This is a genomic window from Achromobacter marplatensis (genome assembly GCF_002209535.1).
GTDB lineage: Bacteria > Pseudomonadota > Gammaproteobacteria > Burkholderiales > Burkholderiaceae_B > Achromobacter > Achromobacter marplatensis.
In genome coordinates this window covers 1-81,718 of sequence record NZ_NJIG01000022.1, presented here as the reverse complement: position 1 = coordinate 81,718, position 81,718 = coordinate 1, and the positions used below count along the sequence as shown (strand labels likewise).

Below are 81,718 nucleotides of genomic sequence, written 5' to 3'. Positions count from 1 at the left end.
TTCCTTCAGCACAGAAACGATCTGGCTCTCGGTAAATCTGCTTTTCTTCAAGGGAATCTCCGACTCAGGGAGGCTCCGAAATTCTACCGGTTGGTGTCTACCTGAAGGGGGAGCTTACGTCCCGACAAAGTCGAAAAACTCGTGGTGGTGGACGCGCCCGTGCCCGGCATCGTGCCATGGAACGAGATCATTCTGTGGCCCGCGCTGTGGCGCTTCAACGCCGGAGCCCCGATTTTGAGAGGTTTGTCGCCGACAGGGAGCGCATTTATCTCGATCGCTTCTGGAATGAATTCGCGGGCACGCCTTCGAAGATCGATGAAGCGACACGGCGCCACTACACCAAGCTGTACTCCCAAGCCGGCGCCATGCGCGCCGCCTTCGCGCAGTTCAACACTATTGCAAGCGCGATTTCGCCGACAACATCGCGTTTTCCAAAACCAAGCTGGCCATGCCAGTCCTCGCCCTCGGCGGAGAGAAGTCCTTCGGCGACAACATGGCGGTCGTCACGCGCGACGCGGCGCCCAATGTGCGCGGAGAAGTCGTGCCACATGCGGGGCATTGGTTGATGGAAGAGAGCACCAGCGCTACGGTCGGGTTGATCGAAGGGTTTTTGGCTTCTTCGCAATAGCCTGTTCGGCGCGGCGCCGGCCGACGTGCATCATCGCCATGCCCAAGATCGCGAGAGCGGCGCCGATGAACAGGTTCGCGGGGGTGGCTTCGCCTAGCCAGAGGCTGGAGAACAGTACGCCGAAGACAGGCACGAGCGTGATATAGCCGGAGGCCGCGCCGGCGCCCAACGCCTTCACGCCTTCGAAATACCAGGCATACGCGATCGCGGTCGCGCCGAACGCCAAGGCCAGCAGGCTGCCCCAGGCGCTGGCCGGCGCCTGCCCCAGCTTCTGCCAGGCGGGAACGCCCTCCACGATCAAGCTGATCAGCAGCAGCATCAGCGCGCCGATCACGGTGGTGACGGTGGTGGTGGTCAGGGCGTCCACGCCCTTGAGCACCAGCCGGCCGATCAGGGTGTAGGCCACCCAACAGGCCACGCAGCCAAGCAACATCAATTCACCGATGCCCACGCCGGTTCCATCGCTGGCCTGCGAGCTACCGCCGCCGATCGCGATATACGCGCCGACGGCCGACAGGACCATGCCGGCCAGGATGGCGGGATTGAGGTGCTCGCGGAACAGAATCGCCGCCAGCAGCAGAGTCGCGCCGGGATTCAGCGTCACCACGATCGCGGCCTTCCCAGCCGGCACCAGTTGCAGGCTCAGCATGAAGAAGCTGGAGTAGCCGAAGACACCCGCCAGCGCAGCGGCGGCCAGGCCGAGCCATTGATTGCGCGACAGTGACTTCAGACTCCGCAGCGCCGAGGCGCGATTCATCCACAGCACCAGCATCACACTGGCAAACAGGAATCGCAGGCTGGCCGCGGCCAGCGGGGCCATCGACTGGGCGACGACCTTGCCCCACGACCACGATGCGCCCCAGAGCGCCGCCATGCCGACCAGACGCAGGTGAGTAGCCATCAACGCATTTTTCATGTGTGCTTCAAAGGTGAGCGCGGTGGCCGCACGAGGCGACGGTGCAAATACAACGCGTCGAGGTTGCCTAGTCGTGGAGGCAGTCAGCGCGAAGCGAGATTTTAGCTGGCAACGGCGGGCCCGCCGGGCGGCCAGGAGCGCCCTGCGACAGGTTCCGCAAGACTATGTCTGCGCCCTGAAGGCCGCGTGCCCGCATCGTGTCATGCAAGCGGCCCAGTCAATAGGCGCTCATACTGGCGAAGGTCCTCCAGTGAAAAACAGCAGAAGACCACCTCTTGAACAGACGAGTCGCACGACAGGCTTTCACGCGAGTTTTTGATCGCTATCTCCGCCGCCAATTCGATGGGATAGCCGTATATGCCAGTGCTGATGCTTGGGAACGCAATCGAAGCGATTGCTCATTCTTCCGCAAGCTCAATGCAGCGGCGATAGCAGCTGGACAGTAATTCCGGCTCCCCGCTTCCTCCGCCCTCTCCACACTGGTCCCACCGTATGAATGATTATTGAGCGGGGAGACGATAGCCTTTGATGACCTTCGCATTGCTCTTGCAACCGCCTGGCAGCCGGCATTCGTGCACAAGGTCCGGCCCTGCAGCGCGATGATGGCGCCATCGACGCCGCCCCCGCCAAGCAATGAGGTGTTTGCGGCGTTGACAATGGCATCCACCTGAAGCGTTGTGATATCTGAACGGATTGCGCGTAAGCTGGTGGGCATGCTTTCGCTCTCGGGAAGCGGATAGGCTCACTCTAGATTGTAGGCGCCGCCAGTTCGGTTTGATTTCCGTCGGGATCGAAGCAATCAAAAAAAGGTACAACGCCGACGCCACAACAGTAGCGATATAACCAACTTCGAAATTTAATTTGATAAATCAAATGCGGCACAGGCACTCTATTAGCCACACGACAAGGTCATCAAATTCGTCCAGGAAGCAAAGTCATGATCTCTGGAACGGTAACCTGTTTACTATCCTCAACCGATTCGAACAATATTAACTGCCTTCGCCCCCTTTCCACCTTCGTTCGCATCAACTTGAAAAGTTACTTTTGCCCCCTCATAAACTTGACTTTCATCAACTATGTCTTTATAAAAAAAGAACAGATCCTTGCCTTTATCCCTAGTTATAAATCCATACCCTTTCAGAGAGAAGAAACACTTTATCGTTCCCACCTCATTATCATTATATTTCGACTCAGTCATAACATGTCACTGGATTGAAGGGTGGGTTTACATAGTGAAAGCATGGACTGAATCCTACGCGCAAGCCCGCGATCCGTTCTCATAAGAATGTTCAACCTATGCTTCAAAATGTGATATTTCTTGTAGTAGGCAACCGATTTTCGGTTACTCAAGGTTGTCTTGGAAATATACTCAGCCTGCCTCAACAAATTCGTAGCCTGATTAACATCATATATAGGGAGAATTTTTCTCAACCTCTCACGATAAAGCTTTGAATTAGCATGCTCCAAATATGCTAATTTTGAAACCCTTCCGGAAACATGGGAATGAAAATCATGATACTTCTTCCGTTCCCTTCCCTCTTTCGCGAGAATTTCACATTGATAGACTTCGCTTCTAATCGCGTTTCTATCCGACCGATGGGCCCTCGGCCTACCCCTATTTAGCCACAGCCCAGTAACTTCCATTAAATCTACTGGATTTGCCTTGGATAGTATTCTCGTTTTTTTATTATTGAGCTTCAGCCTTGCTCCGGCCAGCACAGCCTTCGCCTTCGAAATAATGGCGTCAACGTCTTTCTGTTGGAATACTTCTTTTGACGAAACAGATATATCATCAAGCAATCTAGTGTAAGTCCAACCCTTATTTTTGCAATATTGCGCAAAATGGTACTCATTCTCTTGCAACGATAAATTAGCCAAATGTGAGCTTGTGCACGCCCCTTGTGGAACACGCTCATTAAGGCAGCATAACTTTCCCAAAAGTTCAGCAACATCCCTAGGGAATCGAAAAAAATACTGAAAGATATCTTTCACCGCATTGAGGCTAATAGATGGATAAAAATCCTTAACATCCAATGCGATCAGCGCCTTGCAACCCGCATGTTGAGCTGCATTTTTTACGTAATCTCTTTCCTTGATCCCACCAAACAAGTATTCCGGATAAACCACATTGCTAAAAATCCTACTGTTTATTTTTTTTTGAATAGATTTTAGATGCAACGTAGGAATATTAATGGTCCGGAAACCACCCTTCTTTTTAGGTATCTGGTGTGCGTGGTAATGTTGATCTATAGCATTTGCAGTGTTTATCAAAACACCCAAGTCGATCTCGAGGGCTCGAGATAAAACTTCCAGCGATCCGATAGGTTTTTTTGTATATTGAGCGCGCATATCTCATGCATATAGAAAAATAAATACCTACTTTATATCAGGGTGCACAAACAAGGCATTGCAACCATCCACAAAGATTTCAGTGCCAAAACTACCTTTAAGAAGATAGCCATGCCACCGAGCCAGCAGCCAGCGCCGCAAGATCCACGATTTTGCTCCCGCAATTTCGTTTCTGAACTCTTAGCCACACAAGTGCAGCACTGTTTCGTACGTTTTTTCGGCTTGTTAGCCATAAACTTCTCCTTTGAAAGTTTCCCCGCCAAGAAAACCTTGGCGAGGGCTCAACACTTTCTAGGAGACACAGGAAATAAAAACTTGCCGCTGGCTCAGGTATTTATTCTTTAGCTCAACAATCGACTCTTATGGGCAGTTGCGCTTCGGCGTCCATTTCGCGGGGCCCGCGAATGAGGCGCATTGGCGACCTGCCGGTCAGGTTCTGAATAAACAGAACGTTTTTCTAAGAAAGAAAAACCCAGGCTTTCCTATGCAACTAACGTACGACAGCTTCGAATTCAAGCGACCCAGATGATTTCATCTGGTTGTAATAAATATTACCAAAAGATTAAAAAATAAAAATAAGGGTTTTCCCTAGCATGAAAGATTATCCCTTCATGGCCGCAAGGTTTTCCCTGTTCTTGAACAAATTGAATTTATGGTGTCAGACTGCAATTTGGCGAACAGGCCGCCCCAGCGCTGCATAGCTGGACAAGTACAAGATGAAGCTTGAAGATGTTGCCGGATGCTCTTATTACCTTGGCGCGCCATGCAGTTTCAACAGCGTCGTGGAGGATGATGCCAGCGACATCTAAGCTGACTTGATTCAAGGTATGGTTTGCGGATTTTGGATCACGCATAGCACGATATCGCCAACCAGAATCACTATGTCGTTTCACTCTATAGCTCGAGGACCAGGAGTTCATTTGTCTACCACGCAATACGCACGCACCTTGTCCTTAGCTTTCGCCAGCAGTGCGTCGTCCCTTCTGATCGCAGCCACCGCGCTTGCCGGCATCTCGCTCCCACGGGAACCCACGCAACCGGCCGCAGACACCGTCGTGGCCGCGCCGCTGAACCTTGCTGACCTGCGCGCCAACTGCGGCTTTTCCTTCCGCACCCCGTTGGATGCTGCTGTTGCCGCCTGCATCAAGCTAAGAGAGGCTGCCGGGAATGACACGGCGCTTCGTGCCAGGGCAATTGCGCACGAAGGCCTTGCCTATGCCCGCATGGCAAGCGGGGGTAGCGCTGACGAGCAAGCAGTCTTGGCATCTCGCTCGGTAGAACGTTATCGGGAAGCTATAAGAACCGACCCGAAAGAGCCCACGGCGTACCGCTATCTGGGCGACCACTTCTACGATACAGATGCCAAACTGGCGATATCCAACTATCAACTTGCTGCCGCCCTGACGCAAGAGGATGACCTCGGCATGGATAACCTCCAGGTCGCGTGGCTCTACGATCGAGACAAAGACTATCGGAACGCCGCCAGCATCTATACCGCCCTGATCGACGAATAAAAGGGCGGCCCCGTGTATCACGGCGCTGCGCTATATGCCATGCGTGGGGCGAGCTATGAGAAATTGGGGGAACTGGATTTAGCTGTGGCGGATATCAATGAGGCCATTCGCCTTAAGCCCAACAACATCACCAACTATACGAACCGGGGCAACGTACTTAGAAAGCTCGGACAGCTCAAAAGCGCGTTGGCCGACTTCGACCATGTATTAGCCCAAGACCAAGACGCAAGAGCATTTCTGGGTCGCGGGTTGGTCAGACGGCAACTGGGAGACGCATCTGGAGCAGACGCCGACATCGCGCGCGCCGCAGCCCTGAAGCCGCGTCTGAGTGAGGCAGATCTTTAAGGCCTCGACAATAGATAACCTGCGGCAGCCGGCTACCGGGTGCGAGCGGCACTTCACAGAATATAGGTGCCAGACAGCAATTTTTCCTAAGCTTCCCATGCCAAACTGCAGCCTGACACTTTATTTGCCACCATGCCCTCTCGCCAGCACAAGGCCTCTCCAGAGCAAACGGCGCTTTTAACAGCGGCATTCCCCTCGCACCAGCGATCCGATGTCGCGCTGATCGCCGAACACATCTGCCCCAGCGTCATGAGCGGCCGCGGATTGTCCGTCGTTGTGCAGGAAGCATCATTGACGCTGCCCTATCGCGTTCAACATCGAAGCGACGATTCCCTGTTTTCCCAGTCGAACGAACCCCAGGCGCTGCTCTACGCATGCATACAGTCGCGCCATCACGATGGCCACGTGCGCCAACGCCAGATTGGGCGGCTGGCTGGAGCTTCGAAGCCTTGGGTTGCGCCTTTCCTGCTGCAGCTTTGCAGCGAATACGTCGTTGAAATCCTGCAGGAAATCGAGACCTGCTTGCCCTTGCTGGACAAGCACGTCTACGGTGCGGTGCTTAGAGACAATCCTGCGTTTCTGGCGTTGGCGCAGCAACGCATGACCAGCTATTGGGATTGCTACTACCGGCGTCGCCAACCCGAACGTGAAACTTGTGTTGGGTTTCGCCTATTTGAACAGTTCCGAAACTGGCAAGCGTCAGAGTAAGACCTCACAAGCGGGACAGGCGCGGCCTGGGTATCAATTGCTTCGGCGCAGTTGATCCGTCGACTGCTTGTTCAAGCGCTTCGCTTCCGCTTCGGCATAGTCTTCCTCGCCCTGCTCGTACTGGCCCTCATACATGCAGCTGCTGCGAACAAGTCCGCACTCGCCAATGACTGAAGAACACCCTGAACTCAGCGCAGCAAGAAACAGCACCACTCCGTAACGGCCCAACGTTTGCATCGACATATCGCTCCTTGATGATCGGATAGTGTACGGGTCGCGATCACCATGGCGGCTGGGTAAGTCGGTAAAAAATGGTGTCAGACTAGGGCTGCAGGTCAGCGGAACCCTGGCTCGGCCACATTGTTTCGGCATGGTGTAACCACAGGGTGGCATCATCATTACTTTGGACAGATCATTTTCATGCGTGAGTGTTTAAGCCTTCTCGACAGCATCGAAGCCATTGCAGCGTGTCACGACGATAGGGATGTGTGGGACCGCTATTGCTGGGTCTACGCGACAGATGGGGTTCCGCTGGTCGACGCCCAGATCTATTTGTCTTCCAGGGACGACGAAACGGAACTCGAGCTTGACGGAGATGGCGCGCAACCGCCCGCCTTCGCGGTTGCGCACGGGCTGGTGGCTTACCTAGAGGCCGCCACCTTCGCCGACGTGCTGAGTGTCCAGAAGCGCCAACAACCGCTTTCGCGGCTTGAAGACTATGCGGCTGCGCTTGAACACTATGCTGAGCAGGACGCGTTTCTTGATCGCGGGGAATTTTATGGCGGTGGCAGCGAGCCGCAGCCATCACCGGGAATATCCCGTGACCTATTCGCTGAATTCGATCTTGAACTGGTGTCGTGCCCAATGGACAACGTGCTTGCGGCGGCACGCGCGACGGCTGATCTGCTCCAGATCGGCGTAGCGGACGCCCTTAATCGTTGCAGGCGGCTTCCATTGGTCCTCGGAGAACGCATTGACGCACGGGAGCGCGAGCGTATCGAGGCGCGCTTTGCCAGTATTGGTTTGCCGTTGCAGCGAACGACGCAAGTATCGTTCGTTTGGCAAAAGGGTCGCTAGATCCGCGCTCTACCCAGCCCCGGCTGCCCGCTAAGTCACTGAAATAGCGCCACATTTGTTACTCCCGCCGCCCGCCTCCCGGTGCAACACTATCCCTCAGCATCATCCAACGACGGACCGCCGCGCGATCCCTCGATCCTCCCAGCAAGAGGTATCCACACTCGGAGGCATCAACGCCATGACCGCTCCCATCCAACCCACCGCCCCCATGCAAACGCCCCCCATCGTCACCCCCGACGAATGGGAAACCGCCCGCCAGCAACTGCTGCTGAAAGAAAAAGCCCAAACCCGCGCCCGCGACGCCTTGGCGGCCGAACGCCGCCGCATGCCCTGGACGCCCGTCGGCAAGGAATACGTCTTCGAAGGCCCGAATGGCAAGCTCACCCTGCCCGACCTGTTCGACAACCGCCGGCAGCTGATCGTCTACCGCGCCTTCTTCGAGCCTGGCGTCTATGGCTGGCCCGGGCACGCCTGCCGTGGCTGCTCGATGGTGGCCGATCAAGTCGCGCATCTGGCGCATTTGAACGCCCGTGATACGGCGCTGGTCTTCGTGTCACGCGCTCCGCAAGCCGACATCGCCCGCTTGAAGGCAAGCATGGGCTGGGACATGCCGTGGTTCACGCTGACCGACAGTTTCGACGCAGACTTTGGGGTAGACGAATGGCACGGGACGAACGTGTTCTTCCGCGATGGCAATCGTGTGTTCCGCACGTACTTTCTGAATAACCGGGGAGACGAGCAGATGGGTGGAACGTGGAACTATCTGGACATCACGCCGCTGGGCCGGCAAGAGGTCTGGGAGGACTCACCCGAGGGATATCCGCAGACGCAGAACTATAAATGGTGGAACTGGCACGACAGCTACGTCGCGGACGCCCCGCCGGATCAGAAGTGGGTAGAAATCTCAGATGCGGGCGAGAAGGCGTTCCGGAACCATTGCGACAACGCTAAGCCGTCGACGTAGCCCCCCCGCCCCTGTCGAACGCGCGACGCGCTGATTATTTGGCCGGCGCAAATATGATCTTGACCGGGTTATCAGCCTTGTATGAAGCGGAGGCCGGCCCGAACTTGGGATCAAAGCCGGGATGCCAGGCTCTAAGCTCCGCATCGGAAAGCCATTCCAACTGTAGTTGGTCGTCCGGCGAAGGAGATTTGAATTGCGCCAGCGCATTCACCGCGGACTGGCAATTCTCTGAGGTGCCGGACTTCAAGACCGATACCTGGGTTTGCTCGGTCCGAGTCATGGAGCCAGGTTGGGGGCATTTGCGGACCTCAACGTGGTACTGGCCCTGGGGCGAAGGCAGATCCACGATGATTTTGTTCGGGCCGCATCCGGCCAAGAGCGCGGTCGGTAGCGCCAGCAGTGCAATATGTTTTCTCATCGAGCTACCTTGTGACTACCGGGGCAGTTGGTCCGTGAACACGTCGATCGCCATAATACCCGGCGCTATGTTTTGAGGCGCGCCTGCCGTTCCTGTACGCCAGCAAGCACGACACTACCGCTATCCAAGGGGTTATCGCCCAGGCAGGAACGCTGCCTACCCCTGCTGACTCAACGCCCTGGCAATCTTGTTCCGCGACACCGTCGTCTTCGGCACCTTGAACGGGAACCACGTCCGCACGTCTTCTTCCAGACCGATGCCGTGCATGTAGTTATAAATCGCCTTCTTCAGCGCACGACCCAAGGCATCATGATCCACACCCGTCGGGTCATGAAACCCAATGTCGTTCTTGGCGAACGTCACATCGGGCAGAGGCTTGAGCGTCACCCCGTATTCTTCGGGATTCTTCCCCACCGGCGAGTGCACCGTACAGGCGAAGCGGTGGAAGAACCCGCTTTGAATGCAGCCGTTTTCAAATAATTGACGCACGTATTCCAACGCGTCCACGGTGTCTTGCACCGTTTGCGTGGGAAAGCCGTACATCAGGTAGGCGTGCACCAGGATGCCGGCGTCGGTGAAGGCGCGCGTGACGCGGGCCACTTGGTCCACCGACACGCCTTTCTTCATCAGGTTCAGCAGCCGGTCCGATGCGACTTCCAAGCCGCCGGACACGGCGATACAGCCGCTATCGGCCAGCAGTTCGCATAGCTCCGGGCTGAAGGTCTTTTCGAATCGGATGTTGCCCCACCAGGAAATCCCGGCGTTGCGGTCGATCAGTTCGGTGGCCAGGGCTTTCAGCGATTTGGGCGGTGCGGCTTCGTCGACGAAGTGGAAACCGGTCTGCCCGGTTTCGCGGACGATGGCTTCGATGCGGTCGGCCAGCACGGAGGCGGATGCGCCTTCGTAGCGGCCGATGTAGTCCAGGCTGACGTCGCAGAAGCTGCATTTCTTCCAATAACAGCCATGCGCCACGGTCAGCTTGTTCCAGCGCCCGTCGCTCCACAGGCGGTTCATGGGGTTCAGCATGTCCAGCAGCGACAGGTATCGGTCCAGCGGCAGGCCGTCCCAGGTGGGCGTGCCCACTTCGGCAAACGCCACGTCGGGTTCGACCAGGTTCACGTACTGGACGGCGCCCGAGTCTTTGTCGCGCAGGAAGGTGCGGACCAGGCGTTGGCGCGAGCGTTTGCCTTGCACGTGTTCCAGCAGGACCAGCAAAGGCCGTTCGCCGGCGTCCAGGCAGACGAAGTCAAAGTAGTCGAAGACGCGCGGGTCTTTCAGTTCGCGCAGTTCGGTGTTGACGAAGCCGCCGCCCAGCACGGTGATGATGTTGGGGTCTTGCGCCTTGATGGTTTGGGCGATGCGGAAGGCGGCGTAGACGGCGCCCGGGAACGGCACCGACAGCAGCACCATCGTGGGCGTGTGACGGGCCAGGGCTTCACGCGTCAGTGCTTGCAGCGTGTCGTCTACCAGTGTCGGCGGGGACGCCAGGGCGTCGGCCAAGGGGTCGAAGGTGGGCTGGCTGCCTGCCAGGGACTCGGCGTAGCGCACGAATTCGAAGCGCGGATCGATGGCGTCCCGCAGCACGTCGGCCAAGTCGTTCAGGTACAGGGTGGCCAGGTGCTTGGCGCGGTCGTGCAGGCCCAGCGCGCCGAAGGCCCAACCCAAGGGGTCGCCGCCCTCTTCGTCCAGGTAGACGTCCAGCGAGCTGAATCGCGGGCCTTCGGGCAGGAAATGTCGGCCGACGATACGGTGCGCGAGCGTGGAGTCACGGCCTTGCAAGAAGGCGATCGTGGGGCCGATCGTGGACAGGTACCGCGATTGCATGGCCACGAAGGCCTGGATGGGCGGCGTGTGCTTGGCGATCGGCATCGCCTCGATGCGCTCCGCGACGGCGCGCAGGCCATCGGTGGACAGCAGGCGCAGCACCAGCGCCAACGCCAGGTCTTCCTGGAAGGCGGTGACATCGCGCGAGCGCAGGAAGCCCGTCAGGTAGGCGGTGGACGGATATGGGGTGTTCAACTGCGTCATCGGCGGGATGACCGACAGCACGCGTACAGGCGAGGTGGACATGAGGCACGGCAGGGTTGCCGTCAAAAAGCGGGGATTGGGGGAATTATAGGCAGTGCGGCGGGCCAAGCCCCCGTTGCCTGCGCCGCGGGCCGCTAAACTGGCGGTTTCCTGGCGACGGGCGCGTCCGCTTTCCCGCCATCCGCCCCCTGCAAGCCCATCCGCGACACAGCCTAGATGACAACCCTGTTCTCCACGCCCGGCTATCAGGCCCTGATGGCGCTGCAGCGCCGAATTCATGCGTTCACGATTGACGCCGCAAACGAGTTGGACGCGGATATCGACCAGCCGGATTTGCCGCTGTGGACGAGCCTCTATCAGTATCTGACGATCGCGCCGTTGCATGGCGGCCTGCATGTGGAGTATTTCGGCGGTACCTGGGACGAGCCTTTCGAGTGGACGTTGGAATGCCTGGCCCGGCAAGAGGTGGCCGACACGCTGGTGTCCCTGGCGTTCACCGGCCCCGATGAAGGCGCGAACGGGACGCGCGAGTGGGAATTCACGCCGTTGCTGGACAGCGGGGTGCAATTCCCGCGATTGCGGTTTTTGTCGATCCGGCCGACCGCCCCCGAGGACCACAACACGACGATGATCGTGCGGGCCGGCAGCATCATGGAGGAAGGCGGCGAGATCGCGCGGTTTGCCGCCAAAGCACCTTACTTGAGCGATCTGGTGGTGCCGAACGCGCCGGACGCGACGTTCTTCCAGGTGCCCTTGCCCCAGCTGTCGATAATGCGGATCGGTGGAGGCTCGGATACGCAGGGTTTCATCGACAACCTGGCAGCCTCGGGCAATTTGCCCACGCTGGGGCTGTTGGATTTCACGGAGTCCAGCGAACTGCAGTTCACCTGGGCCCGGTCCCGCCCTGAAACCGCCGTAACGCCATTTGCCGCCTACGAAAGGCTGTTCGCCAGCGCCGCGTTGGATCCCGTGCATAGCCTGCGCCTGCGCAACACCTGCCTGAGCCTGGAACAGTTGCACGCGCTGCGAGCCATGCGCCCGTCGCTGCAATTCATGGTGATACAGGCGACCCAAGGCGGCTACGTCAGCCATTTTGACCAGAACGTCTTCCCCTGGAAGCACTTGGTTCAAGCCGACCCCGGCCTGGAGTAGGCCCAGATTCCTATGCGCAACGCACCCGATCCTTTCGCCCCGCCCAGAAAACAGCGCGCCGTTCGCCAGAACTCGCTGCTGTGGATCCTTGATCCCCTGGAGCAAGATGCCAACTATGTCCGCCGAAAGATGTTCGGCTGCGACGCCGCTTACCTGGACGACATGCTGTACCTGGTGGTGGCCGACCGGGACGAGCCTTGGAACGGCGTCATGGTGTGCACGTCGCATGAACGGCAGGCAGCACTGATGGCGGATATACCCAGCCTGAACCCGCATCCGGAACTCGGAAAGTGGCTGTATCTGCCCCAGACCGACGAGTCGTTCGAGACCATCGCGGCGCAGCTTGTCGAACTTGCGTTGGCGCGCGACCCGAGGTTGGGCGTGGTGCCTAAACCGAAGGCGCGACGCCGCAAGCCGTGGCGGACTGAAGCGTAAGGGGCAGGAAACCGCTACTGCCCTACCCTTACCACCAGTTTCCCGAAGTTCTTTCCTTCCAGCAGACCGATGAACGCCTGGGGCGCTTGCTCCAGGCCATCGACCACGTCTTCGCGCCAGCGCAGCTTACCTTCCTGGATCCACTGCCCCGCCTGGCGCAGGAAGTCGTCCTGCTGCGCATCTGCGAACTCGTACACGATGAAACCCCGCAGCGTGACGCTCTTGGCCAGGATCTCGCGCATCGTGCCGGGCAGGCGGTCCGGGCCGCTTAGCGTGGACGGGCCGTCGTTGTAATTGGCGATCAACCCGCACACCGGCACGCGGGCAAAATTGTTCAGCAGCGGCACCACCGCGTCCCATACATGGCCGCTGACGTTCTCGAAGTAGACGTCGATGCCGTCGGGGCAAGCTTTGGCCAATTGCTCTGCAAAATCAGGCGCTTGGTGGTCGACGACGGCGTCAAAGCCCAGTTCGTTTTTCACGAAGGCGCACTTCTCCGGGCCGCCGGCAATGCCGACGGCGCGCGCGCCCTGGATGCGGGCAATCTGGCCCACGACCGAGCCGACCGCCCCGCTGGCGGCGGCGACGACGACGGTTTCGCCGGGTTTGGCTTGGCCGATGTTGCGCAGGCCGACGTACGCCGTCAGGCCCGGCATGCCCAGCACGCCCAGCGCGGTGGATGGCGGCGCGATGGCGGGGTCCAGGCGACGCAGGCCCGTGCCGTCAGACAGCGCGTAATGTTGCCAGCCGGATTCCGCCAAGACGATATCGCCCTCACGCCAATCGGGATGGCGCGACGTTTTCACCCGCGCGACCGTGCCGCCCACGATCACGTCGCCAATCTCGATTGGCGGCGCGTAGGACTTGGCCGCGCTGATGCGCCAGCGCATGTAGGGATCCAGGGACAGATACTGGGTCTCCAGCAGGACTTGGCCGTCGCCGGGCTGGGGAATGGGCGCATGTTCAAAGCGGAAATCGCTGGGTTTGGGGCGGCCGACGGGGCGGGAAGCCAGGACGACGCGCAGGTTTTGGGGGGCAGACATGGGGGAAATCTCCGTGAATGGGGTCAGTCGGTTAGCGACAACTCGATCCTAGGCACCCGCAAGAGATAAAGGTAGACTGAACTCTCATAATTCAGACTTAACGGATTGATAATGTCAGGTGATTTCGACCCTGCCCTGCTGCGCACCTTTGTGGCCGTTTGCCGCTATGGCAGCCTGAGCCGCGCCGCCGATCACGCGGGGCGCGCGCAGTCGGCGCTAAGCACGCAGATCCGGCGGCTAGAAGAAATGGTGGGCAAGCGGTTGCTGCACCGTACAGGCCGCGGCATGTCGCCCACGACCGAAGGCGAACTGCTGCTGAGCTACGCCCACCGCATCCTGGCGCTGGGCGAGGCGGCGTCGGCTCGGCTGCGCGAGCGTGCCGTCGCCGGCAGCGTGCGCATCGGGCTATCGGAAGACGTTGCCGTAGCGGCCTTGCCGGCCGCCCTGGGCCGGTTGAAACGTTCGTGCCCGCAACTGCATCTGGAAGTGGTGGTCGACGACGGCGAACGGTTGGCTGCGCGCTGGCAGGAAGGCACGCTGGATGTGGCGTTGGGCGTCTGCGCCGCCTTTGTGGATGAACCCGTCGAGACCTGGTCGGTGGATCTGCACTGGGTGTGCGGCATCGACGACGTGCCGCGCCCCGACCAGCCGCTGGACGTGATCGTGTATGCCGAGCCCTGCTCGTGGCGCCGGCTGGTGTTCGATGAACTGACTGCGGCGGGACGCGACTTCCGGGTCTCGCTGACCAGTCACAACGTGGGCGCCACCATCGCGGCGGTGGAAAATGGGTTGGGCGTGGCGGTACTGACGACTGAGTGCATACGGCCGGACACGATGCGCGTCATCTCGATCGGGCCGGATGGCGCATCCAGCCTGAACGCGCAGTTCGGCATGTATGCGTCGACGCGGCTGAACGAAAGCGGCCGGGCCGCCGTGTCGCTGCTGCGCGAAAGCCTGCAGGGCTGGACGGCGTCCAGGCTGCCGCGCCACACGGAACTGCTCGCGACCTGACGCCGACGCCCCGCCACGCGGACAGGTCGTGCGAAAAGGCATATAGTTTTTCCCCTAGCCAAACCTTCCGCCGGGCACCGCCCGGCCTTGCCTTTTTTGCAGACCGGAAATGAAGACATCCCTGCTTGTCCTATGCCCCGTGGTGCCCGCCAACCTGGAAAGCCTGAAGCAGCGCTACGACGTCACCTATGCGCCCACGCCCGAAGAACGGCAAGCGGCCATCGCCGCGCACGCCTCGCGCTTTCAGGCGGTGCTGACCATCGGCACCATCGGGCTGACCGCCGCCGAAATCGCCGCGATGCCGGCGCTTGAACTGGTGTCATGCATGGGTGTCGGCCACGAGACCGTGGACGTGGATGCCGCCCGCGCACGCGGGATCGTCGTCACCAATGGCCGCGGCGCCAACGACGAATGCGTGGCCGACCACGCGATGGGCCTGGTGATTGCCTGCATGCGCAATTTCCGCAAGCTGGACCAGCTTTGCCGCGACGGGGTGTGGCGCACGGCGATCACGCCGCCTCCCAATGTCTCGGGCAAGCGGCTGGGCATCTTCGGCATGGGCGCCATCGGCGAAAAGCTGGCCACGCGCGCCAGCGCGTTCCGCATGCCGATCGGCTACCACAACCGCAACCCCAAGGCCGGGTCGCCCTACCAGTACTTCGACAGCCTGCTGGCGCTGGCCGAATGGAGCGATGTGCTGGTCTGCGCCGCGCCCGGCGGTGCATCCACCCACCATGCGATCAATGCAGCGGCATTGCAGGCGCTGGGCGCCGAGGGCTTTCTGGTCAACGTGGGCCGCGGCAGCATTGTGGACACGCCGGCGCTGGCATCGGCCTTGGCCACAGGAGTCATCGCGGGCGCAGGCATCGATGTCTACGAAAGCGAACCCAAGCCGCCCACCGAACTGATCGGCCTGGACAACCTGATCCTGACGCCGCACCTGGCGGGCTGGTCTCCCGAATCCATCGACGCGCAATTCACGATCTTCCTGGAGAACATCGAAGGCCACTTCTCTGGCCGCGGCGCCGTCACGCCCGTATAGATTCACTGCCCGATGTCGCGGCAAGCAAGCCGCCGCGCATGCCGCGGCGGCCGGCAACGCAACCGCTCAACGGAACCGCAAATGCCGCCGCTGAAGATCAGCGACGGTCCGGCACCCCATCAGCTTCATGGCGCGCTCGATTTCGATCCGCATCAAATCCAGCGCCCGCTCCACGCCGGGTTGGCCTGCGGCCCCCAACGGGAACAGGTAGTAGCGGCCCAACCCCACCGCCTTGGCGCCTAGCGCCAGCGCCTTGAGCACATGCGTGCCGCGCTGCACGCCGCCGTCCAGCATCACGTCGATCCGGTCGCCCACCGCGTCGACGATCTCCGCCAGTTGATCGAAAGCGCTGCGCGAGCCGTCCAGTTGGCGCCCGCCGTGATTCGACAGCACGATGCCGGTGCAGCCGATGTCGACGGCCCGCTTAGCGTCTTCCACCGACATGATGCCTTTGAGGCAAAACTGGCCGTCCCATTGCCGCACCATGTCGGCGACGTCGTCCCATGACATGGCCGGGTCCAGCATTTCGGTGAAATAGCGGCTGATCGACATGGCGCCGCCGCCCATGTCGACGTGGCCGTCCAGCTGCGGCAGCCGGAAGCGTTCGTGCGTGACATAGTTCAGCGCCCAGGCCGGCTTGGCGGCGAATTGGGCGATGCCCGCCAGATTTAGCCGGAAGGGAATGGCAAAGCCCGTGCGTTTGTCGCGTTCACGGTTACCGCCGGTGATGCTGTCCACGGTCAGCATCATGACCTGGACGCCGGCCTCTTTGGCGCGAACCATCATGTCGCGGTTCAGACCGCGGTCTTTGTGGAAGTAGAACTGGTAGACCTGGGGGCCGCCGCTGATCTGGCGGGCTTCCTCCAGGCTGACCGTGCCCAGCGACGACACGCCGAACATCGTGCCGAATTTGCCGGCCGCCGCCGCAACGGCCCGCTCGCCGTCGTGATGGAACAGGCGCTGCAGGGCTGTTGGCGAACAATAGACGGGCATCGCCAGCTTCTGGCCCATCACCGTCACGGACATGTCCACTTGGGCCACGCCACGCAGCACGTCTGGCACCAGGTCGCAGGCTTCGAACGCGTCGGTGTTGCGCCGATAGGTGGTTTCATCGTCGGCGGCGCCGTCGATGTAGTTGAAGATCGGGCCGGGCAACCGCTGGCGCGCCATGCGGCGAAAGTCGTGGAAGTTCTGGCACTGGTTCAGACGCATCGGGAGGCCCTTATCAACGCTGCACGGGTAGACAGGCTCGCGGACGACGACCGCGACGCCGTCGTCATCATATCGTCAAACGATCCATCCGCCCGGCCCGGCATCGCTATCGACAGATGCAATCAGGCCTTCTAGCCACGCCCGATGCGCAGCGAAGGTTCCCAGTTGGGCTTCAGCCGCATGCCGTTCGCGCAGGTACCGGTCCAGATACCGGAAACCGACCACCTGCGCGGCTTGCCGGAGTGTGTCGTCCGACAGGTCGCGTTCGTACAGGAAATCAAAGCGATGCAGCCAGAACCCTTGCTCGCTGCGGGCGATCACGTCGATATCGCGCGGGCGTTCGATGCTGTAGCGGTTGAACTCCAAACCGTCCTCGTCTTCCAGGACGGCGTAGACCATCGCGTCCTGGTCCCAAAGCGCGATCCAGACCGGGCCATCGGACGCGCCGGGCCGCGGGTAGGCACGCGTCGGTGGCCCGACGCAGATGCCGCGGAACGCCTCGTGCAGGCAAGTGCCGGATGACAATTGCACCAATGGCTCGGACACGCCAAGCCGCCGCAGCGCCGCGATCCGTTCTGCTTCGCTGCGGTCGGCCATCTCTGCCACCGTGCCGCCACAATGACGGCACACGCGGGCGTCCCGCAGGATGCGCTGGCCGCATCCCGGGCAATCGATGTGCGTCGCGACAACAGGCTGCCTGGCGCGCGGCGAGCGGTCGTCGATGGTCATCAGGAAAATGCCGGCCACGACCGGGCTGATCAGGCAGGCAAGAATCGTCCAACCGACAGCCTTGCGCCCCCGCCGGACCGCCAACAGGCCGACCCCCAGGGACAACGCAATCCAAAGGAGGATAAGGGAAATGAGCATGGCGCGATGTTAAACCGATGGCGCACGCGGTTTATTTGCGCGCGGCGATCGAAACCGCGTCCGAAGGCGTCGGGCGGGAGTAATCTTCACCCTAGCGTCAACCCTGACGCAACCCGGTCGCTTGCAACCAAAAGGAAGTCCACATGCTCAACTCTTTTTCGAAATTGCGTAAAACTGGCGTGGCCGCGTTGACGCTCGGGGTGGCCAGCGTGTTCCTGGCCGGTTGCACCATGAACGGCCCGCAGGCGACGCCCACCGCCGCCGAAAAGCGCCAGGAACTGAATGCCGCCACCTCCGCCACCTTGTCCAAGCTGTACGAGGCCGCGCCGCAGTCCAAGCAATTGGTCGCGCAAGCCCGTGGCGTGCTGGTGTTTCCGGCGGTGCTGAGCGCCAGCTTCATCGTCGGTGCACAGCATGGAACGGGCGTGTTGCGGGTGAACGGCCAGGACACCGGCTACTACAGCATCACGGGCGGCTCGATCGGTTTTCAGGCGGGCGCCCAGTCCAAAGCCATGGTGGTGCTCTTCATGACGGATGACGCCCTGGCCAAGTTCCGCGCCAGCAGCGGATGGACGATCGGGGCCGATGCGACGGTTGCCGTGGCGAACCTGGGCGCAAACGGCAATATCGATTCGAATACCGTCCAGCAACCCATCGTGGGGTTCGTCATGAACAACGGTGGCCTGATGGCCGGCGTGTCCGTAGACGGCAGCAAGATTTCCCCGCTGCTGCTGTAACGCCATCCGTAAAAGACTAGGGGCCCGCCGATTGGCGGGCCCCTAGTCTTTTACGAGTGCGGCTTCAAGCCAGCATCGGCGCCATGTCCGGGTCGCCCTGCTTCATGGCGCGACGGTACGCGTCGCGGGCGCCGATGCGCTGCAGATAGGCCAGGATATTCGGATACGGCGACAAGTCGAACGGATAGAACAGCCGCATCGTCGTCAAGGAGAACACCGCGACGATGTCCGCAGCGGTCAGCGCGTTGCCCGCCAGATAATCGTTCGCCCCCAAGCGGGTATCGATCAGGCTCAGCGCCTGCTTGCGCCGGGCATCGGCAAACTGCACAACCGGCTTGTCTGCCGGCACCTCGGCCCGGGCCAGGACCATGCACCGCATCAAGGCGGGCTGCAGCGAGCCGTTGGCGAAATGGAACCAATAAAGATAATCCGCGAAATTCGCATCGACCGGCGCCGCCGTCAGGCGGCCATTGCCGAACTTGGCCAGCAGGTACTCGACGATGGCGGTGGATTCGGCCAGCACGGTGTCGCCGTCGGTAATGATGGGCGCGGTGCCCAGCGGATGCAGCGCCTTGTACGCGGGCGGCGCCAGGCGGGTGACCGGGTCGCGGTCATAGACCTTCAATTCGTAGGGGATGGCGAGTTCTTCGCACAGCCACACGATGCGTTCGGATTGCGATTTTCCCAGATGATGGACGGTCAGCATGCAGATTCCCCGGTTCGGATACGCCAGCGCGTTAACCCCGCCACTCTACCCTGCTTGAGCAACCCCGCGATATCCTTGGGCCATCCCCGGCAGACGCCGCTTTCCAGAACAAGGAGACCCCCCGTGATCAACGAACAGGACAAGAAGCACCTTGCGCGGTGCGTGGCGCTGGCCAGGCAAGCCCTGGAGTCGGGCGACGAACCCTTCGGTTCCATCCTGGTGTCCGCCGACGGCAAGGTGCTGTTCGAAGACCACAACCACGTGGCAGGCGGCGACCACACGCAGCATCCGGAATTCGAGATTGCCCGCTGGGCCGCCAACCATGTGCCGGCATCCGAGCGGGCCAGCTGCGTCGTCTATACCTCGGGCGAACACTGCCCGATGTGTTCGGCCGCGCATGGCTGGGTGGGTCTGGGCCGCATCGTCTACGCCAGCTCGTCCGCACAGTATTCGGCGTGGATGCGCGAATGGGGCGTGCCGGCGTCGCGGGTGCGGCCGCTGGCCATTGGCGAGGTGGTGGACGGCATAGAAGTCGACGGGCCGGTCACGGAGTTTGCCGAGCAAGTCCGTCTGCTGCATCAGCAGAATGTGCAAAAGCGGACCGGGGCGTAAGGCACTCCGTCGGTTAACCGATAGATACATTCCGCCGAAAACCGGCAACGCTTTGACGCAATCTGCATGCTAATTTAGGCGCCCGTAACCGCCCTCGCCTGAGTGCGGCATTTTCCCCTCTATTCATGACCATGCACACCACGCCTGATCGCGATACGACTACCGCCCATAAGCCGAAGCGGATTTCCCGGATGATTCCCCTGGCGTTCGGCCTTGCGCTTGCCGTGGCTTCGCCCATTATTGCGGCGCAGAATGCGGGCGCGGTGCGGGCCCACGGCCCCGCCCAGCCAAATGGCGCCGCCACCCAGCAGAACGCCGCCCCCCTTCAGCAGAGCGGCGCCGCGCCCCAACAAAGCGTCGCGCCGGCCCAGCAGAATGGCGCCGCCCTTGCGCCGGTCACCAAGACCGAAATCAAGAACCAGGCCGCCTACGAACGCCTGCTGAACAACAGCGGCGTCAGCGTGCAATGGCTCTGGTCCGCCGATCGCGGCCACCTGACCGCAAAAGATGACAACGACGTCGTGCGCATCGATGGCACGCAAGCCAACTTTGAAGGCACCTTGAAAATCAAGGGTGAAATCGTCTCGATCGACAGCGACCGCTTTGTGTTCCGCGGCACCATCCTGATCCTGGACGCGCCGGATAAAGGCCGTCGCTGCGAACGCACCGGCGACTACGAGTTCCGCGCCACTGGCAAACGCAAATACTGGCGCTTGCAGCAGATGGAAAGCTGCGGCCGCCTGACCGACTACGTCGATATCTATTACTAAGCCGTCAGCGCCTCGCCCCGGAATCCACGATGCCCCCTACCGCGATCAAATGGCTGGCCAGCATTGCCTTTGGCCTGCTGGTCGGCAGAGCCGCCTACGGCATGGTCAATCCGCTCTTGATCCTCGCGTTCGGGCTGAACGGGCCGGCGGCGGCCGCCGACGTGGCTGCCGAAGCCGCCACCGTGGACAAGATGCAATTGGCCGGCGGCATCATTACGCTGCTGCTGACGATCGCGGTCGCGGCGGCGCTGGTCCGCGTTCCCAATATGCGCCGCCTGATCGGCTGGGGCTGCGCGCTGTTGGGGATCTCGTTGTTGCTCACGGTCCCCATGAGCCTGCTGACGATGGACTTCCCGGCGCATGATGCGGCAACCGTGGGCGCACGCGCCGCCAATGACGCAAACACGGCGCTCTTCTTCTGGGCGCTTATCTTTGGTTTGCCGTATGTCGGCGGCGGATTGGCGCTGACCATCGCCGGCGTCATCCTGATCCGTAAAAATCCGGGCCTGGCCGAGCCCAGCCCCGCGCGGCCCTAAGCCCCCTTACACCACGGGCAGCTTCAACACCTGTTCCGTCGTCAAGACATCCCCGAACGTGTCGTCAATGCTGGCCAAGGCGGCGCGGTGCAGGCTGTCGTGCCCGACGACGCTGCCGTCGGCGCGGTCCAGGTCGCGCGTGGCGCAGGCATCTTCGGCCACGATAACGCCGTAACCCAGCGGCACGGCGTCGCGCGCGGCGCCGGCCACGCAAGCGTGCGTCATCAGGCCCGTGATCACCAGCGTCTTCACGCCGGCCGCCTTCAACTGCTGGTCCAGGTCGGTCGTGGGAAACACGCTGACCGAGGACTTGCGCACGACGTGGTGCTTGGCGCCGGGCTGCAGCTCGGCATGGAACTCGCCGGTGGGGCTTTGGTCGGCAAAGACCGGGCTGCCTGCGGGCGTGACGTGCTGGACGTGATAGACGGGAATGCCCGCCTTGTCGGCGTGCGCGATCAGGCGTTGCGCATTGCCCAGGGCCGTCTTGCCCGCGGGAATGGGCAGCTTGCCGCTGAAATATTCGTTCTGGAAATCGATCACCAGCAAAGCGGTGCTGGACGCGTCGATCGAGGCCGGGGCGGCGGCGCCGGCCAGCGTGCGGATGGTGGGATGGTTCACGGCTTGCCTCTTGGAGTGAAGTGGAAGAAGCCCCAGTGTCCCGCTAACGCCAGGTTGGCGATAGTGGCCCGATGGACAACAATTGCTAGAATCGGGCCAAAGCCGTCCTGCCCCAGCACCAGCCCTGCGCCAGCCACCCCACGCCCGCCATGCATACCGTCGCCGTCATCGCCTTTGAAGGCATCAGCCCGTTCCATCTGTCCGTCCCCTGCATGGTGTTCGGCGACGACCTGGCCCGCTTGGGCGTGCCGCGGTATCAGCTGCTGATCTGCGGCGAACGAACCGGGCTGATCCCCACGATGTCCGGGTTCAACATCGAGGTCGAACACGACCTGTCGGCGCTGGCCCAGGCCGACACCATCATCATGCCCGCGTGGCGCGACCCCGAGGAATCCGCGCCCCCCGCGCTGCTGGACGCGTTGCGGGCCGGCCATGCCCGCGGCGCCCGCATCGCCGGGCTGTGCCTGGGCACCTTCGTGCTGGCCGAAGCGGGTTTGCTGGACGGGCGCACGGCGGCCACGCACTGGGTATGGGGCGACGATTTCGAGCGCCGGCATCCGAAAGTCCGCCTGGACCGGAAATCCCTGTACATCGATGACGGCGATATCCTGACGTCCGCGGGCACGGCCGCCGCCATCGATTGCTGCCTGCACTTGCTGCGCCGCGATCACGGCGCCGAGATCGCCAACCGCGTCGCCCGCCGCATGGTCGTCGCCCCCCATCGGCATGGCGGCCAGGCCCAATACATCGAGCAGCCGCTACCCGAACGCAAGGGCTCGGACATGCTCAGCGCCACGTTGGACTGGGCCATCGAAAACCTGCAGCAGCCCCTGACGCTGGACCTGCTGGCCGATAAAGCCGGCATGAGCCGCCGCAACTTCACGCGGCGATTCAAGGCGAAGACGGGCGCCACGGTGTCTGGCTGGGTATTGAACCACCGCTTGGCCGCCGCACAACGCCTGCTTGAGACCAGCGGCCAAGCGGTAGACCAGATCGCTGAAAACGTCGGTTTCGGGTCGTCGGTGTCGTTTCGGCAGCACTTCACGCACGCGTTCGCGATTTCGCCTTCCGCCTACCGCAAGCAGTTCCGGGCAAGCGTCGCGTAGGTACGCCACGCAGCGCGCGGCGTCTGGTCATGCCGCAGCCTAGCGGTTCGCCACCAGCCAGTCCCGCGGCGAGGCTCCCATCCGTTGCCGGAAGGCCTTGGACAAGGACGACGCGCTGGCAAAGCCCAACTCGTCCGCGATGAATTTCACGGGGCGGCCTGACCGCATCATCGACGCCGCCAGGCTCAAGCGCCAATCGGTCAGGTAGGCGGCCGGTGTCGTGCCCGTGGCGTCCTTGAAGGCGGCGGCAAAGGCGCTGCGCGACATGCCGGCGATGGCCGCCATCTTCTCCAGCGGCCAATCGTCGCGCGGCGCCTGGTGCAGAGCCACCAGCGCCCGGGCCAGCTTCGGGTCCGCCAGCCCCATCACCAGCCCATTGCTGACCCCGGCTTGCGCGGGGTGATCCAGTATCCACCGCAGCAATTGGATCAGCACCACTTCAAACAGCCGATCCGCCAAAAGGCGCGAACCGCAACGTACGTTGTCGGCCTCGGCAAACAGCAGATCCAAGGCGGGCCGCAGCCCTTCGACGGCGTTCAACGGCACCCTTAGCACCGGCGGCAAAGACTGCACAAGAGGATTGCGCTCGCCGCCATCGAAATCCAGCGCCGCGCAGGTGAAGTCCGACCCGGTGACGGGCGGATTGATGAACTCATGGTGCATGGCGCGGGGATAGAACAGCAGCGTCGGTTCGGTCAGCGTCATGCGCTGCGAGCCGGCCGTGCCAGGCAGGTGCCGGACTTCCATTTCGCCCTGGCGCAGCACATGTAGAAAGCCCCTGCCGGGCTGCGCATCAAAGGTCTGGATACCGCAAAGCGCGCCCGTGTGGAACAGGCTGGCGCGCACGCGGAAGCGGTCCAGCAGGGCCGACAGACGATCAACAGGGGGAAGCATCGGGGTATTCATGGATTGGACTATAGGACATGTTTTATGGACATAACAACCCCATACATCCAGGAATGGTACGTACGATTCCCTTCACCCGCCACTACCCGGCGGCGTCCCCTACCCAGACAGGAGTAATGACCATGACCCGCGTATCCCTCATCGATTCCAGCAACACCACCGCCGATCGCGCAGCCCTGCTGACCCAAATCCACGGCGCCTTTGGCGCAACGCCCAACATGTTCAAGGCCGTGGCCAATTCGCCCGCCGCGCTGCAAAGCATGTGGGGCGCGTTCGGCGCCTTGGGTGGCGGCGTTATCCCGGCCAAGCTGGGCGAACAGATTGCCGTGGCCGTGGCCGACCGCAATGCCTGCGAATATTGCCTGGCCGCCCACACGGCGCTGGGCCGCAAGGCCGGCGCCAGCGCAGAAGAGATGTCGGCGGCCCAGGCCGGCCAAGCGACCGACCCCAAGACGGCCGCCGCCTTGCGCTTTGCGTTGCAGCTGGTGGAGGCTCGTGGACAGGTCAGCCAGGCGGACGTGCAAGCCGTGCGCGCCGCGGGCTTCAACGACGAAGCCATCGTCGAAATCCTGGCGCATGTGGCGCTGAACCTGTTCACGAACTATGTGAACGTGGCGTTTGCGGTGCCCGTGGACTTTCCCGGTGTGAAGCTGCGCCGCGCGGCGTAAGCGCATGGCGGGACGCGGGCGTGGTCCGCCGGCTTGCCGTGCCAGGATCACGCGCCGCGCAGTTCCCGCACTCCGCGTCCCAAGCGGCGGCGCAGCAACGTGCGCAACGTTGCGCCGTCGCCGTAGCCGACTTCGGCCGCGATTGCCTCGATGTTCAGCTTGCTGGTGCGCAACAGGTGAACGGCGCGCTCCACGCGCAGGTCCTGGAAATACGACAAGGGCGATTTGCCCAGCACGGCTTCGATTCGGCGCTGCAGCGTGCGCGTGCTGGTCGCCAATGCCGCGGCGGCGGCATCCAGCGAAAAACCTTCGGCCAGGCGCCCTCTTGCCCAATGTTCAAAACGTTCGACCAACGGGTCCGCGCGTGCCAGATGGTCGGGAATCATGTACGGCGCTTGCGATGGCCGGGCGTCCACCAACAGATAGCGGACGACCACGGACGCCAGGGCCGGGCTGGCCTGGTTCAAGAGCCACAGCGCCAGGTCCAGGTGCCCCATGGCGGCGCCCGCCGTGGTGAATTCACCCGAGGGCACCATCATGCGCGTGCTGTCCAGCCGCACGTCGGGATAGCGCTGGCGAAACAGCGGCGCCAGCCACCAGGAGGTGGTGGCCTCGTGGCCATTCAATAACCCCGATTCCGCCAGCACGAACGTGCCGATGCATGCGGCCGCGATTTGCACGCCACGGGCGTGGCTATCGCGCAGCAACGCCATGGCATCCGCCACGTCGGGGCGGGCCAGCGCCGGCAGCAGCTGTTCCGGCATTTTGGTGGCAATGGCCGGCATGACCAGCCAGTCGGGCTTGCCCACGTCGGCAACAGCCTGCACGGGAACGCGCATGCCCAACCCCGTGCGCACATCGGGGCGTACGCCCACCACCTTGATGTCGAAAGGCTGCCCTTCGGCGGGCCGCTCCAACGCAGCCAGCTCGTTGGCGGTGGTGAATGCGTCAAGAATCGCCGACAGGCCGGTGTCGAAACAGCCCTCCAGGGCCAAAACGGAAATTTTCATGGCGGGAATGACTCTAAAAATGTCATTTACGACAATAGAGCCGATGTCGATTCCTGTCTACAGTAGGGCCCGTGACGCATCTGGCGCCAACTACCGGAATCCGCATGAATACCTCCCCCTCCCATCCGCTCGACAACCCCGTGTGGAACGCCTTGACCTTGGCGCACGCCCATCTGCGTCAAGGCGATGGCCTGGCCTGCCGCTACCTGTCCGACGTCGCACCGTTCGCAGCCCTGGCGTCTGACGCCGCGCCGGCCTGGGAGGCGCTGGCGCAGCTTTTGCCGGCCGGCGAACAGGTCGCCATCCTGGCCGCGGGGCCGATCACGCCAGAGGCCCGGTTTCGTACCCAGCCGATTGGCGTGCTGCACCAAATGACGGCGACGGCCGCTGCTTCCGCCGCCGATGATGCCCCGGACATCGCCCTCCTGGGCAGTGACGATGCGGCAGACATGCTGGAACTGACCCAAGCGACCAAACCCGGCCCGTTCTGCAAGCGCACCCACGAAATGGGGCGCTACATCGGCATTCGGAATCAAGGACGCCTGATCGCAATGGCGGGCGAACGGATGCGCCCGGAAGGACATGTCGAGATCAGCGCGGTCTGCGTGGATCCGGCCTGGCGCGGCAAGGGCATCGCCGCCCGGCTCATCAAACGGTTGCAGGCCAGCATCCAAGAGCGCGGCGACACGCCGTTCCTGCATGTGCTGGGCAGCAACCAGAATGCCATCGCGTTGTACGAACGCCTGGGATTCACCCTGCGGCGAACGTTCTTCCTGACGCTGATCGGACAGGCCGAGCGCAACGTCTAGCCGGCAACTGGCACCCCCAAGCCTGACTGCAGCCCCGCCAGCGCTTATGCCTGGCTGCGCGAGGCGTCCCAGATCGCCATCAGCTGCGTGATCGCGGCGTCGAAGGTGGGATAGCGGACACCATCGCGCGCCAGCGTGGACACTCCCACCAGGAACCCGTCAAACACGCACGCCAGGGACCGGGCGTCCGTCGTGGCGGACAACTCGCCACTGGCGATGCCGCGTTCCACGCAATGGACGAAGCCCGCGCGGGTGCGTTGGCGTGAGGCCGTCAGCGGTTTGGTCACGTCCGCGTGCTCGGGCGTCGGTGCGCTCATGACGGCCAGCGCCACCATGCAGCCCTTGGGATGCCCCCGCTCGCACTGCATCTTCGACGATTGGCGCAACGCCAGTTCGACCGCATCGCGGGCGGGCATGGCGTCGTCCCACAGGCATTCCGTGACCAGCGCATAGGTTTCCAGATAGCGCTGCACGGTCTCTTGAAACAAGGCCTCTTTCGATCCGAAGGCTGCATAGAAGCTTGGCGCGGAAATGCCGCCGCCAATGCCGGCTTTCAGTTGGCTCAACGACGTGGATTCGTAGCCCTGCTCCCAGAATAGATGCAACGCCTGGTCGATCGCCTGGTCACGATCAAACGCGCGCGGCCGGCCCATCTGCGCCATATCAGACTCCTTAGATCACGACATCCATACTACTCGATACAAAAGTCGTTGACAACGCGTTGGCTCGCACCCTACATTTGTACCGATCGATATATAAATGGTGAGGCATTGCCGACGGTCAGCCGTCCGCCCGTCTGCCCGATCGGTCCCGATTCATCTTCAAAAGGATTTTTGTGTGAGCCACTTTTCCGCTCAGGCCGGACAGCCCGCCTCCGACCGCCTGCCCGTCTCTGCCCTGCTGGCGCTGGCGATGACCGGCTTTATCTGTATCGTCACCGAGACCTTGCCCGCCGGACTGCTGCCGCAGATCAGCGACGGGCTGGATGTCAGCGCGTCGCTGGCCGGCCAGATGGTCACCGCCTATGCGCTTGGTTCGCTGCTGGCGGCCATTCCGCTGACGATCGCCACCCGCGGTTGGCGGCGCCGCAACGTCCTGCTGCTGACCATCGTCGGCTTCCTGGTCTTCAATTCGGCCACGGCCCTGTCATCCCATTACGGGGTGACCCTGGTGGCGCGATTCTTTGCGGGCGTGGCGGCGGGGCTGGCCTGGAGTCTGCTGGCCGGTTATGCGCGGCGCATGGTCGCCCCCTACCAGCAAGGCCAAGCGATGGCGCTTGCCATGGTGGGCACACCCATCGCCTTGTCCCTGGGCGTGCCGCTGGGCACCTTGCTGGGATCCGCGGTGGGCTGGCGCGCGGCGTTCTGGATCATGTCCGGATTGACGCTGGTGCTGATCGCGTGGGTGCTGGCCAAGGTGCCCGACTACCCCGGCCAGTCCGCCCATGAGCGAATGCCGCTGCGCCGCGTCTTCACGACGCCTGGCGTGCGGCGCGTGCTGGCCGTCGTCATCGCGTGGATGCTGGCCCACAACATCCTCTACACCTACATCGCGCCCTTTGTCGCGCCTGCCGGACTGGGCGCGCGGGTGGACCTGGTGCTGTTCATATTTGGGGCGTCCGCGCTTGTCGGCATCTGGATCACGGGCAAGCTGGTTGACCGCCACTTGCGTTCGACGGTGCTGGCCAGCCTGGCCGCGTTTGGCGCCACCGCGCTTGCGTTTGGCCTGGTGCCGGCAAACCCGACCGTGATCTACGTGGGAATCGCGGTGTGGGGAATCAGCTTTGGCGGCGCGGCCACGCTGCTGCAGACGGCGCTGGCCGACGCGGCCGGACGCGGCGCCGACGTGGCGCTGTCCATGAATGTCGTCGCCTGGAATGGGGCGATTGCCGGTGCGGGCGTGGTGGGCGGCATGTTGCTTGACGTGTGGGGCGCAGGCGCATTCCCGTGGGCCCTGGTAATCCTGGCGGGTGTTGCGATCATGATTGCGTCGTCGGGCCACGCTTACGCGTTCCGGCCCGGGCTGCGCAGTTCGGGTGCGGTCGTCGTCGGACATTGACCGAGGTCGGCCCGGGCAGGCATTAAATTGCAGATTGAAACGTTTTGTCGCCCGGGGGCCGGCCCCCGCCCGGGCGACGCCAGTACAATTCCCCGCGCTCCCCTCTCTTTTTTCACTCCGGCCGCCTTTCTCCCCATGTCCAACCTCATCGTCCACGGTGGCACGCCCCTGCGCGGCCGCGTCATTCCTTCAGCCAACAAAAACGCCGTGCTTCCCATTCTGTGCGCCACGCTGCTGACAGATCAGCCGTTGAAGCTGCATGGGGTCCCGGACATCACGGACGTGCGCAAGATCCTGGACATCTTCCGCACGCTGGGCAGCGAAGTCCGGCTGGATGAGACCACCCGCACGCTGGATCTGCACCACAAGCACACCCAGTTCGACGCCGCCGCCCACCGCCTGCCGGAAGAAATGCGGTCATCCATCATGCTGGTGCCGCCGCTCCTGGCCCGCTTTGGCGTGGCGCGGCTGGAAGACAACGTGAAGGGCTGCACGCTGGGGGTGCGCGAGATCGACCCGCACGTGGAGATCTTCCGTTCGTTTGGCGGCGAGGTCGAGCGCGCAAGCGGGTCCTTGCTGGTGCGCAGCAGCGGCGCGCTCAAGCCCACCCATCATTGGCTGGACTACGCGTCGGTCACCACGACCGAGAACTTCGTGCTGTGCGCGGCGGCCGCCGAAGGCGAATCGTCGCTGACCAACGCCGCTTCCGAGCCGCACGTGCAGGAATTCTGCCGTTTCATGACGATGATGGGCGCCGATATCGACGGTATCGGCACGTCCCGCCTGACAGTGCGCGGCGGCACGCGCCTGGGTGGCGGCGAGTTCACGTTTGAAGAAGACTTCCACGAAATCACCACGTTCCTGGCGCTGGGCGCAATCACGGGCGGCGACGTCGTGGTGCGCAACCGCACGCCGGGCAATTTCCCGCTGATCGACCGCACGTTCGCCAAGTTCGGCGTGCAGATCGAACACAAGGACGGCTGGTCGCGCGCACTGCGTTCGGGCCCGCTGAAGGTGCAAACGCCCTTCACCAGCAATGTGCTGACCAAGGTGGAAGCGGCGCCGTGGCCGTATTTCCCGGTGGACCTGCTGCCAATCTTCATCGCGCTGGGCGTGTGCGCCGAGGGCAACGCGATGTTCTGGAACAAGGTCTACGACGGCGCCCTGGGCTGGACAGGCGAATTGTCGAAGTTCGGCGCGCACGTGTTTTCGTCGGACCCGCACCGCGTCGTGACGTTCGGCGGCAATCCACTGACGCCGGCGGTGGTCGAAAGCCCCTACATCATCCGCGTGGCCATCGCCCTGTTCATGGTGGCCAGCAGCATCAAGGGCCGCTCCGAAATCCGCAACGCGACCCCGATCCGCCGGGCGCATCCGCAGTTCGTGGAAAATCTGCGCAGCCTGGGCGTGCAGGTGGAATGGACGAGCGAAGAATAAAAGCGGTGAGGGCTGCCCCCGTCAAGGCGCACATCGCAGCGGCAGATGTGATGGGTTGCGCGCGCTAAGCTCCTGCGTTCTTGCTGGAGACGGCACGCGCTCCACCCATCCTACGAAATGCCGGCGGCCCTGCCCAAGAATTCCAGCACCGCCATGTAAGAGCCCTCGTTGCCCGCCGCATTCGCGGCGGGCGTGCCCCCCGCGTCCAGCAGCAGTCCCGACATCGCATGCGGCTTGCTGATCAGTGTGGCCGGCAAGTAGGGATAGTGCACGTGGTGCCCCGCCCCCATGCACACATGATGGAAGGTGGGCAGGCCGTGCGACTGGCGCTGCCGCATCACGATTTCTGAATAAGCGGTGCTGGGCCAGAAGCCGTCGTCGGACGCGCTGACCAGCATGACCGGGCCGGGATAGTTTTCAACCGGGATGCGCGCGCGTTCGAATGCGGCGCTGTCACGGGTAGCGCTCAGGAATGCGTGGGTCTGCCGGTATGGCGGTTCCGACGCGTAGGCCGCTTCCCAATCCGCGATGGCGTTGTCTTGCCATAGATGCGGCAACGGTTCGCCGCCCTGCGTCCAGACCTGCGCATTGCGCCCCGTCCCGGGCGCGCCAGCGCTGACCACGCCATGCGTGACGGGCGACGGCACATAAGCCACGACCGCACTGACCAGTTCCGGATAGTGCGAGGCCACCAGCAGCGAGGTCTCGCCGCCCCGGCTGATGCCGGACAACGCGACAAAGCCGTCGCGCGGCGCCAGTTCGGCGCGTGCCCACTGCAGCACGTGCTGGAAATACTCCAGCGGCATGTCGTTCAGGTACTTGGGCCGGCCTTCGTAGTTGAAGATGGCCAGGGCCAGGCACTGGAATCCGCGGGCGGCGAAGAGCGCGGCGCGCGGCGCATTCACGCCGCCCGACGAACCGTTCATGTAGATCACCAGCGGATGCGGACCGGGGCCGGCCGGCGTATAGAGTTCGCCCGATACCGTCATGCCGCCGACCTGTTCGCGCACCGCGCGATGGGTCACGCCCTCTTCCAGGAATTCCTGCACCAGCCGCGCCGAGGCGACGTGGCTGCCGTCGGTCGCTTCGATCTGGATGACCAGGGGATCCGTGCGATCGGGTGGAAACACCACGCGGCTCATGTCTTCGCACACCATCGACCACACGATGCCCATCGCTGAGGGTTCGGCATAGCTGCCCGAGACGGGGCTGTCGCGCCCCAAGTCCAGGCTGCCGTCGTGGCCGGCCACGAAGACGGCTTGCGAGCGCCATGGGGCGCCACACATCTGCATGGTGGCGGTGACGGTGATGAAGGCGTAGGCCGGAAAGCCGTCGATGCGGATGTCGCGAGCGACGTCGATCAGCGCGAATTCGGGATTGACGGTGATGCGGGCTTGTTCAGTCACGGGGTGTCCTTACGCTTTCAGATCGGTCTTGGGTACGCCGTTGGCCTTGATGACCTGGGCCCACATGGCGGATTCGTCGGCAATCACCTTGTCCAGATCGGCGGACGACGTGAACTCCACCGCCACGCCCTGTTCGGCGAACTGCTGCACCAGGCTGGGGTCCCGCGTGCCTTCGCGCACCGCGTTCTCCAGCACTTTCACCACTTCCGCCGGCATGGCGGCGGGGCCCGAGATCATCATGCGGGTGTAGAGCTCGAAGTCGTCCACGCCGGCCTCTTTCATGGTGGGCACGTCAGGCAGGCTGGACAGCCGCTTGTCGGCGGTCACCGCCAACACCTGCAGCTTGCCCGACTTGATATTGGCCAGCGCGGAGGTGGGGAAGTCGAACGTGCTTTGCACCGTGCCGGCCATCAGGTCCAGCAGCGCGGGGCCGCTGCCCTTGTACGGCACGTCCTGAAACTGGGTGCCGGTCTTGGACTGGAAATGCAGCAGCGCCAGGTGGTTGATGACGCCACGCCCGGCATGGGCGCAGGTGATGTCGCCCGGCTTCTTCTTGGCCAGCGCGATGAATTCCTGCACGTTCTTCACGCCCAGCGCGGGGTGCACGATCAACAGCATGGGCGACTTGCCCATCGATCCCAGTTGCTTGAAGTCCGACTGCTGGTACGGCAGGTTGTTGTACAGCAAGGGGTTCAGGATCATGCCGTTGGTGCCGGCGAATCCCAGCGTATAGCCATCCGGCTCGGCGCGCGCCACGGCCACCGTCGCGATGATGGCCTGGCCCCCCGGGCGGTTTTCGACGACCACGGTCTGCTTCAGCGTCTTGCCCATGCGTTCGGCCAGCGCGCGGGCGGCGATGTCGGTCAGGCCGCCGGGCGCAAAGCCCACCAGCAGCCGCACGGAGCGCGTGGGGAAGGTGCTTTGGGCCCAGACGGGACGGGACATCAGGGGCAGCGCGGCAAGCGCGCCCAGGGCGTGGCGGCGATTCATTCGCATACGGGTCTCCAGCAAGGAAACGGTATGTTGTATGCAATCTGATTCGTCCGCCATTTAGGGATATCCCGTGAGGGCCTCCCCCCAACAGCGGTCAAGCCCCGCCGTCAGGCCTTGGTCATCAGCTTCTTCCAGCCTTCAAGGCCCAGCTTGTTCATCGTGTCGATGTTCTTTTCATAGATCTCGGCGGCGTCCGGGAAGGACTCCACGGCGCGGTCGATGCTGTCTTCGCGCAAGAGGTGCAGGATGGGGTACGGCGACCGGTTCGTGTAGTTCTCGATGTCGTCGGGCTGCGTATCGGCAAACTGGAACAGCGGGTGGAAGGTAGCCACCTGCAGCTCGCCCACCAGGCGCATGCGCTTGAGCAAGCGGTCGGACAGTTCTTCGAAATCGTTGAAATCCAGGAAGTCGTCCAGCGCGTCCGGGATGATCAGCAAGGTGGTGTCGATCTTTTCGGGGTCGGTTTCGGCCAGCAGCGCCAGTTCGTCCTGCAGGTCGGTCAGGACGCCCTCGGCGTCGGTGGCGTCGCTGACGGCAAAGCGGATCTGGTCCTTGACCTGGACCGCTTTGGCGAACGGACAGAGGTTCAGGCCGATCACGGCCTTGGTCAGCCAATCGCGGGTTTCGGCAACCACGTTGGCGTAGGCGTCGGAAGTGGAAATCATCGGGGTCAGTCCTGAAAAAAGAAAGAGCGCAAGGCCTGGCGGCCCGCGCTCTGTGGGGCGTGCGGGTGCGTCAGGCAGCCGGCATGGCCGCCATGGTTTGGGCGACGGCTGCGGTCAGCTTCTTGCCGTAGGGCACGTGCAGGAATTCATTGGGACCGTGGGCGTTGGACTTGGGGCCCAACACGCCGCAAACCATGAACTGGGCCTTGGGGAAGCCCTTTTGCAGGATGCTCATCAGCGGGATCGTGCCGCCCTGGCCGATGTAGCCGCAGGGTTGGCCGTAGTACTGCTGGGACGCGGCGTCCAGGGCCTGGGTCAGCCACGGCACGGACGCCGGGGCGTTCCAGCCGGTGGCGGCGCCCTCGTTGGCCTTGAAGATGACCTTGGCGTTGTAGGGCGCGTCGGCTTCCAGCAATTCCTTGATTTCCTGCGAGGCGGCCACGGCGTCCACCAGCGGCGGCAGGCGTAGCGACAGCTTGAACGCGGTGCGCGGGCGCAGCACGTTGCCGGCGCTGGACAGCGGCGGCAGGCCTTCGGCGCCGGTCACCGACAGGGTCGGACGCCAGGTGCGGTTCAGGAGCGCCTGTTCGGGTTCGGTCGTCATCGGCAGCACGAAGCCGCCTTCAGCGCCGCAGCTCCAGGGGAAACGGCGCCAAACTTCGTCACCCAGGATGCGCGCGGTGGCGGACACCTGTTCGATGCGTTCGGCGGGGATCTCGCAGTGCAGGCTTTGCGGCAGCAGGCGGCCGGTGCCGCTGTCTTCCAGGCGGTCCAGCAGATGGCGCAGGATGCGGAACGACGAGGGCACGACGCCGCTGGAGTCGCCCGAGTGCACGCCTTCGTCCAGCACCTGGACTTCCAGCGTGCCCGACACCATGCCGCGCAGCGACGTGGTCATCCACAGCTGGTCGTAGTTGCCGGCGCCCGAATCCAGGCACACCACCAGGGCCACGTTGCCCAGGCGGTCGCGCAGCGCGTCCACATAGGGCAGCAGGTCATAGCTGCCGGATTCTTCACAGGTCTCGACGATGCCCACGCAGCGCGGGCGCGGAATGCCCTGCTTGTCCAGCGCCATGATGGCGGTCAGCGAGGCGTACACGGCGTAGCCGTCATCCGCGCCGCCGCGGCCATACAGCTTGCCGTCTTCGTACTTGGGCGTCCACGGGCCCAGGCCCGCGCGCCATCCCGAGAATTCCGGCTGCTTGTCCAGGTGGCCGTACAGCAGCACGGTGTCGCCGTTGTCGCTGCGGGTGGCGGGCGCGTCGAAAAAGATGACGGGCGTGCGGCCCGGCAGGCGCACCACTTCCAGCTTCAGGCCAGACACTTTCTGCGCTTCGACCCATTGCGCCGCATCGCGCACCACGCGCTCGATGAACGCGTTCTTCTCCCAGTCGGCATCGAACGCCGGGCTCTTGGCGGGCACGGCGATGTAGTCGGTCAGCGCGGGGATGATCTCGTTATCCCATTTGTCGTCGACAAATTCCTGGAGGGCCTTCGGGTCCAAGGTGGGCGGCAGTGCGTCTTCGGGGATACGTGCGTTCATGGCGCGGGATCCTGTGTGTGCGGGAAAGGGTAATTTTCTATTTTATGCCTGAGCGCGCCCGGCGGCATCTTTTGCCCCCCTTTGATCGCCCAACGCGCCAAAACGGTGTCGTCATCTGGCCGCGTAGGCTTCGATTCGGCTCCATACCTGGCGGGCCAGCGGCTTGGCGTTGTCGACCGACTGGTACAGCCGGATCTCCATATGGATATCGTTGCGGGCGCTGTCGGCGCGCACCAGCGTGCCGGCCCGCAGGTCGGCTTCGATCAGCGTATGCGGCAACCAGGCCAGGCCAAAACCCTGGCGCGCCATCGCGTGCAAGGCATCGGCCAGATCGGATTCATACATGGTCTGCAGCAGCGGCACCACGCAAAGCCCGCGCAGGCGGTCATGCAGGATGCGGCCCAGCGACATGCTGTCTGCGTATGCCAGGAACGGCACGGCGGGGTCCGAGGCCAGCTTGGGCACGGCGTGGCGCGGGTGCCGCCCGCCCGGGCTGACGGGCGCGCTGACGGCCACCAGCTTGTCGGCGCCGACGCGCCGGCATCGGTAGCCGGGGTTGTCGATCTTGGCGTAGAGCGGCTCGTGCGCATGGCACAGCAGGAAATCCACCTCGCCGTCCGCCAGCATGTCCACCCCGTAGTTCAGCGTGGTGGTGATGACTTTCAGCTGGAACGCCGGCATGCCCTGCTGCACGCTGGCCATCACGCCCGGCAGCACGGAATGCGCCAGCGTCTTGCCTGAGGCGATGGTGATCTTGCGGTTGCGCTCCTGCTCGGGCTTTTGCAGCGCCTGGCGCGTGTCGCGCAGGATGTCCAGCACGTCGATGGCCGCAGCCAGCATGCTGCGCCCCGCCGGGTTGAGGGTGGTGGCCTGATGACCGCGCTCAACCAGCGGCACGCCCGCCCACTCCTCAAGCGCCTTGATGCGGCGCCCGAACGCCGGATGCGTCACGCTGCGCGCCTCGGCCGCCTGGAACATGTTGCGCGACTTCGATAAGGCGACGAAGTCTTCCAGCCATTTAGTGTCCATATGACTCTCCGTGCGGCGCTCGTGGGCCCTTTCCCCGCCGGGCCGCCCCAAGGGGAAAGCGCCCCCTCGGGGGGCAGCAAGCGCACGAAGTGCGCGCGGCGTGGGGGCAACATCTGTGCCGAATCGGCACAATGGATGCTCATTTTGCACAACCCAGATACATCTGGCAACTAACATCGCGGCGTCCATTCCTTGGAAACGCCGATGTCCGACTCCCCTGTCCTGCTCAAATCCATCCGCAGCCATTTTCTGGGCGGCGTCGAAGCCGTGGCCGGCGGCGTGCCGATGCTGCAGAAAAAGGTGGTGGACAACGCCTCGGCCCGCTTGATCGACATGAACGGCGGCTACAGCGTCGGCCAGCTTTACGTGCAGGAATACCGGCTGGCCAAGCCGCTGCATCCCTACCCCGTGTTGCTTTGGCACGGCGGCGGCATGACGGGCGCGCAATGGGAGAGCACGCCGGACGGCCGCGAAGGCTGGCTGTGGCGCCTGCTGCAGGCGGGCTACGACGTGTTCGTATCCGATGCGCCCGAACGCGGCCGCGCGTCCTGGGCGATGTATCCGCAGGTCTACGACAGTGCGCCGATCTTCCGGTCCAAGGAAGAAGCCTGGCGCCTGTTCCGCATCGGCCCGGCTTCGGGCTATGCGCCCGCCGGGCAACCGCGCCACGCCTATCCGGCGCAGCAGTTCCCCATCGACTCCTTCGACACTTTCGCCAAGCAGTTCGTGCCGCGTTGGCTGACGCATGGCGACATGGCGCTGGACGCGTACCGGCAATTGCTGGAACTGGCTGGCCCCTGCATCGTCTTCGGCCATAGCCAGGGCGGCGGCTTCGCCACGCTGCTGGCCCATGAATACGCCGCCACCATCCGCGCCGTCGTCGCGCTGGAACCCACCGGCACCCCGGCCGCCGTGCCCTGGCAGTTGCCCCCGCACTTGCTGGTGTGGGGCGATCACTTTCAGGCGGACGAGACCTGGTTGCGCTACCGCGCCCAGACGGACGCCTATTGGCGGGCCCTGCGTATTGCGGGCGTCCGCGCCGAAACGCTGGACCTGCCTTCCGCCGGCATCGCCGGCAATTCCCATTTCTGCATGCTGGACCGCAATAGCGACCAGATAGCCGGATTGATCGTCGATTGGCTCGACCGCAGCCTCGACTAACCTTCGCCTGGAGACACAGATGAACTTCAAGAAATCCACCATCGCCCTGGCGCTGCTGACCGGCGCCACGCTGGCCGCCGGCGCCGCTTCGGCGCAACAGGCCACCGACTACCCCTCCAAGCCCCTGCGCCTGATCGTGCCGTTCGCCCCCGGCGGCACCGCCGACATCATCGGCCGCGTTTTCGCCGCGCAACTGGGCACCGAACTGGGCGCCACCGTGGTCGTGGAAAACAAGGCGGGTGCCGGCGGCTCGATCGGCACGCGCTACGTCGCCGATGCCGCCCCCGACGGCTACATCTTGCTGCTGGCCTCATCCAGCACCCACGGCACCAACCCCGCCGTGTACAAGTCGCTGACCTATGACGCCGTGCAGGACTTCACCGCGATCACGCAACTGGTGACCGTGCCGGGCGTGCTGAGCGTGACGAAGGACTTCCCGGCGGCCGACTTGAACGCGCTGATCGCCACCTCCAAGGCGAATCCGGACCGCTACACCTACGCCTCGTCGGGCGCGGGCGGCCTGGGCAACCTCGCCATGGAGCTGATGAAGTCGATGACGGGCGCCAAGCTCATGCACATCGCCTACCGCGGCGCAGGCCCGGCGTTCACCGACGTGATCAGCGGCCAGGTCTCGATGATCTGGGAACCGGTGCCGGCATCGCTGCCCTACATCAAGGGCGGCCAGATCCGTCCGATCGCCATCGCCGCCGATACGCGTTCGCCGGAACTGCCTGACACGCCGACCTTCAAGGAAGCCGGTCTGCCGCGTTATGAAGCCAATGCCTGGAACGGCCTGCTGGCGCCCAAGGGCCTGCCGGAAGACGTGAAGAAGAAGCTGCACGACGCTTCGGTGAAGGCGCTGAACACGCCGGAAGTGAAGGCCAAGATGGCCAGCCTGGGCGGCACGGTCGTGGCCGGCACGTCGGATGAATTCCAACAGGTCATCGCCAGCGACGTGAAGAAGTGGAAGAACGTGGCGGCCGACGCCAAGATCCAGCTGGATCAATAATCGTCTCGGTACCGCGCTAATGAGAAATGCCCCGCAAGGGGCATTTCTCATTGCAGGGCTGGAGCCAGGGCGGCCGCCATCAACGCCATCGGCGCCATCAGCGGCATCGCCCATCCATCAGGCGCCCAGCAGCGCCGGCTCCGCCCCGCGGCCCAACGCGGGCGCTTCCTCGTCGATCACTCGGCCGCCGGCTTGCAGCTTGAACACTGCGACCGCTTCGCGCAGGCGTTGCGCCTGGGTTTCCAGTGACGCGGCGGACGCCGCCGCTTCTTCGACCAGCGCCGCGTTCTGCTGCGTCACGCTATCCATCTGCGACACCGCCTGGTTCACCTGCTGGATGCCTTGCGACTGCTCTTCGGACGCGCTGGAGATCTCGTTGATGATGTCCGTCACGCGGCGCACCGACACCACGATCTCTTGCATGGTGGCGCCGGCGGCTTCCACCTGGTCCGACCCGATCGACACCTTCTGTACCGACTCGTCGATCAAGCCCTTGATTTCCTTGGCCGCTTGGCCGCTGCGTTGCGCCAGCGCGCGCACTTCGCTGGCCACCACCGCAAAGCCCTTGCCCTGCTCGCCCGCACGCGCCGCTTCCACGGCCGCGTTCAGCGCCAGGATGTTGGTCTGGAAGGCGATGCCGTCGATCACGCCGACAATGTCGGCGATGCGCTTGGAGCTGTCGGCAATGCCGCGCATGGTGCCCACCACGTCGCCCACGGCCTTGCCGCCGCGCGTGGCCACTTCGGAGGCCGCCGTCGCCAACTGCGAGGCGCTGCGCGAACTGTCGGCATTGTTCTTCACGGTGGACGACAATTCGTCCATGCTGGCCGCGGTTTCCTCCAGAGAGGCCGCCTGCTGCTCGGTCCGGGAAGACAGGTCGATGTTGCCGGCCGCGATCTCGCGCGAACCGGTGTGGATCTCTTCCACGCCCAAGCGCACGGCGGACACGGTGCGGGCCAGGCTGTCCTGCATGTGCTTGACCGCGGCGTACAGCACGCCGATCTCGTTGTCGCCGCGCTGCTCGATGCGGTTACTGAGGTCGCCGCTGGCGATGCGGTCGAACAGGCGGCCGGCGTCGTGCAGCGGACGGAACACCGACCGCGCGAAGATCACGTACAGGCTCACCACCAGCACGGCCACCACGGCCAGCAGACAGACCAGCAGCACGATCGCGCCGTTGATGCGCGCAGACGTGTCGCGCGCCACGCGCTGGCCCACATCGTCCGCATAGTCCACGTACTTCTGGATAGCCTGCGTGAAGGCGATGCCCAGCGGGGTGACCTTTTCCAGGTTCAGCCGGCTGGCGTCCTGCGGTTTACCGGCGCGGATGGCGGCCACCATCGGCGCGATCGCGTCGCGCTGATAGACATCGTAGGCGGCCAGTGCCGCGTCGAACAAGGGCTTGCCCTCGGCGGACGTCTCAGGCTGCTTGCGGGCGCTGTCGATCAGGTCGGACGCCTTCTTGGTATAGCCGTCCAGCCGCTGCATGCTGGCCAGCGTGTCGATGCTTTTGCCTTCCAGCAGCGCGCTCTGCGCCGCCAACAGGACCAGGCGCGCACGCAGCAATTCAGCGCCTGCGCCGTCCACGGCGTTGGCACGGACCAGGTTGGTGTCCAGTAGCAATTCAATCGAAGTGCGGTTGGACGTCAATTGCTGGTACACGGCTGCGCCGGTTACCAGGAAAAGCGCAAAAAAGACGCCCAAGGCGGACGTCAGGATTGCGCGGATACTTAAATTCTTGAACATGAAAGGCCACTCCGGGTTGCGTAACGCTCATCCGGTTAACGGCCTAATGCAATGAAAAGTTAAATATCTCATTGGGTTACATGCAAAACACCGCTTCTGCGTCCTGCCCTGGACGAAAAAAAACGGGCCGCTGGGCCCGTTTTGTTCCTGTGCCCGAGGTGCGGGCCTGGCGTTGCTTGTCCGGCCTTACTTCAGCCAGACGCGCGCGTTGCGGAAGATGCGCATCCACGGGCTGTACGTGCCGCCCTGGTCCGCATTGCCCCACTTTTCCGGCGCCCACGACATCATGACGTTGCGCGTCACGCGTTCCGGGTGCGGCATCATGACCGTGAAGCGGCCATCGGCCGTGGTGACGGAAGTCAGGCCGCCCGGGCTGCCGTTCGGGTTGAACGGGTAGGCTTCGGTGGCTTGCCCACGGTTGTCGATGTAGCGTGCGGCGGTCAGCACACGGTTGGCGTCGCCCTGCTGCGAGAAGTCGGCAAAACCTTCGCCGTGCGCCACGGCGACCGGGATGCGGGCGCCTTCCATACCGTTGAAGAAGATGGACGGCGACTTGGCCAGTTCCACCATCGACAGGCGGGCTTCGTACTTTTCCGACTGGTTGCGCGTAAAGCGCGGCCAGTGCTCGGCGCCCGGGATCATCGGCGCCAACGCGGCCATCATCTGGCAGCCGTTGCACACACCCAGCGCGAAGGTGTCCGGACGCGCGAAATACGCGGCGAACTGGTCCGACAGCTTGCTGTTGAAGCGGATGGTGCGCGCCCAGCCTTCGCCAGCGCCCAGCACGTCGCCGTAGCTGAAACCGCCCACCGCCACCAGGCCCTGCATCTGCGCCAGGTCCACGCGGCCGGCCAGCAGGTCGGTCATGTGGACGTCGATGGCTTCGAAGCCCGAGGTGTCAAACGCCCAGGCCATTTCGACCTGGCTGTTGCAGCCCTGCTCGCGCAGGATGGCCACGCGCGGACGGCGGCCGGTGTTGATGAACGGCGCGGCGATGTTCTCTTGCGGGTCGAAGGACACATCCGGGCTCATGCCCGGGTCGGTCGTGTCGTTCCAGACGTCCAGTTCAGCCTGGGCGCACGCGGGGTTGTCGCGGCGCGCCATGATGCGATAGGACACTTCGCTCCAGGCGCGGCCCAGTTCGGCGCGCGGCTGGCCCCAGACCTTCTTGCCATCGCGGTAGAACTCCACTTCGTCGGCGCCGTTCAGGCCGCCGATGACGTGCGAGTGGGCCGACAGGCCCGCGCCGCGCAGCACTTGCATGACAGCGTCGCGCTGCGATGCCGGCACCTGAATCACGGCGCCCGCCTCTTCCGAGAACAGGGCGTTGAGCGTCAGTTCTTCGCGCTGCACCTTCACCTGATCCGGGCGGATCTTGTAGTCGCCCCAATCCGCCGATTGCGGATCGAAAGTCAGCATGTCCAGGTTCACCGAGATACCGGTGCGGCCGGCGAAGGCCATTTCGGTCAGGGTGGCGAACAGGCCGCCGTCGGAACGGTCGTGGTAAGCCAGGATGGTGCCGGCTTCGGCCAAGGTGCGGATGGTGATGAAGAAGGCGCGCAGGTCTTGCGGCGAATCGATGTCCGGCACGGTCTCGCCGACCTGGTTGTAGGTCTGCGCCAGGATCGAGCCGCCCATACGGTGACGGCCACGGCCCAGGTCGATCAGGATCAGCACGCTGTCGCCCGCGTCGGTGCGCAGCTGCGGGGTCAGGCTGGCGCGCACGTCGGCCACCGGCGCGAACGCCGTGACGACCAGCGACACCGGCGCCACGACCTGGCGCTGTTCGCCGTCCTGTTCCCAGGACGTCTTCATGGACAGGGAATCCTTGCCCACCGGAATGGACAGGCCGGTGGCCTGGCACAGTTCGCTGACGGCGGACACGGTGTCGTACAGCGCGGCGTCCTGGCCTTCGACGCCGCAAGCGGCCATCCAGTTGGCCGACAGCTTGATGTCTTCCAGGCGCGCCACGTCCGCGGCGGCCAGGTTGGTCAGGGCTTCGGCCACGGCCATGCGGCCGGAGGCCGGGGCGTCCAGCATGGCGATGGGGGTGCGTTCACCCATCGACATGGCTTCGCCGCGGAAGCCTTCGTAATCCGCAAGCGTCACGGCGCAATCCGCCACCGGCACCTGCCAGGGGCCGACCATCTGATCACGGCTGGACAGGCCGCCAACGGTGCGGTCGCCGATGGTGATCAGGAAGGACTTGTTGGCCACCGTGGGGTGGCGCAGCACGCGGTAGGCGGCTTCAGTCAGGTCGATGCCGGCCAGGTCCAGCGGCGCGGACACACCGGGCAGACGGCGCACGTCGCGCGTCATGCGCGGCGGCTTGCCCAGGATCACGTCGATCGGCACGTCCACGGGGCGCACTTCGGCATCGCCTTGCGGGCGAATAGTGTCCAGGCCCGGCAGGCCCTCGCCGTCCACCACGCGCAGTTGGCGCTCTTCGGTGGCCACGCCCACCACCGCGTACGGGCAGCGCTCGCGGCGCGCGATGGCGTCAAAGCGCTCCAGGTCCTTCGGCAGGATCGACAGGACATAACGTTCCTGCGATTCATTGCTCCAGATTTCGGCGGGCGACAGGCCCGACTCTTCCAGCGGCACGCGCTTCAGGTCGAAGATGGCGCCACGGCCGGCGTCGTTGACCAGTTCAGGGAAGGCGTTGGACAAACCGCCCGCGCCCACGTCGTGGATGGCGATGATGGGGTTGTTCTCGGCCTGCTGCCAGCAGCGGTCGATGACTTCCTGCGCACGGCGCTCGATTTCCGGGTTGCCGCGTTGGACGGAATCGAAGTCCAGCTCGGCCGAGTTGCTACCCATGCTGATGCTGGATGCGGCGCCGCCGCCCATGCCGATACGGAAGCCCGGGCCGCCCAGCTGGATCAGCAGCGCGCCGGGGGGAATCACGTCCTTGTGGGTCAGACCCGCGTCGATGCTGCCCAGTCCGCCCGCGATCATGATGGGCTTGTGATAGCCCCAGCGCGTGCCGCCAGCGGTCTGCTCGAACGAGCGGAAGTAGCCCAGCAGGTTGGGCCGACCGAATTCGTTGTTGAACGCCGCGCCGCCGATGGGGCCGTCGATCATGATGGACAGCGGCGAAGCGATGCGTTCGGGCAGGCCGTGGTGATCGGCTTCCCAGGGTTGCAGCGCGTCGTCGAAGCGCAGGTGCGACACGGTGAAACCAGTCAGGCCGGCCTTGGGCTTGGAGCCGCGGCCGGTGGCGCCTTCGTCGCGGATTTCGCCGCCCGCGCCCGTCGAGGCGCCGGGGAACGGCGCGATCGCGGTCGGGTGGTTGTGCGTCTCTACCTTCATCAAGGTATGCACGGTGGTGTCGCGGCGGATGTACTTGGCGCCGTCGGCACCCTCGCCGGTGACGCCGGGCACGCCGGCCTGGAAGCGCTGCGCGGGGCCGCCTTCCATGATGGCGGCGTTGTCCGAATAGGCGACGACCGTGCCTTCCGGCTGCGCCTTGTGCGTGGCGCGGATCATGCCGAACAGCGTGTTGGGCTGTTCCTGGCCATCAATCACCCATTCGGCGTTGAAGATCTTGTGGCGGCAGTGTTCGCTGTTGGCCTGCGCGAACATCATCAGTTCGACGTCGGTGGGGTCGCGCCCCAGGTCGGTGAACGACTTGGCCAGGTATTCGATTTCGTCTTCCGACAGGGCCAGGCCCAGCGAGACGTTCGCTTCGGCCAACGCCTGCACGCCGTTAGCCTGGACGCCCACGGTGCGCATCGGCTTGCCGGCCAGCGTCTGGAACAGCGCCTGGCCGTCGAAGTTGGCGTCGACCACGGTTTCGGTCATGCGGTCGTGCAGGCAGTCGGCCGCGCGGGCCAGCATGGCGTCGTCAAACGACTTGGTGCCCAGCAGGCCGCGTTCCGGAGTAATCACGTAGCGCACGCCGCGTTCGATGCGGTGCACCGACGCCAGGCCACAGTTGTGGGCGATGTCGGTGGCCTTGCTGGCCCACGGGGAAATGGTGCCCAGGCGCGGAATGACCAGCAGGGACAGGCTCTTGGCCGGCACGTCGGCCGTGCTGGGCGTGCCGTAATCCAGCAGTTGGGTCAGGTGTTGCTGCTGTTCGGCCGTCAGGGCGGCGTCGGTGCTGACGAAGTGCTCGTAACGGGCGGAGATGTCGGCCACCGGCAGGCCGGCTTCCTTCAGTTGCGCAAGAAGGCGATCACGACGAAAGGAGGACAGGACGGAGGAACCAGGCAGATGCTGAACTAGGGACACGATGCGGGCGCCGTATAAGGATGGGTGCAAAAAGTGATTTTACCTGTTTAGGGGGTTTTCCCGGAGCGCTTGTTCAAGAAGGGTCCGAAGCCGCGGTTTTGTCCCGTGTTACAAAAGAATTCTGGATGCCGCGCACTGGAATGGTGCAAAGCAATATTCCAGTAAAGCCCCGATGCGAACGTGGTTTATCCCTGCCCCGCCGCTTCCTGCACGGGCTGCTCTGGTGCAATGCAGCATGTTGTTGCCGCCCCGCACCACGGGAAAACACGAACTATCGCGTCTGCGGGGCAACGGTAGGATGCAGCGACTTATTCATAGAACGCGCGTCAAGCGCCGAAGCCGTCGCCTCACCCCATGTCCCGCCCCGAAGCCCCCGCCGAGCCTGTCGAACCGATCATCCCCGTTGAAGCAGATCCCGCCGTAAAGGTGCCGCTGGCCATCGAAGACTGGCTGGCCGTGATCTTGCTGGCCACGCTGGCGCTGATCACCTTCACGAACGTGCTGGTGCGCTATTTCACCGACCAGTCTTTCGCCTGGACGGAAGAGATCTCGGTGTTCCTGCTGATCGTGCTGACGATGGCGGGCGGCAGCGTGGCCTTCGTGCGCAACCACCATATCCGTATCGAGATCCTGGCGGACAACGGCTCGCCGCGCCGCCAGCGCATCATGGCGTTGATCGCCAACAGCTGCGTGCTGGCGTTCTTTGTGCTGCTGACCGTGCTGTCGGTGAAGCTCGTGTCGGACGAATTCATTTATGAAGAGACCTCCCCCGCGATCGGCGTGCCGACCTGGTGGTATTCCATCTGGCTGCCCGTGATGGCTGCGGCGATCTCGCTGCGCACCGTCGGCATCCTCCGCCGCATCGCGCGTGGCGCCGGAACCGACGCCAAATGATCGCCACCATCCTCTTTATCGTCTTCATCGTCCTGATGCTGATCGGCGTGCCGGTCGGCGTGGCGCTGGGCATCGGCGGCACCGTCGCCATCGTGCTGTCCAACCTGGACACGCCCTGGTATGGCCTGTTGACCGTGCCACAGAACTTCTACGCCGGTTTGGCCAAGTACCCACTGCTGGCCATCCCGATGTTCGTGCTGGTCGGCTCTATCTTCGACCGGTCGGGCGTGGCCAAGCGGCTGGTGGACTTTGCCATCGCCATCGTGGGCCGCGGCCCCGGGATGCTGCCGCTGGTGTCCATCGCGGTCGCCATGTTCCTGGGCGGCATATCCGGGTCCGGACCGGCGTGCGCGGCGGCCGTGGGCGCCGTGATGATCACCGCCATGTCGCGCGCGGGCTATCCGGGCTCGTTTTCGGCCTCGATCGTAGCGGCAGGCGCCGCCACCGACATCCTGATCCCGCCGTCGGTCGCCTTCATCATCTATTCGGTACTGGTGCCGGGCGCCTCGGTGCCCGCACTGTTCGCCGCCGGCATGATCCCGGGCATCCTGGCCGGCCTGGCCCTGATCGTTCCGGCCGTCTGGCTGTCGCGCAAGTACAAGATGGGCGCGCTGGAATCCCACCTGCCGCGCCCGCCCTTCTGGGCCAGCCTGCGCGAAGCGTCGTGGGGCTTGGCTGCTCCAGTGCTGATCCTGGGCGGCATGCGCATGGGCTGGTTCACGCCAACCGAAGCCGCGGTCGTCGCCGTGTTCTACGGCTTGTTCGTGGGCGGCTTCATCCATCGCACCATCAAGTTCCGCGATCTGTACACCATCCTGCGCGAAGCCGCCGAGCTGTCCGCCGTGATCATGCTGGTGGTGACGCTGGCGGGCATCTTCGCCTGGGCCCTGTCCACGCTGAGCGTGATCGACCCGATCACCCACGCCATCGTCAATTCCGGCCTGGGCGAATGGGGCGTGCTGTCGCTGTTGATCCTGCTGCTGATGACGGTGGGCATGTTCCTGGACGGAATCTCGATCTTCCTGATTTTCGTGCCGCTGCTGATGCCGATCGCCAATGCCTACGGCTGGGATCCGGTGTGGTTCGGCGTGATCCTGACGTTGAAGGTGGCGCTGGGCCAGTTCACCCCGCCGCTCGCCGTGAACCTGATGGTGTCGTGCCGCATCGCGCACGTGCCGATGGAATCCACGGTGCGCTGGGTGGTGTGGCTGCTGGGCGCCATGTTCCTGGTGCTGGTGGCGGTGCTGGTGTTCCCGCAACTGGCGCTGTGGCTGCCGCATAAGTTGGGCTATTGAAGCTGGGCTATTGAAGCTGGGTTATTGAAGTGCTGGATCTCAAGACAACAACAGACACACTCGCAGAGAGAGGAGACATCACATGAACTTCCGCAACCTGATCGGCGCCGCGCTGTGCGCCGCCGCCGTGGTGGGCACGGCGCCCGCCATCGCGCAAAACTACAAGCCCGAATACAAGCTGTCCATCGTCGTGGGCACCACCTTCCCGTGGGGCCAGGGCGCCGAAATCTGGTCCAACCTGGTGCGTGAACGCACCCAGGGCCGCATCAACATCAAGGTCTATCCCGGCACCTCGCTGGTCCAGGGCGACCAGACCCGCGAATTCACCGCGATCCGCCAGGGCGTGATCGACATGGCGGTGGGCTCCACGATCAACTGGTCGCCGCAGGTCAAGCAGCTGAACCTGTTCTCGCTGCCCTTCCTGATGCCTGACTACGCCGCCATCGACGCGCTGGTGCAAGGCGACGTGGGCAAGGAAATGTTCAAGCTGATCGAGAAAGCGGGCGTGGTGCCGCTGGCCTGGGGCGAAAACGGCTACCGCCAGCTCAGCAATTCCAAGCGCGACATCAAGAAGCCCGAAGACATGAAGGGCATGAAGCTGCGCGTGGTGGGTTCGCCGCTGTACATCGACACGTTCACGGCGCTGGGCGCCAACCCCACGCAGATGAGCTGGGCCGATGCGCAGCCCGCGCTGGCCAGCGGCGCGGTGGATGGCCAGGAAAACCCCCTTTCCATCTACACGGGTTCCAAGCTGTACACGGTGGGCCAAAAATACCTGACCCTGTGGAACTACGTGGCCGACCCGCTGATCTTCGTGGTCAACCGCGAGGTCTGGAATTCGTGGTCGGAAAAGGACCGCGACATCGTGCGCCAGGCCGCGCTTGACGCCGGCAAGCAGCAGATCGTGATCGCGCGCAAGGGCGTCACGCCCGAAGACCCGTCGCTGCTGAAAGAGATCGAAGGCCACGGCGTGACGGTGACGTCGCTGTCGCAAGCCGAGCACGACGCCTTCGCCAAGGTCACCCAGCCCGTCTACGACAAGTGGAAGAAGCAGATCGGCGAAGACCTGGTCAACATGGCCGAAAAGTCGATCGCGGCGCGCAAGAAGTAAGCGGCGCGAGTCAAACGAATTGAATTAGCAGCAAGCCCCAGGGGAACGACGGCGCAAGCCGCCACACCGAGGCAGGGACGTCAGATCCCTCCCAACCAAACAGGCGCCGGCCACAAGCTGGCGCCTGTTTCCTTTTTGGGGTGCTGGATTGGCGGAATGACGACCTAAGCGCCGTAGGATGGGTGGAGCGCGAGCATCTTGATGCAAGAACAAGATATCTAGCGCGCGAAACCCATCAAGCAACCGCTGCATAAAGGCGAAAGCTGGCTAGCAAGCAGCCCCCCGCGATGGGTTACGCGCGCTGAACGGTCTGCCTGATTTCCCCGCCTTCTCGCGCTCCACCCATCCTACGCATCGAGCACTGCACTCAAGAATTACGGGTAACTGACTTCCAGGATGTCCAGCTCTTCGATCCCGCCCGGCGTGCGCAGCACGACCGTATCGCCTTCGCGCGCCTTGATCAGCGCGCGCGCCACTGGCGAAATCCAGCTGATCTTGCCGGCCAGCGGCTCGGCTTCGTCCACGCCCACGATGGTGACCGTGTGTTCTTCGCCGGCCTTGTCCGAATACGACACCGTGGCGCCGAAGAACACCTGGTCGCGGTTGGGTTGCGCGGCGGGGTCCACCACTTCGGCGATGTCCAGCCGCTTGGTCAAAAAGCGCATGCGGCGGTCGATCTCGCGCAGGCGCTTCTTGCCGTACAAGTAATCGCCGTTCTCGGAACGGTCGCCGTTGGACGCCGCCCAGGACACCACTTGCACGACGGACGGACGCTCCACGTTCATCAGGTGCGTCAGTTCGGCGCGCAGGCGTTCATAACCCTCGGGGGTCATGTAGTTCTTGGTGCCTGCCGGCAACGCCTGGGCTTGCGGCAGATCGTCGTCGTCCTCGTTGTCGGACTCTTTAACAAAGGCTTTGTTCATGGCGCATGCGCCGCAAGGGCGCGCTCACAATCGATGGCTTGCAGGATGGGCGGCGATGACCGCCCGCGTCAGAACCAGTCGTGCCAGACCGGCTTCAAGTCGGACGGCAGCGCCGGCAAACGGCCCAGGTCCATCCGGCTTTCCTTGGGGCTATGGAAATCCGACCCGCGCGAGGCCAGGAACCCATAGCGGCGCGCGATCTCAGCGTATTGGCGGGCTTCTTCGGCGGTATGGCTGCCGGTGTTGACCTCGATGCCCAGCCCCCCCAGTTGCAGGAACTCGTCAAACAGCGCGGCGAATTGCAGCGGGGTGTACTTATAGCGGCCCGGATGCGCGATGACGGCGATGCCACCCGCGCCGCGGATCCAGCCCACGGCTTCGGCCAGGGTGGCCCACTGCATGGGCACGTGGCCGGGCCGGTCGTCGCCCAGGTGCTTGGTGAAAACGGTTTGCACGTCGGGGCAGTAGCCGGCTTCGACGAGATACCGCGCAAAGTGCGTGCGGCTGATCAGTTCGGGATTGCCGGCGAACGGCAGCGCGCCTTCGTAGGCGCCGGGCATGCCCATGTCCGCCAGGCGTTCGCCGATGCGCTTGGCGCGTTCGGCGCGGCCAGAACGGGTCTTGCGCAAGCCTTCGACCAAGGCGGTGTTTTCCGGGTCGAAGCGCAGGCCCACGATGTGCACCGTCAGGCCGGCCCACGTCACGGAAATCTCGACACCGGTGGCAAAGCGCATGCCCAGGTCCTTGGCCGCGCTGGCAGCTTCGGCCAGGCCACCCACTTCGTCATGATCGGTCAGTGCCCAGACGTCCACGCCGTTGGCGTGCGCGCGCTGCGCCACATCGCGGGGCGCAAGCGCGCCGTCCGAGACGGTGGAATGGCAATGCAGATCGATGTTCAGGGTGGGCGATGTCATAAGTCTATTGTAGAGAAGGCCCGGCACCCTGGATAGCGCCGGGCTGTCCCCATAATCGCAGAGCGGACGATCAGGCCAGGAGAAACGCCGCGACCGGGTCCACCTGGCTGTCGGCGATCAGCGTGGGCGCATGCCCCACCCCGGGCACTTCCAACGCCTGGGCGCGCGGGTTGCGCTTGAGCATTTCTTCGACGGTGGCGGGCGTCAGCAGGTCGGACAGCGCGCCGCGCACGATCAGCACCGGGCAGGACACCGCGTCATAAGACCGCCACAGGATCTGTTCACCGGCGGCCAGTTCTTCCGGAGTCTGGGCCGCCAGCGCCTGGGCCAGGGCCAGATCGTAGTGCTTGACCCATTTGCCGCCATATTCCGGGTACAGGTACTGGGCCAGGTCCGCCCATTGCGCGTCGGTATGCGGTCCGAAGGTCTGGGAATTGGCCCGCATGGTGGCTACGGCTTCCTCGAACGAAGCGAATTCACCCGGTTCGCCCACGTACTGGCCAATGCGCGACAAGGCGCCGGTTTCCAGTCGCGGCCCCACGTCGTTCAGCACCAGCTTGTCCAAGCGGATGCCTTGCCCGGGCGGCAGCATGCCCGCATGCGGACGCATGGCCTGCAAGGCGCCGGCGAACGCGGCGGCGCCCGACAGCGCCAGGCCGACCAGCCCGCCCATCGACGTACCCACCCAGGCCAGCCGGGCCGGACGCAGGCGGGCGATCAGCGTGACCATGTCGGACACGTACTGCGGCACCGTGTAGAAAGCGGGATTGGCCAGCCAGTCGGATCGGCCACGGCCCACCACGTCGGGGCAGACCACGCGGTAGCGCCCGGCCAGCCGGCGCGCCAGGGCGTCGAAATCGCGCCCGCTGCGGGTCAGACCGTGCACGCAGAGCAGCACCTGGTCGTTGGCGGGGTCGCCCCATTCCCAGTACGCCATCCGGTGCAAACCGGCCGGGCTGGCGCAGGTGACGAATTCCAAACGGGGTTGCAGGCTGGCGTCCACCATCAAAACACTCCACGGGTCGGCGCAAGCCTGAAACGGCGGCGCACTAAGGCGGACTAGTGTAATCGCGCCAGTCGAACAATCACATGAACGGCACGGGGATGTGGCCGCCGCGCCGCCCCTCGCTGCCCGTGCTGGACACCCGGCCCGCGCATCGCTACGATCAAGCCCATCCTCTTAGGCGCACCCGCAGCACGGTAGGAAATTGCCGTTTCCTATCGCGCCGATCCAATCATTAAATTGGAGTTGCCTGCCCGTTAGGGCGAGAGTAATGAGCTTCAGGCATTGCCAGATCAGTCATCCCAAAATTGATATGGAGTCCGTATGCAGCAAAGCAGTCCCGTCTCTCCGCTGACCACCGATCATTCCCCCCCTCCCGCGGTCAGCCCCCCTCCCCCCGAACCGCCCAAAGTGCTCCAGGACGTGTTGTCCCGGGCCGACGTCCTGATCAACGGCCCCCGCCCCTGGGACATCCAGGTGCATGACAAGCACATGTACGAGCGCGTCTTCGCCAGCTGGTCGCTGGGGCTGGGCGAGTCCTATATGGACGGCGAGTGGGATTGCGAGCAGTTGGACGAGCTCTTCACCCGCCTGCTGCGCGCGGACATGGGGTCGGCCGCGCTGGGCGTCGCCCGCATCAAGCTGATCGCCGAACACCTGCGGCACAAGCTGTTCAACCTGCAGTCCAAGAACCGCGCATTTGAAGTTGGCGAACAGCACTACGATGCCGGCAACGACGTGTTCGAGGCGATGCTGGACAGCCGCATGATCTATTCCTGCGCCTACTGGGAAAACGCCCAGACGCTGGAAGAGGCTCAACTGGCCAAGCTGGACATGATCTGCCGCAAGCTGCAGTTGAAGCCGGGCGAAACGCTGCTGGACATCGGTTGCGGATGGGGCGGGCTGGCCAAGTTCGCCGCCGAAAACTATGGCGTCACGGTCACGGGCGTGACGGTGTCGAAAGAGCAGCTGGCGCTGGCGCAGGAGCGCATTAAGGGCCTGCCCGTACAACTGCTGCTGCAAGACTACCGCGACCTGCAAGGCAGTTTCGACAAGGTGGTGTCGGTCGGCATGTTCGAGCATGTGGGGCCGAAGAACTACGACACCTACTTCAGCAACGTGCAGCGCCTGATGGCGCCCGACGGCATCTTTCTGCTGCACACCATCGGCATCGCTGCCACCAGCCAGAGCACCGACCCCTGGATCGACCGCTACGTGTTCCCCAACGGCAAGCTGCCGTCTGCGCGCGAGATCGCCAGCGCCGTCGAACACCGCTTCATCATCGAAGACTGGCACAACTTCGGCGCCGATTACGACCGCACGCTGATGGCGTGGTGGGACCGGTTCGAACGCGCGTGGCCCACGCTGCAGGAACGCTACGGCACGCGCTTCTACCGCATGTGGAAGTACTATCTGATGTGTTGCGCCGGCTTCTTCCGTTCGCGTGAAGGCCAGCTCTGGCAGGTGATGCTGACGCATCCGCAGCGGAAAGACACTTACCGTTCTTTGCGTTGAACGCCTGACCACACCAAGAAAAACGGGAACCTCGCGGTTCCCGTTCTTCTTGTGCCTTATTAAACCGTCCCCTCATCCCCTGCCCGCGTCTTCGCGGATCATGTCTGCCGCCCGCTCCGCGATCATGATGGTCGGCGAATTGGTGTTGCCCGACGTGATCAGCGGCATGACCGACGCGTCGGCGATGCGCAGGCCCTCCAGTCCGAAGACCCGCAGCCGCGCGTCGACCACCGCGCCGCTGTCGGCGTCCTTGCCCATTGCGCAGGTGCCTACCGGATGGAAGATGGTGGTGCCAATCTTGCCGGCCGCTTCGCGCAATTGCGCGTCTGTCTGGTAAGCCGGCCCGGGCAGCCATTCCTGCGGCTGATAGCGCTGCAAGGCCGGGGCCGCCGTAATGCGGCGCACCAGCCGGATCGAATCAGCCGCCACCCGGATATCCGCTTCCGTGCTGAGGTAGTTGGCGGCGATGACCGGCGTCGCTGCTTCCGGCGTACCGGCCGGCCCTTGCGCATGGACGCTGCCGCGCGACGTCGGCCGCAGATTGCATACGCTGGCCGTGAAAGCGTCGAAGTCGTGCAGCGGTTCACCGAAAGCACCCAACGACAGCGGCTGCACGTGGAATTCCACGTTGGCGCGCGACTGCCCGGGGTCGGACTTGGCGAACGCCCCGAGTTGGGACGGCGCCATGCTCATCGGCCCGCTGCGTTTCAGCAGATACTCCAGGCCGATGCCCGTCTTTCCCAGCCACGACGAGGCAATCCGGTTCAGCGTCTTGACGCCGTTTACCTTGATGATGACCCGCAGCTGCAGGTGGTCTTGCAGGTTCTCGCCCACGCCGGGCAAGGCATGGCGCAGCGCGATGCCGCTTTCACGCAGCCGGGCGGGTTCTCCGATGCCCGACAGCTCCAGCAGATGAGGCGTGTTCACCGCCCCCGCCGCCATCACCACTTCGCGCGTCGCGCGCACGGTCAGGCTTTGGCCGCCGCGCCGCAGTTGCACGCCGACGCAGCGCTTGCCCTCGAACACCAGTTGCTCGGCCTGGGCGCCCGTCATCACATGCAGGTTCGGGCGTTTGACCACCGGGCGCAGGAACGCTTTGGACGTGTTCCACCGCCAGCCGCGCCGCTGGTTCACTTCGAAGTAGCCGCTGCCGAAGTTGTCGCCCCGATTGAAGTCCTGCACGCGCGGAATGCCTTCTTGCTCCGCCGCGCTGGCAAAGGCTTCCAGGATGTCCCAGCGCAAGCGTTGGGACTCGACGCGCCACTCGCCCCCGGCGCCGTGGAATTCGTCGGCGCCGCGGTGATAGTCCTCGCTGCGCTTGAAGACTGGCAGCACCTGATCCCAGCCCCAGGCCGGGTCGCCCGATAGCGCGGCCCAGTCTTCGTAGTCTTCGCGCTGGCCGCGCATGTAGATCATGCCGTTAATGGACGAGCATCCACCCAGCACCCGGCCCCGAGGGTAGATCAGCGAACGGCCACCCAGCCCCGGTTCCTTGACCGTGCGGTACATCCAGTCCGTGCGCGGGTTGCCGATGCAATACAGGTATCCCACCGGGATGTGGATCCAGTGGTAGTTATCGCGCCCGCCGGCCTCCAGCAGCAGCACCCGGGTGCCCGGGTCCTGGCTCAGGCGGTTGGCCAGCACGCAGCCGGCCGACCCCGCGCCCACGATGATGATGTCGTATGTCTCCATAAGCTCTTCTTATCTGGGTAGCGGCGCTTTTGGGGCTGCCGCTACGGTGAGCCGACCCGGCTGCGGCGTATGGACGCGCGCCGGGCATCTGGCGTGACTCTGGCGCAGCGGCCCGGAACTGTCCAATGAAATGTTGAAAAACGCTTTATAAGCATCTTTAATAATGCACACCCCCTTTCCGGACACCGCCATGGACCTCAAGCACATCCGGACCTTTGCCGCCGTGGCGCGCGAGGGCAATCTGACGCGCGCGGCCGAGCACCTGCATCTGACCCAGCCCGCGCTCAGCCTGCAACTGAAGAACTTCCAGGAATCCCTGGACCTGACCCTGTTCTCGCGCACCGCGCAAGGTCTGGCGCCGAATGCGGACGGACGGGCGTTGCTGCCGTCGGCGCAACGCGTGCTGGATGCGCTGGACGACTTCCAGCGCGCCATCGGCGCCCTGCGCGATACCGTGCAAGGCGAATTGCGCATCGGCACCATCCTGGACCCGGAATTCCTGCGGCTGGGCGCCACCCTCCAATACCTGGTTGAGCATTACCCGAAAATCCGCCCCACCCTGCGCCACGGCATGTCGGGGTCGGTCGGCCGGCAAGTGCGCACCGGCGACCTGGACGTGGGCTTTTGCCTGGGTCCGCCGGCGCCTGCCGCCGGCCAGCCGGGCCTGCAAGCGCTGCCGCTGGCGTCGTTCGCCTATTACGTCGTGGCCCCAAAAGGCTGGGGCGCGCAGGTGACAGGGCGCGGCTGGGCCGAGATTGCGGCGCTGCCGTGGATCTGGACCCCGCCTGATTCCGTGCACCACCGCCTGCTGACGGACAAGTTCGATTCGCTGGGGCTCACGCCCAACGCAGTGGCCGAAGTGGACCAGGAAGCGTCCATGCTGGACCTGGTGCGGTCGGGGGTGGGCTTGTCGCTTGCGCGGGATTCCATCGCGTTGCGGGAGTCCCAGGCCAACGGGCTGCTGCTGGTGAAGGGGCTGGCCATCCAGGCAGAGCTGTCTTTCGTCACCCAGACCGCGCGTCGGGACGACCCGCTGGTGGCCGCCGCCTTCGACGCCGTGCAGGCGGCGTTCGCCTGACGGCGCTGCTGCGTCCATTCCCGTTTCAAATGTCACGATTTTGCGCACGACCCGGGCGCGGCGGAAGTTCAATAATGTCCCATTCTTGACGGACCCCCACCATATTCATCCCGCCAAGACGCTGCACATGGCACGTATCGCCCTGCACCTGGGCGAAGCCGACCGTGCGCGCGCCTTCGCACAGTCGGGCCTGGCACGGGCGCCGCAAGCGGCCAGGTCGCTGAAGGCCGAGTTGGAGCAAGTGCTTGCGGGCTGACGGCGGCAAGCCCAATGCGTGTCTGCCGAACGGACGGGCCAGCCAGCAGCAGTTCAACCTCAGGAGACACACGATGCTCAGTAAAAATACGATTTGCCTCTGGTACGACGGCGATGCGCTGGAGGCCGCGACGTTCTACGCCAAGACGTTTCCGGACAGCGCCGTCAACGCCGTCCACCGTGCCCCCGGCGACTATCCGGCGGGCAAGCAAGGCGACATCCTGACTGTCGAATTCACGGTCATGGGCATACCGTGCCTGGGCCTGAATGGCGGCCCCGGCGTCCAGCACAACCAGGCCTTTTCGTTCCAGGTCGCGACCGACGACCAGGAAGAGACCGACCGCCTGTGGACCGCGATCATCGAAAACGGCGGCAGTGCAAACGTCTGCGGCTGGTGCCAGGACAAGTGGGGACTGTCGTGGCAGATCACCCCCCGCATCCTATCCGCCGCCATCATCGACCCGGACCCCGCCGCCGCCAAGCGCGCGTTCGAAGCCATGATGACCATGGGCAAGATCGACATCAGCGCGATCGAGGCGGCGCTGCGCGGCTGACCCGTCACGCAAGTCAGCGCGGCAGGCATCGCGCCAAACCGGTGCGGCGTGCACCCCACCCTGCACCGGTTTGACGCATGACTGCGCGCCGGGCCGTCCTGCCGCTTGGTCGCATCACCGCCCTTTCCTGCCGCGTGCCCCTATGAAAACGCGGACAAAATCCGCCCACCCAGGCCTATTGCATTTCGCTGGCACGGACCTTGCTTAAGTGTCCATGCAGGCCGCAAGGCCCGCACCACAACTCGAGCAGTTCCGGCAAAGGCGCCCCGACCGCAAGGTCCTGGGCGCCTTTTGCCTTTTTGATTCACGTATCCAAGCCTGGGGAACTTCATGAAAGCAGCGGCCACTTCCGATTCCTTGCTGACCCTGGTCGTGATCGGCAACGGCATGGTGGGGCACCATTGCGTCGAGCAGCTGATCGCCCGCGGCGCGCTGGCACGCTATCGCATCCACGTCTACGGCGAAGAAACCCGCCGCGCCTACGACCGCGTGCATCTGTCCGAATACCTGAACGGGCGGGACGCCGAGTCGATGGCGATGAGCGGGGCCGAGTTCTATACACAGGAGGGGCTGACGCTGCACCTGGGCGAGCCGGTGCTGGAGATCGACCGCCAGGCCGGGGAAATCGTGACAGCGACGGGCCGCCTCGCCTATGACAAGCTGGTGCTGGCCACCGGCTCTTACCCCTTCGTTCCCCCGATCGCCGGCGCCGAGGGCGCTTCCCGGCTGGTGTACCGCACGATCGACGACCTGGACCTGATCCGCGCGGCGGCCAGCGGCGCGCGGCGCGGCGTGGTCGTGGGCGGCGGGCTGCTGGGGCTGGAGGCCGCCAATGCGCTGAAATCGCTGAACCTGGAAGCCCATGTGGTGGAATTCGCGCCGCGCCTCATGCCGGTGCAGCTGGACGACGACGGCGGCGCCGCGTTGCGCGCCCGGATCGAGGCGCTGGGCGTGGGCGTGCACTTGTCGCGCGCCACGCAGGACATCAAACCGGGCACGCGCTACCGCTACCGCATGCGCTTTGCCGAAGGCGAGCCGCTGGAAACCGATTTGATCGTGTTCTCGGCCGGCATTCGCCCGCAAGTGACGCTGGCGCGCCAGGCCGGGCTGGCGCTGGCCGAACGCGGCGGCGTGGCCATCGACGACCGCTGCCGCAGCAGCGACGACCGCATCTACGCCATCGGCGAATGCGCGGCCTGGAACGGCAGCGTGTTCGGGCTGGTGGCGCCGGGTTATCAGATGGCGCGCATCGTTGCGGCCGATCTCTGCGACGCGCCGGAACAAGCGTTCTCGGGCGCCGACATGTCGACCAAGCTTAAATTGCTGGGGGTGGACGTCGGGTCCATCGGCGACGCGCACGGCACGACGCCGGGTGCGCGCAGCTACCGCTACATCGACGAGGCCGGGTCCAGCTACCGCCGGCTGGTAGTGTCGGCCGACGGCAAGCGGGTCCTGGGCGCCGTGCTCGTTGGCGACAACCGCTATTACGACACCCTGCTGCAGTATGTGCAAAACGGCATCGCGCCCCCGGCCGATCCCGCCAGCCTGATCTTGCCGCTGGGCCAGGCCGCGCCCGCGCTGGGCGTCGATGCGCTGCCGGCGACTGCCACCCTCTGCTCCTGTCACAACGTCAGCAAAGGCGCGGTCAGCGCCGCCATCGACGGCGGCTGCACCGATCTGGCCGGCGTCAAACGCTGCACGAAAGCGGCCTCGGGCTGCGGCGGCTGCGCCAGCCTGCTCAAGCAGGTGGTGGAACACGAACTGGCCAGCCGCGACGTCGCCGTGGACAAAAGTCTGTGCGAGCATTTCGCCTACACCCGCCAGGAGCTGTACGCCATCGTGCGCGTGGGCGGCATCGAGACCTTCGAGGCCCTGCTGGCCAGCCATGGCAAGGGGCACGTAGGTTGCGACATCTGCAAGCCTGCGGTCGGCTCCATCCTGGCGTCGTGCTGGAACCGCCCCATCCAGGACCCGCACCTGGTGCCGCTGCAAGACACCAACGACACCTTCATGGCAAACATGCAGAAGAACGGCACGTATTCAGTGGTGCCGCGCATTCCCGCCGGCGAGATCACGCCCGACGGCCTGATCGCGATCGGCGCGGTGGCCAAGAAGTACAAGCTCTACACCAAGATCACGGGTGGCCAGCGCATCGACCTCTTCGGCGCGCAACTGCATGAACTGCCCGACATCTGGGCCGAGCTGATCGCCGCCGGCTTCGAGACCGGGCACGCCTACGGCAAGTCCACCCGCACCGTGAAATCCTGCGTGGGCAGCACCTGGTGCCGCTATGGCGTGCAGGACAGCGTGCAGATGGCGCTGGATATCGAACACCGCTACAAGGGCCTGCGTTCGCCGCACAAGCTGAAGTTCGCGGTATCGGGCTGCACCCGCGAATGCGCCGAAGCGCAAAGCAAGGACATCGGCGTGATCGCCACCGAAAACGGCTGGAACCTGTACGTGTGCGGCAACGGCGGCATGCGCCCGCGCCACGCCGAGCTGTTCGCCACTGATCTGGATGACGCCGCGCTGATCCGCACCATCGACCGCGTGCTGATGTTCTACATCCGCACGGCCGACAAACTGCAGCGCACCTCCGTCTGGCGTGAATCGCTGGAAGGCGGCCTGGACTATCTGAAGGACGTGGTGCTGAACGACAGCCTGGGTCTGTGCGCGGAACTGGACGCCCAGATGCAACTGGTGGTGGACCGCTACGAATGCGAGTGGGCCAACGCGCTGAACGACCCGGAAAAGCTCAAGCGCTTCCGCACCTTCGTGAACGATCGCGGCGGCGACCCCGACATCCAGTTCGTCGAGGAACGCGGCCAGCCCCGCCCTGCCCCGGCGCGCGCCCCCGCGCGCGTCATCCCCATCGCAGAGGAAATCGCCTGATGAACGCTCCCGCCCTCGCCCCTTCCCGCTCCTGGCGTCCCGTCTGCACGCGGCAGGATCTGGTAGCCCAGTCCGGCGTCGTCGTGCTGGTAGATGGCGAACAGATCGCCTTGTTCTACCTGCCCGGCGCCGAAGGCCCCGACTTGTACGCCATCGAAAACCGCGATCCGAAATCGGGCGCAAACGTCATCGGCCGCGGTCTGGTCGGTCATATCGGTGGCGAACTGGTGGTGGCCTCGCCGCTGTACAAGCAACACTTCCGGCTGGCCGACGGCAGCTGCGTGCAGTTTCCCGAGCAGCAGCTGCGCACCTGGCAAGCGCGCTTTGCCGGCGACGCCGTGGAAATCGCCTGACCCGCCATGACCGAGCGCCACCTGCCGCCGCCGTTGCGCTTCCTCCTGGCCGCCCGGCGCAGTGAACTCCAGGGCCTGGAGGCCCTGGCGGGCACCTGCGAATTGGTGGTGCGCATCAGTGCGCTCGTGCACGCGCTGCAAAAAGAGCGCGGTTACTCCAACCTGACGCTGTGCAGCCCGCCGGGCCGCCTGCAACCCACCCTGGCCGGCCTAAGCCAGGACGCCGAAAGCGTCGAGGCGCAGGCACGCCAGTTCCTGGACGGCGAAGCCGCCGACAGCGCGCAGGGCAGCGGCCGCGCGCGCCTGCTCAACTGCATCGCCTTCGCCCTGTTCCGCCTGGATGAGCTGCCCGCGCTGCGCCGGCACGTCCGCGACCGATCCGTGCCCGTCGAGGATGCCGATTCGCGCTTCACCCAGGTGATCGGCAGCCTGCTGGCCGTGGTCTTCGAAGCGGCCGATTCGGCGCTGGATCCAGGCGTGACCCGCATCCTGGTGGCGCTGCTGAACTTCATGCAGGGCAAGGAATTGAGCGGCCAGGAACGCGCCTGCGGCGTGACGGGCTTTACCGCCGGATATTTCACCGACACCCAGAAAGCACGCATGCTGGGCCTGGCCGCCAACCAGCGGCGCAGCTTCGATACCTATGCCCACTATGCGGAAGGCGCCGCGCTGCAATGCTGGGCCGAACTCCAGCAGCAAGACCCGCCCGTGCAGCGCATGCGCGACATGGCGCAGCACACCTCCAGCGAACAACGCGTGGAGGGCACCCTGGCCGAGCTGTGGTTCAACCTGAGCACCGCGCGCATCGATGCCATGCGCGACGTCGAAAGCCTGCTGGCCGAAGCATTGGCCCAGCAATGCAACCGGCGCATCGCCGAGACCCGCCAAGAGCTGAACGACCGCCGCCTGCTGCTAAGCCGCTATGCCGACCATGCCAGCGGCCGCGCGCCCAGCATGCTGTACAGCGTGCAAAGCCGCGTCGTCGATACGCCGCCCCCGGACGGCGTGGGCAGTGAATTGAAGCGGTCGATCCTGGACATGATGCGTGAACAGACGCTGCGCCTGCAGCGCACCGACGACGCGCTGAACGCCGTGCGCGGCGCGCTGGACGAAAAAAAGCGCATCGACCGCGCCAAGCTGTTGCTGATCAGCCATTACGGCCTGACCGAGCAAGCCGCGCATGAACGCCTGCAACGCGCCGCGATGGACGCCGGCCTGGCGCTGGCGGACGTGGCGCGCCAGGTGATCGGCCAATTGGGCAGTCAGTCAGGCGGCTAGTTGGGCGGCCAGTTGGACGGCAATTGACGCGCGCGCCTACCGGAACACCCGCTGCGTCAGGCTGACCAGGACGCCGGCCACCGCCAGCACGGCCAGCACCCGGAAATGATCCAGATTCGCCAACAGCACCGATTGCTGATTCAGCATTTGCGAGATATGGGCCATGGCCATCTGCTGCGCCTGCGCGGGATCCGCCACCGTGGCGTACACGCTGCTGAGCTGTGCCTTGGCCGCTTCAAAATTGGCGTTGCCCGTGGCGATGCTATCTTGCAGCACGTTGTAGTGCTCGGACGTCAGCCACTGCTGCCCCACGGTCGCCAGCATGATGCCGAGCGCCTGTCCCACCTGCGCCAACATGTTCTTCACCTGCTGCGCATGGGCGAAGACGGCGGGGTCGTGGGTCAGCCCCGTGAAGGTGTTCATGGCCGTGGCAGGCATGACGATCATGATGAACACGCCGTAGCAGGCCAGCGCGGGCAACACGTCCGTCCAGGCGTTGGCCGTGGGCGACAGGCGCGACATCAGGACGCCGAACGCCGCCAGCGCCAGGAACCCTGCAACGAAGAACTTGCGCGGCGACGGCCAGCGGGGGAGCAGCTGCGACATCACCGCAAAAGTCAGCACGCCGGCGCCCAGCCCCATCGCAAAGAACACGCCCGTGTTGGCCCAGGAATGGCCCAGCGCGCGCTGCAGCATCAGGGGCACCAGATAGCCGTTGGCGCCCAGCATCAGATAGCAGAACATGAAGAGCGCCAGGCCGCTCAGGAAGCGCACCTCTTTCATGCCGCCCAGCTTGAGCAGCGGCGCGCCCGTGCGCGTTTCCGACCACACGAAATACGCCAACGCGGCCAGCCCCGCCAACGCGAACAGCACAAGCAGATGCCGGTCGCTGAAAAAGTCGTAATAGGACCGCTGCAACGCATGCAACACCAGGAAACTGCCCAACCCCAGTGCGGCGATCGGCGCCAGGCGCGCCTGCCCGGCCACCGTGGCGCCGCCTTCCTTTCCCGGCATGGACAAAGCTACCGGGATCATTGCCAGCAGCGACAACATGGCCACCAGCCAGAACATCAGTGGCCAGCCGTCATGCTCGACGGCCAGCGAGGCCAGCCAAGGCGCCAGCGCCGTGCCCGTGCACAGGCCCGTCGCCAGCGCCTTGATGCCGTGGAACCGCGCAGGCCCTGGCGGGATCAGGTTCACGGTCAGCCGCGACGAAGTCAGCATGGCGGCGCACCCCGTGGCCATCAGCACCCTGCCCAGCAGAAAACCCGCCTCGCTCAACGACAACGCACACACCAACGCGCCCGCTGCTGCGGCGCCCAGTGAGGCCAGCAGGTAGCGGCGCAAACCCAGGTGATGCACCAGCCACCCCTGCAACGCAATCAGCACCACGGCGACGCAGGCGTAGATGACGGCCACCGTGGTGTATTCCTCGGGGCTGGCGCCGATCTCGCCCATGATGGGCGCGGCGGCAAACGTGACCATGCCGTTCTGCAGGAAATCGACGAGGGTCAGCGCGCCGATCGTCATCAGCAAGGCGGGCGGGACCGGGGGTTGGGTAGCACTCATGGCGGCGGTACGGTAAACGTCTATCCATGCCCAGGCCGTATATGCCTAGGCAGATAAATGATTAAAAAAAAGCGGCTGGCGATGTCAGCCAGTGGTGTCAGCCGGTAATGTCAGTCCGCGGCAGCATTGACGAGCAGGCGCGACAGCAGCTTGTGCAAGGTCTCGGCATCGCCTTCCGAAAACCCGGCCAACAGACGCTGCATGGCGACCTCGGCCGCGGCAAGCGCTTGCGGCAACGCGGCCTGCCCCTGTTCGGTCAGTTCGATCAGATAGCTGCGTCGGTCGGCTTCGTTTTCCACGCGGCGAATGAAGCCCTTGGCCACGATGCGGTCCAGCAGCCGGGTCATGGCGCCCGAGTCATACGCCAGCACCCGGCAAAAGTCGCTAAGCGTGCGGCCCCAGCCCTTGGCCAGGCAGTTCAGCACCACGTACTGCGGCGTCGTGAGTTCGAACGGGGCCAATTCGCGTTCCAGGGCCTCGTGGATGCTGTTGCGCACCGACGTCACCATGAAGCCGAGTTCGCCGGTATGGAAACGGTCCAGCACGGTAGGTTTGACGGGGGACATGGTTGCCTTCAAGCCGCTTGAGGTCGATTGGCGAATTTTATCTGCCTAGGCAGTTAAAACGCAAGCAATAAATGGACGGATGCGAGACCCCGCACGGACTACGGCAGGTTCTCGCGGAAAATCACCTGGCTGCGCGCCAGCTCCACGCCGTTCATCGGGCTGCGCTTGTCGCGCAGGTTGCAGAAGATGCGCACGCAGCTCATCAACGCCTCCATCGGGCTTTGCGTGATGACGGCGTCCATCGTGCCGTCGATCAGCAAGGACCGGGTGTCAGGCGTCAAGCCGTGGCCGATGAACACCACCCGGTGCTGCTGGCCCGCCTCTTTCAACGCCCGCGCCACGCCGTCGGATGCGCCGCCAATGTTGTAGATGCCCGCCAGATTGGGATATTGCTCCAGCAACTGGCGCGTCTGTTCGTAGTTGCGTTGGGCATCGTCATAGCCTTCACGCAGGTCCACCACCTGCATGGCCTGGAACTGCTCGGCGTACAACTGCAGAAAACCGCTTTCGCGCTCTTCGTGGGCGCGGTAGTGGCGCGAACCGGCGATCAGCGCCACATGCGCCGCGCGCGACCCGATGAAGCGCGCGATCAGGTAGCCGGCCGTGCGGCCCGCGGCGCGGTTGTCCAGCCCCACATAGGCCGTGCGCGCGCTGTTGGCCAGATCGGAAATCAGCGTGACCGTCGGCACGCCCTGCCGCGCCAAGGTGTTGACGGCTTCGCGCACCACCGGGTGCTCCAGCGCCATGAAGGCGATGCCGTCGGCCCGCTTGGCGTGCTTGGCCAGCGCCTGCGCCAGGGCGTCGGGGTTGAAGCTTTCCACGTATTCGATCTGGCACTTGGCGTTCAGCGGCCCGAAGTGCTCGTGCGCGTAGCTGACGGTGTCGCCCAGCATGCGCAGGTAGCGGTTGCTGCCGCGCGGCAGCAGGAACACCAGCCGCATCGGTTCGGCCGGGGCCGCCGCACCCAGTTCCTGTTCGGGCAGGTAATCCAGTTCGAGGGCGGCCTTGAAGACCTTTTGCGCAGTATTGGCGCGCACGCCGGGCCGGCGGTTCAGCACGCGGTCGGCCGTGGCGGTGGACACGCCGGCGCGCGCGGCTACGTCGGCCAGGCGGGCGAGCTTGCGTTCGGGGGCAGTTTTATTCACATCAAAAACCATCATGAATAAGGTTTGACGATATTACCGCCTATTCACTATTGTCCACACTGCCGCATGGGATTGGCGTTTTTGTGGCACATCAAAAAACATCATAAATACGATTATGGAGACAACCATGAAGCTGCTGACACGCCGCAGTGCCCTGCGCCGCCTTTGCGCCGTTCCCGCCGTGGCCCTGGCTGGCGGATTCCCGCTGATTGCGCGCGCCGCCGACTACACGCTGAAATACGGCAACAACCTGCCGGTCACGCATCCGCTGAACATCCGCGCCCAGGAAGCCGCCGAACGCATCCTGAAAGAAAGCAACGGCCGCGTGGACATCAAGATCTTCCCGAATAATCAGCTGGGCGGCGACACCGACATGCTGGCGCAAGTGCGCTCGGGCGGCATCGACTTCTTCACGCCGTCGGCGCTGGTCATCGCTACGCTGGTGCCGGTGGCCGCCATCAACGCCGTCGGCTTCGCCTTCAAGGACTACAACCAGGTCTGGGGCGCCATGGACGGCGCGCTGGGCGCGCACGTACGCGCCGCCATCGCGCAGCGCAAGCTCTACGCGTTTGAAAAGATGTGGGACAACGGCTTTCGCCAGACCACCAGCAGCAAGGCGCCTGTCGCCTCCGCCGCCGACATGAATGGCCTGAAGATCCGCGTGCCGGTCAGTTCGCTGCCGATCTCCATGTTCAAGGGCCTGGGCGCCGCGCCCGCCAGCCTGCAGTTCAGCGAGGTGTATTCGTCGTTGCAGACCAAGGTGGTGGACGCGCAGGAAAACCCGCTGCCCATCATCCAGGTCGCCAAACTCTACGAAGTGCAGAAGTACTGCTCACTGACCAACCACATCTGGGACGGCTACTGGTTCATCGCCAACGGCCGCATGTGGGAAGGCCTGCCGGAAGACTTGAAGACGATCGTCGCGCGCGGCATCAACGAAGCCGGCCTGGCGCAACGCGAAGACATCAAGAAGCTCAACGCCTCGGTGCAGTCCGATCTGGAAGCCAAGGGTCTGCTCTTCAACCAGCCGGCCGCCGACAGCTTCCGCGAACAGTTGCGTACCGCCGGCTTCTACAAGGAATGGCAAGGCCGTTTCGGCAACGAAGCCTGGTCGCTGCTGGAACAAAGCGTCGGCAAGCTGGCCTGAGGTCGCACCATGTCCTCCCTGTCCGCCCCCCACGCCGCGGCCCCGGTGCTGCCGGCCAATCCCTTGCGCCGGGCCGCCGGCGCGCTGGACAGCGCGCTGGGCTGTGTGGTCGAGCACGCCGCCGCCGCCATCGTGCTGATCGAGATCTTCGTGCTGTTCGCCGGCGTGGTCGCACGCTACGCGTTCCATAGCCCGCTGGTCTGGTCCGACGAGCTCGCCTCCATCCTGTTCCTGTGGCTGTCGATGCTGGGCGCCGTCGTGGCCCTGCGGCGCGGCGAGCACATGCGCATGACGGCGCTGGTCAACAACGTCAGCCCGGCGCGCCGCGCGCAGCTGGAAACCGTGGCGCTGGCCGCGTCGCTGGCGTTTTTGATCCTGATCCTGGCGCCCGCGATCGAGTACGCCCACGAAGAACACTTCATCATCACCCCGGCGCTGGAACTCAGCAACGCGTGGCGCGCGTCAGCCATTCCGGTGGGCATGGGCCTGATGGCCGTGGTGGCCGTGCTGCGCCTGTTGCGCACCCAGCCGCTGCCGCAAGTGCTGATGGCGCTGGCGGGGGTGGCCGTGGTGGTAGCCGTGTTCTGGTTGGCGCAGCCGCTCTTCAAGGGGCTGGGCAAGATCAACCTGGTGATCTTTTTCGTCGGCATCGTGGCCGCCACCGTGTTCTCGGGCGTGCCCATCGCGTTCTCGTTCGCGCTGGCGACGTTTTCGTATCTGGCGCTGACCACCAATACGCCGATGGAGGTCATGGTCGGCCGGCTGGACGAAGGCATGTCGCACCTGATGCTGCTGGCGGTGCCGCTCTTCATCTTCCTGGGCTCGCTGATCGAGATGACGGGCATGGCGCGCGCCATGATCCAGTTCCTGGCCAGCATGCTGGGGCACGTGCGCGGCGGCCTGTCCTATGTGTTGATCGGCGCCATGTACCTGGTGTCGGGCATCTCGGGCTCGAAGATCGCCGACATGGCGGCCATCGCGCCCGTGCTGTTCCCGGAAATGCAGAAGCGCGGCGCCAAACCGGGCGACCTGGTGGCGCTGCTGTCGGCCACGGGCGCGCAGACCGAGACCATTCCGCCGTCCATCGTGCTGATCACGATCGGGTCGGTCACCGGCGTGTCCATCGCCGCGCTGTTCACGGGTGGTCTCTTACCCGCGGTGGTACTGGGCCTGGCGCTGTGTTCGGTGGTGTGGTGGCGCTACCGCAAGGAAGATCTGAGCCTGGCGCAACGTTTCAGCGCGAAGGAAATCGGCCACTTCTTCGTCATCGCCCTGCCCGCCGTCGCCCTGCCCTTCGTGATCCGCGCCGCGGTCGTTGAAGGGGTGGCCACGGCCACCGAAGTATCGACCATCGGCATCGTGTATTCCGCCGTGATTGGCATCCTGATCTACCGGCGTTTCGACTGGGCGCGCTTGCGGCCCATGCTGATCGAAACGGCCTCGCTGTCCGGCGCCATCATGCTGATCGTGGGCTGCGCCACCGCCATGGCCTGGGCGCTGACGCAATCGGGCTTTTCGGGCGACCTGGCCCGCCTGATGGCCGGCATGCCCGGCGGCAGCTACGGTTTCCTGGCCGTGTCCATCGTCGCCTTCATCATCCTGGGCAGCGTCTTGGAAGGCATTCCCGCCATCGTGCTGTTCGGGCCGCTGCTGTTCCCGATCGCGGTGCAGGCCGGCGTGCATGAAGTGCACTACGCGATGGTCGTCATCTTCGCCATGGGCATCGGCCTGTTCGCGCCGCCCTTCGGAGTGGGCTACTACGGCGCCTGCGCCATCAGCCGCGTCGACCCCAACGAGGGCATCGGCCCGATCTGGGGTTACATCGCCGCGCTGCTGGTCGGGTTGATTGTCGTCGCCGCCTTCCCCTGGTTCTCGATCGGTTTCCTGTGACACGACGCGGCGGGCGCCCGACGCCTGCCGCACGCCTCGCCTATTCAGCCACCTTTTCATAAAGATCCATCATGAGTCGTTTCCTGGGCGAAATCCGCCAACTCGGTTATGTGGTGCACGACATCGAAGCCGCCATGGACTACTGGAGCACCACGCTGGGCGTGGGCCCCTGGTACTACAACCCGCGCGTGCCGATCGTGAATTACCAGTACGACGGCGTCAGCCACGAGCCGCACAACTCGGTGGCGCTGGCCAACTCGGGCTTCGTGCAGGTCGAACTGATCCAGACCCGCAATGACGTGCCGTCCATGTACCGCGACTTCCTGCAGGCCGGCCGCACCGGTTTGCAGCACGTGGCGTACTGGACCGAAAGCTACGACGCCGATCTGGAACGCCTGCTGGCCCAGGGCTTCAAGCCCAAGATGAGCGGCGAAGTCGGCGAGAAGGGCCGCTTCATCTATTTCGACACCGAATACCACCCCGGCACGGTGATCGAACTGTCCGAAGTGGCTGGCCCCAAAGGCCGCCTGTTCGACCTGATCCGCAACAGCGCCACCGACTGGGACGGCAAGGATCCGGTCCGCCCGTTCCCCGACCTGAGCCGCCTGTAAAAGCCCTCCGCCCCGACACCGCTTGCCGCCCGCCACCATGAATTCCCAATTGTTTAGCGCTACCTACCTGATCGAAACGCCGATGGACCCCGTCCGGGTCGCGGAGGTCATGGCAGGCGAGCAGTCCTGCGGCACGTTCACCCGCGTGCAGGGCGAAACCGACGAACTGCGCGCCCGCGCAAGAGCGCGCGTGGAGTCCGTCGAACTGTTGGAATCCGTCGCCACGCCCAGCCTGCCCAACGCCTGGCTGGCTCGGCAGGCGGGTGGCATGCCCGAGCAGTACCAGCGGGCCCGCGTCCGCATCGCCTTCCCCGTCGCCAACGTGGGCGCCAACCTGGCGACCTTGGCGGCAACCGTCGGCGGCAACCTGTACGACCTGGGCGAAGTCACCGGCCTGCGTCTGGAAAGCATGGAGCTGCCGGCCAACTACCGCGCGCAGTTCGACATGCCGCAAGTCGGCATCGCCGGCACGCGCCAACTGACCGGCGTTGCGACCGGGCCGCTGGTGGGCACCATCATCAAGCCCAATGTCGGGCTGTCGCCCGAACAGACCGCGCATCTGGTGGCGCAGCTGTGCGCGGCAGGCGTGGACTTCATCAAGGACGACGAGGTCTGCGCCAACCCCGCACACGCCCCGCTGGCGCAGCGCGTGGCCGCCGTCATGGCGGTGGTGCGGGCGCACCGCGAACGCACGGGCCGGCAAGTCATGGTGGCCTTCAACATCAGCGACGAGACCGACGCCATGCGCCGCCACGCCGACCTGATCGAACGCGAAGAAGGCACCTGCGTCATGGCTAGCCTGAACTGGTGCGGCTTCTCGGCGATCCAGACCCTGCGCCGCAGCACGCCGCTGGCCCTGCACGGCCATCGCAACGGCTATGGCGCCCTGTCCCGCGCGCCACTGCTGGGCATGGATTTCCAGGCTTACCAGACGCTGTGGCGGCTGGCGGGCGTGGACCATATGCACGTGCACGGCTTGCAGGGCAAGTTCGCCCAGGACGACCGCGAAGTCGTCGAGTCCGCGCGCGATTGCCTGGCGTCGCTGACGCTGGGCATCGACGACCCCGTCATGCCGGCGTTCTCGTCCGGCCAATGGGCCGGCACCGTCCCAGCCACGTGGTCGGCGGTACGCACCGACGACCTGATGTTCATGTCGGGCGGCGGCATCCTGGCCCATCCGGACGGCCCCGCCGCCGGCGTGCAGAGCATCCGCCAGGCTTGGCAGGCCGTGCGCGAAGGGCAGTCGCTGGAAGACTTCGCGCGGCATGCGCCGGAACTGCAACGCGCCCTGGCCTTCTTCGGAAACCGCGCATGACTGGCGCCGAAGACGGCACGTCCGCACCGCGCGTCTGCTGGTACGGCGACGACTTCACGGGCGCAACCGACACGCTGGCCGAAGTGGCCCGCGCGGGCCTGCGCAGCCTGCTGTTCCTGGGCGTGCCCACGCCCGAACAACTGCGCCGCGCGGGTCCGTTGGACGCCTTGGGCATCGCGGGCGCCGCGCGCGCCATGGCGCCCGATCAGATGGAAGTCGAGCTGCGCGCCGTCGGCCGCTTCATGGCCGCCACCGGCGCTCGCGTGCTGCACTACAAATGCTGTTCCACCTTCGACAGCGCGCCGCACGTCGGCAGTATCGGCGTCGCCATCCGCGAACTGCGCCGCCACATGCCGAACCCGCTCGTGCCCATCGTGGGCGGACAACCCGGCATCGGGCGCTATTGCAGCTTCGCCCAACTGTTCGCCCGCGCGGGCAGTGCGCCCGAGATTCACCGCATCGACCGCCATCCGGTCATGAGCCAGCACCCCGTCACGCCCATGCACGAGGCCGACCTGCGCCTGCATCTGGCGGCCCAAGGGGTAGCCGACATCCGTTCGGTACCGCACACCGCCTACCCGCGCCTGCGGCAAGCTGCCGACGCCCCCGGCGTGGAGGACTGGATCGACAGCATCATCGACACCTCCGACGGCCCCGTGTTGTTCGACGTGATCGACGATGAGCAGTTACCCATCATCGGCCGCCTGATCTGGCGCGCGGCCGCCTGCGTGCCGCTGCTGGCGGTCGGGCCCAGCAGCGTGCAGCAAGCGCTGGCCCGCGCCCACGCGCCCAGCCGCGCGAGCGCCCCTGCCGCCCCCTTGGCGGCGGCGGCCGGGCCTGTCCTGATCGTGGCCGGCAGCCTGTCGCCCGTCACGGCCGGGCAGATCGCCGCGTGTCGGCAATACACGCGCCAGCCGCTACAGGTGCGCCTGCTGGACGACCCGGACTATGCCGCGCAACAGGTCCGCCAGGCGGCCTCGCTGCTAGCCGACGGACGCAACGTGCTGGTCCATACCGACCGCCCCCCGCAAGCCGTCACCGCCCAACAGGCGGCCGCCACGGCAAGCGGCACCGCGCAACTTGCGGCGTCGATCGTCGCAGCAAGCGCCCAAGCGGGCAAGCGGCTGTCACGCATTGGCATCGCCGGCGGCGACACTTCCAGCCAGGCCACGCTGGCGTTGGGGTTGTGGGGGCTGGCCTTCCATCGCGTATTGGCGCCAGGGGTCACCGTCAGCGTCGCCCGCAGCGACGATCCAGTCATCGACGGCGTCGAACTGATGCTCAAGGGCGGCCAGATGGGCGGCGACCGGCTGTTCGACGATCTGGCCACGGGCACGGCATAAGGCGCGTGCGGTCGTCGGTTATGCTGGCCGGGATTTGTCCGGCGGATGGCCGGACGGCCCCCACCCAGGAGATCCCCTCATGTCTTGGCGGTTCCGCGCATCTCTTATCGCCGCCCTCGCCCTGTGCCTGCCCTTGCCTTTGCTCGCCAGCACCTTGACCACGCAGGCAGAATGGCACACCGCCATCCGCCAGCAGCTGCAACGCAAGATCGAAGCGCCCCCACAGATCCACGAGGCGAACGCGGACCTGAACGTCCAGGTGCGCATCGTCGTCCTGCCCAGCGGCGTCATCGACACCGTGACCCTGGCTCGATCCTCGGGCAACGTCGCGGTAGACAATGCGACGCTCGCCATGATCCGGCGCGGCGGCAAACTGCCCGCCTTCACCCCTGACATGGCGCCCGACAAGCAAATCGTCATGCTGCCCGTGCGTTACGTTGTAGAGAAAAGCGACATCGCTCCCCCGCCGGCGCCCCCGCCTCTCGTGAAGCAAACCCGCAAGAACGCGCCGGACTGATCCAAGGCCTCTTGTGCCCATGCAGGGCGTGAGCGGCATCGCCCCGGTTCCGCCTAGCGCCCGTGCCAATACCGCCGCCCGCGGTCCCGCTGCGACCACACGTCCAACCCTTGCGTGCTGGATACCGCCATCACCGCCCCGTCCCGGTCGCTGCGCCAGAACGCTGCCCCCGCACGCAACCAGCGCCGCTCGACCGCCGGCGCCGGATGCCGAAAACGGTTCAGGTGACCGGCCTGCGCCAAAGCGTGGGTGGCCTGTGTCGCCACTACCCAGTCCCGTCCAGACGATGACGCCGAGCCGTGATGCGCCGCCATCACCACATCCGTCGCAGAGACGCCGCGCGCGACCAGTTCGCGCTCCTGAGCAACGCCGATGTCGCCGGTCAGCAGCAGCGAATGGCTGACGCCCTCCACGCGCAGCACGCAACTGTCCGCGTTGCGGTCAGCAACCGCTCCGCTGCCGCCACCGCCCGGATGCAGGAAGGTGAACGTCACGCCATCGACTTCCCAGACGTCGCCCCGTCGGCACCGCAACCTCTCTTGCGGCAAGGCCGGCTGCGCAGCGGCATCCGGCCACAGCCGAGCATCCCGCCGCACAAACGCCGCCACATCAAACGACGCATAACTGCGCTCCACCGGCACCGCGGCCAACACCGCCCGCGTGCCGCCCACGTGGTCCTGGTCGGCATGCGACAGCACCAGCACGTCCAGCGCGCCGATCCCGCGCGCCTGCAAAAACGGCGCCACCACGCGTTCGCCGGCGTCGCTCCCGCCGTAATGGCGCGGGCCGGCATCGAACAGCAACGTCTGGCTTGCGGTTTCAACCAGAATGGCGCTGCCCTGCCCCACATCCAGCGCGCTCATCCGCCAATGGCCAGGGTCCGGACGGTCCGGCCTCCAGCACAGCAATGGCAGCATGCATACCCACCCTGCATACCGCGCCGGCCAGCCCCGTGTCTGCAGGGCCCACACCATTCCCGCCACCGCCAGCAGCAGCCACGGCCACGGTGCGGCCGCCACCGCAAAGCTCGCCCATCCCGCGTTGCCCACCCACGCCACCGGCACCATCGTGTAATCGAACGCGGTCACCCCCAACTGCCCAACCCAGGCCGCGGCGCCCTCTGCACCCGGCACCACCGACAGCGCCGCGCAGAGCAGCGCCAGCGGCGTCACAACGAACGTCACCGAGGGAATCGCCACCGCGTTGGCCAGCGGAGACCCCACCGACACCTGATACACCAGGAACGCCAGCAGCGGCGTCAACCCCAGAGTGACCAGCAACTGCAGGCACGTTGCCTGCCCCAGCCGGGCCATCCAGCGCTGGCGCCAGCTCGCCTCCGCGTCGAACGGCGCATCCGCGATACGCAGCAGAATCGCCACCGCTCCAAACGACAACCAGAACCCCACCGACAGCGGCGCCCACGGGTCCAACGCCACCACCCCCGCCGCCGCGCACGCCAGCACCCGGCCCGCCGTCAGCGGCAGCCGCGACATCGTGGCTGCCAGCACCACCGACAGCATGAAAAACGTCCGCCGCGCGGGCACGCCCCATCCCGCCAACAGGCAATACAGCAAGGCAACGACGGCCGCCGCCGCGCCGCCCGCAACGCGCGACGGCGCAAACTCCGCCAAGCCCACGCCCCGCCATCGCGCCCGCCGCCACAGCGCCGCCACCAGCACCCCCGCAATGCCGGCGATTGAGGTCACGTGCATACCGCTGATCGACACCAGATGCGTGATGCCGCTGCGGTTGAAGATGCGCCAGTCGTCCCGCGCCACACCAGCCTGATCCCCGATCGCCAACGCAATCAGCACCGGCGCATAGCGATGCTCGCCCAACGCCTTGCGCAAGCCCTCCCGCACCAGATGCCGCGCCCGTTCAATGGCGATGCCCGGCGACACCCAGGGCGCGTCATCCAGCAAACGCGGCTGCCCCCGCACCGTGCCCACTGCGCGCAAACCCCGGGCAAACATCCGCGCCTCCGCATCGGGCCCCGCCGGATTCAGCACGCCATGCGGACGTCGCAACACCAGCGCCATGCGCCAGACCTGGCCGGGCAGCAGCTGGGGCAGTTCCTGCAAGCTTCCCCGTTTTGCGCCCGGCGGCGCCTGCCACGTCACCTGGATACGCGACGGAATGCCGGGCCGGCCGGGTTCCGCCAATTCGGCCACGAAGCGTTGATGTTGTTCGTCTCCGTCCGGCAGTTCAGCCACGCGCACGATCAAGCGCGACACCTGATCCTGGTGGAGGTCCGCCAAGGCGTCATCCAGCCGGTGTTGGGCCTGAAGGCTGGCGTTGAGCGTGCCCATACATAGTCCCAGCGTTAGGGCACAGGCAATACGGAGCGCGTCGTGACGGCAGCGCGCCCAGCAGCCTGCGGCAACGATCCCCCCGCCCGCGACCAGCCACAACAGCGTCCGTCCCGGCAATGCCGGCAAGCATTGCACCAGCGCTGCGCCGGCGACGAACGCCAAACAGAATGAACGACCGGTAATGACCCTCTCCTAAAGCCAGGAGCGTAGGTCGTGACGCAACACGTCGGGTCATCGAATGAACATGGTTGTCCACCTCGGGCGGCCGTAAGGAGGGCTTGCCGATCGATACGGGGACCCATGCGGAGATGACGGAACGTTAGACGCGAGACTGTTTCGTCAACGTCACCGCTTTACCCATGGTGACAGCGCCACTGGCATAGGACTAGTTGACAGGAGCCTGCTTGGAAACTGCAGTCTGAGCTAGCCCGGGTTTTCCGGACACCCGAAGAAGTAGACACTACTTGAAGGAGTTTGAACGGCTGGGCTTTGTCGCTAACGCCGAGGCTGTCATACCTGTGGATTGATCATGTTCGCGCCGACTCCCTACCCAGACGAAGTTCTTGGAAGCACGCTCGCGAGAGCGTGCATTTGGTATGGGCTGCGTCCGACGCAGCTCTTCAAGCGCGTCATCCGGAAGTCGGCGCAAACATCCTCTTTTTTGCCGAACTCTATTCAATCGATCGCCAATTGGCTTGGGGCAACGCCTGAAGCTCTGCTGCAAGAACACACAATGCTTCCGTATTGCGCGGCATTCGCTGACGCGAGCACGCGCCTGCACTCACCTTTTTTCTTCTCTCGACATGCACACGAGTCGAACTGTTTTCGCGCTTGCGCAAGCTGCATGGAGACAGACCTGAAAGAACTCAAGGAGAGCTACTGGCATCGCTCACACATGCTTCCGGGCGTCACACGCTGCCCAGCTCACAACGAGCAGCTGCTGCGGGCAAAGAGTGGCGCTCCTCACTCATGCGCTGCAGCCATGGACTTTGCAATGCCTCACCTATGCGACCTTACTCTCGAGACCGATCCAGGCTACAGCCCCCAACTACTTAAATCATGGATTGCCATATCCGTCAGCACCTTGAGTGCCGACTGGAGCCTGCGGGATAACTGGCATGACATCTACCGACAAAAGGCACTCGAACGTGGCTATATCTATAAACATCGCCAGATAGCATCAGCCGCTTTATCCCAAGATCTAATCAATGCTTTCGGACGCTCCTTCCTCGCCACCATCAACGCGCTCCCTAACGGCGGCGCCAGGGCCAGCTGGCCGGCCTTGCTTCTGCGTAAGCAATTGCCTTCAGGCCGCTTAGCGGCGCCAAAGCATATCTGCATGGCAAGCTTCCTGAACACCGAGGATATCAACCGTGCAAATTTTCAATACCCCGCGCCCGGACCGGCACCCAGGGATTGCCACGCATTGGATCTCGATGGCGTGGAGATCATCACCCGTCTGTGGGCTGAGCTACGTGCCGAAAGCAAGCGGGCTACGGTCCGATCGCTAATGACGCGACTTCGGTACTCCTGTCTGTATCGGCACCATCCCACTTCCTTCCCGCTTACTCGAGCCCTCATAGAACGGTTTCGTCATTCAGATCAGTCCGAGCGGCAGATCGGTCGGCGCAACTAAGGCCCACGCAAACAAACGCAACTAGCAGTACTGATGCAGAATATTCGTAGCACCCTACAACCCTATTGGCTGGACAAAATAAGTTGGAAAACCCACACCCCTCATCTGAATTTCTTGTCCCCATTGGGCGAGCAAACTGTGCCTTTAACGTCAAAAACATTCGGGGACACCTATCGCTTACCCCACGTAGGATCCTATGTCAGCATTGGCGCAGAGGTTGATCTTGGACACTTAGAAGAAAGCGAGGCTCACAAATTTCTTGAGCCCCACGGGCTTGCAGCGTTGAACTCATCTAGCCATCAAGTTTGGAGCACGACGATATGCCGTTACACCTGGCCCGACGGCGAACCGGCTTACTTCAAGGTCACGATTCCTGCCAGTTGCCTCATCGCGGCACTGCTCCCAATTAGCGACTTCCTGCCTGCAGTTTTCCGTGGTCACTCGCCATACGAGCTCTGTAACCCTCCTTGTAAATGGCCACAGAAGGGCGACCTACGATTTGGCCCGCATCGAATTAACCCCGGCTCGGCCGCCTCCCACGCAATTGCGTGGATCACACGTTTTCCCACAGCCATGCGCATGTGGCGATCAGTCACCCAGAGTGCTCGCCAAGGCCGCATTGCCCTGCAGCTGCCCGCAGCCAGAGGCCACATGCGACTTGCCGGCCGCTCAGACGGCAAGTCCATTCTCGTCGATACCGTCAACGTGAGAGAGCTATGGGCCCTTGAGCCGCCTCTTGGATATGCCCGCAGCGGGGAACACCACGAATGGAGCGTTCGGACCTCAAAGGTGGGTCTATTCAGGAGATACGCCACGGTCCCTAACACAACGGAGATCAAGCGCTATGGATTCGCGCCAGGGGCCCAGCTTAAGTTAAGTTGAAGGTGGATGTGACCGGATTTGCTCGCTTTGCTGCCACTGCATCAGGGGGGCTTCCAGCATTGGCCAGCCAGTGTGCTACACCTCGCCTGCCATATTGCCCATCCCATAACCGGCCGGACAATCTACAAGCCGAGCTTTCGCTGAAGGTTGTGAACTATCGCGGCAATGATGTTGCCCTTAAGCCGAGGCTCACGACCATATACGGTGTCCATCAGTTCATCCAACGAGGAAATGCGGCTCGGCCTGGTCACTAGCCCCTCAACAAGGACAAACTCGTAACGGGTAACCTTATCCTCAACGCCGCCTTTGCTAACGCGCCTGCTGGTGCGATCCAGCTGCACACCTCGATGAGCCAACTCACTGACAACACTTTTCTGATGACGCCTCACCACCGCTCACGTTCTCACGCACACATCGGCCATCGCAATTAGCCTCACCGTGTCCTCATCGACACCGGCACCGAGGGCGGCGCTGAGAAGCAGCCTTACCTCTAGTTTTGACCTGTACGGATACTCCCGGGGCACGTCAGTCTGTTAAACGACAGCTTCACGCCGGCCTGATAGGGCCAAGCGTCCAGCGGCGGGCCAGCAAACTCCGGGCCGTTATCCACGATGATAGATCGGGGCAACCCACGCAGTTCCGCGAGCCGCTCCCACAGCTCATAGGGGCGACGAACGGCACCCGTTGCAGTGCTATCGCCGCAAACTCAGACACTGTATTTGCTCGGATCGGGCTCGTGCCACCATCCTCAAAGCAAAGCCGCAACTATCTCGGATGGACCTCATCGCATTCCGGCTGAAATTGCCTCTCCGCCGATATCAGCTCTGTGCATCGCATTGTTCACTTGACATCACATTCCCTGTCGTCCTCTCAGCACCGCTGGTAAACTTTGTCACCAATAGAAATATCCCAATCGCACGAGTGGGCCTGCGCTGCGAAGGCAGAAAATTGTAGCGCTCCGAAATATAACCATCCCAATAGCCCACCGTGTAGGCAACTACCGAGATTAGTCTATGCAGAGTGGAGCGGGACCACGATCAATACAAATGGTGACTTCATGGAGATACTAAAGCCTCTCATGACCGTTCTGCGCGCGGCGTGGCCGTATCTAAAAAGACGGCTTGCCGAACGCGCCGCAGGCAAAGGTCGGGATCCGGCACCAACCTCTATCAGCGACAAAATGATGGATGACGCACTTCGTCGCTTAGGCGCGATGAACGCTGAAGACCCCCTATTCAAGCGCTTGATCGTAGGGATAGAAGGGAAAATAACTCGGCCGGATTGTTTCAGAAAGCCCAGCGTTAGAGAATGGCTCAGCATTCCACGCGTTAGAGATGGGCTTAAGCTTAGTGCCGAAAGAGCGATAGCTCGGGGAGTCGCCCCTGCCGATGTACTCGATCGGGTGGCAGATGACTACGCAGAAATTACCGGGGAGCATCGTAGCCTTGCTGCTGGCCCTATCCAGATCGTAATTTCGTTTCTTCAGGTGAGCATTCAAGAAGGCGTGAAAGATCCTGCAATGGCGGCTGTCTTACAAGCGACGTCATCGGAGATCACTCGCGAGTTGAAAACCGGGCTTTCAGACCTGACCGATGCCACGGCTTTGGCGGGAAACAGATTTGTTCTAGATCAGATCACGCAGGACGCCCGCAACGAACTCGACCGGATTCTTCGAAGAAGAGCTACGCAGGGGGAGAAAACGACGGAGGACCTTCGACAACTTGTCGGGGCGTTTGAAAAGGGAGCACGTTTTTTTGCGGCAGATTCAGCGTTGAAAAATGACGCTGTCAGTTGGCTCGCGCGGGCAGAAGCGAATGCTGGCAACGGCCCCGAGGCTAAACGGCTGCTGGATGACTTGAAGCAGAAGGGATACGTGGTTACCGACGCTGTACGGGCACTAGTCGATCTAGCGCAGGATGCGCCCACCGCTGCACTACAACGCGTGCGCGATTTACATGACGCGGATAGCCAGGCAGTTATGTTCTCTATTATCGCGAGAACCCAAGGGCGAGAAATGGCCCTTCAGTATGTTGACGATCTCCGTCCGCTCGCCGCAACTGCATTCACGGCGATCGGGTGGTGCAACGTATGCTCGAGCCTCATTGCTGAAGGTAAGGCATCCACTGCTGCCGACTTGCTGGAACGACTGCCCGAGGAAGTGCTCAGGGAGTGCACTAGCCTTTACTTCCTTTACGCTGTTAGCCAATTGCTGCCAATGTTTCCGGAGGAGGTGCAACCGAGCCTCATGCTCGCTGGCCTCCCTGCGGTAGTCCAACATGCGCTTGACGGTCCGGAGTCGACAGCGAGAATGACGATCGCGCTGAACGCTCTCGAACGGGCCAAGCATTGCGCCGCTGATGCCAATGACAATGTGATCGAAGAACATTGCGCCGACGGAATTCAATATCTACGCCTGATGGATGATCGGACGAAAGATGAAGAAACGGCAAGGATCGTGGAGGCGATGAAAGACGGCGCCACTGCCGTGAAGTTGGTCGCAATAGCTCGCTCGTGGAATATTATGTTTGACCCTCAGCCAATTCAGGACTATCTAAGTCGCGCACATCGGCTGGGTGGTCTGAATCGAGAACAACGCAAGGCGCAGTTGCTCCTACTGGATACCGCGGATCAAAGTTTAGAACGTCTCCGATTTCTTGAGGATGAGTGGCAAAATTTGGTCGCAGACCTTGGGTTCGAGTTCCTCGTGGTTAAGAAAATGGAAGCACTCGTTCAAACGAGGGATGTCGACGGTGCCGCCATATTTCTTGAATTACACTCAGACCAACTGGAGGAGCCACTACGCACTCGGATAAAATTAATGCTGGATAACGCTCGTGGCGAGGATCCTACCGCGGCTGCGGTAGCGTTGTTCAACGAGTCGGAAGCCATCGAAGATTTACATAACCTTGTTCGAGTCCTCGAAAGCCGCAAGAGATGGAAGAGGCTGGCTCCATATTCCGAGATGCTCTATCGTCGGGAGCCGAATTTCTACAGTGCAATGCTGCGCCTACGCTGTCTTGAGCAAACCCAAGCCAACGCAGATGTGATCTGCACCTTCCTCGACAGCACAGTAGGCCGCGTGGAGCAACGGCCCGAAGTTCGATCAGCTAGGGCCTGGGCTCAGTTCGCCGTTGGCAACCACGCTGAAGCGAAACGGTTAAATGACGAACTGCTCGCCGAGCGGGACGATGCAAATGACTTCTCCTTGGACGTGAACATTGCGGTCCGAACGGGTGATTGGGAGCGTTTTAGAACAATCGGAGCTGGGGGGTTGGAGCGTCGTTCCCAGTTGGACGCGAGGATGCTATTGGGCCTCGCGCAATTAGTAAGCCTATTCGACCCCGGCCAGTCGCTACTCCTGGCACAAGAGGCTGTGGCCCAAGAGGGAGACAACCCCGCAATTCTTGTGGGTGCGCATGCCATAGCAATAGCCGCAAAAAGGGACGATTTAGCGATGCCCTGGGTTCATAAAGCAACAGAGCTATCGAAAGATGGTGGACCCATTTCATCCTTTTCTTTACGAGAAATGGTGGAATTTATGAAGGGCAACGAGGAAAGCTGGAATCAGAAGAACGAGATGTATCGCACTGCGCAGATGCCCATACACATGGCAGCTTCGGTCTTCACCGCCCCGTTTTCTCAGCTACTCATCGCTATTCCGCGCCGGAACGCTCGGGAAGCGGATCCGAGACGATGGAAGCCTGTACCCATCCGTTCCGGAAAACGCGCACCCGTCGTTCCACTAAACAGTTCGCGCGTCGCCCTTGACGTCACCGCGCTTTTTATCCTGCACGAACTCGGTTTGCTGGAGACGACATTAGGCTCTCTGGACGAGGTGTTTATCTCTCCACGACTTATGGACGTGCTGCTTGAAGACCGCGGACGAATTGCATTTCATCAGCCGTCTCGCGTCGCCGAAGTCAAGCCCTTGATCACATGGATCGCCAGAGGGCAGATAAAACTAGGCGGGCTCAAGGCGGAAATCGGACTGGCGACAGAAATCGGCGAAGAGGCGGCAGCCTTACTTGTGGAGGCTGAGGCCAAGGCTGGTAAATACGTTCACCCGGGACCGCTGTTCAGGGTCAGCTCCTATATGGAGGAGGAAGCCGATTTGGGAGTCATGTCCCAGCGGATTGCTGATCCGATCGACATTCTGGAAGCTCTACTGAATGAAGGCCTCATCACGCAAGCGCACGGAGATGAAGCGAGACAATCTATGGATCGGACGCAGAGGGGCGCGCGTCAAGCCATTCCTCCAAATACACCTTTATACCTGAACGGGGCCTCTGTTCAATACCTTAACCACGCGAAACTGCTTCAGCCACTGCTAAATTCCACTCATGAAGTATTTATTCACAAAAGCACGCTTGAGGAGTGGCATGCGCTACTTGAAACTGAGCCCATGACCGATGAGCTTATCGAAGCTGTCAACGGGCTCCGCAAAATAATTCGCTCCGCCCTAATATCGGGCAAGGTGAAGTTTCTCGCGCAGAATCGCAAGCAAGGGGACATGCTGAACGCCACTACAATGCTTCCCTTGCACGATCTGCTGGGGGATTACCTCAATGTCGACGCAGTGGTGCTAGATGACCGCATGCTCGGAAATAACATTGAACTTGTAGATTCAACCGGAAAAAGTGTGCCTATTCTGTCAAGCCTCGATGTGCTTGATGTGTTGATACGGAAGGGAGTGCTGAGCGAAACGGAGAGGCGCGAAGCGCTGCATCAGTTGCGTGCCCAGTGCTTCTTCTGCATTCCCATTCTCCCAGATGACGTGGATTTCTACTTGAACCAGGCTCCAATTGAAGATGGTCAACTAAAAGAAACTGCAGAACTTAGGACCCTTAGACAATATCTTGCGCGCTTAAATGCGACAGATGTGTTGTGCACGGACGCGGATCTGACGTACCACGAAAGCCTGTGGAAACTCGCCCACTTACTCATCGGGAGGCTCTGGACCAACGGGTCGATACCGACTAACGAGGCCACAATAAAATCCGATTGGATTGTTGACCACGTCCTTCCGGATCTGGCGCTAGCGATGCGGTTTTCACCTGGGTTCGAATTACGTATCGAAGAGGTCGCGGCCACACAACTGAGTCTTTTCCTAGGGGTTCCCACCGCCGATCCAGCACGTCGAACAGCCTACGCCAACTGGGTGGAAAGCTGCCGCATCTTGCCTCTGTTACCTGCCAACTCGCAAGTCTTAGAGTTTGTAGCCGACCAAGCTGCTCAGTCACTCGCCCGGCGAACATTGGAAATCGCAAATGAGCTTGAAAAAAAATATAGCGTTAATTCAGCTTAAGGACTTCCCTCCGACTATAGCGGAGCTGCTCCTGAAGCGACATGACATTGTCGAACTAGTCGAAGCAGGCGAGGCAGAGGTACCGGGAGTTGGGCGCTTCAAGTTTATCGATATGCGCAAAGCTCTAGCAGAAGCCCCCCTAGAGACATTTGTAGAAATTTCCTCCCTAGAAGCCGGGCCCGTCTACGCAGCTCGGGCCGCAAATGCAATGTTTCGGGTCAAAGGGCAGTCGGGGCATCAAACAGATATTCCAGAACTCTCCCTGCTCGATCCTTCAGCAGATATCCGGACTGAGGGTATTCGACACCTCGCTAATCGAGCGCTTCCCAATTGGCCACGTGCGTTAATTTGGCAGGAACGCGTGTCGAGTGCACCGCTTTCTGATAGTGACTTCGAATTAGTACTGGAAGAGCTGCGACAGCTAGCACAACCAACACTCGCCAGGATCTTACAAAGCCTCCAAAGCGGGGGCTTTAGTATCTCAGAGATAATTCCCAAGGCCACGGCCTACTACGAATCGATCTTGGGATCAATCCCGGAACACATCGGACCTAAGGAGTATGCCGCGGAATTGCTCACACCTCACCTCGCTGCCATCAGTGTAAAGAGTCCTCCTTGGGCCCTTAGGTGCCTTCAAGCAGTCTGCGTTACAGAAAGTGTAGATCCGGTGGCTGCCATGGCTTTTGTGTCGAACGACGACCTGTTGACTGCCTTTCAAATAATAGGCATCGGCGTCACTCCTTTCGCTCTAATGGTCACTTACGAGCTATCTAGAGCTCGCGCGTCTTCCGATGAGCGATTTAGCCCGATTTCGCGAGAGGCCCTAAAGCATCTCATCGAGAACGGCGAAAAAGAGGAAGCGCGAATCGAACATGTCGATCTTCTGATTAAGCTAGCGCAACTGACAATGGCTTCGATCAGCCAGGCGAGCGCCCTAGCGCCGGCGCCCGTATTTTGGCGAAGGCTGGCAGCGTTTACCCATGCAACCATCATTCTCGAAACCATTTTCCTGTCCGACGAGGAAGCGCACGATTTAACAAGCCAACTCGACGGCAATCTCGCCGCAGACTACATGACGGTCGAAATGCTTGATCATCTTGCGGAGCCCAGATGGAGCTTTGAGGACCTTAGCCCCCGCCAACTTTGGGGTACCGCATTGCTTCGCGCGACGGACAACGCATCGGCAGTAGGGCTTCCTGCTACACAGACGGCATCGCAGCCCGAAGAACTCGAGTCATACTGTCGACTGCTAATCGGCTTGCCCGACATTATTGATGGTGGTAGGCGCGACTGGGCGCTCCACCCTGCCAAGTCGCTAGACGAGGATATTCTCGATCCCTATTCTCACCTTGAAAGCGAGAGTAAGCAAATGCAGATGTTTACGGCGTTAGCGCATTATGCTCGGGCACACCACTTCAACGAGAGCCTACTATCAAAAGCGTGCCAAATTATCAAGGCGTTCTCTCCGCCGACGGAAGACTGTTTTAGGCAAACTGTTTTGACACTCGAGCCTTGCTGCAAAGCAGCAAGCAGGCAGGGAGATGTGAAACTGGCAGAAGCGGCAGTGGAGAAAATTCTCGAATACTGCGATAACTTGAACGACCCCAAACAAGTTGAGCCCATAGTATGGCTAATCCTGCTAGCTGCCGGCGCAGAAAAAGATAAGATTTCCGCCTCCAAATGGGCAGGAGACAAGTTACTAACCCTCGCCTACAAGTTGCCACGTGGTGCATCATGTTCCGCGCTCGCCGCAATTATCCCGCGTTTTCAACGTCTGATTCCTCTTGGAGAACGACATTGGGGAAAAGCATTGATTACAGCTAGCTCAGCTTGCTAGCTTAGTCGCACGCAGTTTTCCCTAGACCACCTCAAGCGACTTGGCGCTCTGATTTGCTCGCGAAATAAGATCGCCTTCCCAATGCCCTGGCCATGCGCGGTCTTCGATCTCCGTAGGACGACAGCGAATTGAGATGCCGTCGGAAGTGCCGCGCTCTGAACAGCATCTACAAAGTGCTACAGTATTTTATTGAATGTTTCTACATGCCTCGAAGGTCACAATGCTGCCGTCAATCAGTCCACCCGTCAGTGAGTCCATCGTTTTCTTTGATGCACCCAATAAACAGACGGCTCCAAGGCAAGCGCCTGCTGAACACACCCTTGACGGTTCTGCTTATGCAGCAGGTTGCCACCGATGCGGCAGCAGCTCAGCGATCTGGCTGTTTTTCTGCGTGGGCAGGCGCGTGAGCACGTCCT

General features: G+C 63.5%; 70 protein-coding genes and 1 pseudogene. 39 read left to right on the top strand and 32 right to left on the bottom strand.

The genetic code is table 11. The features are described 5' to 3' along the window. Positions 1–334 precede the first annotated feature (334 nt). The 5 genes and pseudogenes from CEY09_RS32205 to CEY09_RS28745 form a co-directional block, all read right to left on the bottom strand. Positions 335–550 (bottom strand): hypothetical protein, encoded by a 216-nt coding sequence (locus CEY09_RS32205; protein ID WP_158218687.1) that lies wholly within the window; start codon positions 548–550, stop codon positions 335–337. Positions 551–584: 34 nt separating this feature from the next. Further along, positions 585–1,529, bottom strand: a complete 945-nt coding sequence (locus CEY09_RS28760; protein WP_088591222.1) for a DMT family transporter — start codon at positions 1,527–1,529, stop codon at positions 585–587. Between the two features lie 215 nt (positions 1,530–1,744). Next, positions 1,745–2,259, bottom strand: a pseudogene (locus tag CEY09_RS28755) (O-acetyl-ADP-ribose deacetylase). Positions 2,260–2,514: 255 nt separating this feature from the next. After that, positions 2,515–2,742: a cold shock domain-containing protein gene (locus CEY09_RS28750; protein WP_088591216.1), complete on the bottom strand. Its 228-nt coding sequence runs from the start codon at positions 2,740–2,742 to the stop codon at positions 2,515–2,517. Then, a complete protein-coding gene (locus CEY09_RS28745; protein ID WP_088591215.1) occupies positions 2,739–3,893 on the bottom strand; it encodes a reverse transcriptase family protein in 1,155 nt (384 codons plus the stop codon). Before CEY09_RS28745 ends, CEY09_RS28750 begins: the two co-directional genes overlap by 4 nt. 920 nt (positions 3,894–4,813) lie before the next feature. Between CEY09_RS28745 and CEY09_RS28740 the strand changes: the two genes are divergently transcribed. The 3 genes from CEY09_RS28740 to CEY09_RS28730 all read left to right on the top strand — a co-directional run bounded on the left by CEY09_RS28740 (position 4,814) and on the right by CEY09_RS28730 (position 6,460). After that, positions 4,814–5,407 (top strand): hypothetical protein, encoded by a 594-nt coding sequence (locus tag CEY09_RS28740; protein WP_088591214.1) that lies wholly within the window; start codon positions 4,814–4,816, stop codon positions 5,405–5,407. Between the two features lie 12 nt (positions 5,408–5,419). Beyond that, a complete protein-coding gene (locus CEY09_RS28735; RefSeq protein ID WP_143219586.1) occupies positions 5,420–5,752 on the top strand; it encodes a tetratricopeptide repeat protein in 333 nt (110 codons plus the stop codon). 132 nt (positions 5,753–5,884) lie between these two features. Next, the gene (locus CEY09_RS28730) at positions 5,885–6,460 is read left to right on the top strand and encodes a hypothetical protein (RefSeq protein WP_088591212.1); all 576 of its coding nucleotides are present in this window, start codon (positions 5,885–5,887) and stop codon (positions 6,458–6,460) included. 33 nt (positions 6,461–6,493) lie between these two features. Here CEY09_RS28730 and CEY09_RS28725 read toward each other — a convergent pair whose 3' ends face one another. After that, positions 6,494–6,703 (bottom strand): hypothetical protein, encoded by a 210-nt coding sequence (locus CEY09_RS28725; RefSeq protein ID WP_035213300.1) that lies wholly within the window; start codon positions 6,701–6,703, stop codon positions 6,494–6,496. Between the two features lie 177 nt (positions 6,704–6,880). Here CEY09_RS28725 and CEY09_RS28720 point away from each other — a divergent pair, with 177 nt between their 5' ends. Beyond that, positions 6,881–7,537, top strand: coding sequence for a DUF7716 domain-containing protein (locus CEY09_RS28720; protein ID WP_088591211.1), 657 nt, complete (start codon positions 6,881–6,883; stop codon positions 7,535–7,537). A gap of 178 nt (positions 7,538–7,715) precedes the next feature. Then, entirely contained in the window at positions 7,716–8,501 is a 786-nt protein-coding gene (locus CEY09_RS28715; protein ID WP_088591210.1) for a DUF899 domain-containing protein, read from the top strand. Between the two features lie 34 nt (positions 8,502–8,535). Here the strand turns inward: CEY09_RS28715 and CEY09_RS28710 are convergent, their stop codons facing one another. Next, a complete protein-coding gene (locus CEY09_RS28710; RefSeq protein WP_088591209.1) occupies positions 8,536–8,919 on the bottom strand; it encodes a hypothetical protein in 384 nt (127 codons plus the stop codon). A gap of 156 nt (positions 8,920–9,075) precedes the next feature. Then, positions 9,076–10,989 carry a B12-binding domain-containing radical SAM protein gene (locus CEY09_RS28705; RefSeq protein ID WP_175216783.1) on the bottom strand — a complete coding sequence of 638 codons (1,914 nt, stop codon included), beginning with the start codon at positions 10,987–10,989 and terminating at the stop codon, positions 9,076–9,078. A gap of 174 nt (positions 10,990–11,163) precedes the next feature. On the opposite strand from CEY09_RS28705, the gene CEY09_RS28700 reads away from it, so the two are divergent. Then, entirely contained in the window at positions 11,164–12,099 is a 936-nt protein-coding gene (locus CEY09_RS28700) for a hypothetical protein (RefSeq protein WP_088591208.1), read from the top strand. Between the two features lie 12 nt (positions 12,100–12,111). Continuing rightward, entirely contained in the window at positions 12,112–12,534 is a 423-nt protein-coding gene (locus CEY09_RS28695) for a hypothetical protein (RefSeq protein WP_088591207.1), read from the top strand. 14 nt (positions 12,535–12,548) lie between these two features. On the opposite strand, the gene CEY09_RS28690 is transcribed toward CEY09_RS28695, so the two are convergent. Beyond that, the gene (locus CEY09_RS28690; RefSeq protein WP_088591206.1) at positions 12,549–13,577 is read right to left on the bottom strand and encodes an NADP-dependent oxidoreductase; all 1,029 of its coding nucleotides are present in this window, start codon (positions 13,575–13,577) and stop codon (positions 12,549–12,551) included. A 111-nt stretch (positions 13,578–13,688) separates the two neighbouring features. Between CEY09_RS28690 and CEY09_RS28685 the strand changes: the two genes are divergently transcribed. Continuing rightward, a complete protein-coding gene (locus tag CEY09_RS28685; protein WP_088591205.1) occupies positions 13,689–14,588 on the top strand; it encodes a LysR family transcriptional regulator in 900 nt (299 codons plus the stop codon). 109 nt (positions 14,589–14,697) lie between these two features. Then, positions 14,698–15,630 (top strand): 2-hydroxyacid dehydrogenase, encoded by a 933-nt coding sequence (locus tag CEY09_RS28680; protein ID WP_088591204.1) that lies wholly within the window; start codon positions 14,698–14,700, stop codon positions 15,628–15,630. Positions 15,631–15,696: 66 nt separating this feature from the next. Here CEY09_RS28680 and CEY09_RS28675 read toward each other — a convergent pair whose 3' ends face one another. Both CEY09_RS28675 and CEY09_RS28670 read right to left on the bottom strand, forming a co-directional pair. Continuing rightward, complete coding sequence (locus tag CEY09_RS28675) at positions 15,697–16,842, bottom strand: alpha-hydroxy acid oxidase (protein ID WP_088591203.1); 1,146 nt, start codon at positions 16,840–16,842, stop codon at positions 15,697–15,699. 75 nt (positions 16,843–16,917) lie between these two features. After that, positions 16,918–17,709, bottom strand: a complete 792-nt coding sequence (locus CEY09_RS28670) for a hypothetical protein (RefSeq protein ID WP_143219585.1) — start codon at positions 17,707–17,709, stop codon at positions 16,918–16,920. 143 nt (positions 17,710–17,852) lie between these two features. On the opposite strand from CEY09_RS28670, the gene CEY09_RS28665 reads away from it, so the two are divergent. Continuing rightward, entirely contained in the window at positions 17,853–18,446 is a 594-nt protein-coding gene (locus tag CEY09_RS28665) for a BPSL1445 family SYLF domain-containing lipoprotein (protein WP_088591201.1), read from the top strand. Between the two features lie 64 nt (positions 18,447–18,510). Here the strand turns inward: CEY09_RS28665 and CEY09_RS28660 are convergent, their stop codons facing one another. Next, positions 18,511–19,152 carry a glutathione S-transferase family protein gene (locus CEY09_RS28660; protein ID WP_088591200.1) on the bottom strand — a complete coding sequence of 214 codons (642 nt, stop codon included), beginning with the start codon at positions 19,150–19,152 and terminating at the stop codon, positions 18,511–18,513. A gap of 123 nt (positions 19,153–19,275) precedes the next feature. Between CEY09_RS28660 and CEY09_RS28655 the strand changes: the two genes are divergently transcribed. The 3 genes from CEY09_RS28655 to CEY09_RS28645 all read left to right on the top strand — a co-directional run bounded on the left by CEY09_RS28655 (position 19,276) and on the right by CEY09_RS28645 (position 21,070). Beyond that, positions 19,276–19,764 carry a nucleoside deaminase gene (locus tag CEY09_RS28655; RefSeq protein ID WP_088591199.1) on the top strand — a complete coding sequence of 163 codons (489 nt, stop codon included), beginning with the start codon at positions 19,276–19,278 and terminating at the stop codon, positions 19,762–19,764. 191 nt (positions 19,765–19,955) lie between these two features. After that, positions 19,956–20,534 carry a hypothetical protein gene (locus tag CEY09_RS28650; protein WP_088591198.1) on the top strand — a complete coding sequence of 193 codons (579 nt, stop codon included), beginning with the start codon at positions 19,956–19,958 and terminating at the stop codon, positions 20,532–20,534. 29 nt (positions 20,535–20,563) lie between these two features. Continuing rightward, positions 20,564–21,070, top strand: coding sequence for a hypothetical protein (locus CEY09_RS28645; protein ID WP_088591197.1), 507 nt, complete (start codon positions 20,564–20,566; stop codon positions 21,068–21,070). Between the two features lie 6 nt (positions 21,071–21,076). Here CEY09_RS28645 and CEY09_RS28640 read toward each other — a convergent pair whose 3' ends face one another. Then, positions 21,077–21,688, bottom strand: a complete 612-nt coding sequence (locus CEY09_RS28640) for a cysteine hydrolase family protein (RefSeq protein ID WP_006225201.1) — start codon at positions 21,686–21,688, stop codon at positions 21,077–21,079. Positions 21,689–21,837: 149 nt separating this feature from the next. On the opposite strand from CEY09_RS28640, the gene CEY09_RS28635 reads away from it, so the two are divergent. Then, complete coding sequence (locus tag CEY09_RS28635; protein WP_088591196.1) at positions 21,838–22,794, top strand: GlxA family transcriptional regulator; 957 nt, start codon at positions 21,838–21,840, stop codon at positions 22,792–22,794. 39 nt (positions 22,795–22,833) lie between these two features. Here the strand turns inward: CEY09_RS28635 and CEY09_RS28630 are convergent, their stop codons facing one another. After that, on the bottom strand, positions 22,834–23,688 hold the full coding sequence (locus CEY09_RS28630; RefSeq protein WP_088591195.1) for an AraC family transcriptional regulator: 855 nt from the start codon (positions 23,686–23,688) through the stop codon (positions 22,834–22,836). A 134-nt stretch (positions 23,689–23,822) separates the two neighbouring features. On the opposite strand from CEY09_RS28630, the gene CEY09_RS28625 reads away from it, so the two are divergent. Continuing rightward, positions 23,823–24,368: a carboxymuconolactone decarboxylase family protein gene (locus tag CEY09_RS28625; RefSeq protein WP_088591220.1), complete on the top strand. Its 546-nt coding sequence runs from the start codon at positions 23,823–23,825 to the stop codon at positions 24,366–24,368. 47 nt (positions 24,369–24,415) lie between these two features. Here the strand turns inward: CEY09_RS28625 and CEY09_RS28620 are convergent, their stop codons facing one another. Beyond that, entirely contained in the window at positions 24,416–25,378 is a 963-nt protein-coding gene (locus CEY09_RS28620) for a GlxA family transcriptional regulator (RefSeq protein ID WP_088591194.1), read from the bottom strand. 104 nt (positions 25,379–25,482) lie between these two features. On the opposite strand from CEY09_RS28620, the gene CEY09_RS28615 reads away from it, so the two are divergent. Then, positions 25,483–26,187: a GNAT family N-acetyltransferase gene (locus CEY09_RS28615; RefSeq protein WP_088591193.1), complete on the top strand. Its 705-nt coding sequence runs from the start codon at positions 25,483–25,485 to the stop codon at positions 26,185–26,187. Between the two features lie 44 nt (positions 26,188–26,231). Here the strand turns inward: CEY09_RS28615 and CEY09_RS28610 are convergent, their stop codons facing one another. Further along, on the bottom strand, positions 26,232–26,849 hold the full coding sequence (locus tag CEY09_RS28610) for a TetR/AcrR family transcriptional regulator (protein WP_088591192.1): 618 nt from the start codon (positions 26,847–26,849) through the stop codon (positions 26,232–26,234). A gap of 250 nt (positions 26,850–27,099) precedes the next feature. Here CEY09_RS28610 and CEY09_RS28605 point away from each other — a divergent pair, with 250 nt between their 5' ends. Both CEY09_RS28605 and CEY09_RS28600 read left to right on the top strand, forming a co-directional pair. Continuing rightward, positions 27,100–28,245 (top strand): MFS transporter, encoded by a 1,146-nt coding sequence (locus CEY09_RS28605; RefSeq protein ID WP_208625080.1) that lies wholly within the window; start codon positions 27,100–27,102, stop codon positions 28,243–28,245. A 135-nt stretch (positions 28,246–28,380) separates the two neighbouring features. Then, positions 28,381–29,682, top strand: a complete 1,302-nt coding sequence (locus tag CEY09_RS28600; protein WP_088591190.1) for a UDP-N-acetylglucosamine 1-carboxyvinyltransferase — start codon at positions 28,381–28,383, stop codon at positions 29,680–29,682. Positions 29,683–29,792: 110 nt separating this feature from the next. Here CEY09_RS28600 and CEY09_RS28595 read toward each other — a convergent pair whose 3' ends face one another. The 5 genes from CEY09_RS28595 to CEY09_RS28575 form a co-directional block, all read right to left on the bottom strand. Next, positions 29,793–31,088, bottom strand: coding sequence for an acyl-CoA thioester hydrolase/BAAT C-terminal domain-containing protein (locus tag CEY09_RS28595; RefSeq protein ID WP_088591189.1), 1,296 nt, complete (start codon positions 31,086–31,088; stop codon positions 29,793–29,795). Positions 31,089–31,097: 9 nt separating this feature from the next. Continuing rightward, on the bottom strand, positions 31,098–32,084 hold the full coding sequence (locus tag CEY09_RS28590) for a Bug family tripartite tricarboxylate transporter substrate binding protein (RefSeq protein WP_088591188.1): 987 nt from the start codon (positions 32,082–32,084) through the stop codon (positions 31,098–31,100). 104 nt (positions 32,085–32,188) lie between these two features. Next, positions 32,189–32,746, bottom strand: coding sequence for a DUF1415 domain-containing protein (locus CEY09_RS28585; RefSeq protein WP_088591187.1), 558 nt, complete (start codon positions 32,744–32,746; stop codon positions 32,189–32,191). A gap of 70 nt (positions 32,747–32,816) precedes the next feature. Beyond that, complete coding sequence (locus CEY09_RS28580; protein WP_006225213.1) at positions 32,817–34,289, bottom strand: M20 family metallopeptidase; 1,473 nt, start codon at positions 34,287–34,289, stop codon at positions 32,817–32,819. A 111-nt stretch (positions 34,290–34,400) separates the two neighbouring features. Next, the gene (locus CEY09_RS28575) at positions 34,401–35,318 is read right to left on the bottom strand and encodes a LysR family transcriptional regulator (protein ID WP_088591186.1); all 918 of its coding nucleotides are present in this window, start codon (positions 35,316–35,318) and stop codon (positions 34,401–34,403) included. 204 nt (positions 35,319–35,522) lie between these two features. Between CEY09_RS28575 and CEY09_RS28570 the strand changes: the two genes are divergently transcribed. Both CEY09_RS28570 and CEY09_RS28565 read left to right on the top strand, forming a co-directional pair. Next, positions 35,523–36,479: an alpha/beta hydrolase gene (locus tag CEY09_RS28570; protein ID WP_088591185.1), complete on the top strand. Its 957-nt coding sequence runs from the start codon at positions 35,523–35,525 to the stop codon at positions 36,477–36,479. Between the two features lie 19 nt (positions 36,480–36,498). Then, positions 36,499–37,488: a Bug family tripartite tricarboxylate transporter substrate binding protein gene (locus CEY09_RS28565; RefSeq protein WP_006225216.1), complete on the top strand. Its 990-nt coding sequence runs from the start codon at positions 36,499–36,501 to the stop codon at positions 37,486–37,488. A gap of 117 nt (positions 37,489–37,605) precedes the next feature. Here CEY09_RS28565 and CEY09_RS28560 read toward each other — a convergent pair whose 3' ends face one another. After that, entirely contained in the window at positions 37,606–39,234 is a 1,629-nt protein-coding gene (locus tag CEY09_RS28560) for a methyl-accepting chemotaxis protein (protein WP_088591184.1), read from the bottom strand. Between the two features lie 186 nt (positions 39,235–39,420). Continuing rightward, positions 39,421–43,470: a phosphoribosylformylglycinamidine synthase gene (purL, locus tag CEY09_RS28555; RefSeq protein WP_088591219.1), complete on the bottom strand. Its 4,050-nt coding sequence runs from the start codon at positions 43,468–43,470 to the stop codon at positions 39,421–39,423. A gap of 354 nt (positions 43,471–43,824) precedes the next feature. Here purL and CEY09_RS28550 point away from each other — a divergent pair, with 354 nt between their 5' ends. The 3 genes from CEY09_RS28550 to CEY09_RS28540 all read left to right on the top strand — a co-directional run bounded on the left by CEY09_RS28550 (position 43,825) and on the right by CEY09_RS28540 (position 46,770). Further along, positions 43,825–44,364 carry a TRAP transporter small permease gene (locus tag CEY09_RS28550; protein ID WP_006225219.1) on the top strand — a complete coding sequence of 180 codons (540 nt, stop codon included), beginning with the start codon at positions 43,825–43,827 and terminating at the stop codon, positions 44,362–44,364. Then, positions 44,361–45,659: a TRAP transporter large permease gene (locus CEY09_RS28545; protein WP_088591183.1), complete on the top strand. Its 1,299-nt coding sequence runs from the start codon at positions 44,361–44,363 to the stop codon at positions 45,657–45,659. Before CEY09_RS28550 ends, CEY09_RS28545 begins: the two co-directional genes overlap by 4 nt. An 82-nt stretch (positions 45,660–45,741) precedes the next feature. Continuing rightward, positions 45,742–46,770: a DctP family TRAP transporter solute-binding subunit gene (locus CEY09_RS28540; RefSeq protein WP_006225221.1), complete on the top strand. Its 1,029-nt coding sequence runs from the start codon at positions 45,742–45,744 to the stop codon at positions 46,768–46,770. 374 nt (positions 46,771–47,144) lie between these two features. Here CEY09_RS28540 and greB read toward each other — a convergent pair whose 3' ends face one another. From greB to CEY09_RS28525, 3 genes are all read right to left on the bottom strand, one after another. Beyond that, on the bottom strand, positions 47,145–47,693 hold the full coding sequence (greB, locus tag CEY09_RS28535; protein WP_088591182.1) for a transcription elongation factor GreB: 549 nt from the start codon (positions 47,691–47,693) through the stop codon (positions 47,145–47,147). Between the two features lie 68 nt (positions 47,694–47,761). Further along, on the bottom strand, positions 47,762–48,607 hold the full coding sequence (locus CEY09_RS28530) for a 3',5'-nucleoside bisphosphate phosphatase (RefSeq protein WP_088591181.1): 846 nt from the start codon (positions 48,605–48,607) through the stop codon (positions 47,762–47,764). A gap of 70 nt (positions 48,608–48,677) precedes the next feature. Further along, positions 48,678–49,613, bottom strand: coding sequence for an alpha/beta fold hydrolase (locus tag CEY09_RS28525; RefSeq protein WP_088591180.1), 936 nt, complete (start codon positions 49,611–49,613; stop codon positions 48,678–48,680). Between the two features lie 321 nt (positions 49,614–49,934). Between CEY09_RS28525 and cfa the strand changes: the two genes are divergently transcribed. Continuing rightward, the gene (cfa, locus tag CEY09_RS28520) at positions 49,935–51,125 is read left to right on the top strand and encodes a cyclopropane fatty acyl phospholipid synthase (protein WP_088591179.1); all 1,191 of its coding nucleotides are present in this window, start codon (positions 49,935–49,937) and stop codon (positions 51,123–51,125) included. A 72-nt stretch (positions 51,126–51,197) separates the two neighbouring features. Here the strand turns inward: cfa and CEY09_RS28515 are convergent, their stop codons facing one another. Then, positions 51,198–52,817 (bottom strand): GMC family oxidoreductase, encoded by a 1,620-nt coding sequence (locus CEY09_RS28515; RefSeq protein ID WP_088591178.1) that lies wholly within the window; start codon positions 52,815–52,817, stop codon positions 51,198–51,200. A gap of 190 nt (positions 52,818–53,007) precedes the next feature. On the opposite strand from CEY09_RS28515, the gene CEY09_RS28510 reads away from it, so the two are divergent. The 6 genes from CEY09_RS28510 to CEY09_RS28485 all read left to right on the top strand — a co-directional run bounded on the left by CEY09_RS28510 (position 53,008) and on the right by CEY09_RS28485 (position 59,227). Next, complete coding sequence (locus tag CEY09_RS28510) at positions 53,008–53,895, top strand: LysR family transcriptional regulator (protein ID WP_088591218.1); 888 nt, start codon at positions 53,008–53,010, stop codon at positions 53,893–53,895. Between the two features lie 127 nt (positions 53,896–54,022). Continuing rightward, the gene (locus tag CEY09_RS32730; protein WP_272938474.1) at positions 54,023–54,151 is read left to right on the top strand and encodes a hypothetical protein; all 129 of its coding nucleotides are present in this window, start codon (positions 54,023–54,025) and stop codon (positions 54,149–54,151) included. A 73-nt stretch (positions 54,152–54,224) separates the two neighbouring features. Further along, positions 54,225–54,704 carry a VOC family protein gene (locus tag CEY09_RS28500; protein ID WP_088591177.1) on the top strand — a complete coding sequence of 160 codons (480 nt, stop codon included), beginning with the start codon at positions 54,225–54,227 and terminating at the stop codon, positions 54,702–54,704. Between the two features lie 330 nt (positions 54,705–55,034). Then, complete coding sequence (gene nirB / locus CEY09_RS28495) at positions 55,035–57,596, top strand: nitrite reductase large subunit NirB (protein WP_088591176.1); 2,562 nt, start codon at positions 55,035–55,037, stop codon at positions 57,594–57,596. Beyond that, positions 57,596–57,949: a nitrite reductase small subunit NirD gene (gene nirD / locus CEY09_RS28490; RefSeq protein ID WP_088591175.1), complete on the top strand. Its 354-nt coding sequence runs from the start codon at positions 57,596–57,598 to the stop codon at positions 57,947–57,949. The genes nirB and nirD overlap by 1 nt, the downstream gene beginning before the upstream one ends. Positions 57,950–57,955: 6 nt before the next feature. Continuing rightward, entirely contained in the window at positions 57,956–59,227 is a 1,272-nt protein-coding gene (locus CEY09_RS28485; RefSeq protein ID WP_088591174.1) for a nitrate- and nitrite sensing domain-containing protein, read from the top strand. Between the two features lie 36 nt (positions 59,228–59,263). On the opposite strand, the gene CEY09_RS28480 is transcribed toward CEY09_RS28485, so the two are convergent. From CEY09_RS28480 to CEY09_RS28470, 3 genes are all read right to left on the bottom strand, one after another. After that, on the bottom strand, positions 59,264–60,796 hold the full coding sequence (locus CEY09_RS28480) for an MFS transporter (RefSeq protein WP_088591173.1): 1,533 nt from the start codon (positions 60,794–60,796) through the stop codon (positions 59,264–59,266). Positions 60,797–60,906: 110 nt separating this feature from the next. Continuing rightward, complete coding sequence (locus CEY09_RS28475; protein ID WP_006225234.1) at positions 60,907–61,362, bottom strand: MarR family winged helix-turn-helix transcriptional regulator; 456 nt, start codon at positions 61,360–61,362, stop codon at positions 60,907–60,909. A 98-nt stretch (positions 61,363–61,460) separates the two neighbouring features. Further along, complete coding sequence (locus CEY09_RS28470; protein WP_088591172.1) at positions 61,461–62,522, bottom strand: LacI family DNA-binding transcriptional regulator; 1,062 nt, start codon at positions 62,520–62,522, stop codon at positions 61,461–61,463. 112 nt (positions 62,523–62,634) lie between these two features. On the opposite strand from CEY09_RS28470, the gene CEY09_RS28465 reads away from it, so the two are divergent. The 6 genes from CEY09_RS28465 (at position 62,635) to CEY09_RS28440 (ending at position 69,330) form a co-directional block, all read left to right on the top strand. After that, a complete protein-coding gene (locus CEY09_RS28465; protein WP_006225236.1) occupies positions 62,635–63,654 on the top strand; it encodes a TRAP transporter substrate-binding protein in 1,020 nt (339 codons plus the stop codon). Between the two features lie 9 nt (positions 63,655–63,663). After that, a complete protein-coding gene (locus CEY09_RS28460; RefSeq protein ID WP_088591171.1) occupies positions 63,664–65,544 on the top strand; it encodes a TRAP transporter large permease in 1,881 nt (626 codons plus the stop codon). Positions 65,545–65,615: 71 nt separating this feature from the next. Next, positions 65,616–66,155, top strand: coding sequence for a VOC family protein (locus CEY09_RS28455; RefSeq protein ID WP_088591170.1), 540 nt, complete (start codon positions 65,616–65,618; stop codon positions 66,153–66,155). Between the two features lie 37 nt (positions 66,156–66,192). Next, on the top strand, positions 66,193–67,470 hold the full coding sequence (locus CEY09_RS28450) for a ribulose-bisphosphate carboxylase large subunit family protein (protein WP_088591217.1): 1,278 nt from the start codon (positions 66,193–66,195) through the stop codon (positions 67,468–67,470). After that, positions 67,467–68,813 (top strand): four-carbon acid sugar kinase family protein, encoded by a 1,347-nt coding sequence (locus CEY09_RS28445; RefSeq protein ID WP_088591169.1) that lies wholly within the window; start codon positions 67,467–67,469, stop codon positions 68,811–68,813. Before CEY09_RS28450 ends, CEY09_RS28445 begins: the two co-directional genes overlap by 4 nt. A gap of 79 nt (positions 68,814–68,892) precedes the next feature. Continuing rightward, entirely contained in the window at positions 68,893–69,330 is a 438-nt protein-coding gene (locus CEY09_RS28440; protein WP_088591168.1) for an energy transducer TonB family protein, read from the top strand. Positions 69,331–69,383: 53 nt separating this feature from the next. Here CEY09_RS28440 and CEY09_RS28435 read toward each other — a convergent pair whose 3' ends face one another. After that, on the bottom strand, positions 69,384–71,804 hold the full coding sequence (locus CEY09_RS28435) for a DNA internalization-related competence protein ComEC/Rec2 (RefSeq protein ID WP_088591167.1): 2,421 nt from the start codon (positions 71,802–71,804) through the stop codon (positions 69,384–69,386). Positions 71,805–72,171: 367 nt separating this feature from the next. On the opposite strand from CEY09_RS28435, the gene CEY09_RS28430 reads away from it, so the two are divergent. Next, positions 72,172–73,278 carry a TnsD family Tn7-like transposition protein gene (locus CEY09_RS28430; protein WP_088591166.1) on the top strand — a complete coding sequence of 369 codons (1,107 nt, stop codon included), beginning with the start codon at positions 72,172–72,174 and terminating at the stop codon, positions 73,276–73,278. Between the two features lie 1,004 nt (positions 73,279–74,282). Here the strand turns inward: CEY09_RS28430 and CEY09_RS32810 are convergent. Further along, on the bottom strand, positions 74,283–74,501 hold the full coding sequence (locus CEY09_RS32810; RefSeq protein ID WP_158218686.1) for a winged helix-turn-helix domain-containing protein: 219 nt from the start codon (positions 74,499–74,501) through the stop codon (positions 74,283–74,285). Between the two features lie 737 nt (positions 74,502–75,238). Between CEY09_RS32810 and CEY09_RS28420 the strand changes: the two genes are divergently transcribed. Beyond that, positions 75,239–79,465 (top strand): HTH domain-containing protein, encoded by a 4,227-nt coding sequence (locus CEY09_RS28420; RefSeq protein WP_143219584.1) that lies wholly within the window; start codon positions 75,239–75,241, stop codon positions 79,463–79,465. Further along, on the top strand, positions 79,428–81,302 hold the full coding sequence (locus CEY09_RS32060) for a hypothetical protein (RefSeq protein WP_143219583.1): 1,875 nt from the start codon (positions 79,428–79,430) through the stop codon (positions 81,300–81,302). The genes CEY09_RS28420 and CEY09_RS32060 overlap by 38 nt, the downstream gene beginning before the upstream one ends. Positions 81,303–81,718: the final 416 nt, after the last annotated feature.

Excerpts from the sequence above, each read along its gene's own strand:
- CEY09_RS28550 (WP_006225219.1), top strand. The coding sequence starts at position 43,825 with ATGTCCCGCCCCGAAGCCCCCGCCGAGCCTGTCGAACCGATCATCCCC.
- CEY09_RS28650 (WP_088591198.1), top strand. The coding sequence starts at position 19,956 with ATGATTCCCCTGGCGTTCGGCCTTGCGCTTGCCGTGGCTTCGCCCATT.
- CEY09_RS28630 (WP_088591195.1), bottom strand. The coding sequence starts at position 23,688 with ATGCTTCCCCCTGTTGATCGTCTGTCGGCCCTGCTGGACCGCTTCCGC.
- CEY09_RS28660 (WP_088591200.1), bottom strand. The coding sequence starts at position 19,152 with ATGCTGACCGTCCATCATCTGGGAAAATCGCAATCCGAACGCATCGTG.
- CEY09_RS28545 (WP_088591183.1), top strand. The coding sequence starts at position 44,361 with ATGATCGCCACCATCCTCTTTATCGTCTTCATCGTCCTGATGCTGATC.
- CEY09_RS28610 (WP_088591192.1), bottom strand. The coding sequence starts at position 26,849 with ATGGCGCAGATGGGCCGGCCGCGCGCGTTTGATCGTGACCAGGCGATC.
- CEY09_RS28445 (WP_088591169.1), top strand. The coding sequence starts at position 67,467 with ATGACTGGCGCCGAAGACGGCACGTCCGCACCGCGCGTCTGCTGGTAC.
- CEY09_RS28510 (WP_088591218.1), top strand. The coding sequence starts at position 53,008 with ATGGACCTCAAGCACATCCGGACCTTTGCCGCCGTGGCGCGCGAGGGC.
- CEY09_RS28515 (WP_088591178.1), bottom strand. The coding sequence starts at position 52,817 with ATGGAGACATACGACATCATCATCGTGGGCGCGGGGTCGGCCGGCTGC.
- greB (WP_088591182.1), bottom strand. The coding sequence starts at position 47,693 with ATGAACAAAGCCTTTGTTAAAGAGTCCGACAACGAGGACGACGACGAT.
- CEY09_RS28430 (WP_088591166.1), top strand. The coding sequence starts at position 72,172 with ATGTTCGCGCCGACTCCCTACCCAGACGAAGTTCTTGGAAGCACGCTC.
- CEY09_RS28575 (WP_088591186.1), bottom strand. The coding sequence starts at position 35,318 with ATGGACACTAAATGGCTGGAAGACTTCGTCGCCTTATCGAAGTCGCGC.
- CEY09_RS28645 (WP_088591197.1), top strand. The coding sequence starts at position 20,564 with ATGCCCCCTACCGCGATCAAATGGCTGGCCAGCATTGCCTTTGGCCTG.
- CEY09_RS28715 (WP_088591210.1), top strand. The coding sequence starts at position 7,716 with ATGACCGCTCCCATCCAACCCACCGCCCCCATGCAAACGCCCCCCATC.
- CEY09_RS28695 (WP_088591207.1), top strand. The coding sequence starts at position 12,112 with ATGCGCAACGCACCCGATCCTTTCGCCCCGCCCAGAAAACAGCGCGCC.
- CEY09_RS28700 (WP_088591208.1), top strand. The coding sequence starts at position 11,164 with ATGACAACCCTGTTCTCCACGCCCGGCTATCAGGCCCTGATGGCGCTG.
- CEY09_RS28615 (WP_088591193.1), top strand. The coding sequence starts at position 25,483 with ATGAATACCTCCCCCTCCCATCCGCTCGACAACCCCGTGTGGAACGCC.
- CEY09_RS28760 (WP_088591222.1), bottom strand. The coding sequence starts at position 1,529 with ATGGCTACTCACCTGCGTCTGGTCGGCATGGCGGCGCTCTGGGGCGCA.
- CEY09_RS32060 (WP_143219583.1), top strand. The coding sequence starts at position 79,428 with ATGAGCTTGAAAAAAAATATAGCGTTAATTCAGCTTAAGGACTTCCCT.
- CEY09_RS28585 (WP_088591187.1), bottom strand. The coding sequence starts at position 32,746 with ATGATTTCCACTTCCGACGCCTACGCCAACGTGGTTGCCGAAACCCGC.
- CEY09_RS28720 (WP_088591211.1), top strand. The coding sequence starts at position 6,881 with ATGCGTGAGTGTTTAAGCCTTCTCGACAGCATCGAAGCCATTGCAGCG.
- CEY09_RS28485 (WP_088591174.1), top strand. The coding sequence starts at position 57,956 with ATGACCGAGCGCCACCTGCCGCCGCCGTTGCGCTTCCTCCTGGCCGCC.
- CEY09_RS28625 (WP_088591220.1), top strand. The coding sequence starts at position 23,823 with ATGACCCGCGTATCCCTCATCGATTCCAGCAACACCACCGCCGATCGC.
- CEY09_RS28665 (WP_088591201.1), top strand. The coding sequence starts at position 17,853 with ATGCTCAACTCTTTTTCGAAATTGCGTAAAACTGGCGTGGCCGCGTTG.
- CEY09_RS28710 (WP_088591209.1), bottom strand. The coding sequence starts at position 8,919 with ATGAGAAAACATATTGCACTGCTGGCGCTACCGACCGCGCTCTTGGCC.
- CEY09_RS28725 (WP_035213300.1), bottom strand. The coding sequence starts at position 6,703 with ATGTCGATGCAAACGTTGGGCCGTTACGGAGTGGTGCTGTTTCTTGCT.
- CEY09_RS28475 (WP_006225234.1), bottom strand. The coding sequence starts at position 61,362 with ATGTCCCCCGTCAAACCTACCGTGCTGGACCGTTTCCATACCGGCGAA.
- CEY09_RS28750 (WP_088591216.1), bottom strand. The coding sequence starts at position 2,742 with ATGACTGAGTCGAAATATAATGATAATGAGGTGGGAACGATAAAGTGT.
- CEY09_RS28540 (WP_006225221.1), top strand. The coding sequence starts at position 45,742 with ATGAACTTCCGCAACCTGATCGGCGCCGCGCTGTGCGCCGCCGCCGTG.
- CEY09_RS28470 (WP_088591172.1), bottom strand. The coding sequence starts at position 62,522 with ATGATGGTTTTTGATGTGAATAAAACTGCCCCCGAACGCAAGCTCGCC.
- CEY09_RS28600 (WP_088591190.1), top strand. The coding sequence starts at position 28,381 with ATGTCCAACCTCATCGTCCACGGTGGCACGCCCCTGCGCGGCCGCGTC.
- CEY09_RS28635 (WP_088591196.1), top strand. The coding sequence starts at position 21,838 with ATGCATACCGTCGCCGTCATCGCCTTTGAAGGCATCAGCCCGTTCCAT.
- nirB (WP_088591176.1), top strand. The coding sequence starts at position 55,035 with ATGAAAGCAGCGGCCACTTCCGATTCCTTGCTGACCCTGGTCGTGATC.
- CEY09_RS28690 (WP_088591206.1), bottom strand. The coding sequence starts at position 13,577 with ATGTCTGCCCCCCAAAACCTGCGCGTCGTCCTGGCTTCCCGCCCCGTC.
- CEY09_RS28675 (WP_088591203.1), bottom strand. The coding sequence starts at position 16,842 with ATGCGTCTGAACCAGTGCCAGAACTTCCACGACTTTCGCCGCATGGCG.
- CEY09_RS28565 (WP_006225216.1), top strand. The coding sequence starts at position 36,499 with ATGAACTTCAAGAAATCCACCATCGCCCTGGCGCTGCTGACCGGCGCC.
- CEY09_RS28530 (WP_088591181.1), bottom strand. The coding sequence starts at position 48,607 with ATGACATCGCCCACCCTGAACATCGATCTGCATTGCCATTCCACCGTC.
- CEY09_RS28480 (WP_088591173.1), bottom strand. The coding sequence starts at position 60,796 with ATGAGTGCTACCCAACCCCCGGTCCCGCCCGCCTTGCTGATGACGATC.
- nirD (WP_088591175.1), top strand. The coding sequence starts at position 57,596 with ATGAACGCTCCCGCCCTCGCCCCTTCCCGCTCCTGGCGTCCCGTCTGC.
- CEY09_RS28460 (WP_088591171.1), top strand. The coding sequence starts at position 63,664 with ATGTCCTCCCTGTCCGCCCCCCACGCCGCGGCCCCGGTGCTGCCGGCC.
- CEY09_RS28605 (WP_208625080.1), top strand. The coding sequence starts at position 27,100 with ATGACCGGCTTTATCTGTATCGTCACCGAGACCTTGCCCGCCGGACTG.
- CEY09_RS28560 (WP_088591184.1), bottom strand. The coding sequence starts at position 39,234 with ATGTTCAAGAATTTAAGTATCCGCGCAATCCTGACGTCCGCCTTGGGC.
- CEY09_RS28745 (WP_088591215.1), bottom strand. The coding sequence starts at position 3,893 with ATGCGCGCTCAATATACAAAAAAACCTATCGGATCGCTGGAAGTTTTA.
- CEY09_RS28580 (WP_006225213.1), bottom strand. The coding sequence starts at position 34,289 with ATGAACGCACGTATCCCCGAAGACGCACTGCCGCCCACCTTGGACCCG.
- cfa (WP_088591179.1), top strand. The coding sequence starts at position 49,935 with ATGCAGCAAAGCAGTCCCGTCTCTCCGCTGACCACCGATCATTCCCCC.
- CEY09_RS32205 (WP_158218687.1), bottom strand. The coding sequence starts at position 550 with ATGTGGCACGACTTCTCCGCGCACATTGGGCGCCGCGTCGCGCGTGAC.
- CEY09_RS28590 (WP_088591188.1), bottom strand. The coding sequence starts at position 32,084 with ATGCGAATGAATCGCCGCCACGCCCTGGGCGCGCTTGCCGCGCTGCCC.
- CEY09_RS28450 (WP_088591217.1), top strand. The coding sequence starts at position 66,193 with ATGAATTCCCAATTGTTTAGCGCTACCTACCTGATCGAAACGCCGATG.
- CEY09_RS28420 (WP_143219584.1), top strand. The coding sequence starts at position 75,239 with ATGACCGTTCTGCGCGCGGCGTGGCCGTATCTAAAAAGACGGCTTGCC.
- CEY09_RS28705 (WP_175216783.1), bottom strand. The coding sequence starts at position 10,989 with ATGTCCACCTCGCCTGTACGCGTGCTGTCGGTCATCCCGCCGATGACG.
- CEY09_RS28570 (WP_088591185.1), top strand. The coding sequence starts at position 35,523 with ATGTCCGACTCCCCTGTCCTGCTCAAATCCATCCGCAGCCATTTTCTG.
- CEY09_RS28525 (WP_088591180.1), bottom strand. The coding sequence starts at position 49,613 with ATGGTGGACGCCAGCCTGCAACCCCGTTTGGAATTCGTCACCTGCGCC.
- CEY09_RS28500 (WP_088591177.1), top strand. The coding sequence starts at position 54,225 with ATGCTCAGTAAAAATACGATTTGCCTCTGGTACGACGGCGATGCGCTG.
- CEY09_RS28455 (WP_088591170.1), top strand. The coding sequence starts at position 65,616 with ATGAGTCGTTTCCTGGGCGAAATCCGCCAACTCGGTTATGTGGTGCAC.
- CEY09_RS28440 (WP_088591168.1), top strand. The coding sequence starts at position 68,893 with ATGTCTTGGCGGTTCCGCGCATCTCTTATCGCCGCCCTCGCCCTGTGC.
- CEY09_RS28730 (WP_088591212.1), top strand. The coding sequence starts at position 5,885 with ATGCCCTCTCGCCAGCACAAGGCCTCTCCAGAGCAAACGGCGCTTTTA.
- CEY09_RS28620 (WP_088591194.1), bottom strand. The coding sequence starts at position 25,378 with ATGAAAATTTCCGTTTTGGCCCTGGAGGGCTGTTTCGACACCGGCCTG.
- CEY09_RS28680 (WP_088591204.1), top strand. The coding sequence starts at position 14,698 with ATGAAGACATCCCTGCTTGTCCTATGCCCCGTGGTGCCCGCCAACCTG.
- CEY09_RS28465 (WP_006225236.1), top strand. The coding sequence starts at position 62,635 with ATGAAGCTGCTGACACGCCGCAGTGCCCTGCGCCGCCTTTGCGCCGTT.
- CEY09_RS28670 (WP_143219585.1), bottom strand. The coding sequence starts at position 17,709 with ATGCTCATTTCCCTTATCCTCCTTTGGATTGCGTTGTCCCTGGGGGTC.
- CEY09_RS32730 (WP_272938474.1), top strand. The coding sequence starts at position 54,023 with ATGGCACGTATCGCCCTGCACCTGGGCGAAGCCGACCGTGCGCGCGCC.
- CEY09_RS28685 (WP_088591205.1), top strand. The coding sequence starts at position 13,689 with ATGTCAGGTGATTTCGACCCTGCCCTGCTGCGCACCTTTGTGGCCGTT.